Annotated in this window: 77 protein-coding genes, 2 tRNA genes and 1 pseudogene; 36 read left to right on the top strand and 44 right to left on the bottom strand. The window is 41.5% G+C overall.

Annotation, left to right across the window (positions count from 1 at the left end; all coding sequences use genetic code 11):
* The coding region (locus B9T29_RS16190; protein ID WP_143223891.1) for a transposase at window positions 1–106 on the bottom strand (106 nt) is incomplete at its 3' end.
* A gap of 195 nt (window positions 107–301) precedes the next feature.
* Between B9T29_RS16190 and B9T29_RS12430 the strand changes: the two genes are divergently transcribed.
* Entirely contained in the window at window positions 302–673 is a 372-nt protein-coding gene (locus B9T29_RS12430) for a hypothetical protein (protein WP_228146605.1), read from the top strand.
* Between the two features lie 165 nt (window positions 674–838).
* Here the strand turns inward: B9T29_RS12430 and metH are convergent, their stop codons facing one another.
* Window positions 839–4,528 (bottom strand): methionine synthase, encoded by a 3,690-nt coding sequence (gene metH, locus B9T29_RS12425; RefSeq protein WP_086176227.1) that lies wholly within the window; start codon window positions 4,526–4,528, stop codon window positions 839–841.
* Between the two features lie 469 nt (window positions 4,529–4,997).
* Here metH and B9T29_RS12420 point away from each other — a divergent pair, with 469 nt between their 5' ends.
* On the top strand, window positions 4,998–6,617 hold the full coding sequence (locus tag B9T29_RS12420; RefSeq protein ID WP_086176226.1) for an inorganic phosphate transporter: 1,620 nt from the start codon (window positions 4,998–5,000) through the stop codon (window positions 6,615–6,617).
* Window positions 6,618–6,835: 218 nt separating this feature from the next.
* Here B9T29_RS12420 and B9T29_RS12415 read toward each other — a convergent pair whose 3' ends face one another.
* Together B9T29_RS12415 and B9T29_RS12410 are read right to left on the bottom strand one after the other, a co-directional pair.
* Window positions 6,836–8,386, bottom strand: a complete 1,551-nt coding sequence (locus tag B9T29_RS12415) for a hypothetical protein (protein ID WP_086176225.1) — start codon at window positions 8,384–8,386, stop codon at window positions 6,836–6,838.
* Window positions 8,387–8,623: 237 nt separating this feature from the next.
* Window positions 8,624–9,241: a rhomboid family intramembrane serine protease gene (locus B9T29_RS12410; protein WP_086176224.1), complete on the bottom strand. Its 618-nt coding sequence runs from the start codon at window positions 9,239–9,241 to the stop codon at window positions 8,624–8,626.
* A gap of 158 nt (window positions 9,242–9,399) precedes the next feature.
* Here B9T29_RS12410 and nfuA point away from each other — a divergent pair, with 158 nt between their 5' ends.
* Window positions 9,400–10,038, top strand: coding sequence for a Fe-S biogenesis protein NfuA (nfuA, locus tag B9T29_RS12405; protein WP_086176223.1), 639 nt, complete (start codon window positions 9,400–9,402; stop codon window positions 10,036–10,038).
* Window positions 10,039–10,090: 52 nt separating this feature from the next.
* Here nfuA and B9T29_RS12400 read toward each other — a convergent pair whose 3' ends face one another.
* Window positions 10,091–11,098 (bottom strand): hypothetical protein, encoded by a 1,008-nt coding sequence (locus B9T29_RS12400; RefSeq protein WP_086176222.1) that lies wholly within the window; start codon window positions 11,096–11,098, stop codon window positions 10,091–10,093.
* 16 nt (window positions 11,099–11,114) lie between these two features.
* Window positions 11,115–12,143, bottom strand: a complete 1,029-nt coding sequence (locus B9T29_RS12395; RefSeq protein WP_086176221.1) for an alpha/beta fold hydrolase — start codon at window positions 12,141–12,143, stop codon at window positions 11,115–11,117.
* 302 nt (window positions 12,144–12,445) lie between these two features.
* Here B9T29_RS12395 and B9T29_RS12390 point away from each other — a divergent pair, with 302 nt between their 5' ends.
* Entirely contained in the window at window positions 12,446–13,060 is a 615-nt protein-coding gene (locus tag B9T29_RS12390) for a carbonic anhydrase (RefSeq protein WP_086176220.1), read from the top strand.
* A gap of 34 nt (window positions 13,061–13,094) precedes the next feature.
* Here the strand turns inward: B9T29_RS12390 and B9T29_RS12385 are convergent, their stop codons facing one another.
* Complete coding sequence (locus B9T29_RS12385; RefSeq protein WP_416202493.1) at window positions 13,095–13,679, bottom strand: arylesterase; 585 nt, start codon at window positions 13,677–13,679, stop codon at window positions 13,095–13,097.
* A 56-nt stretch (window positions 13,680–13,735) separates the two neighbouring features.
* Here B9T29_RS12385 and B9T29_RS12380 point away from each other — a divergent pair, with 56 nt between their 5' ends.
* Together B9T29_RS12380 and B9T29_RS12375 are read left to right on the top strand one after the other, a co-directional pair.
* Window positions 13,736–14,464, top strand: a complete 729-nt coding sequence (locus B9T29_RS12380; RefSeq protein WP_086176218.1) for an ABC transporter ATP-binding protein — start codon at window positions 13,736–13,738, stop codon at window positions 14,462–14,464.
* A gap of 1 nt (window position 14,465) precedes the next feature.
* Window positions 14,466–16,946, top strand: coding sequence for an ABC transporter permease (locus B9T29_RS12375; protein WP_086176217.1), 2,481 nt, complete (start codon window positions 14,466–14,468; stop codon window positions 16,944–16,946).
* Between the two features lie 402 nt (window positions 16,947–17,348).
* On the opposite strand, the gene B9T29_RS12370 is transcribed toward B9T29_RS12375, so the two are convergent.
* Window positions 17,349–18,161 carry a rhomboid family intramembrane serine protease gene (locus tag B9T29_RS12370; RefSeq protein WP_086176216.1) on the bottom strand — a complete coding sequence of 271 codons (813 nt, stop codon included), beginning with the start codon at window positions 18,159–18,161 and terminating at the stop codon, window positions 17,349–17,351.
* A gap of 79 nt (window positions 18,162–18,240) precedes the next feature.
* Between B9T29_RS12370 and mtgA the strand changes: the two genes are divergently transcribed.
* Together mtgA and ppk1 are read left to right on the top strand one after the other, a co-directional pair.
* Window positions 18,241–18,915 carry a monofunctional biosynthetic peptidoglycan transglycosylase gene (gene mtgA, locus B9T29_RS12365; protein ID WP_086176215.1) on the top strand — a complete coding sequence of 225 codons (675 nt, stop codon included), beginning with the start codon at window positions 18,241–18,243 and terminating at the stop codon, window positions 18,913–18,915.
* Window positions 18,916–19,030: 115 nt separating this feature from the next.
* Window positions 19,031–21,112, top strand: coding sequence for a polyphosphate kinase 1 (ppk1, locus tag B9T29_RS12360; RefSeq protein ID WP_086176214.1), 2,082 nt, complete (start codon window positions 19,031–19,033; stop codon window positions 21,110–21,112).
* Window positions 21,113–21,168: 56 nt separating this feature from the next.
* Here ppk1 and B9T29_RS12355 read toward each other — a convergent pair whose 3' ends face one another.
* From B9T29_RS12355 to rubA, 5 genes are all read right to left on the bottom strand, one after another.
* On the bottom strand, window positions 21,169–21,651 hold the full coding sequence (locus tag B9T29_RS12355) for a response regulator (protein WP_143223890.1): 483 nt from the start codon (window positions 21,649–21,651) through the stop codon (window positions 21,169–21,171).
* 670 nt (window positions 21,652–22,321) lie between these two features.
* Entirely contained in the window at window positions 22,322–23,227 is a 906-nt protein-coding gene (gene oxyR / locus B9T29_RS12350) for a LysR family transcriptional regulator OxyR (protein WP_086176212.1), read from the bottom strand.
* 6 nt (window positions 23,228–23,233) lie between these two features.
* The gene (gene estB, locus B9T29_RS12345) at window positions 23,234–24,178 is read right to left on the bottom strand and encodes an esterase EstB (RefSeq protein ID WP_086176211.1); all 945 of its coding nucleotides are present in this window, start codon (window positions 24,176–24,178) and stop codon (window positions 23,234–23,236) included.
* A gap of 55 nt (window positions 24,179–24,233) precedes the next feature.
* Window positions 24,234–25,412 carry an NAD(P)/FAD-dependent oxidoreductase gene (locus tag B9T29_RS12340; RefSeq protein WP_086176210.1) on the bottom strand — a complete coding sequence of 393 codons (1,179 nt, stop codon included), beginning with the start codon at window positions 25,410–25,412 and terminating at the stop codon, window positions 24,234–24,236.
* A gap of 73 nt (window positions 25,413–25,485) precedes the next feature.
* Entirely contained in the window at window positions 25,486–25,650 is a 165-nt protein-coding gene (gene rubA, locus B9T29_RS12335; RefSeq protein ID WP_005179369.1) for a rubredoxin RubA, read from the bottom strand.
* A 524-nt stretch (window positions 25,651–26,174) separates the two neighbouring features.
* Here rubA and B9T29_RS12330 point away from each other — a divergent pair.
* The gene (locus B9T29_RS12330; RefSeq protein WP_086176209.1) at window positions 26,175–26,717 is read left to right on the top strand and encodes an adenine phosphoribosyltransferase; all 543 of its coding nucleotides are present in this window, start codon (window positions 26,175–26,177) and stop codon (window positions 26,715–26,717) included.
* A 43-nt stretch (window positions 26,718–26,760) separates the two neighbouring features.
* Here the strand turns inward: B9T29_RS12330 and B9T29_RS12325 are convergent, their stop codons facing one another.
* Entirely contained in the window at window positions 26,761–27,267 is a 507-nt protein-coding gene (locus tag B9T29_RS12325; protein WP_086176208.1) for a YqiA/YcfP family alpha/beta fold hydrolase, read from the bottom strand.
* Window positions 27,268–27,744: 477 nt separating this feature from the next.
* Here B9T29_RS12325 and B9T29_RS16875 point away from each other — a divergent pair, with 477 nt between their 5' ends.
* Window positions 27,745–27,906 (top strand): hypothetical protein, encoded by a 162-nt coding sequence (locus B9T29_RS16875; protein WP_416202492.1) that lies wholly within the window; start codon window positions 27,745–27,747, stop codon window positions 27,904–27,906.
* 232 nt (window positions 27,907–28,138) lie between these two features.
* Window positions 28,139–29,668, top strand: a complete 1,530-nt coding sequence (gene lysS, locus B9T29_RS12315; RefSeq protein WP_086176207.1) for a lysine--tRNA ligase — start codon at window positions 28,139–28,141, stop codon at window positions 29,666–29,668.
* A 436-nt stretch (window positions 29,669–30,104) separates the two neighbouring features.
* On the opposite strand, the gene trpS is transcribed toward lysS, so the two are convergent.
* Window positions 30,105–31,118: a tryptophan--tRNA ligase gene (trpS, locus tag B9T29_RS12310; protein ID WP_086176206.1), complete on the bottom strand. Its 1,014-nt coding sequence runs from the start codon at window positions 31,116–31,118 to the stop codon at window positions 30,105–30,107.
* 199 nt (window positions 31,119–31,317) lie between these two features.
* Between trpS and B9T29_RS12305 the strand changes: the two genes are divergently transcribed.
* Both B9T29_RS12305 and B9T29_RS12300 read left to right on the top strand, forming a co-directional pair.
* Window positions 31,318–32,244, top strand: a complete 927-nt coding sequence (locus B9T29_RS12305; protein WP_086176205.1) for a DUF808 domain-containing protein — start codon at window positions 31,318–31,320, stop codon at window positions 32,242–32,244.
* Window positions 32,245–32,293: 49 nt separating this feature from the next.
* A complete protein-coding gene (locus B9T29_RS12300; RefSeq protein WP_086176204.1) occupies window positions 32,294–33,199 on the top strand; it encodes a neutral zinc metallopeptidase in 906 nt (301 codons plus the stop codon).
* Window positions 33,200–33,255: 56 nt separating this feature from the next.
* Here B9T29_RS12300 and B9T29_RS12295 read toward each other — a convergent pair whose 3' ends face one another.
* A complete protein-coding gene (locus B9T29_RS12295; protein WP_086176203.1) occupies window positions 33,256–33,813 on the bottom strand; it encodes a hypothetical protein in 558 nt (185 codons plus the stop codon).
* A gap of 235 nt (window positions 33,814–34,048) precedes the next feature.
* Here B9T29_RS12295 and B9T29_RS12290 point away from each other — a divergent pair, with 235 nt between their 5' ends.
* From B9T29_RS12290 to B9T29_RS12280, 3 genes are all read left to right on the top strand, one after another.
* Window positions 34,049–35,548 (top strand): cation:proton antiporter, encoded by a 1,500-nt coding sequence (locus B9T29_RS12290; protein ID WP_086176202.1) that lies wholly within the window; start codon window positions 34,049–34,051, stop codon window positions 35,546–35,548.
* A 102-nt stretch (window positions 35,549–35,650) separates the two neighbouring features.
* Window positions 35,651–36,529, top strand: coding sequence for an IS982 family transposase (locus tag B9T29_RS12285; protein WP_086176201.1), 879 nt, complete (start codon window positions 35,651–35,653; stop codon window positions 36,527–36,529).
* A gap of 195 nt (window positions 36,530–36,724) precedes the next feature.
* Window positions 36,725–37,066 carry an MGMT family protein gene (locus B9T29_RS12280; RefSeq protein WP_086176200.1) on the top strand — a complete coding sequence of 114 codons (342 nt, stop codon included), beginning with the start codon at window positions 36,725–36,727 and terminating at the stop codon, window positions 37,064–37,066.
* A gap of 48 nt (window positions 37,067–37,114) precedes the next feature.
* Here the strand turns inward: B9T29_RS12280 and B9T29_RS12275 are convergent, their stop codons facing one another.
* From B9T29_RS12275 to B9T29_RS12260, 4 genes are all read right to left on the bottom strand, one after another.
* A complete protein-coding gene (locus B9T29_RS12275; protein ID WP_086176199.1) occupies window positions 37,115–37,555 on the bottom strand; it encodes a universal stress protein in 441 nt (146 codons plus the stop codon).
* Window positions 37,556–38,322: 767 nt separating this feature from the next.
* On the bottom strand, window positions 38,323–38,862 hold the full coding sequence (locus B9T29_RS12270) for a mobilome CxxCx(11)CxxC protein (protein WP_086176198.1): 540 nt from the start codon (window positions 38,860–38,862) through the stop codon (window positions 38,323–38,325).
* A 34-nt stretch (window positions 38,863–38,896) separates the two neighbouring features.
* Window positions 38,897–39,523: a CatB-related O-acetyltransferase gene (locus B9T29_RS12265; protein ID WP_086176197.1), complete on the bottom strand. Its 627-nt coding sequence runs from the start codon at window positions 39,521–39,523 to the stop codon at window positions 38,897–38,899.
* A 116-nt stretch (window positions 39,524–39,639) separates the two neighbouring features.
* On the bottom strand, window positions 39,640–40,029 hold the full coding sequence (locus B9T29_RS12260; protein ID WP_086176196.1) for a RidA family protein: 390 nt from the start codon (window positions 40,027–40,029) through the stop codon (window positions 39,640–39,642).
* Window positions 40,030–40,164: 135 nt separating this feature from the next.
* Here B9T29_RS12260 and B9T29_RS12255 point away from each other — a divergent pair, with 135 nt between their 5' ends.
* Window positions 40,165–40,752 carry a TetR/AcrR family transcriptional regulator gene (locus B9T29_RS12255; RefSeq protein WP_086176195.1) on the top strand — a complete coding sequence of 196 codons (588 nt, stop codon included), beginning with the start codon at window positions 40,165–40,167 and terminating at the stop codon, window positions 40,750–40,752.
* 79 nt (window positions 40,753–40,831) lie between these two features.
* Here B9T29_RS12255 and greA read toward each other — a convergent pair whose 3' ends face one another.
* From greA to carA, 3 genes are all read right to left on the bottom strand, one after another.
* A complete protein-coding gene (greA, locus tag B9T29_RS12250; protein WP_086176194.1) occupies window positions 40,832–41,308 on the bottom strand; it encodes a transcription elongation factor GreA in 477 nt (158 codons plus the stop codon).
* 103 nt (window positions 41,309–41,411) lie between these two features.
* Complete coding sequence (carB, locus tag B9T29_RS12245) at window positions 41,412–44,642, bottom strand: carbamoyl-phosphate synthase large subunit (RefSeq protein WP_086176193.1); 3,231 nt, start codon at window positions 44,640–44,642, stop codon at window positions 41,412–41,414.
* Between the two features lie 13 nt (window positions 44,643–44,655).
* Window positions 44,656–45,795, bottom strand: coding sequence for a glutamine-hydrolyzing carbamoyl-phosphate synthase small subunit (gene carA / locus B9T29_RS12240; protein ID WP_086176192.1), 1,140 nt, complete (start codon window positions 45,793–45,795; stop codon window positions 44,656–44,658).
* A 311-nt stretch (window positions 45,796–46,106) separates the two neighbouring features.
* Between carA and B9T29_RS12235 the strand changes: the two genes are divergently transcribed.
* Window positions 46,107–46,580 carry a hypothetical protein gene (locus tag B9T29_RS12235; protein WP_086176191.1) on the top strand — a complete coding sequence of 158 codons (474 nt, stop codon included), beginning with the start codon at window positions 46,107–46,109 and terminating at the stop codon, window positions 46,578–46,580.
* A gap of 151 nt (window positions 46,581–46,731) precedes the next feature.
* On the opposite strand, the gene B9T29_RS12230 is transcribed toward B9T29_RS12235, so the two are convergent.
* Both B9T29_RS12230 and yhbY read right to left on the bottom strand, forming a co-directional pair.
* The gene (locus B9T29_RS12230; protein WP_086176190.1) at window positions 46,732–47,271 is read right to left on the bottom strand and encodes a DOMON-like domain-containing protein; all 540 of its coding nucleotides are present in this window, start codon (window positions 47,269–47,271) and stop codon (window positions 46,732–46,734) included.
* 9 nt (window positions 47,272–47,280) lie between these two features.
* Complete coding sequence (yhbY, locus tag B9T29_RS12225; protein ID WP_086176189.1) at window positions 47,281–47,604, bottom strand: ribosome assembly RNA-binding protein YhbY; 324 nt, start codon at window positions 47,602–47,604, stop codon at window positions 47,281–47,283.
* Window positions 47,605–47,800: 196 nt separating this feature from the next.
* Between yhbY and rlmE the strand changes: the two genes are divergently transcribed.
* From rlmE to folP, 3 genes are all read left to right on the top strand, one after another.
* Window positions 47,801–48,451 (top strand): 23S rRNA (uridine(2552)-2'-O)-methyltransferase RlmE, encoded by a 651-nt coding sequence (rlmE, locus tag B9T29_RS12220; RefSeq protein ID WP_086176188.1) that lies wholly within the window; start codon window positions 47,801–47,803, stop codon window positions 48,449–48,451.
* A gap of 132 nt (window positions 48,452–48,583) precedes the next feature.
* Complete coding sequence (gene ftsH, locus B9T29_RS12215; protein WP_086176187.1) at window positions 48,584–50,473, top strand: ATP-dependent zinc metalloprotease FtsH; 1,890 nt, start codon at window positions 48,584–48,586, stop codon at window positions 50,471–50,473.
* Window positions 50,474–50,602: 129 nt separating this feature from the next.
* Window positions 50,603–51,460 carry a dihydropteroate synthase gene (gene folP, locus B9T29_RS12210; RefSeq protein ID WP_086176186.1) on the top strand — a complete coding sequence of 286 codons (858 nt, stop codon included), beginning with the start codon at window positions 50,603–50,605 and terminating at the stop codon, window positions 51,458–51,460.
* Between the two features lie 49 nt (window positions 51,461–51,509).
* Here the strand turns inward: folP and B9T29_RS12205 are convergent, their stop codons facing one another.
* A complete protein-coding gene (locus B9T29_RS12205) occupies window positions 51,510–52,064 on the bottom strand; it encodes a hypothetical protein (protein ID WP_086176185.1) in 555 nt (184 codons plus the stop codon).
* A 444-nt stretch (window positions 52,065–52,508) separates the two neighbouring features.
* On the opposite strand from B9T29_RS12205, the gene B9T29_RS12200 reads away from it, so the two are divergent.
* Window positions 52,509–52,823 carry a DUF5713 family protein gene (locus B9T29_RS12200; RefSeq protein WP_086176184.1) on the top strand — a complete coding sequence of 105 codons (315 nt, stop codon included), beginning with the start codon at window positions 52,509–52,511 and terminating at the stop codon, window positions 52,821–52,823.
* Between the two features lie 28 nt (window positions 52,824–52,851).
* Here B9T29_RS12200 and B9T29_RS12195 read toward each other — a convergent pair whose 3' ends face one another.
* The 3 genes from B9T29_RS12195 to B9T29_RS12185 form a co-directional block, all read right to left on the bottom strand.
* Window positions 52,852–53,181 (bottom strand): hypothetical protein, encoded by a 330-nt coding sequence (locus tag B9T29_RS12195; protein ID WP_171264048.1) that lies wholly within the window; start codon window positions 53,179–53,181, stop codon window positions 52,852–52,854.
* A 193-nt stretch (window positions 53,182–53,374) separates the two neighbouring features.
* Window positions 53,375–53,460 (bottom strand) — tRNA-Leu (locus tag B9T29_RS12190).
* A gap of 163 nt (window positions 53,461–53,623) precedes the next feature.
* The gene (locus B9T29_RS12185; RefSeq protein WP_086176182.1) at window positions 53,624–54,355 is read right to left on the bottom strand and encodes a hypothetical protein; all 732 of its coding nucleotides are present in this window, start codon (window positions 54,353–54,355) and stop codon (window positions 53,624–53,626) included.
* Window positions 54,356–54,715: 360 nt separating this feature from the next.
* On the opposite strand from B9T29_RS12185, the gene B9T29_RS12180 reads away from it, so the two are divergent.
* Window positions 54,716–55,216, top strand: a complete 501-nt coding sequence (locus tag B9T29_RS12180; protein WP_086176181.1) for a hypothetical protein — start codon at window positions 54,716–54,718, stop codon at window positions 55,214–55,216.
* A gap of 60 nt (window positions 55,217–55,276) precedes the next feature.
* On the opposite strand, the gene B9T29_RS12175 is transcribed toward B9T29_RS12180, so the two are convergent.
* From B9T29_RS12175 to B9T29_RS12165, 3 genes are all read right to left on the bottom strand, one after another.
* Complete coding sequence (locus B9T29_RS12175; RefSeq protein ID WP_228146604.1) at window positions 55,277–55,501, bottom strand: hypothetical protein; 225 nt, start codon at window positions 55,499–55,501, stop codon at window positions 55,277–55,279.
* Between the two features lie 107 nt (window positions 55,502–55,608).
* A complete protein-coding gene (locus B9T29_RS12170; protein ID WP_086176179.1) occupies window positions 55,609–56,937 on the bottom strand; it encodes a hemolysin family protein in 1,329 nt (442 codons plus the stop codon).
* Window positions 56,938–57,064: 127 nt separating this feature from the next.
* On the bottom strand, window positions 57,065–58,054 hold the full coding sequence (locus B9T29_RS12165; RefSeq protein ID WP_086176178.1) for a LysR family transcriptional regulator: 990 nt from the start codon (window positions 58,052–58,054) through the stop codon (window positions 57,065–57,067).
* Window positions 58,055–58,701: 647 nt separating this feature from the next.
* Here B9T29_RS12165 and B9T29_RS12160 point away from each other — a divergent pair.
* The gene (locus B9T29_RS12160) at window positions 58,702–60,303 is read left to right on the top strand and encodes an isocitrate lyase (RefSeq protein ID WP_086176177.1); all 1,602 of its coding nucleotides are present in this window, start codon (window positions 58,702–58,704) and stop codon (window positions 60,301–60,303) included.
* Between the two features lie 130 nt (window positions 60,304–60,433).
* Here B9T29_RS12160 and B9T29_RS12155 read toward each other — a convergent pair whose 3' ends face one another.
* A complete protein-coding gene (locus tag B9T29_RS12155) occupies window positions 60,434–60,808 on the bottom strand; it encodes a diacylglycerol kinase (protein WP_086176176.1) in 375 nt (124 codons plus the stop codon).
* 304 nt (window positions 60,809–61,112) lie between these two features.
* Here B9T29_RS12155 and B9T29_RS12150 point away from each other — a divergent pair, with 304 nt between their 5' ends.
* Together B9T29_RS12150 and B9T29_RS12145 are read left to right on the top strand one after the other, a co-directional pair.
* Window positions 61,113–64,208 (top strand): multidrug efflux RND transporter permease subunit, encoded by a 3,096-nt coding sequence (locus B9T29_RS12150; RefSeq protein WP_086176175.1) that lies wholly within the window; start codon window positions 61,113–61,115, stop codon window positions 64,206–64,208.
* Window positions 64,209–64,384: 176 nt separating this feature from the next.
* Window positions 64,385–64,969 (top strand): DUF4112 domain-containing protein, encoded by a 585-nt coding sequence (locus B9T29_RS12145; RefSeq protein WP_086176228.1) that lies wholly within the window; start codon window positions 64,385–64,387, stop codon window positions 64,967–64,969.
* A 172-nt stretch (window positions 64,970–65,141) separates the two neighbouring features.
* On the opposite strand, the gene htpX is transcribed toward B9T29_RS12145, so the two are convergent.
* Both htpX and B9T29_RS12135 read right to left on the bottom strand, forming a co-directional pair.
* A complete protein-coding gene (htpX, locus tag B9T29_RS12140; RefSeq protein ID WP_086176174.1) occupies window positions 65,142–66,047 on the bottom strand; it encodes a protease HtpX in 906 nt (301 codons plus the stop codon).
* A 135-nt stretch (window positions 66,048–66,182) separates the two neighbouring features.
* On the bottom strand, window positions 66,183–67,049 hold the full coding sequence (locus B9T29_RS12135; RefSeq protein ID WP_086176173.1) for a lytic transglycosylase domain-containing protein: 867 nt from the start codon (window positions 67,047–67,049) through the stop codon (window positions 66,183–66,185).
* A gap of 498 nt (window positions 67,050–67,547) precedes the next feature.
* Between B9T29_RS12135 and ttcA the strand changes: the two genes are divergently transcribed.
* Both ttcA and B9T29_RS12125 read left to right on the top strand, forming a co-directional pair.
* Complete coding sequence (gene ttcA / locus B9T29_RS12130) at window positions 67,548–68,471, top strand: tRNA 2-thiocytidine(32) synthetase TtcA (RefSeq protein WP_086176172.1); 924 nt, start codon at window positions 67,548–67,550, stop codon at window positions 68,469–68,471.
* 225 nt (window positions 68,472–68,696) lie between these two features.
* The gene (locus B9T29_RS12125) at window positions 68,697–69,080 is read left to right on the top strand and encodes an SCP2 sterol-binding domain-containing protein (protein ID WP_086176171.1); all 384 of its coding nucleotides are present in this window, start codon (window positions 68,697–68,699) and stop codon (window positions 69,078–69,080) included.
* A gap of 72 nt (window positions 69,081–69,152) precedes the next feature.
* Here the strand turns inward: B9T29_RS12125 and B9T29_RS12120 are convergent, their stop codons facing one another.
* Window positions 69,153–70,262, bottom strand: coding sequence for a transglycosylase SLT domain-containing protein (locus tag B9T29_RS12120; protein ID WP_086176170.1), 1,110 nt, complete (start codon window positions 70,260–70,262; stop codon window positions 69,153–69,155).
* Between the two features lie 364 nt (window positions 70,263–70,626).
* Between B9T29_RS12120 and greB the strand changes: the two genes are divergently transcribed.
* Together greB and B9T29_RS12110 are read left to right on the top strand one after the other, a co-directional pair.
* The gene (greB, locus tag B9T29_RS12115) at window positions 70,627–71,121 is read left to right on the top strand and encodes a transcription elongation factor GreB (protein WP_086176169.1); all 495 of its coding nucleotides are present in this window, start codon (window positions 70,627–70,629) and stop codon (window positions 71,119–71,121) included.
* Between the two features lie 90 nt (window positions 71,122–71,211).
* Window positions 71,212–71,301, top strand: a tRNA-Ser gene (locus B9T29_RS12110).
* Between the two features lie 107 nt (window positions 71,302–71,408).
* Here B9T29_RS12110 and B9T29_RS12105 read toward each other — a convergent pair.
* Complete coding sequence (locus tag B9T29_RS12105) at window positions 71,409–72,371, bottom strand: LysR substrate-binding domain-containing protein (protein WP_086176168.1); 963 nt, start codon at window positions 72,369–72,371, stop codon at window positions 71,409–71,411.
* A gap of 260 nt (window positions 72,372–72,631) precedes the next feature.
* Here B9T29_RS12105 and B9T29_RS12100 point away from each other — a divergent pair, with 260 nt between their 5' ends.
* From B9T29_RS12100 to epmA, 5 genes are all read left to right on the top strand, one after another.
* Window positions 72,632–73,855: an acyl-CoA dehydrogenase gene (locus B9T29_RS12100; RefSeq protein ID WP_086176167.1), complete on the top strand. Its 1,224-nt coding sequence runs from the start codon at window positions 72,632–72,634 to the stop codon at window positions 73,853–73,855.
* A gap of 228 nt (window positions 73,856–74,083) precedes the next feature.
* Window positions 74,084–75,406, top strand: a complete 1,323-nt coding sequence (locus B9T29_RS12095) for an MFS transporter (RefSeq protein ID WP_086176166.1) — start codon at window positions 74,084–74,086, stop codon at window positions 75,404–75,406.
* Window positions 75,407–75,457: 51 nt separating this feature from the next.
* Complete coding sequence (locus tag B9T29_RS12090) at window positions 75,458–76,687, top strand: CaiB/BaiF CoA transferase family protein (RefSeq protein ID WP_086176165.1); 1,230 nt, start codon at window positions 75,458–75,460, stop codon at window positions 76,685–76,687.
* Window positions 76,688–76,900: 213 nt separating this feature from the next.
* On the top strand, window positions 76,901–77,968 hold the full coding sequence (locus B9T29_RS12080) for a 4-phosphoerythronate dehydrogenase (RefSeq protein ID WP_086176163.1): 1,068 nt from the start codon (window positions 76,901–76,903) through the stop codon (window positions 77,966–77,968).
* Window positions 77,965–78,945: an EF-P lysine aminoacylase EpmA gene (epmA, locus tag B9T29_RS12075; protein WP_086176162.1), complete on the top strand. Its 981-nt coding sequence runs from the start codon at window positions 77,965–77,967 to the stop codon at window positions 78,943–78,945. Before B9T29_RS12080 ends, epmA begins: the two co-directional genes overlap by 4 nt.
* Window positions 78,946–79,073: 128 nt before the next feature.
* On the opposite strand, the gene B9T29_RS12070 is transcribed toward epmA, so the two are convergent.
* From B9T29_RS12070 to ahcY, 6 genes are all read right to left on the bottom strand, one after another.
* The gene (locus B9T29_RS12070) at window positions 79,074–80,309 is read right to left on the bottom strand and encodes a multifunctional CCA addition/repair protein (RefSeq protein ID WP_086176161.1); all 1,236 of its coding nucleotides are present in this window, start codon (window positions 80,307–80,309) and stop codon (window positions 79,074–79,076) included.
* A gap of 81 nt (window positions 80,310–80,390) precedes the next feature.
* Complete coding sequence (locus tag B9T29_RS12065; RefSeq protein WP_086176160.1) at window positions 80,391–82,670, bottom strand: NADP-dependent malic enzyme; 2,280 nt, start codon at window positions 82,668–82,670, stop codon at window positions 80,391–80,393.
* A gap of 145 nt (window positions 82,671–82,815) precedes the next feature.
* Window positions 82,816–85,677, bottom strand: a complete 2,862-nt coding sequence (locus tag B9T29_RS12060; RefSeq protein ID WP_086176159.1) for an EAL domain-containing protein — start codon at window positions 85,675–85,677, stop codon at window positions 82,816–82,818.
* Between the two features lie 169 nt (window positions 85,678–85,846).
* Window positions 85,847–86,563 carry a 16S rRNA (uracil(1498)-N(3))-methyltransferase gene (locus tag B9T29_RS12055; protein ID WP_086176158.1) on the bottom strand — a complete coding sequence of 239 codons (717 nt, stop codon included), beginning with the start codon at window positions 86,561–86,563 and terminating at the stop codon, window positions 85,847–85,849.
* Window positions 86,564–86,593: 30 nt separating this feature from the next.
* The gene (gene metF, locus B9T29_RS12050; protein WP_086176157.1) at window positions 86,594–87,430 is read right to left on the bottom strand and encodes a methylenetetrahydrofolate reductase [NAD(P)H]; all 837 of its coding nucleotides are present in this window, start codon (window positions 87,428–87,430) and stop codon (window positions 86,594–86,596) included.
* 153 nt (window positions 87,431–87,583) lie between these two features.
* Entirely contained in the window at window positions 87,584–88,966 is a 1,383-nt protein-coding gene (ahcY, locus tag B9T29_RS12045) for an adenosylhomocysteinase (protein WP_086176156.1), read from the bottom strand.
* Window positions 88,967–89,218: 252 nt separating this feature from the next.
* Here ahcY and B9T29_RS12040 point away from each other — a divergent pair, with 252 nt between their 5' ends.
* Entirely contained in the window at window positions 89,219–90,076 is an 858-nt protein-coding gene (locus tag B9T29_RS12040) for a DUF4917 family protein (RefSeq protein ID WP_086176155.1), read from the top strand.
* On the opposite strand, the pseudogene B9T29_RS12035 reads toward B9T29_RS12040, so the two are convergent.
* Window positions 90,054–90,359 (bottom strand): annotated as a pseudogene (locus B9T29_RS12035) (transposase); the annotation flags it as partial. The gene B9T29_RS12040 and the pseudogene B9T29_RS12035 overlap by 23 nt on opposite strands.
* Window positions 90,360–90,440 lie beyond the last annotated feature (81 nt).

Below are 90,440 nucleotides of genomic sequence, written 5' to 3'. Positions count from 1 at the left end.
CCACATCTAAGGCACGGCAAGCATGTAAGATTGAATACCCTTGATCCAATACAAGACTAGCAGCTTCGAGTTTAAACTCTGGAGTAAATGTACGTCTTGGTTTCATAAGCACCTCATTGGTGAATCTATTATCACCTAATTTGGTGTCCAGCTTTATTAAACCACTACACTGAGTACTATTTCTAGAAAGGTTAAATGTTATGAAGTTGAAACTATTCTAAAAGATACAAACCCATTGGATATAAATAGTAAAAAAGTCTGTAATAGTAAACTTATTATTCGTCAAAATTTTGACTCATATGTGCTGCATTCTTACTACCAAGAGTATTATAAACTTTGGGAATTTGTACAATTAGGTAGAGAAGAACAAAAAACAGAGATAGCTAGATCTTTGCGCCCAATTTTGGAAGCTTATTTAAGATTTATTTTTCCTAAAACTTTTACAGAGGATTTGTGGTTGGGAAATATGATTCCAAAAATTAGAGAAGAACAAGATATAAATAGTCCTTTATATGATAAATATGACAAATTGAAATCAATCGAGTCTATTAATGAGTTTTCTAAGGCATACCATCATGCAGATGGTTTTGATACAGGAATACAAGATATTGAATTTTTAACGTTAAAAAATTATGCCAAAGAGACTCTAATATTTATTACAGGACTAAATTAATAAAAATCCCTCCCAACCTCCCTTTTTAAAGGGCGGAGCTGTCACATAATTCAATTGATATGTGAAAGTCCCCCTTTGAAAAAGGGGGACTTAGGGGGATTCGAAGAGTTAAAATAAAAAATCCCCTCACTTGAGGGGATTTTTTTACTCTAAATTAGAGAGTTCTTAAACCACAGAATCATCCAAATTTGGCGCTAACCAGCGCTTCGCCTCATCCAGTGTCCAACCCTTACGTTTCGCATAATCCTCAAGCTGATCGCCTGCGATTTTACCCACATTAAAGTATTGGCTCTCAGGGTTTGCATAGTAGAAACCGCTGACAGATGAAGGCGGCCACATTGCAAAGCTAGAGGTCAATTGCGTACCAATCTTGTCGGTAGAACCTAACCAGTCGAACAACGGCGCTTTTTCAGAATGCTCAGGACAAGCAGGATAGCCCGGTGCAGGACGAATACCCACATACTTCTCTTTAATCAAATCTTCATTGCTTAAGGCTTCAGCTGCCTGGTTGCCCCAGAACTCTTTACGGATGCGCTCATGCAAATGCTCTGCAAAGGCTTCAGCAAAACGGTCACCCAAAGATTGCGCAAGAATGGCAGAGTAGTCATCACCTTTGGCTTTATACTCATTTGCCATTTCTTCCGCACCGAAGATCGATACAGTGAAACCGCCCAAGTAATCTTCAGCCACACCTTTAGGCGCAACAAAGTCAGCCAATGACAAGTTCGGCTTGCCAGTCACTTTGTCAGTCTGCTGACGAATATGATGGAAAGTATGCGTTACCGATTGACCATCTTCGCTGTAGACCTCAACCGAGTCAGCCGCTGAACGGTTGGCAGGGTAAATACCAAATACCGCACGCGCATCAAAACGCTTATTGTTAATAATATCTTTCAGCATTTTCTGCGCTTGTTCATACAAGTCAGTTGCTGCTTCGCCCACCACTTCATCTTTCAGGATTGCAGGGAATTTACCCGCCAAGCTCCAAGAAATGAAGAACGGTGTCCAGTCAAAATATTCAACCAAAGTTTCCAGAGGATAATTGGTGAATGTTTGCGTACCAATGAAGTTTGGTTTCACAGGTGCATTGGCTGCAAAGTCAATTTTCAAGCCATTTTCAACCGATTCTGCATAAGACAGTTTAGCTGCTTTCGGCTGTTTGTTGGCAATACGTTCACGCACTTTTTCATATTCAGCACGGGTTTCTTCAACAAACTTCCGCTTCATTTCTTTAGACAATAACGTCGTTGCAACACCCACCGCACGTGATGCATCGGCAACATAAATCACTGCATCATTTGAATATTGCGGGTCAATTTTCACGGCTGTATGTGCTTTAGAAGTGGTTGCACCACCAATCATCAACGGTACATTAAAGCCTTTACGCTGCATTTCTTTGGCAACGAAGACCATTTCATCCAAAGATGGGGTAATCAAGCCGGAAAGACCGATGATATCAACCTTCTCGTCAATTGCTGTTTGCAGAATCTTCTCGCACGGTACCATCACACCCAGGTCGATAATGTCATAACCGTTACAGCCCAGTACCACGCCAACAATGTTCTTGCCGATATCATGTACGTCGCCTTTTACGGTCGCCATCAACACTTTACCTTTAGACTGCGCGCCTGTTTTTTCCGCTTCGATGTACGGGTTTAACCAGGCCACAGCCTGTTTCATTACACGTGCAGATTTCACTACTTGCGGCAGGAACATTTTGCCCGAACCGAACAAGTCGCCAACCACGTTCATGCCGTCCATGAGCGGGCCTTCAATTACGTCCAAAGGACGTTTGGCTTTTAAGCGAGCTTCTTCGGTATCTTCGTCAATAAAGGCAGTGATACCTTTGACCAACGCATGTTCTAGACGTTTTTCTACCGGTTGATTACGCCATTCAAGATCTGCAACCTGTTTTTGTGCAGCACCTTGACCACGGTATTGTTCTGCAACTTCTAGCAGTTTTTCAGTGGCTTCCTGACCGCTTTCACCCTGGTTTTGGTTCAGGATCACGTCTTCAACCGCAGCTTTTAGCTCTGCATCGATATCATCGTAAATCGCCATTTGACCAGCATTCACGATACCCATGGTCATGCCTTGCTTGATGGCATGGTACAAGAACACCGAGTGAATTGCTTCACGCACAGGCTCATTCCCACGGAAAGAGAAGGATACGTTGGATACACCGCCAGAAATCATGGCATGTGGCAAGTTCTGCTTGATCCAGCCTGTTGCTTCAATGAAGTCCACCGCATAGTTGTTGTGTTCTTCAATCCCGGTTGCTACCGCAAATACGTTCGGGTCAAAGATGATGTCTTCAGCAGGGAAGCCAACTTCATTCACCAATACATCGTATGAACGCTTACAGATTTCACGCTTACGTGCTGCTGTGTCTGCCTGACCATCTTCATCGAAGGCCATCACAATCACGGCTGCACCGTACTGACGGCATAGGCGTGCTTTATGGACAAACTCGTCATAACCCTCTTTGAGGGAAATTGAGTTTACAACCGGTTTACCTTGTACGCATTTCAAACCTGCTTCAATGATTTCCCATTTAGAGGAGTCAATCATGATTGGCACGCGTGAAATTTCAGGTTCAGAAGCCACAAGATTCAGGAAATGCACCATCGCAGCTTGCGAATCGAGCATGCCTTCATCCATGTTGATGTCAATCACCTGTGCGCCTGCAACCACTTGTTGTAGCGCGACATCTAAAGCTTCGGCAAAGTTTTCTTCACGGATTAAACGCAGGAATTTTTTCGAACCGGTGACGTTGGTACGTTCACCAACGTTTACAAATAGGGATTCAGCAGTAATGTTAAATGGCTCTAGACCACTTAAACGGCAAGCAGGTTTGGTTTCAGGAACCTGACGCGGCTTGATGTCTTTAACTGCATTGTAAATGGCACGGATATGATCAGGCGTTGTACCACAGCAGCCGCCAGTAATGTTGATTAAGCCGCTTTCAGCGAATTCTTTAATGAAGGCCGCAGTTTCTTCCGGAGTTTCATCATAACCACCGAAGGCATTTGGCAAGCCCGCGTTTGGATGGGCAGATACAAAAGTATCGGCTACATCGGAAATGGTTTTTACGTGCGGACGCATGGCATCTGCACCCAAGGCACAGTTAAAGCCGATCGACAGTAAATCGCCATGACGGACAGAGTTCCAGAAGGCTTCTGCGGTTTGACCAGTCAAGGTACGGCCAGATGCATCGGTAATGGTGCCTGAAATCATCAATGGCAATTCATAACCAATTTGATTGAACACTTCTTTCACTGCAAAGATTGCAGCTTTACAGTTTAAGGTATCGAATACAGTTTCGATTAATAGAATGTCTGCACCACCTTCAATCAGGGCATGCGCAGCTTCAATATAGTTTTCTTTTAAAGCATCAAAAGTGATGTTACGGAAAGCAGGGTCATTAACGTTTGGCGAGATTGAACAGGTACGTGATGTTGGCCCAAGCACACCGGCAACAAAACGTGGTTTTTCTGGGGTTGAATATTTTGCACAAGCTTCTTTGGCAATACGTGCCGCTTCACGGTTAATCTCGGGAACCAGATCTTCCATGTGGTAGTCAGACATTGAAACACGTGTGCCGTTAAAGCTGTTGGTTTCAATAATGTCGGCACCAGCCTCAAGATAGGCTTCATGAATACCCTGGATGATTTGCGGTTGCGTCAACACTAAAAGGTCGTTATTGCCTTTGAGGTCAGATGCCCAGTCAGCAAAACGCTCACCACGGTAGTCAGCTTCTTCGAGTTTGTGACGCTGAATCATGGTGCCCATAGCACCGTCGATAATCAGAATCCGTTGAGCGAGCAGCTCTTTTAGGGTGGCAAGCGTGGACATAAATAACCCCAATCCGATGGAATATAAAATCGGCATATATGTTAGCAGAAATCAGTTCATTTTTACTGATATTCAGTTTATTTACTGAGCGCAATGATTGGCTTGCTGAATAAATAGTCGGCTTGAATTCAAGGCAGCCCGTTGAAAGTTTTGTAATAAATCCTTCATCAAGCTGTAATGAATATGCATCATGCTGTGTTATATGTCCGTATGACAGCGTCTGGCTGTCTGATATTTTATGCCTTGTAACATTATTGGAAATGGCTGAAGTATAAGGGGAAATTGATGAGATTTGATTATAAGTATATGATTTTTATTGTGTAAGTTGACTGTTTATCTCGGGATTCTATCGAGAAATGTGGCAAATAAAGTATGAAATATTGCTTTATATGACAGCTCTTTGTCATATAATTGTCACAATTAAATTGAACAATATGGGGGATTTAATTATCCCCTTTGAACCGTCTGCATGAATTCTAATATTCCTCCCGTCCAAGATCAGGTGCAGTCAGCACCAACGAAATCGACGAATGTGCATGTTGCTACGCCGAAATTTTTTATGCCGGTGTTTTTCACGGTTATTATTTCTACTTTAGCGTATATCGGTTTTCAGCTTTCGACCGATTTGGCGCATGTGCCAGCATTAAGTTTATATTCCGTTATTCTTTTAGCGACTGCGTTGTTAATTGCTTTAGGCTTTGAATTTGTTAATGGTTTTCATGACACGGCCAACGCAGTCGCAACTGTTATTTATACCAATGCCTTATCTGCACCTGTTGCCGTAATGTGGGCAGGCTTCTGTAATTTCCTTGGGGTGATGGTGGCAAGTGGGGCAGTAGCCTACGGCATCATTGCTTTATTACCTGTTGAACTGATTATGAATGTCGGTTCAGGCGCAGGCTTTGCCATGGTTTTTGCCATGCTGATTGCTGCGATTCTCTGGAATCTGGGTACCTGGTTTTTGGGTATTCCGGCATCGAGCTCTCATACCCTAATCGGTTCGATTTTAGGTGTGGGTATTATGAACTACCTGCTTCATTCAGGCGCTGGCGCAAGCGGCGTAGATATGGAACAGGTGATGAAAGTGGGTAAAGCACTGCTGTTTTCTCCATTGATCGGTTTTGCTTTTGCTGCTGTCCTGTTTTTACTGGTGAAAAAAATCTTCCGTAAACAGTTGGAGCTCTTTCATCCGCCTGAAGGTAACAAGCCGCCGCCACCTTTAATTCGTGCGATTTTGATTTTCACTTGTACTGGTGTGAGTTTCGCGCATGGTTCAAATGACGGTCAAAAGGGCATGGGCTTGATTATGCTGATTTTGATTGGTTGTGTACCATTGGCTTATTCTTTAAATAAGAATTTAGACAGTGCACATATTCAGTCTTTTGAGCAATTGTCTCAGCAAACGGCTACTGCTATTTATCCACAGCATGAAAATATTACGGATGCTCAGGCACGTGCTATTATTACCAAATATATTCAAACCAAAGAAGTGAACCCTGAAGTGGTCCCTGCTTTAGCGGGCTTGACAGATCATTTGGGTCAACGTGTTGCCAAATATGGTGATATTCACAATATTCCAGAGGCTGAAGTTTCTGCGATCCGTAATGATATGTATCTCAGCACGACTGCATTTAAGCGTTTAGATAAAGCTGAGCAGCTTCCTGCAATGTCAAAAGATCAAAGCAAGTTAGTTAAAGAATATCGTAAAAACCTGGATTCATTCCTGCAATACATTCCAACCTGGGTGAAAGTGGCTGTTGCCTTGGCATTAGGTCTGGGTACCATGGTGGGCTGGAAACGTATTGTGGTCACTGTAGGTGAGCGTATTGGTAAAAACCATATGACTTATGGTCAAGGCATGTCAGCCGAACTTGTGGCTATGACCACTATTGCTGCAGCAGATGGTTTGGGTATGCCTGTATCGACAACCCACGTTTTGAACAGTGCAGTCGCAGGTACCATGGTAGCCAATAAATCAGGTTTGAATTTACAAATGGTGCGTACGATTTTATCGGCATGGATCTTCACTTTACCAGCGACCATTTGTTTATCTGGTGGTTTGTACTGGTTATTCTTACAGTTCGTTTAAGACTTCTGTTTGAAACAAAAAACGCTGCAATTGCAGCGTTTTTTATGCTCATTCCTAAAGTCCTCGCCCTGACCAAGCTTAAAGTTGTGCTTTTAGTGAAAATACCAGAGAGGATGTGCGAGAGGGGGTAATTAATAAAATATTGACCTCTCCCTTGCGTACTCAGCATATATTCTGAGGATCCTCATCTCCTAGAAGAAGCGGGAAAAGTAGCGTGATTATTTCTTAAATTTACCTAACACTCGCTTAATCGGCAATTTTTCATTGGCAAAACCATAGAGTGCGGCAAAAGGCAAAGCAGTGCGGGCCAAATAAGGCACACGCCACAATCCGCCATGGTTGGCGCCTTTCATCATTAGTTCTAATGGATGACTCAACGGTGTTTCAGGGTTGGCTACCGATTCCGGATGACGCAGGTCATAAATCCATAAGGCAGCCATTAAGGCATTGGTGGTTTCAGGGCTAAACGATTCCACATCGAACAGGCTGGCACCATTGAAGGCCGCTTTCAATAACGGATTTTTGGTCACTGAATGGGTTGTAGTGGATGGGGCAATGTTAATACTGACGCGTTGTCCATAATGACGCGCCAGTGTTGCACGCCACTGCTGGATACGCTTGGCCAAGGCATAGTTTGGACCTTGCTCGACCACCAGACAGTCCGCAATGCCATATTCCTGACCGTTGTCGGAAGGAATGAGCATATGTAGGTTCTGCTGGAAAAAGCGCTTGGCGGTAACGGTTGAAATGCCTTTACTCATAAGCCGCCGGACTTTGGAACGGCATTGGAACTTGTCATAAGACGCTTCGACTACTTCCTTCGGAATGGCATAGACATCGGTTGGCGTGCACATAAACATTAAACTGGTATCGGATTTTTGCTCACTGACATATTCCATGATGCTGTCCATGGCCATGGCCACACGGACATGCTTTTCACCATCAAGATAGGCAATGGCAGCCAGGTCTAGCTGACGTTCACTCTGGCTTAACCAATGTGCAATTTCAGGGGTTTGGGTGAGTAAATCTGCGCCTAATTTTTCTTTCAGCACTGTACTTGAGGTATCTTCTGCCAATTTTTCCGTGCACGGCGCATAGAGAATGGCGTTGCCTTGCTGAATAGTGTTGAGAATTCTGTCCCACACCCGGGTATTGGGTAAATCTACGGCAATAATATTGGCTTTCCATCGTGCCAGCCAGGTCAGCGGGCCAGCTTCAGAGCCTGCACCAAATAACACCATGGTGCGGTCTGAAAGGTCAAACCATTCCGGATGCGCCTGTGCGGTACGCAAGGCATCTGCATGACTGCATTCGATAATGCCTGCATCTTGCCAGGTCTGGATTTGATCCAGTAAAGCCTGGCCTTGTAACTTTTGCCCTTTATAAGGGACATACCATTCTGGTGCAGCATCACTTTCACCTTTGAGCTGAATGGTATATAGCACTGAGGTATCGACATCTTTCATGATGTCTTTGAGTAAATAGCGTTGACCATCACGATAAAAGTCAAAGCTATGATGCGCTTTATGCAAGCCTTGTTTGGCAATGGTAATAGAGTTGTTGATGGTGCGAATACCTTGTTCTACCAAGGCTTTGAAGTAGATTGGGTAGTGCTTGCGCCAATTTTTTTCGGCAAGTGCATCCATGGATGCCTTGTTGTCCACAATAGACAGAGCTTCAGCAATAATTTCTTTGCCTGTTTGGGAGGTACTGGCTTTTTTGCTGTTGGGATTGATCGGGAATTGAAGACCATTTAATGAAGTAGACATGCAAAAGATCTCTTTTTCTTGCGCATTTATATACAGATGTCTACATTATCTATGCCAAAATGAATTGCGGGTTGGCATTTAATGACAAAATTATGTAAATATTCATTTAGAGATAGAGAATGAAAAAGGAGCATGCTGCTCCTTAACATTTGAAACATCAACAGTGCGCTGTATTGGGCAAAGGCTGCAAATTTTTTTAAGCATAAATGCAGGGTTATGCCATCATCCACAATATTCTTAGAAAGGCAATTGCATCAACTTATTCAAAAAGTGCGGAATAACACGAGGTTCAATAATAATCGTCATGATTACCCCATAAGCCGCGCCCCATAAATGTGCACTATGGTTGATGTTGGAGTTGCCGCGTTTGCCTGACCAGATGCTATAAGCCACATAAAGCACAGCAAAAATAATGGCTGGTACAGGAATAAAAAACACAAAGATCAATTTCCACGGTTCAAACAAAATATAAGCAAACAGTACTGCAGATACTGCACCAGAAGCCCCCAAACTTGCCCAGCGATGATCATTTTTATGTTTTAAGTAACTTGGAATAATCGCTGCAATCAACCCGCCCAAATAAAACAGCACAAAGCCTAAATCGTACATATATTGCCGATAAAAACTTTCAATCACGCTGCCAAAAAAGAACAGGGTAATCATGTTGAATAACAGGTGAGCCCCGTCTGCATGCACAAAACCATGGGTAATAAAACGATCATATTGTCCACGCTGCATGGCAGGAGGCCAGAAAATTAACCGGTTCATAACATTCTGGTTTGAAAAGGCAATCAGCGAGATAATAACGGTAATAAGAATCAGGGTAACGGTGTGGTTAAAAGGTAAATCCAACATAAAAGCAAGTTCTACATTTCAAAATTTATCACTCATAATGCCATTAAATGGCAGCTTAAGTGGAACTTTCACAATAAATCCGACAATTTTAGTTGAATTTCTGAAATTACCCCACATCTTCAGTTAAAATGGCAACTTCAGCTTGAGGAAATATTGTGATGTCGACTGAGAACACCAGCACTGCAGTTGCAGAAGAGATTCCAAACTTATTGATTACTCCAACTGCTCAAGAGTATTTAAAGGATTTGTTAGAAAAGCAAAACACGCCAGGCATTGGGGTGCGTGTGTTTGTGGAAAATCCTGGTACGCCACGTGCTGAATGTTGTATGGCATATAGTGCACCTGAAGAGGTTGTCCCAACTGACTATAAACAGGACTACCCGGATTTTCCTGCATTTATTGATACACCGTCTATTCCATATTTATTAGATGCGGTGATTGACTACAATAAAGACCGTTTTGGCGGTCAATTAACTTTCCGTGCACCAAATTCTAAAGTGCCACGCGTGGGGCCAGATGCATCAGTCGAAGAGCGTATTACCTATGTGCTTCAGTCTGAAATTAACCCGGGACTTGCAGGCCATGGTGGTAACTGTGCGCTGGTCGAAGTAGTAGAAGATGAAGAACACGGTTTAACTGCGGTGCTTAAGTTTGGTGGCGGCTGCCAAGGCTGTTCATCGATTGATCTGACTTTAAAACAAGGTGTGGAAACCACCTTAAAACAGCATGTTCCTGAATTGGCACGTGTGGTTGACCAAACTGACCACAGCAACACTGAAGGCGCTTATTTTAAATAAGACCCGTTCAGGTAAAAAAAGCCGCTGAATGCGGCTTTTTTATTGCAGGGATTTAAGGCTCAATCTTTAAAATATTCTGTGCTGTTTCAGCATAATAAAATTTCTCTAGATATGCTCTGGCACGGCTGCGTAAATATTCAGAGGAAATTAATTTTTGTACAATTGGCGCTAACAATTGCTGCAATTGATGTTGAATCAAGGCTTCATCAATATTCAGGTCACGTAATAACAAATCAAACGGACGTTCCTGATTACGGATGTACCAGGCATAGACACCATCATGAACTTGCTGTTTTAAATAGTCAGTCTGACGGATATGATCCCAAATTTCATGGCCCAGACTTACCGTATTGGACAGGTCCTGAACTTCAATATAATTCTTTAAAACATTTAAAGGCATATCTTTAATTTTATGCCAAAGATTGGCCTGAAAATGATAGAGCTTTTCATCATCAAAATGCTGATTTAAAACATGCTCACTCATTTGGCTCAGTTTTAAAATGTTCTTCTGCAGATAATGGGCAACCGTTTCATCCAGATTTGAATCGGTAACGGTTTCTAAAACAGATTTGCCCATTTTCATAAAACGGGATACACCAGGCACCCGTTTTGCCATGACTGAATTATCTACATAGTCTTGAATGGAATGCTGGATCAGCTGGGTAATCATGGCAGAAAAGGCAGGATTATTCACCACGGTTTTAATTAAACGCTGACGGTGAGCACTTTTGCTTGCCACATATTGAGCAATCTTGTCGATGGTTAAAACAGGAATAACATCCGCTATTTTAGTGCTGTCATTGAGCGGATGAACCAGGGCAAAGCGCACATGTTCAGTGATCTGTTCAATCAGAAAATGGCTGGCAGGCGTATCCAGAATCTGTTTTTGTAACAGCGCATTAATCTGCTCAAATGACCAGAGCTGTTGCAGCGTCTGTTTCCTAAACCATTGATAGAAATTTAGAAATTCAGTTTCAATAGTCGCAGTATGTGAAAACTCTTGTTCTAAAAATTCAAGATGAGCTTCAATTAACTGCTCAATCATTGGATGTTTCTGCATACTGTCTCGAAAAAAATTAATTGAGTGGAATAAGTTTATCCGCAAGCGGATTTTTCATTTTTTGGGTTTTGGCAAGAAAGGGTAAATAATATGCTGCTACTTCCTGCTCTGCTTCCAAAATGGGCATGTGTCCTACATTGTTGAGAATGACAGGAGCCTCAGCATGTTTCAATAACGATTTTAATTCATTTGCCACTTCAACATTAATGATTTTATCCTGCTTTCCCCAAAGAATCAGTGTCGGTGCTTCAATTGTTCGTGTCAGTCGGGCAAAGGATTCTGGCGTATAAATACGGTTCAGGGTCACCAGTTGATCAATCAGTTTGCAGTTATTTGCTGCCTGAGTAATCAGATATTTTTCTTGTGCTGACCTTAAGGCCTTGGGCAGGGTGGGCGGATTTTGCATGACCCGATGCATTACCTGTTCCAAGTCACCCGGTTTAGACACAATCAGCTGTTTAAGGTTGACAGGGTCTTTGGAATAACGGGTATTGGCCTTGGTATAAATACCTGCACTATTCAGCAAAAATAAACTTTGCGTATCAAACGGATATTGTGATGCATAGACGGTAGCAATCGATCCTCCCACAGAATGTCCTGCAACATTCAGTTTATCTTCTACATCGATGGCTTCGACAAAACGGCGCAAGCTCTCTGTCACATTGGGTACAGAATCATCAAAATCTTGCGGAGTTTTGGTTTCACCATTGTTGGGTAAGTCGGGAATCACTACATGATAGTAGGGTGTTAAAAAATGGGCCACACGATTCCAGTTATCGCGATTTCCGGCTAAGCCATGAATGAGCAGAATAGTGGGTTTCTGCTTTGAGCCGCCCTCATTATATGCCCAGCTAATCTCGCCCACTTGAATGGTTTTAGCCTTTAAACCTGCTGCATTGCGTTGCTGAAGCAGATAGTTTTGCAAATTTATTTGTTCAGTATTGGGTTTATTGCTTTGCGCCAGAGTAATACTGCTAAAACAACAGGCTGTAATAAAACAGAGCTTGCGTACAAATTGAGCAAAATTTGAACCAGACTGTGTCATTGACGATCATCCTTGAAGACTCATGACGATGATATTTTTAGGAAAAAAATATCTAATTTTAGACAGCATTTAATTTTTTTAAAATGTCTGTTGTTTATTGTAAATATTATTGAATAAATGTCACTGAATTGTTTCTTGAAGTAAGTAGCTGTGAGCTGAAAAACTGTGAGCTAAGTATTATTTTTAGGGCAAATAAAATATTTTGTAACCTTAGATATAAATTAAACAGCTATTCTTTTTGCAAGTGACTTTCAGTTTTTATGGCATTAAAATGTTGCAACTTAAAACATTGGAAGACCAGCATGCTAACAGCAGAAGAAGCTTTAGATCGTTTAAAAAAAGGGAACCAGCGTTTTGTAAATGGTGAAACGACGCACTCTACACTTATGACTCACCAGCAACGTGCTGAAATGGCAGATAACCAAGAGCCGTTTGCAATTGTTTTAGGCTGTTCAGACTCGCGTGTACCTGCCGAAATGGTGTTTGATCAAGGCTTGGGTGATCTGTTTGTCATTCGTGTTGCAGGTAATATTGTTGCGCCATCACAAGTGGGTAGCGTGGAATTTGCAGCAGAAAGCTTTAGCTGTCCAGTGGTGATTGTATTGGGGCATACACACTGTGGCGCGATCCATTCCACCATTGAAGCATTAACTAATCCAACGGCTCCACCATCTGCAAACTTGATGTCAATTGTGAACCGTGTCCGTCCTTCAGTGGAAATTTTAATGCAAACCGAACTGAAAGATGATTTGGATAAACTGTCTAAACATGCGGTACGTTCTAACGTTTTTGCATCTGTAAATCAGCTGCGTCATGGTTCTGCCGTACTGGAAAACCTGATTGCCAAAGGCAAGTTAAAAGTAGTTGGGGCAGAATACTCGCTTGAAACCGGTGAAGTGACTTTCTTCGATTTTTAAAAGAGCAGATATTTTCAAGTTCAAAAAAGGCGCTTTATAAAGCGCCTTTTATATAGGGATATACATTGTTCAATAAGATGCTTTGCGCTTGAGCAGTAGGATGCACCAGATCTGCTTGCATCAGGCTTTTCTTGCCGGCAACGCCTTCCAAAAAGAACGGCAGCAATGGTACATGATGCTGCTGACTGACAATTTTATAATTTTTTTCAAAAGCCTTGCTATAGGCTGTACCGTAATTGGGCGGAATTTTCATACCTAAAACAATCACCTTGGCATTTGCTTTGAGACTGTGCTGCACTAAAGTGGCCAGATTTTTTTGAATCAATAGCGGTGGCTGACCGCGCAAACCATCATTACCACCGACTTCAATCACCACAATATGCGGTTTATAGGTTTGCAGTAATTTGGGTAAGCGTGCCACAGCACCACTGGTGGTTTCCCCGCTGACACTGGCATTGACCACTTTATGCTGTTTCGGATACTGTTGGTCTAGACGTTTCTGTAATAATGATACCCAGCCTTGCTGTGCCTTTATGCCATAACCCGCACTAATACTGTCGCCTACAATCATAATGGTTTTAGCAGACGCTATGATTGGAGTAACACCCAGACCGAGCATGGCCAAGCAAGCAAATACAAAAGTTTTAAGATTGCGATTTTGCATATAGGGATTTTATGACCCAAGTTAATAGCGACTATTCCATCATGCCACAAGTGATTATCTCTGCACAGCAGCTTAGCCAAAAGATAAAATTTGCACAAAAAGAGCTGAGCATTTTTGAAAATCTGACTTTTGATATTCATAGCGGCGAACAGGTAGCGATTACCGGGCGTTCGGGTTCCGGCAAATCGACTTTGCTGGGTATTCTGGCGACCTTGGATCAGGCCAGCTCAGGAAAATTGAAGGTTTGCGGGCAATCAATTAGCGAATTGAATGAAGAACAGCGTGCACTGGTACGCTTAAAACATATCGGTTTTGTGTTTCAATCCTTTCAGCTGTTAGCGCATTTAACAGCGCTTGAAAATGTGATGTTACCGCTACGTTTACAGCAGAGTTTTAACTTTGCTGCTGCTGAAAAAAAGGCCTTGGCCTTGCTGAAGAAAGTGGGTTTAGAACGTCAGGCCATGCAAACCCCTAAAGTGCTTTCTGGCGGTGAACAACAACGGGTGGCTATTGCACGTGCCTTAATTAGTGATCCACAAATTATTTTTGCCGATGAGCCTACCGGTAATCTGGATACACAAACTGCCAAGGAAATTGAACAACTGCTGTTTCAGCTGAATCGTGAGTTTGGCACCACCCTGGTACTCGTGACCCATGATTCAACTTTGGCCCAGCAATGCCAACGGCATTTTGAATTGCGTGATGGTCATTTGATTGAACATGCTTCGGGAGCGGGCTGAAATGAATCCACTGTTTCGGCCCTTGCTGAGCCAAAGCTTTAAAAGCACCGGTATTTATCTGTTGATCATTGCTTTGACACTGGCGATTAGTGCAACCACGGCGCTGAAATTTAGCAATGAGCAAATTCAAAATGCCGTGGCCTTACAGGCCGCAGAAATGCTGGCAGCGGATCTGGTGCTTACAGACAATCAGCCGCTGGAAAAAAAGTGGCATGATCAGGCCGAACAATTAAAACTACGACAATCCCAAGTCACTGCATTCAGTTCAATGGCACATACCCGTGACCAGTTTGTGATGGTTAATGTCAAAGCCATCGACCAGGCATTTCCCTTGCGCGGGGAACTTCGGGTGTTGCCAATGGCCAAAACCATCCAGTCTGGTGAGGTCTGGATGAGTCCACGTGCCATGGATTTATTGCATGTAAAAGTGGGGGATAGGGTCAATATCGCGGATGGTCAGTTTAAGATCACCGCAAAAATTGAACATGATTCCAATCAGGAGCTGGGCTTTTCCGGGTTTTCACCGACGGTAATGATTTCTCAGGTTGATGTGGCGAAAACCAATGCCATTCAGGTCGGCAGTCGTGCCGAATATCGTTTATTAATGGCGGGAGAGGCACAGCAAACTAAGCAGTTTGAACAGAATTTTAAGCAACAGCAGCACGTCACATTGCCGAAAACAGCGCAAGATGCGCAAATGCTGGATGAGCAAAATAGCCTAAGATTACGCAATGCCAGCGAAAGCAATACCCGATTAATGAAGCCGATTGCCAATCTGGATACTTTCCTGCAACTGAGCAACATTCTGACCATTTTACTGTGCGGGATTGCCATTGCCTTAACCAGCCAGCGCTATGTGCAACAAAATCAGGACAATATTGCATTGATGCGCTGTATCGGTGCGACACGAGGGCAGATTCTCAATGCCTATCTGGCCTTACTGGCTGTGGTGCTGTTGGTCGCGATGCTGATTGGCAGTCTGGCTGGGGTGGCGCTAGGCTATGGTTTGTTGCAACTGATGCTGCAACTGATTCCCAATTTGCAAATGCAATTTTCTGTATGGGCGATGCTGCTGGGGCCATTACCAGTGGCCATGCTGACCAGTGCCGTGGTGTTACTGGGATTTATTGTGCCCAGTTTATGGCAATTACTCAATACCCCACCAATTCGTGTGATACGCCAGCAGGAAAAATCCGTGCAGTCGATGCTCTGGATGTTATTGATGGGCACAGCCAGCCTGGCGCTATTCAGTATCGTGCTGACAGAAAATATCGTGCTGACCGCCTGGGTGATGGGGGCGATTGTACTGCTGTGTACGCTGCTCTATTTATTGATCTGGGGTTGTTTAAAATTCATCAAAGGCCTGAAAGGAGCAATTTCGGCCTATGTGCGGGTGCCGTATCAAACGGCTTTTCAAATTACTGCCTTGGCACTCGGCCTGAGTCTGATGACGGTGTTGACCGTGTTAAGAACAGACTTGCTGGAGCGCTGGCAGCAACAATTGCCTGAAGGCACTCCCAACCAGTTTGTTTATGGCCTGCCACCCTTTGATATGCCTGCCTTTAAGGTACAGATCAAGCAGCACGGCTGGCCAAGTACGCCTTTATATCCCAATATTCGCGGTCGCCTGGTGGCCAAAAATGATCAGCCCTTTGCAGCAGAACTGGTTAAAAGTAATAACTCATTACGCCGTGAACTGAATTTAACCCAGACCACAGAATATCCAGAAGACAATAAAATTGTGCAAGGTACAGCAGTACTCAAGCATGCCGGCGAGGTATCGGTTGAAGCTAAAACCGCAGCAGAGCTGGGCATCAAAATCGGAGACCGGCTCACTTTTAGTCTGCCTGAAGGCCAGATTCAAGCCAAAGTGGTGAACCTGCGCAGTGTGGAATGGGAAAGTTTTAGTCCGAATTTTTTCTTTATTTTTGCCCCTAAAACCATGGATGAAAATGCCGGCAGCTATTTAGGCAGTTTTTACGTGCCAGAACGGGATAAAAGCCAGATGGTGTGGCTGATTCAGCAATTTTCCAACACCGTTTTTATTGATGTCAGCCTGATTCTGGATGAGGTCAAACGTTTGGTGAATGTGCTGGTACAAATTGTCAGCATTCTGGCACTGTTGGTCAGTGTTTCCGGGATCCTGGTTTTAATTGCCTGCTTAAACCTGTTGATGGATGAACGTAAACGTGAAGTGGCTTTGCTGCGATCATTTGGCAGTTCCAAACAAAAGCTCAAGCAGATGATGACCTTGGAAATTGGCTTTATGGGATTGATGGCAGGAATTGTATCCTGCCTGTTTGCAGAAGTGATCAGTGCCATTGCCAGTTATAAAATGAATCTGATCATTCAGGCCCATTGGCAAATCTGGATTATTTTACCGATACTCATGACGCTACTGTGTGCCCTGATTGGACGCTATCGTTTGAGTTATCTGTGTGATATTCCGCCACTACAAAGCTTACGCGAGATGAATCAATAGCAGATTCATCTTTTACAGTAATAGGTAAGGAGATAAAAAAGGAGCTTAGATATTTTTCATGAATTATTTTTTAAGATTCTAAGCTGTTTGTACTGCCAAAATAATCATAAATTTTGCCAGGTATTTGATTCATGAGTGTGGCATGGATGCCACACGTTTCCCATCCCTTGCGCTGTATTTTAAAGCAGTGCTTAAAACTGGCTCAGGATGTTGTGTATGGGAAACAAAAGGTTTTTCTTGCGGACTCAAAATATATTTTGAGATCCTCATTTTGACCTTTCAAAAGTAGAAAGCTTACCTACACGAAAACATAAAAATTTAAACAATCAAATGAGGTAGTGCTGAGTTAGAAAAACTAATATTGAATGTTGTGATTTATAAAAGAAGTCTATTAAAGAAAATCTAAAAATGCAGTTGTGCCCGCATGGCAGTCAATATTTGCCGCCAAACCGGTTCCAGAATCTGCACTTGTTGCATGCAGTAGGCATACAGCAGATAGCAGCTGATGATGCCCACCGCCATGCCTACTACAAAGGCCAAATTCGGTTTATGTATTCGTTGTCCCACATACCAAATTGCTGTGAGCACGGCACCCATCAGCATGCCGCCAATATGTGCAGCATTGTTAATTCCGGTCATTGTAAAGCCAATCAGCAGGTTAATACCCATAATCATCAGCAAGGTTTTCTTATCTAAAATAAAGCGCTGCTTAGGTAATAGAGGGAGTAGGGATAAAACCGTCAATGCACTGCCTATGCCCATAACTGCGCCCGATGCACCGGCACTCACGGTGGGAAGCAGGCTGGCATCATTACTTTGCAGCAGTTCAAAGGTATTATGAATATCGATCAGGCCACTGAGTAAACTGCCCATCAGGCCGGCAAGAATATAAAGACCCAGATAATAAAAGCGGCCTAAAAGCTGTTCTGCCACGCTGCCAAAAACATACAGCGCCCACATATTCAACATTAAATGAATCAGGCCAAAATGAAAAAACATGCTGCTAAACAGGCGGGTGGGTTCCTCTAAAAAGGTTAAAGGTGCATAATCAGCTCCCCAATGAATAGCATCCACCAGGCTTGGAGCAGTAATATTGACTCCGCTCAGGACTTGCCAGAGAAACAAACCGACATTGATGGCAATAAAAACTGCTGTCAGCCACCAAAGCTGGATATCGAGTTTGCTTTGAATGGGAGGGGGAGAAAGTTTGGCCATGCTATTCTTTTATAATCTTTGCTATATTCAGCCTCAAGCTTAGCACGAAAAAAACAGATTTTTGGAGTAACTCACTGACATGAAAGCTTTTATTGTTCGTAGTTTGTTAATACTTGTCAGTTTGGTGCTTTTGGTTCAACTTTGGATTTTTGCAAGTTTAATGTGGTGGCGAACCCATCCGGTCGATACCACCATGATGATGCGTCTTGATTACTGGTCCGACTCTTCGAAACCGATTCAACACCAATGGCGTGATTATGATCAAATCAGTGATTATATGAAACATGCCGTGGTTGCTGCGGAAGACGGGAAATTTTTGCAGCATAAAGGTTTTGACTGGGAAGGCATGCAATTCGCCTTGGAACGCAATAAAGATAAGGGCAAAGTGGTTGCGGGTGGTTCAACCATTTCTCAGCAATTGGCCAAAAACCTGTTTTTATACAATAAGCGTTCATTCTTGCGTAAGGGACAGGAAGCAGTTGCAACCTGGATGATGGAACGGATGTGGTCAAAACAGCGCATTCTGGAAGTGTATCTGAACTCGGTCGAGTTCGGTGACAATATTTATGGGATAGAAGCGGCAACCCGACATTATTTTGGCAAGAGCTCTAAAAATTTATCGCGTGAACAGGCGGCATTTATCGCTGCCATTTTACCCAACCCTAAATATTATCAAGATCATCGTGATGATAGAAAACTGCAATATCGTAAACGTATGATTCAAAAATATATGCGCTACAGCCATATTCCCTAATTTAGGATTTATTTTAAAAAAGCCCAGTGATTTGGGTTTTTTTTATGAAATTGTCATAAATTTGAAGCATACTTATGAAGATACGGACTACTTTCGAATAATCACAGGTTAGGGTATGAATACGGCTGCTAATACGACTCCGGCGCAAATAGAATATGCATATAATGATCGCTACATTAATCGTGAGCTTTCTATTCTCGACTTCCATTTGCGGGTATTGGAACAAGCGGTCGATCCTTTACATCCTTTGCTTGACCGGATGAATTTCCTGCTTATTTTTTCCCGTAATCTGGATGAATTTTTTGAAATTCGTGTTGCCGGGATGATGGAGCAACTGGATTTAGGTAATGAGAGCCATACCCCGGACGGTCTAACGCCTAAGCAGGTGCTGGACAGTATTTCCAAAACTGCCCATGATGCGATTGAGCGCCAATACCGTATTTTAAATGAAGAAATTCTACCGAAACTGCGTGAAGAAGACATCTGTTTCTTGCGCCGTGGAGAACTCACACCTGCTCAATCTGCCTGGATTAAAAAGTATTTTCAAGAGCAAGTCGCTCCTGTACTGACCCCAATCAGCCTTGATCCGGCCCATCCTTTCCCGCGTTTGGTGAACAAAAGCCTAAACTTTATTGTCACGCTGGAAGGTAAGGATGCCTTTGGTCGTCAGATTGATTTGGCTGTAGTTCCTGCACCGCGTTCATTGCCGCGTGTAGTACGCTTACCGGATGAACTCACTGATGGCAAAGAGCATCATGTGATGTTATCCGCCATTATTCATGAGCATGTTTCAGATTTATTCCCCGGTATGACGGCGACAGGTTGCTATCAATTCCGTGTTACGCGTAATGCAGATTTAGCTTTAAATGAAGATGTCGAAGATTTAGCCAAAGCTTTAAAAGGTGAGTTGAACTCGCGCCGTTTTGGCCGTGCAGTACGCTTGGAAGTGACTCAGAATTGTCCCGAACATATCTACGAATATTTGCTGGATGAATTCGATCTCGACAAAGAACAGCTTTACAAGGTAGCAGGTCCGGTAAACCTTGCCCGTTTATTGTCGAATTTTAAACGTCCACATTTACGTTATGATTCACATACACCGATTATTCCTAAAGTCCTGAAAAAATCTGAAAATATTTTTTCTGCCATGCAGAAGCAGGATATTTTACTCCATCATCCCTTTGAATCCTTTGCCCCAGTGATTAATTTGCTGCGTGAAGCAGCACGTGATCCGCAAGTGCTCGCGATCAAGCAAACTTTGTACCGTAGTGGAGCAGATTCTGAAATTGTACAGGTCTTGGCAGAAGCAGCACGTAATGGCAAGGAAGTGACGGCCGTGATTGAACTCCGTGCCCGTTTTGATGAAGAATCCAATATTGAAGTGGCCAATGTACTGCAAGAAGCCGGGGCGGTGGTGGTATATGGAATTGTCGGTTATAAAACCCATGCCAAAATGATTCTGGTGGTACGCCGTGAAAACAATAAGCTGGTGCGCTATGTGCATTTGGGTACCGGTAACTATCATGCCGGTAATGCCCGTATCTATACTGATTATGGCTTATTAACCACAGATAAAGAATTGTGTGAAGATGTGCACCGCATTTTTCAGGAACTGACCGGTATGGGGAAAATGGCAAAACTGAAGAAGTTATTGCATGCTCCTTTTACCCTGCACGCACAGCTGGTTAATTTTATTGATGATGAAATTGCCAATGCCAAAGCCGGTAAACCTGCGCAAATTATTGTCAAGGTCAATGCCTTAACGGAAATGCAGCTGATTAATAAATTATACGAAGCCTCTCAAGCCGGGGTGAAAATTGATTTAATTATTCGTTCTATCTGCTGCCTACGTCCTGGTTTGGCAGGTTTGTCGGAAAATATTCGGGTACGTTCCATTGTCGGACGTTTCCTTGAACATACTCGTGTCTATTACTTCTTAAATGGTGGTGACAGTCGGATTTACTGTTCAAGTGCGGACTGGATGGACCGTAACCTGTTCAACCGAGTGGAAGCATGTTTCCCGGTTGAAGACTCAGCATTGAAAAAACGCATTTACCAACAAGGTTTACTGAATTATTTAAAAGATAACCAGCAAGCATGGTTGCTGCAAAGTGATGGCACCTGGTTACGTGCGCAAGTCGCTGAAGGGGAAGCAGCACATAATGCACAGCGGATATTATTAGAGATGATCAAATAATTTAGACCAGCCTTGGTAACATCAAATCAAGGAGTCTTTGGACTCCTTGATTGTTTTTAATCTACGGACAAATCCTCCAGCTCGGATTTGTTTTCACTATATTGAGTCTGACGAGACAAAATATATTGGGCCAAATTGTGATGAAGAGGAGCACCTCCACGTAGAATACTTTTAATGTTATTGATCATTTCTGCTTCAGTATGATGATGAAAAACATAGCCTTGTGTACCCGACTGAATGGCATCGAAGAGTAATGTGGTGTGCTGTTCAGTTAATATTGCAATTACATAGCTATCTGCATGGATTTGTTTCAGCTGTTTTATAAAGCGTAGCTTTGCTGGGGAGTTCAGTTCCAGATCAATAAAAATCATGTTGGGCAAATGCTGTTGCAACCATGCTTCAGCTTCGGCAAGATTTTGGGTGCTGATCATTAATTCTGTCGGATAGCCCAATCCCATTAGAATCATGTCTAATCTATGCTTAAAAGCAGGTTGATCCTCGATCATCATGATGGGAACGGGTAATGTTAGTTCACCCACAAGATTGTACTCACACTGGATTTGTATTTTATCTGGTCACTTTGCTATAAAATCAATGAAACGACTATCCCCAAACTAGTGAATTTATACAATTAAAGTAAATTTAAGTATCTGTACAATAAATATATTTAAATAAAAATTACTTTTATTATGATCTGGTTGTTATCGAGTTGTTTTTTGTTCAAAATAAATTCGTTTTATATAAAAATTAAAAAAATCCCTAATTACAGTGATACTAAAAGTAATTTTAACCGTTTAGTCTAAAGGCACTTTTTATGAGTTTTATTAAAAAATGCTATTCCAACGCTAAGGAATATAATATTTTACCTTTCATGGTTTATTCATCTAGATCAGCCATTTTTTGAATTTTTTATTCTATTTTTAGGCTAAAAATACCTATTATCAGGGATATAAAGCACATAAACAGTGACCTAAAATAAGTTCACTTCTTGCAAGCTCCTTAGTAAAGAAGTATGCAAGTTGTCGAAGAAAGAAAGATTTCTCATTTCATCCATGTATGAGAGGTTGTGCATTTGCTTCAAATCAGGTTTATTCGAGTGGTAAACCTTTTTTATGAAAAAAATAGGGCATGACATTGGAAAATGAGCCTGGATACTTTTATTCGAGCATAAAAAAAGGAGCGGTTGCTCCTTTTCATCGACTGAATCTTTTAATGAGGATTTTGCGTGATTTTTTGCAAAATCTGCAGCAGTACATCGAACTCGCTTTGTAGTGGCGTACTCTTACGTGTCAGCAAGGCGAGGGTGCGACTTGGCGCTGCTTCTATCGGTTTCACCACTAGATCTGGATTGGCTTTAATCATATTGGTATGAAGTGCAATTTCAGGAAGCAGGGTAAAGCCCAAGTCTGAAGAAACCATTTCTACCAATGTAGGTAATGAACTTGCTTTTAAGCGATGATCATTTTTACGCTCACCTATTGGGCAGGCACTTAATACATGATTGCGTAAGCAATGGCCTTCTTCAAGTAATACTAAGCGGGATAAATCCAGATCATCTAAACTGCGGGCATTCTGGGCATTCTGGTCAGCTTTATGGTAAACCAAATACAAGCTTTCTTTTGAAATCTCGGTAACTTTTAAACCACGCGTGTCAAAAGGCAATGCCAACACGATCATGTCTAAATTGCCGTGTTCTAGTTTTTCGACAATTTTTTCACTTTGTGCTTCGTGCAAGTGCAGCTGAATTTTAGGAAGCTGCTTATGCACTTCATCTAGAAGTTGCGACAAAATAAAAGGTGCAATCGTAGGGATAATCCCTAAATGCAAATCACCCGTTAACGGTTCGCTCATTTCACGACTTAAACGCATCAGGTCTTGTGCATCTGCCAATAGAACACGGGCTCGGGCAACAACCTGTTCGCCAAGCGGAGTTAAACGTACATTTTGGCGGTCGCGTTCAACGAGGACTCCACCTAGCAAACGCTCTAATTCCATGATCCCGCCTGATAAAGTCGACTGGGTCACAAATGAACGGCGCGCAGCTTCAGTAAAATGCAGCGTTTCAGACAGTGTAACGAGGTATGACAGCTGTCTTAAAGATGGTAATGCAGCCATAGTGTCCTAATGTTTTGATTTAAAGTGATCAGCAAATAATCCGCTAAGATAGGGAATAAAATGTGGTGGGATATCATGCCCCATTCCATCAATTAATTCAAATTTCGCATCAGTAATTGCCTTTGCAACTGCTTTGCCATGACTCGGTGGCAGTAAACGATCACGAGAGCCATGTACCACCAGGGTAGGTTGCTGAATTTGCTTACTCAATTGTAGCAAAGAACCTGTACATAATATTGCTAAAAACTGTTGAAGTACACCCGCTGGATAATAACTTCGTCGATATAATTTGCGCGCAGTCTGAATAATTTCCAGTTGGTTGATGTATCCAGGGGAACCAATAATGTTAAATACTTTTACGCTATGATTCACAATGCCTTCTTCGTCAGTCGATTCAGGTCTGCCAATCAGGCTAAACAGCTGCTTAGGAAAAGGCGGCGGTAACAATGGTTGGTTGTTGCTGGTAAACATTAAGCCTAAGTTGCTGACTTTCTGCGGATGTTTGGCTGCCAGAATCTGTGCAATCATGCCGCCCATGGAAGCGCCAATCACAGAGACTTGTTCCAGTCCCAAATGATCAATCAGTAGCGCGGCATCTTCTGCCATATCATATAAGTTATAAGGTGCACCCTGATTTTCCAGACCTAAGACAAAACGACCCATTAATTTCAAGGTGTTGAGTCGTGGGCCTGAATGACGGATTTTAGAGGATAAACCAATATCGCGGTTGTCATAACGAATTACCCGATAACCCTGATCAATCAGTGATTTGCAAAAAAAATCAGGCCAAAACAACATTTGCGCACCTAAACCCATAATCAGCATGATGGCAGGATGTTCAGGATTTCCACCCATTTCAACATGCAGTTCAACACCATTACCTAAGTTGACTTTAGTTTCATGCATAAATGAAGTATAGGGAGAGCCGGTAAAATTGAGTGCGCTATTCATTGTTGTTTTCCTAAAAAAGGACATTTTGTTGAAAAAATGTCCTTGTATTAAAACCTTAAACTGCAGCAGGAATCAAGTCAGGAACTTGCTTGGTCAAAGCTAAACGCTGCTTTGCTGCAGTAGCGCCCAATAAGACAAAACCACGCAAGGTGTTTTGATTGTCCAAGGCTTTGGCAATCATGCCATCTTCAAGTTCTTCAGTTTCCCAAGTGACTTCAACGTCTACAGGTGCAGGAAGTACCGTCAGAGGAGCCGCAGGCGTTTTTACCGCAACTGGCATCGCTGGATAGTGAACATGGGTTTTTTCACCGTTCAAGGTTTTAGCTAAAGCGCGGGCTTGTTGCATGATGGGCATCACATAAGGCAACAACAAACCATTCACTTCAGCACAGTCGCCAATCGCATAGATATCAGGCTGACTGGTTTCCAGATGACTATTGGTCAAAATGCCGCGACTGCAATGAATATCCGCAGTTTTCGCTAATTCCAGACTTGGGTGTAAACCAATCGCAGAAAGCACAATGTCGGCAACCACCGAATGACCATTGGCTAATGTAATTTGATAATCGCCATTTTCAACTTTCAGTACTTTTTCAACGGTAGTACCCAGTTCAAAGTGAATACCAATATCTTCAAGTTTTTCCTGGAAGGATGTTGCAACATGGCCTGGCAATAAGCGACCCAAAGGTTGAGGTGCCAAATCAATCACGATCACTTTGTGGTCGGTATTTTGCAGGTCATTGGCAAATTCGCAGCCAATCAGACCGGCACCCAGAATCACCACACGTTTGTCGTGATGTTGATCCAGATTCTTACGGAATGCCTTGTAGTCCTCTAAATTGTTGACCACATGAATGTCATCACTGCCATCACCTGCAATGGCTACGCGAACCGGATGAGCACCCACCGCAAGAACCAGCTTGGCATAAGGCTGAATACTTTGTTGGCCATCTTTTTCTAAAATAAGCTGATGTTGGGCTGCTTGAATTTCTTTTACCCAGGTATTGGTTTCAATACGCATATTCAGTTGCGTTGCCATTTTAGCTGCATCGCCCAAGGCAATTTGCTCAGGTGCCTTGTTGCCGACTAAGGCATTTGAAAGCGTCGGTTTGGCATAGTTTACCGCATCATCTGCACAGATCATGACCAGCTCATGCTCGGGATTAAGCTTGCGAAATTCACGTGCTGCGGTATAGCCGGCCATACCAGAACCAATGATGACGATAGGATGCATATTATTCTCCAGACTGTTTTTCTTTAATAAGACGTAAAAAAAGACCATTCACTATGGTCTTTAGTATCAATAATTAGATTTCTACCATTTCAAAATCAACTTTTGATACACCACAGTCTGGGCAAGTCCAGTCATCCGGAATATCTTCCCATTTTGTACCCGCGACAATGCCATCTTGTGGCCAACCTTCAGCTTCGTCATAAATCCATCCACAAACGATGCATTGATATTTCTTCATTTGACTCTCCAAAACACTGACTTTTCAAAAATATGCGGTCAGTAAAATTTTATATACAGCATGAACCGATTGATATGACTTTCGATGTACATATTCAAGCAAATTTTTACGCAGTTCTATTGCTAATGTAAAGCGAATATCGGAGTTTAAGGGCAGAATTTGAAAGCAGAATTGCTGAGGAGGACAAAACTTGTCTTTAAAATAAGGAAATAAGCGTGAGTTTAGCAATATAAGTCATTCATCCAGATCAATATATGGCTAAATGAGGGCTGTGCAGCAGAGTTTGTGCAAAGTGAAAGGATTAGTCTTTTTAGACTAAGGTCGTGCAGAAAAAAAATACTGTATTTGTTATTCTATGATTAGATAAATCTATACCTATTATTTATTTAAAAAATTAACTAAATAAATCAGTAATTTATAATTTTGTGATTATTTTTATTATGGTTTAAAAGTAAGCACTGACTGGTCATAGGCCTAATAAAGCGTTAAAATTCATATATTCTCTTTTAAAATACTTTTCTCCCATGAGCAATCTGTCTACAACTTTGTGGTCTAACATTCGTACTGTTCAGGATTTCCCTAAACCAGGTATTTGTTTTTATGACTTGACTCCATTATTTATGGGAAACATTGAGTTATTAACTGATGCTTTAGTTGCCAGTATTCCTGCTGAAAAATTGGCAGAAGTCGACAGTTTTGTCGCGGTTGAAGCACGCGGTTTTGTACTTGCAAGTTTATTGGCGCAACGTTTGGGTAAAGGTTTATTGCTGGTTCGTAAAGCAGGAAAATTACCTCCACCAGTGGTTGGTGTCGGTTATAGCCTGGAATATGGCATGGATCGTCTGGAAATGTCGGCTGATGTCCAAGCGCAAAAAATCATTATTGTGGATGATGTGTTAGCCACTGGCGGTACGCTAAAAGCAGTCAAACAGTTAGTGAATAAATGTAAACATGAAGTTTTAGGGGCAAGTGTTTTTCTGGATTTACCAGATTTACATAATGACCTGGGCTTAGATATTTGGTCGGTATTAGATGAAAAATCGCAGCCCGAACAAGCTGTTGCTTAATTAAGCGGATGTAAGAAAAGCCTTGGGAATAACCAGGGCTTTTTTATTTTTTTAGAAAATGTGTCTGCATATGCTGAAGCAGGTCGTTGATATTTTCTGGACTGGCTAAACGGTGGTGTCCACCTTCGACCGCCTGAACCTGCATATACGGTTCGAGTTGCTGTTGTACAGCATACATATCCAGTTCTTCATCACCTAATTCCAGATAGGCAATTTGCGCAATATCGTGTTCCAGATCATCTTCATTAATAGGAGGATAATCGGCACGAAAATCTGGGCTTAAGTTGGGATTGGCGATAATTGCTGGAATTTTATATAGAGCTGACATTTTAAGCGCCCAGTAAGCGCCCAAGCTATGGCCAACCAGGATTTCAGGTTTGATTTTGGCAATAATGTCACGATAAAAATTAGCGACGGTTTGAAAATTCAGGTTACGATAATCTACGTCGATACAATATTTATGATCGGCGTTAATAGCATGGAATCTGGCTGATTCACGCGAAGAATCAAGTCCATGCAAAAATAGGATTTTTAAAGGGCATGTCTTCATTTTTTTAGTTCATACTTTCTTTATTCACAAAGATAGACACAGTTGAATAGATTACTTTTCAACTATTTTTCTTGAATCTATTGTAAGTGACTTGGCTGAACAAAGAAGTTAGCTTTTGGTCTAAGGTGTATTTCAGATCAATCTAATAAATTCAATTACAAAATAAATTTTTTATTAAAAATAAATACTTAGTGTTATTGATTGTTCAATTCAGTATTCAATAACAAAATGTAGCTATGATGTAAAAAATGGTTTCTCTACTTTCATGGACAGCATGTTTTAGAGAGTTGGCCACTCTATGGAAACATTAAATTATGCAATGTTAATTGAAGCCACACCACAACAAGTATGGCAGGTGCTATGGAACCCAGATAACTATAGTCAATGGACCTATTATTTTTTGCTCACTTCCAGTATTCATTCGGATTGGAAGGTGAATGGTAAAACGCTATTTCTGGATGCTGACAGGATGGCACGGTGTCTACCATTGAGCAGATAGATGAATTTAAGACATTGATCTTTAAAAATTTAGGTATGCTTCGAGAGGGTATTGAAGATTTAAACAGTGCAGAAGTTAAAAAATGGAAGGGTGCTTTAGAGAATATTTTCTGGAAGATTTACACGGAAAAACCAGATTGAGGGTGGAACTGGAAAGTCCTAGAGAATATAGGGAAATGATGGGTAACGGATTTAAGAAGGGCTTTGAGATTGTGAAACAATTAGCAGAAGCTTAAAAATGTGCCTCAAAATATAAGTGAAAGGAAGTGTTTTTAGTAAATCAATGCTTTTGAGTAGCAATAAGTCATTCGAAATTTATACTAAATCTGCTATGCTATGCAACTTCCGTTTTTTACACATATTCGAGGCAGAGATGACGCAACATAACGCTCAATCGACTTCTGAACAACACATTTCCGAAAACGATTTAATTGCACAGCGTCATGCCAAGTTAAAGCATATTGAAGAACATGCTCAGGAAAAGGGAACTAGCCCTTGGCCAAACACCTTTAAACGCGAAGATTATGCTCAAGATTTACAAGTACAATTTGCTGATAAGTCTAAAGAAGAAATTGAAGCTGGCGAGCAGGTTCGTGTCAAAGTAGCGGGTCGCGTGATGTTGAACCGTGGTTCATTCATCGTGATCCAGGACATGACTGGCCGTATTCAGCTTTATGTTGCACGTAAAGAACTTGCACCTGAAGTACTGGAAACCATCAAGAGCCTGGACTTGGGCGATATTATTGCCGTTGAAGGTTATATCGGTCGTTCAGGTAAGGGTGATCTGTATGTTCATATTGAACATTTTGAACTTTTAACTAAATCTTTACGTCCACTTCCAGACAAATTCCACGGTTTAAACGATACCGAAGTTAAATATCGTAAACGTTATTTAGACTTAATCGTAAACGAAGAAACACGTAAAACTTTTGAAATTCGTGCCAAAGTAGTTGCTGGTATCCGTAACTATTTAATCAATGAGCGCTTCATGGAAGTGGAAACACCGATGATGCATGTGATTCCAGGTGGTGCATCTGCGCGTCCATTTGAAACTCATCACAATGCTCTGGATATGCCATTGTTCTTGCGTATTGCGCCTGAGCTTTACTTGAAACGCCTGGTGGTGGGTGGTTTTGAACGTGTATTCGAAATTAACCGTAACTTCCGTAATGAAGGTGTTTCAACACGTCATAACCCGGAATTCACCATGATTGAATTCTATCAAGCTTATGCAGACTATAAAGACTTGATGGAACTCACTGAAAAAATGCTTGAGAAATTGGCCATCGACATCTTGGGTTCTACCGATGTTCCTTATGGCGAAGAAGTGTATAGCTTCAAAGGTCCATTCAAGAAAATTTCAATGTTTGATGCCATTCTTGAACATAACCCGCAATTCACTCCAGAAAATGTATCTGACCGTGAATTCCTGGCGAAATTCATTCAGGAAGAACTGAAAGAACAAGTGAAACCTGGTTTTGGCTTGGGTAAACTTCAAACCATCGTATTTGAAGAAACTGTTGAAACGAAGCTTCGTCAACCAACCTTCATTACCGAATACCCAGCGGAAACTTCTCCATTGGCTCGTCGTAATGATACCAATCCACACATTACTGACCGTTTTGAATTCTTCATCGGTGGTCGTGAATTGGCGAATGGTTTCTCGGAATTGAATGACCCGATTGACCAGGCTGAACGTTTCCAGGCACAGGTTGCTGAAAAAGACGCGGGTGATGATGAGGCGATGCATTTTGATGCTGACTTCATTGAAGCACTTGAATATGGTCTTCCTCCAACAGCCGGTCAAGGTATTGGTATCGACCGTCTGGTGATGTTATTTGCCAATGCTCCAAGTATCCGTGACGTGATTTTATTCCCGCATATGCGTCACAAACATGCATAAGTTGTGAGTATTAAAAAACCCGCCTTGTGCGGGTTTTTTATTGCCTGAAACTCATAGAAACTCATAGAAACTCATAGAAACTCATAGAAACTCATAGAAACTCATAGAAACTCATAGAAACTCATAGAAACTCATAGAAACTCATAGAAACTCATAGAAACTCATAGAAACTCAGGCAAAAAAATACGCAATGATTGGGGTGATCATCGCGTAGAACAACGAATCTGTTTGCACAGTTCGGTTAAGGAGAATGTTAGAACTAGGGGTAGCTCTAAGCATTTAAGACATCATAAAATGAATGCTGAGTCATTTCATGAGGCTTTCAGTTAAGTTGTGTTAATTCAGGTTAATAACCATAGGTTAGCGTGATTAATTGCTCATTTTTTGACTATAAAAAAGCCCTCGATGAAACAAGGGCTTTTTTATTTATAAGGGTTTAGAAATGGAACACACCCAAACCTGATTTGATTTCATCCAGGGTTTGCTGAGTAATGTCACGGCATTTTTCAGTACCCGTTTTTAAAATATCCATGATGTAGTCTGGATCTTTCTGTAATTCCATACGACGTTCACGAATAGGGCCGATCAGTTCTTTTAAAATGCCTTCAAGACGTTTCTTCACCGTACCATCACCCAAACCGCCACGACGATAATGTGCTTTTAATTCTTCAAGCTCTGCTTTATTGGTATCGAACGCATCTAAGTAAGTAAACACTACGTTACCTTCAACCTGACCTGGATCTTCGATACGAAGATGGTTCGGGTCGGTATACATGGCATTGACTGCTTTTTTGATGTCCTTGTCAGATGCATCCAGCACAATGGTATTGCCTAGCGATTTAGACATTTTCGCCTTGCCATCAAAGCCAGGTAAACGACCGACATTGGAAAGTAGCGCTTTACATTCAGGCAAGATCTCATGACCAATCTGACGGTTCAAACGACGCACGATTTCGTTGGTCTGTTCGATCATTGGAATCTGGTCTTCACCTACCGGCACTACGGTTGCTTTAAACGCAGTAATATCGGCTGCTTGTGCCACAGGGTAGCAAAGGAAACCTGCCGGAATATCACGCTCAAAACCACGCATCTGAATTTCAGATTTAATGGTCGGGTTGCGCTCTAAGCGTGACACAGTCACAAAGTTTAAATACAACATTGTTAGTTCATTCAATGCAGGCAAGCATGATTGAACACAGATGGTTGTTTTAGTTGGGTCAATACCCACGGCTAAATAATCAGTTGCCACTTCAATAATATTGCGACGTACTTTCTCGAAGTTATCTGCGTTATCTGTTAAAGCTTGAGCATCAGCAAGAAGAAGATGTTGATGATGAGAATCCTGTAATCCTACACGTGAACGTAAAGAACCTACAAAATGACCTAAGTGAAGTTGTCCGGTTGGGCGGTCGCCAGTCAAAATAACAGGACGATTGTCTTGATTACTCATTATCTCTCTATTCCAAAGTAGTTATTAGCACTACACGTATATGCTGATGAATGGCCTTATTGTACGGCATAATGTTTTTGAATGGCAGGCACTATAAAAACAGATCATTGAAAAAATAAGAACAATTTAATGATGTTGATACAGTTTTTTTAAATATTTATCTTTAAAATACAGAATAGAAATTTTAGGGATAACAAGAATGGCGAGTAGCTTATTAATATTATTAGATGATATTGCGACTGTTTTAGACGACGTTGCTGTCATGAGCAAAATGGCTGCAAAAAAAACTGCAGGCGTATTGGGCGATGATCTGGCACTCAATGCCCAACAAGTCAGTGGCGTGCGTGCTGAGCGTGAGCTTCCTGTAGTTTGGGGCGTTGCCAAAGGCTCTTTTGTTAATAAGCTTATTCTTGTGCCTTTGGCCTTGTTGATTAGTGTGGTTGCACCTTGGTTAATCAATCCCTTATTGATGATTGGCGGTTTGTTTCTATGTTATGAAGGTGTGGAAAAGGTTCTGCATAGTCTGAAGCATAAAAAAGCCACGACTGAAGAAGCGGCTGAAGCCGAGTTAACAGCAATCGAAACTGATTTAGCCACATTTGAAAAAGAAAAAATTAAAGGTGCAATTCGTACCGACTTTATTTTATCTGCTGAAATTGTGGTGATTTCATTGGGTACAGTAGCAACTGCTGCTTTTGCTACTAAAGTCATGGTGCTTTCAGCCATTGCCGTTGTCATGACGGTGGGTGTTTATGGCTTTGTCGCCATGATTGTCAAAATAGATGATCTGGGATTGTACTTAACCGAGCAGGCATCGAGTTTCAAACAAATTGTGGGACGTGGTTTACTGGCTTTTGCACCTAAACTGATGAAGACTTTGACCATTGTTGGGACTATTGCCATGTTCCTGGTTGGTGGCGGGATTATTACTCATACCATTCCATGGTTTCATCATTTCACTGAAGATTCAGTAGATTATGTGCAGCACATGCCCACAGTAGGCAATATTATTGGTGCTGTAACGCCGACTTTAATTAATCTGGCGATTGGTTTTGTTGCAGGGTTGCTGGTTTTAATCGTGATTGCAATGATTCAGAAGATGAAGCCGAAATCAAAGCAGGCATAATCCAAAGGCTGGCTAAATAAGCTGAAAGCAAACTAGAAGGAATATCACTATGCGCTGGAAAGGACGTCGTATCAGTACCAATGTGGAAGACCGTCGTGATGGAGCCGGAGCTAAAGCAGGTGGTATTAGTATTTTAGGGCTTATAGTTGCATTTGTGGCCTGGAAGTTTTTTGGAGTTGATCCGCAGCAAGCTTATCAGGCCACCAAACAGGTAACCTCACAATCGCAACCGGCTGAAACCAAGGGGCTGGATAATCCAACCCCTGAGCAGCAAGAGGCGATGGATTTTGTCGGCACAGTATTGGCGGATACTGAAGATACTTGGACTCAAGTGTTCCAGCAGCAATTGAATGCCCAGTATGTTCCTCCTAAACTGGTGATGTTTAGCGGTGTGGTTAATTCCGGCTGCGGTACGGCGCAATCTGCAATGGGGCCTTTTTATTGCCCATCCGATCAGAAAGTGTATATCGATACCACTTTCTTTAAAGATATGCGTCAGCAAATGGATATTTCCGGTGAGCAAAACAGCACCGAACTTTCACGCCAGGACCAGGCTGGAGATTTTGCCCAGGCCTATGTGGTGGCACATGAAGTCGGACATCATCTTCAAACCTTGTTAGGCATTTCGGCACAAGTACAAAAAGCCCGTGCCCAGTCAAGCCAAGTACAAGGCAATCAACTTTCCGTACGTCAGGAATTGCAAGCAGACTGCTTTGCCGGTATTTGGGCTAACCACAATCAGCAACGTACCCAGTTCCTGGAGCAGGGGGATATTGAAGAAGCCATGGATGCCGCGCATAAAATTGGTGACGACTATTTGCAGAAACGTGCGACTGGACAGGTGGTTCCTGACAGTTTTACCCATGGCAGCAGTCAGCAGCGGATGAAATGGTTTCAAACCGGTTTGAAGTCAGGAAATATCAACGATTGCGATACTTTTAATCAAGCCATTTGAACAGCTGAAAATGCTAGTCTAAGATTGAAAAAGAGGATTTTAAATCCTCTTTTATATTAACCATGGATAAATTTTTTAAAGTTTCGAATAATTCGAATCGACACATAAAGTGCGGCGCATGCAAACAACGCAATGCTTAACAGGCTGTATTTTAAACTTGAAATATCAGCCTGATAGAATTGCTGTATTTGTGGTTTGGAATAAGACCATTGTTGCTGCTTTTGAGTGCGACTATCTTGATAACTGACCTGCTGAATATAATGCTGCTGACCAATTTTTAATAACTCTAATTGTTTGATTTGCCGGGTATGCTGCTGGTTATAGGCATCGGTACAAATATCTTGCAGATAATGCTCACAGCTGAGTTTGGCAATATAACCATTATTCGCGATGACAATATAAATTGCTTGATCTGGTCGTTTATTGTTGGAAACCAAAACTAATTGTTCTTGCGGTGTCGATTTGAGTGAAATCTGCTTGGCTTGCTGGAACTGTTGATCTGCATTTAAAATTTCTTGGCTTTTTGAAAAAATACTCAAAAATAAAGCCACTGTAATCAGAAAAATTACTCCTGCAAAAAAAAGCCGAAATAGGGTTTTAACTGTTTGATGCATGAATAAATTCAACTTAAGGTAGAAATTAAGGAAAGGCTGGCTACACGAAATGTGCAGATATCAGGCTATGTTAAATGATTGCCAAAAATATGTAAAAAAACTTAACTATTTCGTATGACATAGCAAAAAATGGTTAAACTGATTCGGTTAATAAATGTTATTTAATTAAATATTTACATGGAAATGTTGGGATGCGTTCGCTTTATTCCAATGAATCGCTCGAATTGGAACTTTAATGGGAAATTTCTTTTTTCTTCAAGTCTTTACAGTTATTTTTGCGCTTTCAATTGCAACGACTATTTTTAATAAGCGTATTTTAGGTTTCCCTCAGGCGATTGGTGTACCCATTGTTTCGGCAATTTTTGTCTTTATTTTACAGTGGGGCGCCAGTCTGCTTAGTGGCAACCAGTTTATAACCATTAATATTCATAATATTGAAGAAGCGGTTCGTCATATTGATTTTTATGACTTTTTAATTAATGGGGTGATTTGTTTTATCCTGACATCTTCCGCTTTGAAATTTAAAGTTTCAGATTTAAAAAGTCACTGGAAGCCGATCAGCATCTTGGCCAGTATTGCACTGGTGCTGTGTGCGGTGTTTTTTGGTGTCACTTTGTATGGCTATCAATTCCTGATTGGCAAGCATGTCGATTTACTGGTGCTATTACTGTTAGGTGCCGCATTAGGTGCAACTGACCCGATTGGGGTAAAAGGGGTGTTGAGTTCGGTACGTGCACCGCATCACCTGATCGTAAAGCTGGAAGGTGAATCACTATTTAATGATGCTATGTGTATTGCCGTATTCATGACCTTGTTGAATGTATTACAGGGTGAACACTTTACCATCATTGGCACTTTAGAAACCTTGCTCTATGAGATTGTGGTGGCCATTATCATTGGTTGGGGCTTTGGTCTGGGGATTTTAAGATTACTGCGTGGCAAGCACGAAATGGAATCTTTAATTCTCACAACAGCGCTGTTGGCTTGCGGTTCCTATCTAGTGGCCTTATTTGCTCATGCATCTGCACCTATTGCCTGTGTTATTGGGGGCTTGGTAGTAGGGAATAAATGGAAAGAGATTTTACAGGAGCGTGAAATTCGCGAGGTCAATCATTTCTGGCATACCGTTGAAGGCATTATCAATTCATTCTTATTTACCCTGATTGGTCTTGAACTCTTTATTCTGGATTTAAGTATTAGCCTGATTCTGGGCGGTATCGTCGCATTCTTTATTCTGCATGCTTCACGCTTTGCCGCAAACTATTTGTCATTCGCATTTTTCCCGAACTTTAGAAATAAAAGCTATAACGGAAGTCTGGCAATTCTGTCATGGGGTGGGGTACGTGGCGGCATCTCATTAGCATTGATACTTGCCGTGGCGAATGTTCCACGACTAACTGAATACAGCAGTATTTTAATTGGCTATACCTTTATTTCGGTACTGCTTTCAGGCTTGGTCTGCGGACTCGGTTTGCCTGCGGTCATGAATGCCTTTTATTACAATCCGAATGAAGAAACTACGGGTTTTAAAGGCTGGTATCAACGCATGTGCCATAAAATGAATAAGAAAGGCTTCCAGTACATTGTCGGTGAAGATGCCAATGGCAATGAAACCATTACCGTTTACAACCCGGATGCGTTAATTGATGAGAAAGCCGAAGATGGTGTGGCAGTGATGCATAACCCAGAGAAGGTGCAGGTGGTGAAACGTCTGGAAAGCCCGGATAATTTCTAATCATCCTAAGTAACCCGAATTACGGATAAGAAAACTGCTTGAAAAAAAAGATGGTTAGAGCCATTTAGAAAGTTACTACACAAACCAAAGACTCTAACCACCATGTTTGATTTTACAGAAATTTTCTGTACCGTTGATGATTTTTTTAAGAAATTTGAACCCATCTATTGGCAATTTCTCAAGCAGGAAAAAAAGCGTAAACGAATTCGATTTGCAACCTTATCCCTCTCTGAAATTGTGACGATTGCAATTTGTTATAAAATATCGCAAGTACATAACTTTAAAATATTTTTTCAATTACTTTGCCAATTTGAGAGTAAATTGTTTAAGTCTTTGCCTTGCTATAAAAATATGCTCAGCCTGATTAACCAACATCAGCTTGCGATCCATGCGCTACATCGTGCTTTAAGCAAAGGACAAGCATGTCAATATCTATGGATTGATTCAACACCTTTGCCTGTCTGTAAAAACAAAAGAATTCCTAAAGGTCACCATGCTTTAGATGATATTGCTTCTCGTGGTAAAAGTTCCATAGACTGGTTTTATGGCTGCAAATTACACCTGCTCATGAACAGTGAAGGAAAAATTGTGAATACAGTTTTATCCACTGGACACCTTGCAGACATTAGAAAAATCGAAGAGTTAGTTGATGGTTTATTGGCAACTATTTATGGAGATAGAGGTTATATAGGAAAATCGATAAAAGCCAAATTATTAGAGCAAGGTATTGATTTAATTACTTATCCAAGAAAAAATATGCAAGTAAGTCGATTGCCTTTTTCTGATGAGTACCACTTGAGACAGCGGAAAAGAATTGAAACTTTAATTGGTTTGTTGAAAGAAAAATATCATTTAGTGAGCAGTAAGCATCGAACTATTTCTGGTTTTCTGGCAGGCATATTTTCATCTTTATGTGCTTATCAACTCTGTCAGAAGAATAAGCCGAAAATTCATGTCGTTAGAAATTTGGCTTATCCGTAACTGAGGTTAAGTAACAAAGGCCCCTTAGCGGGCTTTTTTATATTTTGTTTCTTGTGGATGCTAGAGTAGAGAGATATCAATGATCTATGGGATATTCTTAGAGATGAGCCATCTTGATGATGAGTTGGAAGTCTTTTAAAGCTACCAGCTTGAATGCAAAAATCACGAAATCTCAAGGTTTAATAAGGACAATATATGCTTCAACATTCCAATACGTCCAGTGATGAATTAGCGCGGCAAATCCTGCAAGTGGTGGCTTTAATTCCCTACGGCAAAGTCGCTTGCTATGGACAGATTGCCAAGATGGCGGGCTTACCCAAACATGCACGTTTAGTGGGGTATATTTTAAAGCATCTGGATTCAGAAGCGGAAATTCCCTGGCATAGGGTCATCAATGCTCAAGGAAAAATTAGCCTAAGCAAATTGAATGATCAGGGAGAAAATATCCAGCGATTAGAGTTATTGGCAGAAGGGGTAATGGTGATTGGAGATAAAACAATATCAGTGGATGAATGCTTTATAAAAAAATGTATGTGAATCAAGCTTTTCCCACCTTTAGCAAAAGATGGGAAAGCCCATGGCTTATTATTGACGAACAATCAGTACCGGAACATGCGATTCGCTTAGCAGACTTTGTGCAACACTGCCCAAGAACAATTTTTTCAGACCTGTACGGCCATGTGATCCAATAACAATCAGATCGGCATGGGTTTCGTTAGCTGCATTGACAATTTCACGATGAATTACTTGTCCTTCAATAAGTTTAGTTTCAACTTCAAGACCTTGTTCATGGAATTTTGCTTTTGCTGCCTCAAGAGATTCTACAATTGCCGTACGAGCACGTTCAATCAAGTCATTGGTTTGATTGGCAGAAATATATTCTGCTGCAATATAGGGATCCAGCGCTAACACTTGAACTACAGTGACTTTACTGCCGAATGCTTTAGCAAATTCAATTGCTTTTGTTACAGCTGCATAAGCTGTTTCTGAACCGTCAACAGGTACTAAAATATTTTGATAAGCCATGTGTATTTCTCCTTATAATCCTTACTAGAAACAGATGCTTTAACCCTATGAATTTCTGTACATGGAACTATTTGAAATTTGATACTAGGCGTTTTAAAATAAAACAAAACCTAGTAATTTCATAGGGATAATTAAATCCGCTAAATTTTTTTGTAATTTAATCTAACATGGATTGGATGGAAAATTAGTGGGTTTAAAACTAAAGTATGATGAAATTGTAAGCAGATTTTTTATTTGTAACTATGTGTAAAAATACCTGTGAACTGCTGCTTAGAATTGTCTTATTATACATCTGTTAACCTATTGATAATGAAATATAAATTTCTAAAACAAATCAATTGAATTAGTAAGGTGACAGTTTTAAAAAAGCATAGCAGTAAGAATCGCGGAATCGAAAATGTCTGAGTACTCAACTTAGTAATTATGTTAATTACTACAAAGTGTAGCTCTGTAGATTAGAGCGTAGCATTCATAATGCTGGGGTCACAGATTCAAGTTTCATCGTAGTCACCATATTCTGAAAAAGACCACTCCGATTGAGTGGGTTTTTTTATGTCTTATGCTTTGTATTGAAAATAAATAGATTATTTTCCACAATGAGGACATCGTCCTCTTTTGAAGGGCCCAAGATCTAGAGCTTGTGGTCTTGATCTTGTATTTAGTTGTGTGGGTGTTGCATTTAACATTATTGAAATTCGTACTCTATCTTGTGGTGATAGTTGTTGGATGGCCCTTAAAATTGTTTCTACATTATTCATGATATATCCTTAAAAGTTGGCACAGTTGTCACACTTTTTACCTTTAGCTGGTTTTTCAGTTTGAGGGATCTCATTACACATTGGGCACGTGACTTGGAATCTATAGAGTGATTTTCTTGTACCATAGCGTATTTCTTTATTAGATATAGATTTTGAAATATCATCTTGCTTATATCGTTTTTCTTTTTCCAACAATCTATCAAATACAGTTTGGAAGTTTCTATCTTGCTGATCAAGATCAGAAAGCTCAGTAAATAACTCATCTTGACGTTGAAGCGCTACAATCGAATATTGGTGTTTATCATCCCATTTATCAATGATTGACCAAAGAAATGCTAATATTTGGACAGCTCCTAAAAATATTGCCCACCACTTTACAACATCATCTACGGACCCAATAGCCAAATAAATTAAGCCAATTATGATTGGTATGGCTAAACCTAAAAAATTTAGCAATTTAATTAACAGAGCGTACTTTCTGACTCGTTTTTCGAAGATACGAGCTGTTCCAAACGTATTAAATAGCTTTTTTTCTAATAGAGAAGACATGGTTGCTTAAGGTTGATTTTTTATAATTATATTATTATATGTATGTTTTTATATGAATTTCTATTTTTTCAAGATCATCCGTCTGTAACTTTTCACGCATTTTTAAAAACTGCTTTTCATCTAAGTTATAAAGCTTAAGGGAAAGCAGTTTTTCGATATCTTCATGTGGAAAACGGTATTTAATAATTTTCGCAGGTACGCCACCGACCACGGCATAAGGCGGCACGTCTTTTGTGACCACTGCACCTGTCGCCACAACTGCACCTTCACCCAGCTTCACGCCTTGCATAATCATGGCACGAGATCCAATCCAGCAGCCATCACCAATGATTGTATCGCCAGCAGGCATAAAACTACGGGTATCAAACGGAAATGCTGAAATCCAGTCGGTACGGTGCAACTGGTTGCCACCCATCATAATCACGCATTCTGCGCCAAAACAGACGAAATTGCCGATATAGAGCTGATCAATCGGCTTCTCAGGTGTGGAAGGCTTGTCATGTAGATAACGCACCACACAACGCTCAAAACCCTGATCCCAATAGGCTGAATAGTAAGAATAATTCCCTTTAATATGAATATTCGGATTCTTCACTGTTTTAGAGATGAATTCGAACTCGCACCAATGCTTTACAGGGGAGTTAATCAGCTTTTCAGACATAAGAGGGCTATAACAATAAGGAATGCGCCATTATACCGAATTGATCTTTAAGCTGGCGAACAATCCAATTCAACAAATGAACTGATTTTGAAAGTAAGTTTTTACATTGCCTGAGATCATTGAGGTATACGTGCAACTACTTTGATTTCAAAGTCAAAGCCAGCCAGCCAAGTCACGCCAACAGCCGTCCAATTTGGATAAGGTTTTTGCGTAAACACCTGATTTTTAACTTTCATAATAGTTTCAAATTGCTGTTCATGATCGGTATGAAAAGTGGTGACATCGACAATATCATCGAAAGTACAACCTGCCGCTGCTAATGTAGCAGCCAAGTTTTTAAAAGCCTGTTCTACCTGTTTCTCGAAGTCCGGTTCAGGGCTACCATCTTCACGGCTACCGACCTGACCTGATACAAAGAGTAAATCTTCCGATTTGATTGCAGCCGAGTAACCATGTTGTTCATACAAGGCATGGCGATCTTGGGGAAATATTGCAGTTCTAGTCATGACTATTCTCACTGAATGTCTAATTTAAAAAGATTCAAAAAACTTAATTTTTCACATACGCCTCGTATGTAAACATAATTGACATACGAGGCGTATGTCAATTAAAATTTTTACATTGATGAGGTAGTTAAATTGATGTCTGTTCGTGAACTAAAAATGGCGGAGACCCGCAAAAAACTCATAGAAGTTGCACGTCGTGCATTTGCTGAATATGGTTATGCAGACACTTCAATGGATAAACTCACTGCAGAAGTAAGGCTGACCCGTGGCGCGCTATACCATCATTTTGGAGACAAACGGGGTTTATTTGCTGCTGTGGTCGATCAAATTGATTCAGAAATGGCGGAATATTCCCGGAAGTATCTGGATCAGCCTGATGATCTTTGGGAAGGTCTAATGCTGGAAGGGCGCACCTATATTGAGAATGCCTTGAATCCTGAATTTCAGCGTATTGTGCTACGCGATGGACCTGCGGTACTGGGTGATCCTGCACATTGGCCAAGTCAAAATAAATGCTTGCAGTCTACCCGTGAGTGCGTTGAACAATTATTGGCGTTAGAGCGGATTAAAACTGTAGATCCTGAAGCGGCTGCCGTATTTTTAAATGGTGCTGCCATGAATGCTGCATTATGGGTGGCTTCCAGCGAACATCCTGAGCAGGTATTACCAGAAGCATTACATGCTTTTCAGCTCTTTGCGTCAGGATTCTTAAAGGAAGGATAGAGTAGAGTATTTATAATCAATTGTCTGAATATAAAAACCCCTCATTAGGAGGGGTTTTTAAGCCTAAAATATCTAAGACTTAGAGATATTCAACTTTCACAATTTCGTATTCAACTTCGCCTTGCGGAGTAACGATTTTCACTTCGTCGCCTTCGTTTTTACCCAACAGGCCACGTGCGATCGGAGAGTTCACAGAGATCTTGTTGATCTTAAAGTCTGCTTCGTCATCGCCAACAATTTTATAGGTCTTTTGTTCTTCAGTGTCGATATTTTCAATCGTTACCGTTACACCAAAAACCACACGGCCATTTTGCTCAAGTGTTTTTACATCAATTTCTTGAGCTGCGCCCAATTTGCCTTCGATGTCTTGAATACGCCCTTCACAGAAACCTTGCTGCTCACGCGCAGCATGATATTCAGCGTTTTCTTTCAAATCCCCATGTTCACGTGCTTCAGCAATTGCTGCAATGATACGTGGACGGTCAACACTTTTAAGTTGCTGTAATTCTTTCTCTAGGGCAATTTTGCCTTCGGGAGTCATAGGATAACGTTGCATTGTTGTCCCTCATATTTGTAAAAAGTAAAAATCAGTAAAAGTACTGATTTATAAATAAAAAAAGCCCGCCACCGAGAGGTGACGGGACTTCTCGGTAACTTAATTAACCTTTAGTAAGGTCTTGCAAGCGGTATACGTCCATTGGCAATTTAATTGCTAAGGCTTGGCATACAGCATCGGCACCGTTTAAGGTAGTTGTGTAATACACTTTACCTTGAAGTGCAGAGCGACGGATCGAGAATGAATCTTCTTGAGCCTGTTTGCCTTCAGTCGTATTGATAATGAGCTGAACTTCGCCATTTTTCAAGCGGTCCACGATATTAGGACGGCCTTCTGTGACTTTGTTCACACGTTCACATGCAATACCAGCTTCTTTAATGACATCATAAGTACCGCCTGTGGCGATCACTTTGAAGCCAAGATCAGTTAACTGTTTAGCAATACCCACTGCACGAGGCTTATCTGAGTGACGTACAGACAAGAATGCGTGTTTTACTTCACCTTCAGTCGGTAGACCTGGTAAACGATCGTTAGAGCCTAACACAGCTTTATAGAACGCTTCACCAAAAGTTTTGCCAACGCCCATCACTTCGCCTGTAGATTTCATTTCAGGGCCAAGAATTGGGTCAACGCCAGGGAACTTGTTGAATGGGAACACTGCTTCTTTTACAGAGAAATGTTCAGGAATAATCTCTGTAGTGAAGCCTTGCGACACAAGAGATTGACCAGCCATACAACGTGCAGCAACTTTCGCTAAAGATTCGCCGATACATTTAGAAACGAACGGAACCGTACGTGATGCACGTGGGTTCACTTCCAGAATGTATACGTCAGTACCTTTAACAGCAAACTGTACGTTCATCAAACCAATTACGCCTAGCTCTTTCGCCATAGCAACTGTTTGACGACGCATTTCGTCCTGAACTTCTTTAGATAAAGAGTAAGGAGGAATAGAACATGCAGAGTCACCTGAGTGAATGCCCGCTTGTTCGATGTGCTGCATGATACCGCCAATCACAACGTCTTTACCGTCAGATACGCAGTCCACGTCAACTTCGATCGCATCATCTAGGAAGCGGTCAAGCAGAACTGGCGCTTCATTTGATGCTTGAACCGCATCACGTAAGTAGCGTTTCAATTCGTCATCGTTGTAAACGATTTCCATTGCACGACCACCCAATACATAAGAAGGACGTACTACAAGTGGATAGCCAACTTTCGCCGCTTCAGCCATACCTTCTTCAGCAGATTTTACAATGCTGTTGTTAGGTTGACGAAGTTGCAGACGTTGAATCATTTGTTGGAAACGTTCACGGTCTTCTGCACGGTCAATTGCGTCAGGTGATGTACCGATAATTGGTGCACCCGCTTCTTCTAAAGCACGAGCCAATTTAAGCGGAGTTTGACCACCGTACTGAACGATAATGCCTTTAGGCTTCTCGATACGTACGATTTCAAGTACATCTTCCAAAGTAATTGGTTCGAAGTACAAACGATCTGAAGTGTCATAGTCGGTTGAAACAGTTTCAGGGTTACAGTTCACCATGATGGTTTCATAACCGTCATCACGCATTGCAAGGGCAGCGTGTACACAGCAGTAATCGAATTCGATACCTTGACCAATACGGTTAGGACCGCCACCGATGACCATAATCTTGTCTTTAGAAGATGGGTTTGCTTCACATTCATCATCGTAAGTTGAGTACATGTACGCTGTGTCAGATTCGAACTCTGCAGCACATGTATCCACACGTTTATAAACTGGGGTTACGCCCAAGTTCCAACGGTGTTTACGGAATTGTTTTTGTGAAATACCCATCAAACCAGCGATACGAAGATCTGATAAACCTTTACGTTTAAATGCACGGATATTGTCAGCATTTAAATCGCCAAAACCTAAAGTTTTGATTTGGTTTTCAGTTTTGATGATGTCTTCGATCTGGATCAAGAACCAACGGTCGATGTTTGTTGCAGCGAACACTTCGTCTAGTGTGAAACCGTGACGGAATGCATCGCCCACGTACCAAATACGCTCTGGACCTGGAACTTTAAGTTCTTGCAGGATTTTTTCTTTCGCGCCGGCAGTACCCACTTCGATTTTTTCATCAAAGCCACATGCGCCAACTTCTAAGCCGCGAAGAGCTTTAGATACAGACTCTTGGAAGTTACGGCCAATCGCCATCACTTCACCGACAGATTTCATCTGTGTTGTAAGCGTTGCGTCAGCTTGCGGGAATTTCTCGAAGTTAAAGCGAGGAATTTTAGTAACAACGTAGTCAATTGCAGGTTCGAATGATGCAGGAGTCGTACCGCCAGTGATGTCATTTTTCAATTCATCAAGAGTATAACCAACCGCCAATTTTGCTGCGATTTTTGCAATTGGGAAACCAGTTGCTTTAGACGCAAGAGCTGATGAACGAGAAACACGCGGGTTCATCTCGATCACAACCATACGGCCGTCTTTCGGGTTAATACCGAACTGAACGTTTGAACCGCCAGTTTCCACACCAATTTCACGAAGTACAGCTAAAGATGCATTACGTAACAGTTGGAATTCTTTGTCTGTCAATGTTTGTGCAGGCGCAACGGTGATTGAGTCACCAGTGTGCACGCCCATTGGGTCAAAGTTTTCAATGGTACATACAATGATACAGTTGTCGTTTTTGTCACGAACAACTTCCATCTCGTACTCTTTCCAACCAATTAAAGATTCATCGATCAATAATTGTTTAGTCGGAGAAAGATCGAAACCACGTTCACAGATTTCGATGAATTCTTCACGATTGTATGCGATACCGCCGCCTGAACCGCCCATCGTGAATGATGGACGAATGATCACAGGGAAACCGAAACGCGCTTGAATTTCAAGTGCATGTTCCATGCTTTCTGCAACGTCAGCACGTGGACATTCCAAACCGATTTTGCGCATTGCGATATCGAAAAGTTTACGGTCTTCCGCTTTTTCGATCGCTTCTTTGGTCGCGCCAATCAATTCAACATTGTATTTCTTTAAAATGCCGTGCTCGTCTAGGGCAAGGGCACAGTTCAATGCTGTTTGACCACCCATTGTAGGAAGAACAGCATCTGGGCGTTCTTTCTCAATGATTGCTGCAACAGTTTGCCAGGTAATCGGTTCGATATACGTCGCATCTGCCATAGCAGGGTCAGTCATAATGGTCGCTGGGTTAGAGTTCACCAAAATAACGCGGTAACCTTCTTCACGAAGTGCTTTACACGCTTGCGCGCCAGAATAGTCAAACTCACAAGCCTGACCAATCACAATTGGACCAGCACCGATAATTAAGATGCTTTTAATGTCTGTACGTTTAGCCATGATGCTTCCTTAATTACTTCTTAGATGCTTCGATAAGTTCGATGAAATGATCGAACAGTGGTGCGCAGTCATGTGGACCAGGGCTTGCTTCAGGGTGACCCTGGAAGCTGAACGCAGGTTTATCAGTGCGATGCATACCTTGTAAGGTTTGGTCGAACAATGATTTGTGCGTAGCTTTCAAGTTAGCCGGTAGCGTGTCTGTATCTACTGCGAAGCCATGGTTTTGAGAAGTAATCATCACTGTACCATCTTCAAGATTTTGTACAGGATGGTTGGCACCGTGGTGACCGTGAGGCATTTTCACAGTTTTTGCACCTGATGCAAGTGCAAGAATTTGGTGACCTAAACAAATACCAAATACCGGAATTTCTGTGGTTTCTACAATTGTTTTTACAGCTTCAATTGCGTAGTCACATGCAGCTGGATCGCCGGGGCCGTTCGACAAGAACACGCCATCTGGATTCAATGCAAGTACGTCAGCAGCAGGAGTTTGCGCAGGCACTACAGTCAATTTACAACCGCGGTCTGCGAGCATACGTAAGATGTTGGTTTTGACACCGTAATCGTATGCAACAACATGGAATTTAAGTTCTGGTTGAGAGAAACCTTTACCCAGTGTCCAAGAACCTTCAGTCCATTCAAAGCCTTCAGGGTCGCAACATTCTTTTGCAAGATCTAAACCGTTTAAACCGCCAAATGCACGAGCTTTTTCTAAAGCTTCTTCTGCCGTGATATTTTCGCCAGCAAGGATGCAACCATTCTGCGCGCCTTTATCACGTAAAATACGTGTCAGTTTACGGGTGTCGATATCTGCAATAGCAACAACGTTGTGTTGCTCTAGGTATTCACCTAATGATTGCGTTGAACGGAAATTGCTATGCAATAAAGGCAGGTCACGGATAATTAAACCGTTTGCCCATACTTTATGAATTCGACCTGACTCAGCGTCTTCATCGTTGCAGCCTGTATTACCGATATGCGGGTAAGTCAGCGTTACAAGTTGCTGTGCATAACTAGGGTCAGTCAAAATTTCTTGATAGCCAGTCATGGCAGTGTTGAAAACGACTTCACCAGTCGTACTACCCGATGCGCCAATTGAAGTACCTTTAAAAATAGTACCATCGGCAAGGGCTAAAATTGCTGGGGTGCTCAAACCAAAGCTCCTGAAATTTAGGCTGTAAAAAAGCGAGAAGACGAAAAAAAAGGAAGGCTGCTTAAAAACCTACCCTCCCTATGTCTGCTCGCTTGAACTTAACACGGCATTATACGCAGAAAGCCCATTGAAGTCCATTTTATTTACCAGGAATATGTAAGATAAATGCCTTGTGTTTTATTGAAAAGTCTGTTTGTGCTGCTGTGTATATAAAATGTAAGCAAATTAGAATTGTCTAACAAATCAAAACTTAAATTTTATCAAAATCGACTACGCTAGGGCTCTCATGCAATAACTATAGGAACAAGATCATGACAGTAGAACAAAAGACAGTGAAAGCAAAAACCACTTTAAAAGAAGTGGTTGCAGAAGGTGCTGATAAATTGGAACAAGCATCTAAAGACGCTCAGCAAAAAGTTACTGAAGCGGTGACTGAATCCACTGAAAATGTAAAAGTGGAAGCCAAGGAACTGCAAGCTAATGTGCAGGACCAAATTCAAACCCTGAAACAAGATTTGCTTCAGCGTATTGAGTCAATTAAAAAACAGTTGAGTTTTTCTCCTAAAGACTTAACTGAATTAAAGGAGTTTGTGAAAACTGAATTTAATGCAGTGCTTGAAGATTTATCGAAACTTGGCAAAGAGTTAAAAGAGGATGTCAGCCAAATTTCCGTCAAACATAAAGATCATCTGGCTGAAACTTTAAAACGTTCTAAGGAGCATACTTTAGATGCGTGGAAAAAGGTATCGGTGAAATCGGATGATGAACCTACTTTAAAAAGCTGATAGATAGGTAGAGAAATCTACTTATATACTGGCGAGGAAGGTCGCTATGCTGGTTTTCCTTCGGTCAACATTGCAGATCTACGCAATGCAGACATAAAAAAGTGAGGTACTTTGCCTCACTTTTTTATTGTTTGAATATTGCTGCGATGCCTTAAAACTGATGTAGCCAATCACGTTTGTTATGAAAGTCTGCATTTGGACTGCTGTGTTGCATCGCAAAGTATTGCTCGCCTTGCGAAGTTTTGAGTACAGCCGTTAAGCCCAAGAATAGATCCGACCACTGTAATTTGTGCTTTAACATAAACTCGGTTAAGTCCAGGCTCACATTTAAACCGTAATGGGTTCGTTTGAGCTGGTTGAGCTCAATATCATGGGCAGCTTGCGGCGGCATATCTTCTGGATAGCGATATTCTTCAAACTGATACGCTTGCCATGCCTGGGAAGGGGAGAGATTGATTTCTCGATAGAAATCTTCACCCTGTACCCCAATAAAAATTTCAAAACAGGTGTGTTCCCACAAGAAATCCTGACGAGGATGGTCTTGAACCATTTCAGGCCATTGCATGAGCTGATTGGGATCACGTAACCAGTAGCCCACATTTAAGCTATATGGGCTTTGTTGTTCAATCGCAGCAACCAGGGAGATCGATTGAAAGCGACGATCAAAGGCGCTAAGTTCGTAACTGGCCATGAAATCTGCTTAGTTCGATAAATGTGCGTGACGAACTAAGTTAGATAATTTGGTATTTTGTTTTGCTGCTTTTTTATAAATCAACGCAATTTTACCAATTTTTTGAACAACTTCAGCGCCAGTTTGAGCTGAAAGGTCTTCAATTAAAGATGCGCGTTCTTCACGATCTTCAGCCACAATTTTCACTTTAATCAATTCGTGATCGTTTAAAGCACGGTTGAGTTCTTCAACTACAGCTTCAGTCAAACCTTTATCGCCCAGCATAACCACCGGGTTTAATGCATGTCCGATTTGACGTAAACGTTTACGTTCCTGAATAGATAAAGCCGCCATAAAGATAACCTAATTTTAAAAACGGCCTAGTATAACAAATGCCAAGTTTAAACGCTTTATATTCTGTTGAAATAATCGATTTCAATTATTGAAAAAAACATCACCAAAGATCAGATTTAGATACAGATGTATACTGCAACAGTGGTGTTTTTCACGTACAATCATATATTAGAAGTTTTTTATTATTTAGAGAGTTATGGCGACACGCATTACCAACCAGAAGTTGTCAAAAAGTAGTCGAGAGTGGATGCGCGAGCATTTGGATGATCCTTTTGTAAAGAAAGCGCAAAAGGAAGGTTATCGTGCGCGTGCTGCTTATAAGCTTCTTGAAATTCAAGAAAAATACAAAATTATTAAACCGGGCATGACTGTCGTTGACCTGGGTGCTGCACCAGGAAGCTGGTCGCAAATTGCCGGTAAGTTAGTCGGTGATAAAGGGTTATTGATTGCGTCCGATATTTTGCCTATGGATGCATTGCCAGATGTAACCTTCCTGCAAGGCGACTTCCGTGAGGAAGAAGTTTTTGAAAAATTGTTAAATATTTTAAACGGACGGACTGTAGACGTTGTAATTTCGGATATGGCCCCCAATACATCAGGTAATAAGGCTGTAGATCAACCGCGTCAAATTTACCTGTGTGAACTGGCTTTGGATTTTGCCAACAAGGTTTTAGGACCTAAAGGCCAATTTGTAGTCAAGGTTTTCCAAGGCACCGGATTTGACGAATTCCGTAAACAAGTTGTAGATAGCTTTGATGTATTGAAGACGGCAAAACCTGCTGCTTCACGTGCCCGTTCTAAAGAAGTATTTTTAATCGGGCAAGGTCGTAAGAAGGCTTCTAAATAAAGTTTACTTGCCAAGACGTTAAAAATTGTGCATTTTGTACATTTTTAAAATATTGCAAAGCTGATCTTCAGCTTAAATTAAGGTCATCCATTTCTGGGCGTGATCAAATTAGATTGATATGGGAATAAAGCTTTGAGCGATCTCTTCAAGAATGCCGTATTGTGGCTGGTGATACTGGGTGTACTGATTCTGATTTTCAGTAACATCAGTGACCGCAATCAACCGACTGCAATGAATTATTCAGAGTTTGTTTCAGCGGTGAATGCTGGTCAAATTAAGCAAGTCACCATTGATGGCGAAAGAATTCGTGGTGAAAAAACAAACGGTTCAGAGTTTGAAAGTATTCGTCCTGCGGTTCAAGACCCGGAACTAATGCCAAGCCTCATTAAACATAATGTTGTCGTAGAGGGCACTGCTCCTGCACGTCAAGGTTTGTTGATGCAACTTCTTATCGCTAGTTTCCCTGTACTTTTGATCATTTTGTTATTCATGTTCTTTATGCGCAACATGGGTGGTGGTGCAGGCGGTAAAAGCGGTCCAATGAGTTTTGGTAAATCAAAAGCAAAAATGCTTTCTGAAGACCAAATTAAAGTTACTTTTACCGATGTTGCCGGCTGTGATGAAGCAAAACAAGAAGTTGTTGAAATCGTTGACTTCTTAAAAGATCCTTCAAAATTCAAACGTCTGGGTGCAAGTATTCCTAAAGGCGTGTTGATGGTTGGTCCTCCGGGTACCGGTAAGACATTGCTGGCTAAAGCGATTGCCGGTGAAGCCAAAGTTCCGTTCTTCAGTATCTCTGGTTCTGACTTCGTAGAAATGTTTGTCGGTGTGGGTGCGTCCCGTGTCCGTGACATGTTCGAACAGGCAAAACGTCATGCGCCTTGTATCATCTTCATTGATGAGATTGATGCAGTCGGTCGTCACCGTGGTTCAGGTACAGGTGGTGGTCACGATGAGCGTGAACAGACCTTAAACCAGATGCTGGTAGAAATGGATGGTTTTGAAGGAAATGAAGGGATTATCGTTATCGCTGCAACTAACCGTGCAGATGTACTTGATAAAGCCTTGCTTCGTCCAGGCCGTTTTGACCGTCAAGTGATGGTTGGTTTACCAGACATTAAAGGTCGTGAACAGATTCTTAATGTGCATTTGAAAAAATTGCCTTCACACACAGGTGTGGATCTGAAAATTCTTGCTCGTGGTACACCTGGTTTCTCTGGTGCACAATTGGCTAACCTTGTAAACGAAGCAGCATTATTCGCTGCACGTCGTAACAAGAATACTGTCGATATGCATGACTTTGAAGATGCAAAAGACAAGATCTACATGGGGCCTGAGCGTAAATCGATGGTGATTCGTGAAGAAGAACGTCGTGCTACCGCTTACCATGAAGCAGGTCATGCCATTGTTGCTGAAATTTTACCGGGCACAGATCCTGTACATAAAGTGACTATTATGCCGCGTGGTTGGGCATTGGGTGTGACCTGGCAGTTGCCAGAACACGACCAGACCAGTCATTACAAAGACAAAATGCTGAATGAAATTTCAATTTTATTTGGTGGCCGTATTGCTGAAGAAGTGTTTATTAACCAGATGTCGACTGGTGCTTCCAACGACTTTGAACGTGCAACCAAAATGGCGCGTGCAATGGTGACCAAATACGGTATGTCAGACAAAATGGGCGTGATGGTCTACGAAGATGAAAACCAGAATGGTTTCTTTGGAAACGTAGGTAGCCGTACTATTTCTGAAGCGACCCAACAACAAGTGGATGCTGAAGTTCGCCGTATTTTGGATGAACAATATAAGGTTGCTCGTCATATCTTGGAAAATAACAAAGATATAGCGCATGCAATGGTGAAAGCGTTGATGGAATGGGAAACTATTGATCGTGACCAAATCCGTGACATCATGGAAGGTCGTGAACCACAACCACCTAAAGTTTATGTTGCTGAAAATCCTGTGATTGATGTAACTCCGACAGATGGTCCTGCAACACCGCCACCATTACCGGCCAGCTAAGCTGAATGTTTAAAAAGAGTCTCAACTGAGGCTCTTTTTTTATGGGGGATGATGATCGGGATGAAAAGATTTCAGTCTGTATAAATTCAGACTTGCTAGAATAGCCCAACTGTTTGAAGGAGAAACATGATGCGACTAATACCATTACCCAATCGAGTGCTGAAATGTGGGGAAATACAGCTGGATTTGTCTACGCCGCATGTGATGGGAATTCTAAATGTGACTCCAGACTCTTTTAGTGATGGTGGTAAGCATAATGCTAAAGATACTGCTGTGGCTCATGCCTTGCAGATGATTGCAGATGGTGCAACGGTGATTGATGTGGGCGGTGAATCCACACGGCCAGGGGCTTCAGCTGTGACGGTTGAGGAGGAAATTCGTCGGGTTGTGCCAGTGGTGCAGGAATTGGCGAAACATGAGGTGATCATTTCAATTGATACTTCGGAACCTGAAGTCATTAAAGCTGCTGTGCAAGCAGGTGCCCATATCTGGAATGATGTACGTGCATTGACACGTCCGCATGCCTTGGCAACAGCGGCTCAGCTGAATATTCCTGTGATTATTATGCATATGCGTGGTGAGCCAACGACCATGAATAATTTGGATCAATATGAGGATATTACGCTGGATGTCATCCGTGAACTGTCGAAACGGGTTCAGGATGCTTTGGAGATAGGAGTCAAGCCTGAAAATATCATGATTGATCCGGGTTTTGGTTTTGCCAAAAATGCACAGCAAAACTTAAAACTATTAAATGAATTTTATAAATTAAATGACTTGGGTTATCCGATTCTTTCAGCCCTCTCACGAAAACGTTTTATCGGTGAAGCATTGGGTGGGGCAGATGCACAGCATCGTGCGGTTGGTTCGGTAGCGGCGCATTTGCTTAGTATTCAACAAGGTGCTTGTATGGTGCGTGCGCATGATGTTAAAGAAATGAGTGATGCAATTAAAGTCTGGAATGCAATGAATAATCTAGCGGTATAAACAAGAAAAAGCTCGATAAGGTGTCGAGCTTTTTTGCTTTAAGAGGTAATTATTTGCCTTTGTACTCAAGCGAAGAATGGTGAGTAACTATTCGTAATTTTCCTGCGTTATCTTTCACAAATTGCCAGGTTTTATCTACAGTTGTTACTTCACCCTTTTTATTGGTGAAGTGGACTTTGCCTAAAGTGGTTGCACTGTTATCCCATATTTTTATAGCTGCATTATCAACTTCGCATTTTTGCCATCCAGCAAGGGCAAAGCCTTTATCATTAGGATAATTTGAATCTCCTCCTACAAAATAAGACAAAGCACCTTCTTTTGTGGTTCTGAATGTTTGCGGATTTGTGGTTAATGTTGGTTTAAACAAAACAGGGCCATCTTGATAAAAATATGCGCTATCAATGACCTTGCTTGCGAGATCACTTGCTGCCTGTTTTCCGCTTTTATCATAGGTTGAGCTGATATCAAGTAATGCTTTACACCAGGCTTGCTGTGCCGCTATTACTTCGGGTTCAGAAATAATATTTTTTTGAGTATCTTTCGTGGGTGTGGTAGAGCATGCTGCTAAGGTTATTCCAAGAAATGTAACTAAAATGGCTTTCATAACATTTCCCTATAAAAATTATGTTTTTATTTTATAAGGTAGATTTTATTTAAATCCTAGCCATTCTATCCTATGTATCGAAAACTCAACCAAATCCCTACATGAAATAAATTTTAAAATAAATTAGTAACTTAGATTGTAATGTGAGAAGGGTTATAGCTTTAATTGTTCTAATGATCGTGTAGTGAGCCATAAATACAGAAAGTAAAAGCTGGTATGGAAATAATCCATTTAGGATTTAGGTGGTGCTTGAATTGTGCAGGCACATGATGTTGACAAGATCAGTAATCCCATTACTTTGCAGGGCTAGGAATTATGCTGAATATCAAAGTTCACATGCATTAAATGAAGGAGGGTATCCCCCGTATTGATGGTTGGGTTTGGTAATTTTGTTGCTTTGTGTTATATAGGCTCGCTTGAATGCGTGTCTTTTTTGAGTGTTGTATGTTTGAAGATTTACTTCTCCCTATGTTTGATGATGGATATTATCCCGATATTCTGGTGGCTGAAGTTAAGCAGCTTATTCAACAGTTTGCGAAAAAATTAGCCAAAACTGATTTATCTGAAACTGAGATTTATCAATTTGCTGCTGAAACTGTGGTTTTAATTAATAAAATGAAGCCACAGTTTGAAGATCTTGAGTCGTCTTTAGATGATACTGCCGCAGATTATATTGCTGAAGCCATGATGATGGTGGTGCAAGATCAGGGCTATATGGATATTGAAATGGAAGAATTGGTGTCTAATAGAGAGTGGTAAGTCGCTCTCTATTGGTTAGCATATATGTTTAAAGCTTATCCAGATTAGACAATAGATCGGTGAGATGGCAACTTGCCTGAGGATAAATTTCTGCTATCCCATCTACGATTAAGTGATATTCCTTATTTTCAGAATAAGCACTTGCTCTTAGATTAAGCCAAAAGTTCGGGTCTTGTTGCAGCAAATTTCTGATTCGCTTTTCATCTTCAGGATGATTAAAATGCAGCGGATAAGGGTATTTCGCTAAAGTGCAGTGCTTTAAAATGAGTTGCCCTTGTTTTTCGCTTATGGTGCCAGAAAACAAATCATAAACCTTTTTGGTTTGTGGTTTTTCAATAGCCTCTAGCGCATGAGTCAAGTTTGCACTGATCAATATAAACAGGCAGCCACAGAGCAGGATAAACAGGAGCAGGGTATATAGTTTAATTCGTTTCATTTTTATTCTTTTTTTATTTTTTGAATATTTTTAATTTCTTATCTTAATCATTCAGGCATAAAAAAACCAGCTTATCGCTGGGTCTTTTATTGCACCATTTTAATTAGTATTAAAATGGTGCCCGAGGCCAGACTCGAACTGGCACGCTTTGTGGGCGGGGGATTTTAAATCCCCTGTGTCTACCGATTTCACCACTCGGGCATGTGCGCAATAATAGTGGACGAAATAAAACTTGGCAAGTGTCTTTCCGTGCATTTGCTTTCTTTTCAATCAATTCATGTGCTTATCGCAGTAAAATAGGGCTTTGACCGAATTTTTGTGGTTAAGATCTTATTTGAAAGATGAGCAAAGCTATTTTTAAAATCTACATCAAACTATCCAGATAGGTTTCGACATCGACATGCTTATGTGTTTTACACAGTTCATTTTCATAACGAATCAGCTGTATATGCAGATCGATAAACTTTTTTTCTTGTTGTCGCAGAGTATGGCGTGCAGCTGAGTTCTTGCTGGTAAATAAGCTTTTAAACTGAATTTTTAAAACTTGCTTATAGGCCCAAAAGCAGATGCGGCGGATTTCTTGCAGATAAAAATATTGCTCGTTTTGAGTCCCTTCACGAAACATATTTTCTTTGTAAAATCGCACAAAGCCAAAACTTAAGGCAAAGAAAAATAGAATGATTTGTAAAACTGTACTTTCAATATAGGCGATATTGACTGTTTGTAGCACAATTACAACTGCCAGTTTAACTGGAGTATGGCGAAGTTGCTGATATAAAGAAGTCGAGCTATGTTTAATTTGTTTAATAACCACTGGAGTGTAGAGCATAAACAGCAACATAATGGCTAGAACGGCAATTCCTTGTGCGCGAAAAGCATTAAATTGAGGAAATTGGCTAGCAATATAAGGGCTTAAGCTCATTGAAAGAGAGATAAAAATCATGGCGGCTAGAACCCAGGGAATCAGCTCTTTCAGTTCGTCTAAGATGCCTTTGGTTTTGATCATGCTATAAAACAAATAATTTCTTTTAAAGGCTGTCGGGTATTGTTCCCGCAGTTGTTTTAAAAAAAGTGCAGTTTGTTTATTGCTGGTCATAAGAATTAAGGAAACATAAAAAGTAAGGCTAATATAAAGGATTTGACAGTATTTAACAGAGAAATATCTGCAACTTACTGTTTCCTGCATCTCAAAATAAATCTTTAGTTGGTTGTTTGAATTGAACTAAATTTTCAGTTCGCTACATAGACTTAAATTTTATTTTTACTTATTTTACATGAAGAGATGGGTATTTGGTGTGTTTGTAATGAGTGGGAGATATTGCACTCAATAATCAGGCTTGCAGCAATATTTTAAATCATCAAGCCAGTAACAACATCGGGAGCTTAATTTTATTCCTGTATTCAGTCTGGAATTATGCGAAAATAGTCCTTTCTTATTTTTGTCCAAGGACAGTTCATGACTGATCAATCTCCTGAATCTTTAAGCGATATCGAAATTTTAGACATTTTACAGTCCATGAAAGACGATGAGCTGGATACTGAAGCGAAAGAGATTATCCGTAATGGCGGTAAGGCTGGTCGTCAAGAGGCACATAAACAGGCATTGGTGGCTTTAAATAACAGCTTTGAAGACAAGTTTGTTGAAGCTGTGACTTTGGCACTGAATTTAAACGAAGCGCAAAGCAAAAAAATTCGTTATAAAAAAGACCGTATCCGTATTTTAAAAGCACGTGGCATTGATTATTTAGCTATAGATGGTGCCGAAACGGCACAGGTTTTATCGCAAGTTGCACAAGCCATTGTACGTGAAGATGCTGTAGTCACCCATGACCTGCATAATATTTTTCCTTTCTGGAAAGAAGGCTGGCCTATGGTGCAGTTTGATAATGCTTATAAAATTCTGGAAGAAGACATTACCATTCACTATCAAGCTGTCTTAGATGCTTTAATCGCTTAGTCTTAAAAAGACAATTAAAAAGCACCTTTGGGTGCTTTTTTTGGCGCTTAATTCGATTTTTTATGGATACAGCCATGCCAATAATACAGAGATAGGCCAAATAAAAAGTCGCCACCAGCTGATCAATGGATACCAGAATAACTCACCGATTCGCATGGTTGAGTCATAATTCTTTCTTTTTCGTTCATAACTATAAGGTGTAATCCAGCACGCCAAAATGAGCAATACGATTGCAAGAATCAAAATTAAAGGCTGGGTTTGCCGGGCGAAAAAATAATAAATCATGTAAAGGCCTGAATAAAAACTCAGGCAGGCAAATAGGGCAGTCACTGAAAAGTTCATGGTTTTATCTATTTTAATTTTTATTTTAAGTTAAGGTGAAAAGAATCAGATTACTCTGATCCTTTAAGGTCGTCATGAGATTCAGTTTCTTTTAAAAGACGCGTAACCAGAAGTTGGTCAATTTTAAAATGATCGACATCAACCACTTCAAATTTATAGTTGCCATAAATGACGGTGTCGGCAGGACGTGGAATCTTGCGTAGACGGTACATCATAAAACCTGCCAGTGTTTCATAATTTTCTTCATCCGGCATTTCATCGATTTCAAGGGCGTGTTTCAGATCCTCAATCGGGGTACTGCCATCAATCAGCCAAGAGTTGTTATCACGTTTAATAATTTGCTGATCAGCTTCAATCGGAGTGACCCAGTCGCCCATCACGGTAATCATAATATCTGACAGGGTGATGACACCAACCACCAACGCATATTCATTAATAACCACTGCGAACTTTTCTTTGGTAGAACGGAAGCGATCCAGTAATTCTGATAAAGTTAAAGTATCGGGGATAGTGAGTACATTACGAATGGTGTTTTCATTGAGTTGCAGTAAAGACTGGTTATTCAGAATACGCACCAGAATATCTTTGGCATCTACATAGCCAATCACATCATCAATATTTTCACTGCAAACCAGAAACTTGGAGTAAGGATATTCCGCCAGTTTCTGGCGAATACTCGATTCAGATTCTTTTAAAGTAAAGAACACCACATTTTCACGTGTGGTCATACTTGAAGGCACATTACGTTCTTCAAGCTCAAACACGTTTTCAATGAAGTGATGTTCCTGTTTTTGTAATACGCCTGCTTGAGCGCCAGCATCCATCACGGCAGAGATATCAGCAAAGGTGATATTGTCTTCACGTGTGGTATTGACCTTGAATAAGCGGAATAACAGGTTGGCAATCGTATTGATAAACCAGGCTAAAGGCTTGCAGACGGTAATAAAGATCTGGATCGGGTTAATCACCGACACTGCAATTTTTTCAGGTGCAATCATGGCCAAACGTTTTGGCATTAAATCGGCAAATAAAATAAACAGTGAAGTGACTAAGGTGAATGAGAGGGTAAAGCTAATTGTTTCAGTCCAAGGACCTTGGTAGAAGCCGGATACAAGTTCAAGGAAATAAGGACGGAAGGCACCTTCACCTAAAATACCGCCCAGAATGGCAACGGCATTTAAGCCGATTTGCGATGCTGCGAAAAAGTCTGCTGAATTTTCCTGTAAATCTAATACTTTCTGAGCGCGTTCTTCGCCCGATTCAGCAAGTATTTTTAGTTTAACTTTACGTGCACCTGCGAGGGCAATTTCAGTTAAAGATAAAAAACCTGCCCCGACAATAAGGATGACGATGATGACGATATTTTGAAAGAGGCTCACAAATCCACCTGTGGATCATCATTATTATGAATATTTTTAACACAAAAAAACTGTGGGTAGTAATGGAATTACTACCCAGATAAGTACAGTATAAGCTTAAAAAAGAAGAATTTAAGAAAAAACGTTGTTAATAGTGTGAAAATTGAGAATTATTCATTAAAAACTCACGATTTTCTTCTTCAATCATCTGACGCGCCACATACAGAATCAGCTGACGTAACCAGCGATGTGCGGGATGGTGATGTAATAAAGGACACCACGCCATTTTCAATTCAAACTCGGGAATATAGAACGGTGGGTCTTTAATCAACAAGTTTTGGTTTTTAGCCTGCAAACGTGCAATACGTGTGGGCAAAGTTGCCACCAGATCAACATTGGCAGCTAAAAGCCCTGGCATTTGATAATGACGGGTAAAGACCGAAATCTTGCGTTTTTGCCCGATACGTTCCAAAGCCTGATCAATCCAGCCCAGCCCGGCTTGTTTTTCAGGATTGACCCCAAAACCGACACCCATACCGGTTTTAGAAACCCAAATATGCTGTGCATCGAGGTAACTTTTCAGGTTGAGATTGGCGCTGGCAGGGTGCTTATTGTTGAGTAAGCAAGAAAAGCTGTCACGCCATACTAAAACCTGGTGGAAACTTTGCGGAATTTCATTGAAGCGGTTAATGGCCAGATCAACTTTACCCTGTTCCATGTCGCGGTAGGACACATCACTTGGTGTTAAAAAGTCGAGGACCACATTCGGTGCTTCTGAGCGTAACGCCTTGACCAAACGCGGTACTAAGGTCGCTTCTGCATAGTCCGAAGTCATAATTCGGAATACGCGATTCGAGGTATAAGGACGGAATTCGGTACGCGGTTCCAGAATCATCGACAAATCAGAAAGTGCATCACGAATACGCGGTTGTAATTCCAAAGCACGTTCTGTGGGTGTCATCCCTTCAGAAGAACGGATTAATAGCGGATCATTAAATAAGTTACGTAAACGACGCAGAATGTTACTCATGGCAGGTTGGGTGACACCCAATTGTTCTGCCGCACGCGTTACATTTTTTTCACGAAGGAGTACATCAAGATATATTAATAGATTGAGATCGACTCGCTCCAGATTCATAAAAGAAATACCGAAAATAAACTCATGAAATTATTTCGATTATGCCATAAGCGACAAGGCTTGTGTAGGAATATTGATGAAAAAAGAAACGGGATAATACCCAGATTATTATAGAAAAATCACTCAATGAACGGCTTTGGGCAGGAATGATTACAGTAAAGTCTACTAAATCCAAAAAATTGGTCAGGTTTTTCAATATGCTGCAAAAATAAAGCTGTAATGATCTGAAAAAAGCAAAAATAGCTGTAATAAAATACAAATGTATTTTGAAGATAGGGAATAAAAATGTACAAAAATAAGCTTAAAAATAATGGGTCAAGCTTTTTTTTTGCGAGGCAAGACTTAAGTCTAATGAAGAAAATAACAGCAAAAGGAATATTTTTTAAGCGAAATGTTATTTTGTTATTTTTAAATAAATTAAATTAAAACAATTATTTAAAATTTTGAAACATAAATATAATACGACTTTGATCTACATATTTTTTAAATAAATACTGAGAATTACTAGAGGATATTGGATTAATTTTTTCAGTCAATCTAAGCTGTGTCCATAGCAACGAAGCGCTCTAAATCTGAACAAATCAATATCTTGCAGATTTAGTCCTTTGATTGATGAAATCCTAAAATTATATACAGGGTAGAATATCATGACTACATACCAAACAGCGATTGATGCAATCCGCGAATTAAAAGCGAAATTCGGCAACACTTGGGCAGACATCAGTCCTGAAGATGCTGCGCGTATGCAAATCCAAAACCGTTTCAAAACTGGTTTAGACATTGCGAAATACACAGCTGCGATTATGCGTCGTGATATGGCTGCTTATGATGCTGACTCTAGCAAATACACTCAATCATTAGGTTGCTGGCACGGTTTCATCGCGCAACAAAAAATGATTGCGAATAAAAAATACTTCGGTACTACTGAACGTCGCTACATCTACCTTTCTGGTTGGATGGTTGCTGCTCTTCGTTCAGAATTCGGTCCTCTTCCTGACCAATCTATGCACGAAAAAACTTCTGTTCCTGCATTGATCGAAGAAATCTACACTTTCTTACGTCAAGCTGATGCGAAAGAATTAAACGACTTGTTCCGTGCGCTTAAAAAAGCAAACGAAGCTGGTGATACTGCTAAAGCTGCTGAAATCACTGCTCAAATCGACGGTTTCCAAACTCACGTTGTGCCAATTATTGCAGACATCGACGCTGGTTTCGGTAACGAAGAAGCGACTTACTTACTTGCTAAGAAAATGATCGAAGCTGGTGCTTGTGCGCTACAAATCGAAAACCAAGTATCTGACGCGAAACAATGTGGTCACCAAGCTGGTAAAGTAACAGTTCCACACGAAGACTTCATCGCGAAAATCCACGCTCTTCGCTATGCATTCTTGGAAATGGGTCTTGACGACGGTATCATCGTTGCACGTACTGACTCTGAAGGCGCTGACTTGACTCAAAAAATCCCAGTGGTTAAAGAGCCAGGCGATATCGCTTCTCAATACATCAGCTACTTAGACACAACTGAAATCGATATTTCAGAAGCTCAAGAAGACGAAATCCTGATCAAACGTGATGGTAAACTTCACCGTCCTAAACGTTTAGCGTCTGGTTTGTACCAGTTCCGTGAAGGCACTCAAATCGACCGCGTTGTACTTGACTGTGTAACTAGCCTTCAAAACGGTGCTGATCTTCTTTGGATCGAAACTGCGACTCCAAACGTTGACGAAATCGCTCACATGGTTAACCGTGTTAAAGAAACGATTCCAAATGCGAAACTTGTTTATAACAACTCGCCATCATTCAACTGGACTTTAAACTTCCGTCAACAAGCTTACGATCGTTGGGTTGCTGAAGGTAAAGATGTTTCTGCTTATGACCGCGCTAAATTAATGAGCGCTGAGTATGATGCTACTGAATTAGCTGCTGATGCTGATGAAAAAGTACGTACATTCCAAGCAGATGCTTCTCGTGAAGCGGGCGTGTTCCATCACTTGATCACACTTCCGACTTACCATACAGCTGCGCTTTCTACTCACGAACTTGCTCAAGGTTACTTCGGTTCTGAAGGTATGTTGGCTTATGTTGCTGGCGTTCAACGTAAAGAAATCCGCGGTACAATCGCTTGTGTTAAACACCAAGCAATGGCTGGTTCTGACATCGGTGATGATCACAAAGAAATCTTCTCTGGTGACAACGCTCTTAAAGCGCATGACGATGCTAAAAACACTATGAACCAATTCGGTGGCTAATCCTCCTGATTGATTCAAAAAAAACCCTGCGCATGCAGGGTTTTTTTATGCTTTAAAATTCTGGGTAATAGATGAAAAAAAGCACCGGTTAAGGTGCTTTTAAATCGCCTAGATTAAAGACATAAAATAACTAGTGAATCAAAATAATCAGCCAAACAAAAAAGATTATGCTGAGGGAAACAAACTGCGCTGCACTGCCCATGTCCTTGGCATTCTTTGAAAGCGGATGTTTTTCTAATGAAATACGGTCGACCACGGCTTCAATGGCTGAATTGAATAATTCCACAATGAGTGCCAGCAAACAGACAGCCACCATGAGGGCTTGTTCAACGGCACTGACATCCAGAAAAAAGCTGACTGGAATTAAAATGGTATTAATGAATACGATCTGACGAAAAGCAGCTTCATGCATAAATGCTGCCTTAAAACCAGCCAGTGAATACTGGGTGGCATTGAATACACGCTTAACACCTGTTTTGCCTTTAAAAGGAGAATAAGAGTTCATTGCACTCAAACATTGACTAATTTGAGTCATTATATTCGATTTTACTTAATCTAAAATTAAATTAAAATATTGAAATAAAAACGTTAAAAATATGCACCATGAGCCAAGCTTCACAAGAGATAACGATTTAATATAAAAATTCCCTTCATATTTTCTCCTTATTTAAGGCAAAGTCTCATTTTTCTGTTAAATATGTTTGGCTTTTATACTTCTGTCATTGATGATCAATATCAAATAAATCATTTTAAGTATTCAATGATTGAGTTGAATTTTTTATACCTCACCCTTTAAGTGACCAGGACATATGCTGTCTAGATTTTTTATTCATCGACCGATTTTTGCAGGTGTTTTAGCCATTATCTTGATGGCTTTTGGTATTTTTGCGACGCTGAATTTACCCGTAGAGCGCTTTCCGGATATTGCTCCGCCACGTATTAGTGTAAGTGCCAGCTATAACGGCGCTTCGGCGGAAACGGTGGAAGAAAGTGTTACCCAGGTGCTGGAACAGCAAATTAAAGGCATTGATCATCTGCTTTATTTTAGTTCCAGCAGTGATTCCTCCGGGCGCAGCCGCATTAACATCAGTTTTGAAAATGGCACCGATCCGGATACGGCACAAGTTCAGGTGCAAAATGCGATTAATGGGGTGCTGAACCGTTTACCGGATGAAGTACAGCGTCAGGGAGTGAATGTATTCAAGTCACTGGGTGATACGCACATGGTCATTGGCCTGTACGATGCCACGGGTAAAAGTGATAGCATTGCCTTGTCCGATTATATGCAGACCCATCTGGAAGAAGATCTGGCACGCATAGACGGTATTGGTGAAGTCGATGTTTTTGGTTCGCAATATGCCATGCGTATCTGGCTGAATCCGTTAAAATTAAAACAATACAGTTTAATGCCGAGTGATATCCGCGCTGCGGTTGAAGCCCAAAATACCCAAGTCGCAGCTGGGGCGGTAGGGGATCTGCCGACAGTAGCAGACCAGTATTTAAATGCTAAAGTCACTTCTGGTTCACGTTTAAAAACCGTGCCAGAATTTGAAAATATCATTGTCAAATCTGCACGTGATGGCAGTTTTATCTATTTAAAAGATGTCGCTCGGGTTGAACTGGGGGCAGAAAATTATCAATCCTTTAATACCATCAACGGTTTTCCTTCTGCCGGGATGGGCATTTCGCTGGCTTCCGGTGCCAATGCCCTAGCGACTTCAGCACTGATTCAGGCTGAAGTGGATCAGATTTCGAAGCAGCTTCCTGAAGGCTATAAGCTGGTTTATCCGCGTGATAATACGCCCTTTGTCAAAGAATCGATTAAGGAAGTGGTGAAAACCCTGTTTGAAGCGGTATTGCTGGTGATTGCAGTGATGTTCCTGTTTCTGCAAAACTGGCGTGCAACGCTTATTCCCGCAATTACCGTACCTGTGGTACTGCTAGGAACAATGGCGATATTGTATGTGCTCGGCTTGAGTATCAATACATTAACCCTGTTTGCCCTGGTTCTGGCGATTGGGCTGCTGGTGGATGATGCCATTGTGGTGGTGGAGAATATTGAACGGCTGATGCATGAGAAAAATTTAACGGCTCAGCAGGCATCGATTGAATCCATGCAGGAAATTAGTGGGGCATTGGTCGGGATTACGCTGGTACTGACGGCCGTGTTTATTCCCATGGCATTTTTTGGCGGTTCAACCGGGGTGATTTACCGTCAGTTTTCCATTACCTTGGTCGCTGCCATGGCTTTATCTCTGGCTGTGGCGCTGGTATTAACGCCTGCTTTATGTGCCTTGATTTTAAAGCCTAATCCACAGCCTGCCCGATGGGCGGTCTGGTTTAACCAGAACCTGGATGGCTTAAAGCAGCGCTATCTTCAATTATCCACTTTAACCCTGCAGCATAAAGCCATTTGTCTGATGGTATTTGCTGCGTTGATCAGTGTGTTTGCCTTGTTTTATCGGGCTTTACCGACTAGCTTTATTCCCAGTGAAGATCAGGGCATTTTAAATGTGCAGTTTAAACTGGTGGATGGTGCACCAATGTCGAAAAGTTCTGAAATTGGTGAGCAGATTAGACAGTATTTTCTGGAAAATGAAAAAGATAATGTAAATCTGGTCATGGTTCGTTATGGCCGTAATGCTGCGGGAACCGGACAAAATTTAGGTCAGGGTTTTATTGCCTTAAAGCCCTGGGATGAGCGTTCCGGTAAAGAAAATTCAGCCCAAGCCATTCGGGAACGCGCCTTAAAGCATTTTAAGAAGAATCCGAATGCACAAATTAATGTGACCATGCCCGCTTCGGTCAGTGGTTTAGGTCAAACTGACGGGCTGGATTTCTGGATTCGTGACATCAATGGCCAAGGTCGTGCCTATCTGGATAGCCAGTTTAAGCAATTGCAGCAGCAGGCAAAACAATACCGCACTTTTGAAAATCTGGACAAACGTTCGAACCCTGATAAAGCAGGTCTAAAGGTGAACATTGACCAGAAACTGGCGATGGCAAATGGCCTGTCACAAACTGCCATAAACAGTACCTTGGCGAGCGCATGGGGCGGCAGCTATATCAATGATTTTATCGACCGCGGCCGGATTAAACGGGTGATGATGCAGGGCGATGCCGAATTTCGTTCTAAACCTGAAGACTTACAATACTGGTATGTGCGTAATGATTTAAATCAAATGGTGTCATTTAGAAATTTTGCCAATGTCAGCTGGAGTGGTGGGCCAGATGTGGTGAACCGTTATATGGGTTATACCGCATTGCAAATGGAAGCGGATACCGCCAAAGATATCAGTTCGGGCGTAGCAATGGGTGATGTAGAGCAGCTGGTTGCACAGCATCCGGGTATAGACGTGGCATGGAGCGGTTTATCCTATGAAGAAAAACGCTCGAGTAATCAGGCTTTATTGCTGTATGTGCTTTCCATTGGATTTATTTTTCTATGCCTAGCAGCACTGTATGAAAGCTGGTCTATTCCTACGGCGGTATTAAGTGCCATTCCTTTGGGCATTGGCGGTAACATCCTGTTCAGCTATTTTGTCGGTTTTCCAAATGACATTTATTTCCAGATTGCCTTGCTCACCACGATAGGCTTGTCCTGTAAAAATGCCATTTTAATTGCCGAGTTTGCTGCACTTGCGGAGCAGCAAGGTCGCAGTGTGATTGAGGCTGCGCTGGAAGGGGCAAGTCTGCGTTTACGCCCGATTCTGATGACTTCATTGGCTTTTGGTGCAGGGGTGATTCCCTTAGTATTTGCCTTTGGTGCAGGTGCAGCCAGCCGTCAGGAAATCGGGGTGAGTGTTTTAGGCGGTGTGATTTTTGCAACTTGCCTGGTGCTGATTTTTATTCCCTTTATGTATGTGCTGATTCGCACGCTATTTAAAGCCAAACCACAGGCATAATTTGATGTAATTCAATCCCTCTATATTCCTTTAGTAAAAAGGGGGATATAGAGTGGTTTTGTGTAGTACATAGTTCGTAGTTCACTCTCACTTGTTCATTACATCAATACACATCAATGCACAAAGATATGATGTAATCTCAATTATTTAGATGAATTATGTCTTGGGAACAGGCGATGTCTGAACAACCAAAAAAACTCAGCCAGCAAGAAGTCATACGTTTGGAACGGGATTTGGCCAAGTTTGCCAATATGATGGATTCGGTGGTTCGAATTCCATTTACCAAGCAGGGTGTCGGGGCGGATGCTGCCTTAAGTACCATTCCAGTGGCTGGAGATGTTGCCGGATTTGTACTGACTTGCTATGCCATTTATAAGGCCAAGAAAATTGGCGTGCCACAAAGCAAGCTGGCTCCAGTGCTGAGATTGGCCATGATGGATGCGGTGGTCGGTTTTATTCCAGTGCTGGGGACCATATTTGATGTGTTTATTCGCCCTAGCCGTAAAGCTCTGGCAATCGTACATGAGCATATACGTGAGGAATATCAGATTCGCAGTGAGTCGCATGTCACGCATCCCTTTTTACATGAACGTCTGGAGCACAAGCAGCAATATTCTGCTTTTTGGCGGAATCCTGTCGTGGCCTGGATCTGGCTGCATCTTCCTGATCTGTTGGGTGTTGTTTTTATCATTTTATTAATCATTGCCATGTGGTTGGGGTTCAGTTGGTTATGGCAATGGTGGCAAACATTGAATATTTAACGCCTTGCAAGATCAAGTAATCGATGATTTTTCTGTCTATATTGTGCATATGAGTAGCGTGCGTAATTGATTTCAATGACATTCTGTTGTATTGAATTTAGTCATAAAAAAAAGCCTCCATGACGGAGGCTTTTTATATTCCATTTATCTCAATAGATTAAGTTTAAACAGATTATGGACAATTTAACTGGTGTAATGCAGCCACACGTTGTTCAATGGTAGGGTGGGTTTGGAACAAAGCAGCCAGGCTAAAACCTTGTTCTTTACCTTCTGCAATTGCAAAGGCTTTCATTTCTTTCGGCATTTGATCAGGTAATTCTGATTCTGCCTGTAAACGCAATAATGCAGAAATCATCGCTTGTTTACCCGCTAAACGTGCTCCGGCTTCATCGGCACGATATTCGCGCTGACGTGAGAACCACATGACGATAGAAGATGCCAAAATACCAAATACAATATCCAGTACCATGGTAATACCAAAGTAAGCCAAGCCCGGTGCTTCGCCGTCTTCACGACCAAACACGTTACGGTCAATAAAGTCACCAACGACACGTGCAAAGAACATGACGAAGGCATTGACGACGCCTTGAATCAAGGCAAGAGTCACCATGTCGCCATTGGCAACGTGACCAATTTCATGCGCAAGTACCGCACGAAGTTCGTCTTTGTTCATTCGTTCGAGTAAACCCGTTGAAACGGCGACTAAAGCGTCGTTTTTGTTCCAGCCTGTAGCAAAAGCATTGGACTGATAAGAAGGGAAAATACCCACTTCTGGCATGTTAATACCAGCGCGTTGCGACAATTGTGCAACTTCTTGTAATAACCATGCTTCTGCTTGGTTACGAGGCGCATTCGGGTCAATTAATTCTGTGCCAGTGGTTTTTTTCGCCATCCATTTTGACATGAACAGGGAAATGAGAGAGCCAACCATACCAAAGACAAAACAGATGACCATTAGGTTGCCTAGATTTAAGCCACCCGCGCCATGGTAACTACCGACACCGAAGAGTGACAAAATAATGCCAGCTACAACCAGTACCGCGAGGTTGGTAAGCAAGAACAAACCAATCCGCATCATTGAGAAAATCCTCTTATAATAAAAAAATAATCTGATTTATGAATCAAAAATCGTCTTAGTAAATATGAGGTGTAAGTCTTAAAAATTCAAGGAAAAATTAAGGAAACTCTAAAATGATGCAGTTTCTAAAACAATTTAATTATCAACAATTGAAATTCTTGCAGAAGCTGTCGCATGTGCCGTGGCATACGAGCCGGGGGCATCGGTGAAACTGCCATCGGATGCCATGATAATTTGACGCTGGGAACTATAACGAGGGGCTGCATGTGATGAAGCGGATTTATCATTGTCGGATTGGGCAACAATTTTTCCGGCATCGGAACCAGATTTTGTTGAATTTGAGCTATGACCCAAGCCATTGGCATATAAGTTGCTGAAACGGCTGCTCACGCGTCTGACATAATCTTGTGTTTCTTTGAACGGAGGAACACCGCCATATTTGGTGACATTGCCTTCACCGGCATTATAACTGGCTAATACCAGCGAGGTATTACCGTTAAAGCGTTTCATCAGCCAAGCCAGGTATTTTGCTCCACCCATAATGTTTTGTTGCGGGTCAAAAGCATTTGAAACATTAAAGCGTCGTGCAGTCGCCGGCATGAGCTGCATCAGTCCCTGGGCACCCACAGGCGAGCGTGCATTGACATTAAAACCAGATTCGGTATGCATCACGGCTTTAATCAGACCTTCAGATATTCCATGCTGAGTAGCAGCCTGTTTAATCAGGGGATCAAAGACATTTTTATTGCGACTATAACTTGGAAGTACCGAAGCTTCAGATGAACCCCAGTTACTATAGCTATGGATATTGCTGTCTGGGTAATACGTCTTTTTTTCGACTTTAAGATGGTTATAACGATTTTTTTTATTGGTGAGCAAGGTCGTACCATTCGAATCTTTTAACTGATAAATGGTTTCACCGGCATAACAGCTCGTTGCAACAGAATGAACTGCCACAAACCCCAAAAAATAAAGTCCAGTTTTTACAAAGTTATTTTTCATTTTTATAGATAGAAAACATCTGTTCCAAACAGTACAAGTGGAGTTTAACAAAAAAAAACAAGTTAGAAAGCATTACTCCATTAATTTCACCACTAATTTGTAAAAATCAAGTACTGTTTGTAGAGATAGTAATCAAAAAAAATTTAATTTTTTTTTAATCAGGATAACTTGACACATATAAGCTGTTGATTTTAAATAAAAACAAAATTGATCAAAAGATGATCAATTTAAATAGAAGCCTTAACTTGCAGGTCAGACACCTTGTCAAGTGTTTTAAAATCCACAAAGTTATCCACAGGTTTTGTGGACAACTGTGGAAAAGTACAAATGGCAAGCATCGTGGCTATTTTTTGAACTGCTAAGGTCAAAATAAATATCAGGGTTTTAGATGAAAAGGATAGTAATAAGCAATTTGCAGAAATTACATTCTTTTGGTGCGATGTGGGGCTGAATCGGATAAAATTGCGCGGTATTTTTATTTATGGGTAAATCTCGTCTATGTACTCGCCAGTTGAGTCCGAACAAGGATTTAATTTCAAACCAGAACTGCCAACTAGCTCGGCATATTACCGTTTGTTGAAAAAGCTTCGCCGTCAAGTCGGTCATGCCATTCGTGATTTTAAAATGATCGAAGATGGCGACAAGGTAATGGTCTGTATTTCTGGTGGTAAAGACAGTTATACCTTGCTGGATATTTTGTTGCAGTTCAAACGCATTGCACCGATCAATTTTGATGTGGTTGCAGTCAACCTTGACCAAAAGCAGCCAGGTTTCCCTGAAGATGTCTTGCCACGTTATTTAGAAGAAAATAACATTCCTTATTATATTCTGGAAAAAGACACTTACAGCATTACCAAAAAACTGACCCCTGAAGGTAAAACCTACTGTGCAGTGTGTTCACGTTTACGTCGTGGTTCATTGTATGGATTTGCGCAGGAAATTGGCGCAACCAAAGTGGCTTTAGGTCATCATCGTGATGACATTATGGCCACTTTCTTCCTGAACCTGTTCCATGGCGGCAGCTTGAAGGCGATGCCACCAAAACTGTTGTCTTCTGACAAAAAGAATATCCTGATTCGTCCACTGGCTTATGTGGAAGAAAAAGACATTATTAAATATGCAGAAATGCGTCAGTTCCCGATTATTCCGTGTAACTTGTGTGGTTCACAGGAAAACTTGCAGCGTGCCATGATCAACAATATGTTGCGTGAATGGGATGCACAATATCCGAAACGTTTACACAGTATTTTTGGTGCCATGCAGAATGTATCGCCTTCACAATTGGCCGACCGTGAATTGTTTGACTTTGAAGCTTTAGATGCGCAACGTGAAATTGATTTCACTGGCAGTTGTTCAACTGAAGAAGAAGAAGGGCAAAGCAAACGTATCAATATGGTCAATTTAGGTTTTGCTGCCGACTAAGATGGTTTTTAGACACCAATTTCAGGATTGGTGTCTATTTTATATAACTTTATATATCTGATTTACTTAAGAAATGTATCAAAAATATAAAAATTGAACGCATCGTACAAAAAACGTTAAGCAGAAAACAATTTTACATGCTATAACAAGCTTCAAGCAAAATAGCTTCACAAAGATGTTGTCTGGATAGGCGACACCAATGGACAAATAAATTGAGGAAAGATCATGCCTGCCTTTTTAACTGATGATTGGTTTTCAACTGTAGAAACATTAACTGCGCAAGCCGGTGATTTAAACTTGCCACCTGCACTTGCAAATTTAGCCATCAACTTGGTGGTATCTGATGCCCAAGGCAATACAGAATTGTCTCTTGATGGTGGTGCAATCAAAAAAGGTCTATCTTCAAATGCGAAAACCACGTTGAACATGGATGGGGAAACTTTGCGTAAAGTCTTCCTGGAATTTGATATGGCTGCTGCAATGCAGGCATTCATGACCGGTAAAATTAAAGTTCAGGGTGATATGTCACAATTGATGGCTTTACAAACAGCCAAGCCAAGCCAAGAACAAAAAGATTTATTCAAGAAAGTGCTTGAACAAACCGCTTAAGTCTTTATAACTAATATCTAGTGCAATAAAAAAGCTTACCCAAGGGTAAGCTTTTTTTGTATTTAGAAGAGATTAAATATTCACTAACTCTGAAGTCTTAATATGTTCTAAATAGGCACGAATGCGTGTTACATATTGCACTGCTTGACGGTAACGGCCATTGCTGGCTTTATTACGTTCTAAATAACCATACAGGTTGACCCAGTTATTCGGGTCTTGACCTTGTGCATGGATTTTATCTTGAATCTGATCCACTGCACCTGGCCCCATATTATAAGCAACCAGGGCATACCAGTTACGGTCAGGCAAAGGTACGTCTGAATAACGGCTCAGCATCTGGTCGTAATATTTCGCACCCCCTTCAATACTTTGTGCCGGATCGGTTCGGTTACTGACACCCATGGCCTTTGCTGTACCATTGGTTAGCATCATCAAACCGCGCACGCCTGTTGGTGAAACAGAATTAGGTTTCAGGTAGGACTCCTGATAACCAATTGCTGCCAATAAGTGCCAGTCCAGATCATATTTTGCAGCGGTATTTTTAAAGCTGGCCTTATAAATCGGCATGCGCTGATTCAGATCACGCTGAATGTTATCCCATGATTGTTCTTCTACTACATTCCGATTATAGAATGAAGCCAATCGGCGAATTGAACCAGACTGTTTACCTTGACAGACAAAACCACTTGCAGTTTGAGTCAATGGATCATTGGCATGCTTAAATACCCAGTTCAGATTGGTGTTTAGGCCATTTTGCTGCAAGCTGCTGATATCACCGCAGGTTGCAGAAAAAGAAGTTAAATGCTTTTGCTCGATAGTACGCACATCTGCAGTTGTCATGGCAAAATTGGCTTTACCTTGTGCAACCCATTTCAATGCGGTGGCATTATCCGGCACAGTTTTAAACACCAGCTTAACATTCAAGCTGTTGGCATAGTTGCGCGCCAGGTCATAACCAAAACCATGTTGGTGTGAACCATCTTGAAATATTGTGGTTGGATTTTCAACTGAAACCACAGTCAGCTGTTTACCATCGACCACAGAATCATATTGGTAAGATTTACTTGCATTGATACTGTGGAACGGAATTAATGCAGTCGTAAATGCAAGAATTTTTAATGAGAGAGAAGAAGTTAATGAGTTAAGGCAAAGCCTCACTCCAGAAGTTGAACTACTGTGCATGGTGTCTCCGCTACAAGTAATTTATGCCCTAAAAAGCAAAGGCAAACAGGCCTCAGACTTTTGCAAGTTTGATAAATTCAATAAGGGTTGGGCACATGACGTCATTCAAAAAATGACATTGGATTAAAAGGAGAATAATGTAGAATTTCTACATAGATTAAAAATTAAGCGATCTAAAAACATGCGCGCATAATACGGCTGAAAAATAAGCTTGTCAAATTTTGTACGAAAAATTTTAGAGAAATATAACATAACAAATTAATTTTATTGAAGAATTAATTTTATAAACTTTAGTTGTGTGTAAATACGGGATAGAATAGCCCATTCTTGTAAGCAAAATGTAAGCAGAACTTCAAAAAACATCATGAAATCTAACTTAATTACACGTACTGGTCATGACAAACTGGTCGCAGAATTACAACATTTATGGCATGAAGAACGGCCTGAAATTACCAAAAAAGTGAACTGGGCGGCGAGTCTCGGGGATCGATCGGAAAATGCTGACTACCAGTACAATAAGCAAATTTTACGTAAGATCGACCGTCGTGTTCGTTACTTGGGTAAACGTTTAGAAGAGCTCAAAATTATTGATTTTTCCCCTGAGCAAGAGGGCAAAGTGTATTTCGGTGCCTGGGTGGAAATCGAGAACGAAGACGGTGAGAAAAAAAACCTGCGTATTGTGGGTGTGGATGAAATTTATGATCATCACCCACAGAATATTTCTATTGATTCACCCATGGCACGGGCTTTATTGGGCAAGCAGGTAGATGATGAAGTACAGGTACTGACACCCTTAGGTAAAAAGCTGTGGTATGTGAATGAAATTCGTTATGAAAAGCCTGAAAATTCAGCAAATTAATGCGTTTTGTTTTTATTTTAAGCGGTTGATAAGAAAAATATAGAAAAGTATTTGCCAAGATGGGATTTTATTTATATTATAGCCGCCATTGGAAGCGTGGCAGAGCGGTTTAATGCACCGGTCTTGAAAACCGACGAGGGTGCGAGTCCTCCGTGAGTTCGAATCTCACCGCTTCCGCCAAATTCAAAAGCCCCTGTGAAAACAGGGGCTTTTTTAATGCCTGTTCAAAATAAACCATCCTATAAAAATACATTTAGATATGTCTCTATATCGACTTTTTCTCATGCTCATGGATGGGTTTTATCTTGGTTTTTATACGATGAAATCAGTAATTCCTGTTGCATCCAGTCGACAAATTTTTGGATTAAAGGCGAGCTTTCCTGGCTGGAATGCACCAGATAATAGGCACGGCGACCTTCCAGTTTTTTAGTGGAGGCTATTACCAATTTTTTTTCCTTTAATTCCTGTTCAATCAGCATTTGAGGAATTAAAGCCATGCCCATGCCATGATTGGCCGCTACAGCCAGCATGGAAAACAATTCATGCCGCTGTCCTTCAAAGGGATTGGTGTGCTTGATTTGATGATGTGCAAACCATTCTTCCCAAATGCTGGGGCGGGTGGTTTGTTGCAGCAAAGGAAGTTGAACCAGTTGCTCGGCAGTTAAATCAAAACTCATCTCATTCAGCATTACAGCATCAGGATAATATTTTCGAATCAGCGCAGGTGAACATACCGGAACCACATCTTCATGCATTAAATAATGGGTTTGCGTGCCGGGCCAGTGTTCAACCTGCTGCAATGTACCGGCATAAATGGCAGCATCGAAGATATTTTCATTAAATAAAAATGGCTTGGTACTGGTTTCCAGATGTACGGTAATTTCAGGATGAATGGCATTAAAACGATGTAATTTCGGCAATAACCAGCGCGTGGCAAAGGTCGGAACCACGCCCAGCTTGAGCGTTCCGCCTAGACCCTTATGTGACATGATATCCAGCGTACTTTGTTCCAAACCCCTTAAATAAGGAGTGATGGTTTTATAATATTGCTGTCCGGCATGGGTCAGTTCTACGCCGTGACGGGTACGGGTAAACAAACTCACGCCTAAAAAGTCTTCCAGTTGCTGGATTTGCCGGGAAACCGCACTTTGGGTAATAAACAGTTCCTGAGATGCGTGGGTATAACTGGCATGCTTCGCGGCAGATTCAAAGCATAACAAGCCCTGTAATGAAGGAATACTTCGACGCATGGATCAGTCCTTTAATCGTGCAGATATTTCAAAATGACATAATTTAAACCAGCGCCCATTCTACTTTAGTCTTGAAAATCATTTAATCATGTAGTTGATTCAGTGCTCTAAGCTGTGAAAATTAATCATGAAGCATTCAGGTATGCAAAAACAGAATATCTACATGCAAATTTATCGTTTGAAAGGATGATCATTCACACATAGCATCGAACTCAAAGTAGAACACTTACAACGAAAACTGATCTCAAGCAGAGGAAGCGATGAATCAAATGGTCAATACTAAAAAACCGGTTAAAGCGCAATTCAATTGGCAAGATCCATTTTTACTGGAACAGCAATTGACTGCAGAAGAGCGCATGATTCGTGATAGCGCTCATGCCTACTGCCAGGAACGTTTACAACCTCGGGTACTTGAACAGTTCCGCCATGAAAAAACCGATCCAGCAATTTTCCGTGAGATGGGGGAGCTTGGCCTATTGGGTCCAACCATTCCTGAACAATACGGCGGTGCAGGGCTGAATTATGTCAGTTATGGTTTAGTGGCACGTGAAATTGAATATGTCGATTCAGGCTACCGTTCTATGGCCAGCGTACAAAGCTCGCTGGTCATGGTGCCAATTAATGAATTTGGTTCTGAAGAACAAAAGCAAAAGTACCTACCTAAACTTGCTACAGGTGAATACATCGGCTGTTTTGGTTTGACTGAACCGGATCATGGTTCTGACCCGGGCAGCATGATTAGCCGTGCCAAAAAAGTCGACGGTGGTTACCGTTTAACCGGCGCGAAAATGTGGATTACCAATAGTCCAATTGCAGATGTATTTGTGGTTTGGGCCAAAGAAGTATCACCTGAAGGCAATGTCGGTGATATCCGCGGTTTTATTTTGGAAAAAGGCTGGGAAGGGCTGTCTGCACCTGCGATTCACGGTAAGGTGGGTTTACGTGCTTCGATTACCGGGGAAATCGTGATGGATAATGTTTTTGTTCCGGAAGAAAATGCCTTTCCTGAAGTGCGTGGCTTAAAAGGTCCGTTTACCTGTCTGAACAGTGCGCGTTATGGAATTGCTTGGGGTGCCATGGGCGCAGCGGAATTCTGCTGGCACACTGCGCATCAGTACACCATGGACCGTAAACAGTTTGGTCGTCCTTTGGCTGCCAATCAGCTGGTTCAGAAGAAACTGGCCGATATGCAAACAGAAATTGCCTTAGGTTTACAAGCTGCACTTCGTTTTGGCCGCATGAAAGATGAAGGCATTGCAGCGGTTGAAGGTACATCACTCATCAAGCGTAATAACTGCGGTAAAGCCTTGGATATTGCGCGTGTAGCACGTGACATGATGGGCGGCAACGGTATCAGTGATGAATTCGGCGTGGCGCGTCATCTGGTGAATCTGGAAGTGGTGAATACCTATGAAGGTACACATGATGTACATGCGCTGATTCTAGGCCGAGCACAAACCGGCATTGCCGCATTTTGTAACTAATTCATTTTATAAAATTTAGGATGTTCATTCGTGAACATCCCAGAGCCTTTTGTTTCAAAAAATCAATAAACATAGATAAAGGATTCATCGTGAAACATTCTTGTAAAGCTGTGCATTTGCAAGCCTGAGTTCAAAAGATGTCACAAGAAAAACAATAAAGAACAGCTAAGGCAAATGTAGAGACATGGGACTGCCGATGACTCATTTGGGAAAATGAGGTAATAAATCATGAACAATGACGTTCAAACAATTGCAGGAACTCCAGCGAGTTCTTTGCCACGCAATATTGGAACCTATGAAAAAATCGGACCCAACACCTGGAAGTGGGCCTTGCTATTCGCCTATTTTGCCATGGTGGTAGATGGTGTCGATATCATGTTGCTGTCTTATAGTTTAACCAGTTTAAAGACCGAATTTGGATTGTCGACCTTTCAGGCCGGTGCTCTAGGCAGCGCATCGCTCGCCGGGATGGGGATTGGCGGGATCTTGGGCGGCTGGGCATGTGATAAATTTGGCCGAGTTCGTACCATTGCCAACTCAGTGACTTTCTTCTCGATAGCCACCTGTTTGTTAGGTTTTACCCATAGCTTTGAGCATTTTATGGCACTGCGTTTTATTGGTGCTTTAGGTATTGGCGCACTATATATGGCCTGTAATACTTTAATGGCCGAATATGTGCCAACCACTTACCGTACAACAGTGTTGGGTACGCTACAAACCGGTCAAACGGTCGGTTATATTGTTGCAACACTGCTAGCAGGTTCGATTATTCCAGATCATGGCTGGCGTATTCTGTTCTTTATTACTGTGATTCCTGCATTTATCAATATTTTCCTGCAACGCTTTGTGCCAGAACCAAAATCATGGCAGCTGACCAAATTGAATGCCCTACAAGGCAAAACTCAGCCTAAAGCGGTGGTTGCTCAGGAAAAACCGAAAAGTGGCAGTATCTACAAGCAGATTTTCAATAACTTTAAGCATCGCAAAATGTTTTTGCTCTGGATGAGCACAGCTTTCTTCCTGCAATTCGGTTATTACGGCATTAACAACTGGATGCCAAGTTATCTGGAAACCGAAGTTCACATGAACTTTAAGAGCTTGACCAGCTATATGGTGGGTTCATATACCGCCATGATTCTGGGCAAGATTTTAGCAGGCTATCTGGCAGATAAATTTAACCGTCGTGCGGTGTTTGTATTCGGTACTCTTGCCAGCGCCGTGTTCTTGCCAGTGATTATCTTCTGCAATACGCCAGACAACATTCTGTACTTGTTGGTGACTTTTGGCTTCTTGTACGGCATTCCATATGGTGTAAATGCGACCTATATGGCAGAAAGTTTCTCTACAGATGTACGCGGTACAGCGATTGGCGGTGCCTATAACATCGGCCGCGTCGGTGCGGCAATCGCTCCAGCGACGATTGGTTTCCTGGCATCGGGTGGTACATTCACCATGGCCTTTATTGTGATGGGTGCGGCGTACTTTGTCGCAGGTGTATTACCAGGTCTATTTATTAAAGATCGCCAGTACGATCCACAACAACAATCATAATCAATCACAGGAAGATGTCGGTGCGGCATCTTCCTCTATTAAGGAATGACAATGGGTGCATTACAGGGAATTCGGGTGCTGGATTTGAGTCGGGTATTGGCAGGCCCATGGTGTGGACAGATTCTGGCGGATCTGGGTGCTGAAGTGATTAAAATTGAACGTCCAAAAGTGGGGGATGATACCCGTATGTGGGGGCCACCATGGATGCCAGACCAGCAGGGCAATGCCACACGTGAATCTGGCTATTTTCAGTGTGCCAATCGCAATAAATATTCAGTTGCGGTCGATATTGCCTCGGCTCAAGGGCAGGAAATTATACGGGAAATTGCCAAAACTGCCGATGTGGTGATTGAAAATTATAAAGCCGGATCACTGGCAAAATATGGACTGGATTATGCAAGTCTAAGTGCACTGAACCCCAATGTAGTCTATTGCTCGATTACCGGCTTTGGTCAGGATGGACCACGTGCCGAAGAACCGGGTTATGACTTTATCATTCAGGGCATGTCTGGGCTGATGAGTATTACCGGTGAAAAAGACGGTGAACCGGGTGCAGGTGCACAGAAGGTTGGGGTGGCAGTTGTGGACATTCAAACCGGTTTATATTCTACCATCGCCATTCAGGCAGCATTATTGGCCAGACAGCATACTGGACGTGGCCAATATATCGATATGTCCTTACTGGATGTACAGGTTGCGACATTGGCCAATCAGGGTATGAACTATCTCAGTACCGGTATATCTCCGAAACGGATGGGAAATAATCATCCCAATATTGTGCCCTATCAGACTTTTAAGGCCAAGGACAAGGAATTTATTATTGCCTGTGGCAATGACAAGCAGTTTAAAGATTTGTGTATTGCTATTGGCTTGCCTGAACTGCTGGAAGATGCAAAATTCCAGCGCAATCAGGACCGGGTCAAGCATCGTGATGAGTTGATTCCGTTATTGTCAGAATATTTTCTTGGCAAAAATGCCAAAGATTGGGTGGATGCCATTCACGCCATGAAAGTGCCGGTGGGGGTGATCAATTCAGTGGAAGATGCCTTGGCTGAACCGCAAATTCAGCATCGTGAAATGGTGGTAAATATTCCACATGCCTTGAATGAAAATTTTAAAGTGATTGCATCTCCGATCAAGCTTTCAGATACACCGATAGAATATCGTAATGCACCGCCACAATTGGGTGAACATACCCAACAGATTCTGTCACGTTTTAAAACGGCGGATGAGCTGCGTGCCTTAAAACTACAAGGCATTATTGATGGAGATGTGGCTTAAGCAACCTTCTTTTGATCCATATTTATTTTGCCCCTGTTGGATCGGATGGCTAAAGCATACGGTCCTTTTTTTGTGCAAGGAAAGATGACATCCATTTTATGCCTCATAGTGTCTGTGAAATCGCCCAATGCGACAAGGTGATACCTATAAGGTGCATGGTCAGATGCAGTGCTAAGCGTTATCATAATCGGCATAAGATCATTGGATTGCATTATGAAAATCGTTGCAGATGAAAATCTGGCATTTACCGACTATTTCTTTTCCGAATTTGGTGAAATAGAACAAAAAGCAGGGCGTACCCTAAGCCATGCCGATGTTAAAGATGCAGCAGCACTTTTGGTTCGTTCAGTCACCAAAGTCAATCAAGCTTTAATTGCAGATAGTACGATCAAGTTCGTGGGCAGTGCAACCATTGGTACCGATCACCTTGATATTGTAGCATTGGAAAACAACAAGATTGCTTGGTCAAATGCTGCAGGCTGTAATGCGCAAGCAGTCGCTGAATATGTGATTACCGCTTTATTAAAATTAAAACCTGAGCTGATTGATGCCAATGCTACTTTTACATTGGGGATTATCGGGCTGGGCAATGTCGGTTCACGTCTGGCTGTTATGGCCAAACTTCTGGGCTGGAAGGTGATTGGCTTTGACCCATTTGTACAGCGTGAACAGATTGAGCAAGTCGATTTAGATACCCTGCTAAAAACAGCCGATGCCATTTCCATCCATGTGCCTTTAACCAAGACGGGTGAGCATCCTACCTATCATTTGATCAATGCTGCAGCTTTGACAAGCATGAAAGCTGAAGCCATTTTAATTAATTCGGCACGCGGGCCTGTGGTGTCCGAAGCTGCTTTAATAGCCGATATTGAAAAGACCGGCCGTCAGGTGGTGCTGGATGTCTTTGAGCATGAGCCGGAAATTTCAGCTGAATTGCTGGATTTAATCACTTTGGTTACACCACATATTGCAGGCTATAGTCTGGAAGGCAAGGCGCGTGGCACCCAGATGATCTATAACGCTTTTTGCAAAACCTTTGATTATCCAGCCGACAAAAAATTTGAAACCCAGTTGCCGGTTTGTGAACAGTATTTCAAAGACCGCGACCTAAAAGCTGTACTGAAACAATATCTTTCCCAGATTTATGATATTGCCCGGGATGATGCCAACTTACGCGCCTGCCTAAAAGATGGCAAGGTCGATCAAAAAGCCTTTGATTATTTACGTAAAACCTATCCCTTACGCCGTGAGTGGGCTGCACATGGAGGGCCAAAAGCGTGAATCAAACAGTTTCTTATCAGCCAACTTGTGACTTAAAGGCTATGCAGGCGCGTGCCAAAATGTATGCACAAATCCGTCAGTTTTTTGCCGAACGTGATGTACTTGAGGTGGAAACGCCGATCTTGTCGCAAGCCGGGGTGACTGATGTGCATCTGGCATCCATACAGGCGCAGCGACATGTACGAGGCAAACAGCAGACCCACTACCTGCAAACTTCACCTGAATTTGCCATGAAACGGCTGTTGGCCAGTGGCAGTGGGCCTATTTATCAAATTTGCAAAGTCTTCCGTGATGACGAGCATGGCCGTAAACATAATAGCGAATTCACCATGCTGGAATGGTATCGTCCCGGATTAAGTCTGAAAGAGCTGATGTTTGAAGTGACCGATTTGCTCAATGTGACTTTAAAACAGCGTTTTGGTTCGGTACGTCCGACCATCCTCAGCTATAAACATGCTTTTATGGATCGTCTGGATTTAAATCCATTGCAAGCGAGCCTAAAAGAATTAAAAGATTGCTGTAACCGGGTGGGGGTAAATCTGGATCTGGGTGATGATCGTTTGGGTTACATCGACCTGCTGTTCTCGCATTTTGTTGAACCGAGTCTGGGTTTTGATACTCCGGTATTTTTAACTGATTTTCCACCTGAACTGGCATCGCTCGCTAAAACGAAAAGCGATGAAGATGGTGAGCTGGTTGCCGCCCGTTTTGAGCTTTATATTGAAGGTTTAGAGCTTGCTAATGCCTATGATGAACTGATTGATGCAGATATACTGCGTTCCCGTTTCGCCGCAGATAACGCAGAGCGAGAAGCTTTGGGACTGTATGTGATGCCAATCGATGAATATTTGTTGGCAGCTTTACCTCAGATGCCAGAATGTTCAGGTATTGCTTTGGGGATTGACCGTTTATTGATGGTTGCGACTGAACAAATGAAGCTGGAAAAAGTCATTACTTTCCCGGCAGATGTTTCTTGATTTAAATGATTACTAGTAATCCCCTAACCCCCCTTTCATAAAGGGGGAGAAGTCCCTCTTTGGAAAAGAGGGATTTAGGGAGATTGATAGAGATCAAAAAAAGCACCTTCAGGTGCTTTTTTTATGGGCTATACAGCAGCCACCATCTGTTGTGCTTTGAGCTGTTCAATCGCTTTAATGCGGCGCTGAATCAGCATTTCACCAATATCGGGTCCCTGAATATCAGGCGGTAAATCTTGTGCCTTGATATTACGCACCACTTGCATGGCTTCAAGCACATAAGCAGCCTGAGGATATTCACGGTCTTCCAAACCTAAACGACCACGGGAGTCACATTCGCAGGCTTGTACATAAGCTTCCACCCGTTCAGGACGACGCAGTACATCGAGTCGTTGCAATAAACGCCATAAGGTACCCGGTTTCAAGCTTAAAGCCTGATGGCATTTTAAATGTTCTTTACATACCGCAATCGCCAGTTGTTTGGTATTGGTCGGCACTTTAAGGCGATCACAGATTTCAGTGACCGGTTTTACTCCACGTTCTTCATGCATGATATGACGCGGTAATTCGTCTGCAGGAGTCAATGCTTTACCTAAGTCATGAACCAGAACGGCAAATCGTACATCTAAAGAATAGTTGGCTTTACAGGCTTGTTGTAATGACATCATGGTATGAATACCACTATCAATTTCCGGATGATATTCAGGACGCTGTGGAATACCGTATAAGGCATCCAGTTCCGGGAACAAGACTTTTAAGGCACCACAGGCACGCAAGACTGCAAAGTATTCATCGGCATGAACTTCCATCAGTGCACGGGAAGTTTCTTTCCAGACACGTTCCGAGATCAGTGCATTGAGCTCGCCTGATTCCACCAATTGTTTCATTAAAGCGAGGGTTTCTTCCGCCACACTAAAGCCTAAACTTTTATAACGTGCAGCAAAGCGGGCAATGCGCAGAACACGTAGCGGATCTTCGACAAAGGCATCGGAGACATGACGTAAAATTCGCTGTTCTAAATCTTGCTGACCATGATAGGGGTCATAGATATTGCCTTCACTGTCCATCGCCATGGCATTGATGGTTAGGTCGCGACGGATTAAGTCTTCTTCAAGAGTAACACTAGGATCGGTATGAAATTCAAAACCATGATAGCCACGACCTGACTTACGTTCAGTACGTGCCAGTGCATATTCTTCTTTTGTTTCGGGATGCAAAAAAACAGGAAAATCCTTACCCACCGGCTGATAGCCTTGAGCAAGAAGCTGGTCGGGCATTGCGCCAACCACAACATAATCTTTTTCGTGATAGGGGTGTCCGAGCAAGTGATCTCGAACCGCACCGCCTACTAAATAAACTTGCATGAAAAAACCTCTATTCTTCAAGCAATCATGCTACAGAATAGAGGTTTTCTCAAGTCACAAAATGTGATCTAGCTGACTAAATCAAAGTGCTAATTTTTCGTTTTCCTGAATTTCAGCAACAGTTAATGCAGTCATGTTCACCAAACGACGTGTAGTCGTAGTTGGTGTCAGGATATGGACAGGTTTAGATGCACCTAACAGGATAGGACCAATGGTGACGTTATTCCCTGAAGTCGATTTCAACAGGTTAAACGAAATGTTGGCTGCATCTAGATTTGGCATAATCAGCAAGTTTGCAGAACCTTTGAAGCGCGAATTCGGGAAAGCAAAGTGACGGATGTTTTCGTCAAGTGCCGCATCACCGTGCATTTCACCTTCAACTTCCAGTTCAGGCGCAGTTTCAGACAAGATGTCATACACTTTACGCATTTTTTGCGCGCTTAAGTCATCTTGGTCGCTACCGAAACTTGAGTGAGAAAGAAGTGCGATGCGTGGTGTTACACCAAAACGACGTACTTCTTCAGCAGCCAAAATGGTCATTTCAGCAAGCTGTTCAGCTGTCGGGTTACGGTTGATGTATGTATCCGCAATGAACAGGTTACGGTCTTCAAGCATTAATGCATTTAGCGTAAAGAATGTGTTATGACCTTCTTTCTTACCAATGATGTTGCTTACGAAGTCCAAGTGGATGTCGTAACTTGAGTAGGTACCACACAGCATACCGTCTGCAAGACCGTGTTTTACCAGCATAGATGCAATTAAGGTAGAGCGGCGACGTGCTTCACGTTGAGCATACTCAGGTGTTACACCTTTACGTTGCATGATGCTGTAGTAGTCATCAGCAAACATTTCGTAATGTGGGTTCTTTTCTTGATCGATGATGGTGATGTTCACACCATCTTCAAGACGTAGACCTAATTTCTTGATATTTGCTTCAATCACTGCAGGGCGACCGACAAGGATTGGTTTAGCCAGACCTTCATCGACTGCAATTTGTACTGCACGAAGTACACGCAGGTCTTCACCTTCAGCATAGGCAATACGCTTAGGATCAGTTTTAGCTTGGGCAAAAATCGGTTTCATCATGAATGCCGAGTTATAAACAAACTCAGACAAACGTTGACGATATGCAGAGAAATCTTTGATTGGACGAGTCGCTACACCTGAATCCATAGCTGCTTGTGCAATTGCAGGAGCAATTTCAAGAATCAAGCGTTGATCAAGCGGACGCGGAATTAAATATTCACGGCCAAATGATGCCGATTTTTCGCCATAAGATGCCGCATCTGCTTCAACATGTGCCATGCGAGCAATTGCGTGTACACAAGCGATCTTCATTTCTTCGTTGATGGTGGTTGCGCCAACGTCTAATGCACCACGGAAAATATACGGGAAGCAAAGTGCGTTGTTCACCTGGTTTGGATAGTCTGAACGACCGGTCGCCATGATGACATCATCACGAACTTCGTGCGCGTGTTCAGGCAGAATTTCTGGATCTGGGTTAGCCAATGCAAAGATGATTGGATCTTTGGCCATCAGTTTCACCATCTCTTTGGTGAGAATACCGGCTGCAGAAAGACCAAGGAACATGTCAGCACCGCCGATGACATCAGCAAGTTGAGAGCCTTCTATGTCTTGTACGTATGCTTTTTTAGATTCATCCAGACCTTCACGCTGAGTGGTTAATAGGCCACGTGAATCGGCAACGATGATATTCTCTTTTTTAGCACCCAAGGCACAAAGAAGATTTAAACAAGACAGAGCTGCAGCACCGGCACCAGAAGCGACAATTTTAATCTCTTCAATTTTTTTGCCGTTGAATTGCAATGCATTAAGAAGAGCTGCACCCACGATAATAGAGGTACCGTGTTGATCGTCATGGAACACAGGAATGTTCATGCGTTCACGAAGTTTTTGCTCGATGTAAAAACACTCTGGAGCCTTAATATCTTCGAGGTTAATACCACCAAAGGTTGGCTCTAAGGCTGCAACGATGTCGACAATTTTGTCAGGATCGTTTTCTGCAATTTCGATATCGAAAACATCCACACCTGCAAATTTTTTGAACAGTACGCCTTTACCTTCCATAACCGGTTTAGAAGCCAAAGGACCGATATTCCCTAAGCCCAGTACTGCAGTACCATTAGTCACGACCGCTACAAGGTTACCGCGTGCAGTATAAAGGGCAGCAGTTGAAGGATCGCGTTCAATCTCAAGACATGGTGCAGCAACACCAGGTGAATAGGCAAGCGCTAAGTCACGTTGATTGACCAGTTGCTTGCTAGGCGTGACGCTAATTTTTCCTGGTGTTGGGAATTCGTGATAATACAATGCCTGTTGTTTTAAAGATTGATCGTCCATCTGTATCTCGTTTGTTACTGGGGGGATTCAGCAAAGCTGCTGGTTTTTTGCTTGGTTGAATCGAATATAACATTTGTTGCGACCTTAGCACAGTCGCGTATGTGTCTTTTTCAAGCAAACTTGAGATTAGAAAGATTGACTTATATCAAGAAGGTATAAGTCGATGTTGTTCTAGGTATGTAGTTGCTTCTTTTTCAGGTAGCGGTCTGGAAAATAAGTAGCCCTGTGCGATATCGCATTCAAGATCTTGCAGGTACTGCAGTTGCTCTTCGGTTTCAATCCCCTCTGCAACCACCATCATGCCCATGGCCTTGCCCATGGCAATCATGGCACTCACAATGGCTTCCTGCTTGTCTTGTCCAATCTTGGATACAAAACTGCGGTCAATTTTTAAAATATCAATTGGAAAATCAGCAAGATAAGATAGAGAAGAATAACCCGTTCCAAAGTCATCCAAGGAAATATGAATGTTACGGTCTTTAATTTCATTCAACAGGTTTTTCACCTTGACTGAATTTTCCAGTAATGATGATTCGGTAATTTCAAGTTCCAGACTAGAACCGGAAATTTTGTAGGTTTGAATGGCGTGATCAAGGTCTTGCAGTAAGTGACCACGTTGCAATTGCTGGGCAACCACATTGACCGATACACATATATTATTAAAGCCTAAGTCATTCCATCGGCGGATTTGTTTGGCAGTTTGTTGAATTACAATTCTGCCTATATCCGAGATCAGGCTGGTTTGTTCAGCTAAAGGAATGAACATGTTGGGTGGAATAATCCCTTTGCTTGGATGATTCCAACGCACCAGCGCTTCAAAACCATAAATATTTTGATCACTGAAATTTATTTTTGGCTGATAGTAAACGATCAGCTCATTATTATTGATGGCATGGCGCAAATCACGTTCCAGATAAATGCCTTGCTCAAGTAAAGCGGTATTTTTATTTGAATAGAAACTACAGGTATTGCCGCCCAGGTTTTTGGCTTCGATTAAAGCCTGTTCGGCACAATTGTTCAGATAGTCTAGCTGGCGTCCATTTTCCGGATAGAACGAAATCCCCATAGACAGGGTGATAATATGGTCCTGACCGAAAATGTTAAAAGGTAAGGAAAAAGCTTTGGTAATGCGTTCACAGTGTTGCTGAATTGATGGACGAATATGTGAAAGTTCATACACAATTGCAAAATCATCACCATTCAGATGCGCTACAAATAAAGCTTCGGCATTGGTCAGGCGCAGTCGTTGTGCAACTTGGCGTAACAGCTCGTCACCACCGCTATTGGTTAAAAACTCATTTAATGGTCTGAAACGGTCGATATTCAAACGAATCACGGCCAGTTGTTTAATTGAATCTTTTTGGCTGACTAAGTATTGGTGTAATTGATAGTTGTAATAAAAACGGTTAGGCAAGTCTGTTAGAGGATCATAATTTTCTAAATAAGACAAACGTTGTTCTTGCAGTTTGCGCTCAGTTAGATCGGAAACAATACCAATATAGTGGGTGACATGATTCTGCTCATCGGTAATGGCATTAATGTGCATCCAGAGGGTGAGTTCTTTACCGGAAAGGAATTTTTCGTGCAGTTCACCATCAAACTCGCCAATTTTTTCCAGCTGCTGAATAATCGAGTTGTGGCTGCTTCTTTGTTGCGACTTATAGTTTGCCGTAATATCAAATAAATTTTTGCCAATAATATGCTGGTGTGTAAAGCCGGTGAGCTGTTCATAAAATGGATTGACATCGATATAACAAAGTTGCTCATCAAGAATGAAAATACCTTCGGCAGCTTGCTGAAGTACGCTCGCTGCGAGTTTTAAGCGTTCCTGATCGCTACGTTCCTGATGAATATCACGGCGGATACCCACCATACGTAGGGGCTTTTTATTGTTAGGATCACGAACAATGACTCGACCAATATCATGCACCCATTTCCACTTGCCGCTGCTATTTTGAATTCGATAGCTTGCTTCATAAAGTGGTGACTGACCACGTAAATGCTTTTTCATTGCTCGCTTGAACTGGTCAAGATCAGACGAATGAATAATATTTTCTAGCTGATGATGATGCAATTTGGATGGTTTAAGGGTCTTTTGCTGTTTTGAGTCCGTCACCAGAATTTCACGATCTTTAATATTCCAGTCCCATGGACGCAGTCCGGCAATTTCATGTGCCAAGACCAGATTTTGCTGCTGATTTTCTAGATCAGCATTCATTTTGGCAATATCAAAAGTCCGTTCTTTAACTTTCTGTTCAAGCAGCTGATTATTTAATTGTAATTGCAGTTCAATATCTTTCGATTTATTAATTTCAGTTTGTAATTGCTTGCATAATTGATCCGTCCATAAAACCTGTTGTTTGGCATTTTCAACCAAACGATTGTTTTTTGAATAAAGAGCAGAAATGCGCTGATGAATACGCGATGTGGTATTGGCACATAACAACATGACAATCAGGGCAAAATTTATGGTCAGATGGAATAAGTGATTTGTTGTTTCTGTGCTGATAAATTGTGAGGCCAGATAAGGAAAAATAGCCGGTATAAACGTCAGGCAGAAATAGGTTAAGCGCTGGGTTAAAAAGGTCAGTGCAAATGCCTGACTGACGATGAGCAATAACGCTGACAAAATTAATGCATTTACATAATTAAATGCAGGATTGTATTGCGGCAGATAGTAGTAAATCAGACTAATGCCGATGCCAATAGCACTTCCAGTCAATAAACTCTGAAATTGCAGCCAACGGTGTGCATGGTTCAAACAGAACTGATCGGGCTTAAAATAGATGCTGGTCAGCAGGATATTTAGGCCACAGAACAGTTCAATGCCAATAAACCAGAGATTGAAATAAAAAGATGGCTTGCTGTAATAAAATTGATAAATGCCATATACATATAATGAAACGAGAACAATACTTATGAGAAAGAAGCGACTGAGCCGAATTGTATTGATAATTTGAGCAGCACTCACATGCTGCTTAATGTACTCGTCTTGAATATCTGACATATAAGCAAAAACCTTATTTTTGTTTTGCAATAAATTACTTATTAAATTTTAACGCTATTCAAAAACTAAACTATATTCTAAATATATATTTGTCTCTTTAAGTCAAGAGTAATAACGTTATTTGAAAAAATCAATCTAATCATACCCCATTTATCTAAATTCTGATGAACTATACAGTTAAGTTATAATTCAAAATGGATAAGGCTACAATAGGGGCAGTTTCTGTACGTAACACACGATTGCCGATACACCAATTTATAAATCCTGCATTGTTAGATAATTGTATCTCTGCTTCGCTTAAGCCGCCTTCAGGACCAATCAATAATGCAATATCTGGGGTAGCATTGGTCAATACATTGACCTGGTCTTTATTGGGTGCGAGTACCAGTTTTGTTGCCGGTAATTCACTGGCCAGCCAATCCTGTAACGATACAGGTGCTAACACTTCAGGAACCTTGTTCATCCCGCATTGTTCGCAAGCCGCAATGGCAATTCCTTGCCAATGGTCGATTTTCTTTTGGTCACGATCATACTTAAGCCGCATTTCACAACGTTCGGAAGTCAGCAGCTGAATTTGTGATACACCCAGTTCGGTTGCTTTTTGAATGGCATAGTCCATCCGGTCACCTTTGCTCATCACTTGTCCAAGCAAGGTGCTAAACGCAGGGGTGCGATCATCAGGATTAAATGAGTCGACAGAAACGGTCGCTGACTTTTTTGTTACTTCAATAAGCGTAACTTCATATTCACCACCTTGTCCATTGAACAAGGTGGCTTTTTCACCTGTTTGTGCACGTAATACTTTGACCCAGTGATGAAAAACCGTTTCGGTTAATTCAACATTCATATCAACAGCTAAATCAGCTTCAATATAAAAACGCGGCATTTAAGTATTACTCACAAATAAGATAAAAAATTAGGCTAGGCCAAGATCGAGCACAAGCTGACGGGTTGGATCAGTGGTGTTCATGGTATAGAAGTGCAAACTTGGTGCACCGCCTGCAAGCAGACGTTCACACAAGTTCACTACAACTTCATGACCAAAGGCTTTGATACTTGCTGTGTCATCGCCATAGGTGGCCAATTGCTTACGAATCCAGCGTGGAATTTCGGCACCGGTACCATCAGCGAAGCGAATCAGGTTGCTTGCATTGGTAATGGGCATAATGCCTGGAGCAACCGGAATATTCACACCTTCTTTTTGAATGCGGTCTACAAAATAGAAATACGCATCTGGATTAAAGAAGAACTGGGTTAATGCTGCATTGGCACCGGCATTGGCTTTTTCTACAAAGTGTTGAATGTCTTTATCAAAACTCTCTGCTTGTGGGTGCATTTCAGGATAAGCAGCCACTTCAATTTGGAAGTGCTCACCTGAATGTTCACGGATGAAACGAACCAGATCTTGTGCATAAGGCAATTCGCCTAAACCTACCTGACCTGAAGGCAAGTCACCACGCAGTGCCACAATACGATTGATGCCTTGTGATTTGTACAAATCAAGCAACTCGGCAATACGGGCTTTGTCATCGCCAATACAAGAAAGGTGCGGGGCAACAGGGGTGCCTTTACCATTAAAGTCGTTGATTGCAGCAAGTGTACGTTCGCGAGTAGAACCGCCAGCACCATAAGTCACTGAAAAGAATTCAGGATTTAACAGTTGTAATTCTTTATGAACAACACGAAGTTTTTCCGCACCGACATCAGTTTTGGTTGGAAAAAATTCAAACGAAATAGGAACACGTTTAGACATTTTCAAATCCTTTTTATAAATACTGTTTTAATTTATTTAGACCTCTCCCTAGCCCTCCTAAAAGGAGAGGGAACTTCTCACTTTACTGTTAAAGTTAATGGTCAGTTCCTTCTCCCTCTGGGAGAAGGCTAGGATGAGGGTAAAACTAAAAACTTAGTATTTATAAGACTCAGATTTGAATGGACCTTCAACTTGTACGCCAAGGTAATCCGCTTGTTCTTGAGTCAATGTAGTCAATACACCACCGAAACCGGCAACCATTGCGGCAGCAACTTCTTCGTCCAGTTTCTTAGGAAGTAGTTCTACGCGAATTGCAGCTTGTTTTTGGTCTTCAGGAAGATCAGCAAATTTTTCAGCGAACAAGTGCATTTGAGCCAATACCTGGTTAGCAAATGAACCGTCCATCACGCGTGAAGGGTGACCCGTTGCATTACCTAGGTTCACCAAACGACCTTCAGAAAGAAGGATCAGGTAATCGTTTTCATTTTCTGTACGATACACTTGGTGTACTTGAGGTTTAACTTCAACCCATTTGTAACCACGTAGGTAGTTAGTATCGATTTCAGTATCAAAGTGACCGATGTTACAAACTACTGCACCAGCTTTTAATGTATCAAGCATTGCAGAGTCACATACGTGGTAGTTACCCGTCGTAGTTACGATCAAGTCAGTGTTTTGAAGAAGATCAACATTTACATCTTCTTTTTTACCTGTTTGTACGCCATTTTTGTATGGAGATACAACTTCGTAACCATCCATGCAGGCTTGCATTGCACAGATTGGGTCGATTTCAGATACACGTACAATCATGCCTTCTTGACGAAGTGATTGTGCAGAACCTTTACCTACGTCACCGTAACCAATCACCAGTGCGCGACGGCCAGATAAAAGCATATCTGTACCACGTTTGATGGCATCGTTGAGTGAGTGACGGCAACCGTATTTGTTGTCGTTTTTAGATTTAGTAACTGAATCGTTTACGTTGATTGCAGGCACTTTAAGTGAACCGTCTTTCCACATTTCTAGAAGACGAGCTACACCTGTAGTCGTTTCTTCAGTAATACCGTGAATTTTAGCAATCAGTTCTGGATATTTTTCGTGAACAACAGCAGTCAAGTCGCCGCCATCATCCAGAATCATGTTGGCATCCCAAGGTTTGCCGTTTACATTGATTTGCTGTTCAAGACACCACATGTATTCTTCTTCAGTTTCGCCTTTCCAAGCAAATACTGGAACACCAGATGCAGCAATTGCAGCAGCAGCGTGGTCTTGAGTAGAGAAGATGTTGCATGAAGTCCAACGCACTTCCGCGCCTAATTCAACCAGAGTTTCAATAAGAACCGCAGTTTGAATGGTCATGTGGATACAGCCGAGAATTTTCGCGCCTGCAAGTGGTTTTGCTGCCGAGTAGCGTTTACGCAGACCCATAAGGGCTGGCATTTCAGCTTCAGCGAGTTTGATTTCTTTACGGCCGTAATCAGCAAGTGAAATATCGGCAACTTTATAATCTGTAAATGAAGCAGTAACCGCGTTCATCAGGATCTCCTAGAGAAAAAATAGATTGGATCGTTATGTTCGCGGATGCCGTTTTTGATCAAAACCAGTTTTTACCGATGTTTTGACCGAATCGTCGAGCCTAGCGATTTCACATTACTATTTTTAAAATAAGCCTGTGAAAAAGTCGCAGCATCCCTCGACTAGCCGGCTATTGTACTTGGAAATTGATTTTGTTCCAATCTGAAATTGATTAATATCTGGCTAATAAGAATATTTTAGGCATAGCTAAGAATGAGTCACGATTTTTATTATGAAATCAAACAATGGAATGACATTAAGGAGGAGTACAAGGATGGGAGTTTATTGATAGGTAATGGGGCGAGTATCGCACTACATTCTAAGTTTCATTTTAGCTCATTAAAAGATGAGGCCGAGAAGCAGAATCTTTTTAGTGAAGATGTAATTAATTTATTTGAAGAGTTCAAAACTACAGATTTTGAGTTGGTTCTTCGATTGGTTTGGTATGCAAAGTTAGTAAATAGCCATTTAGTAGTAACAGATACTAAAACTGATGAAGCTTATGAAAATTTAAAAGATGCTTTAATTAAAATTGTGAATGAAGTTCATTGTTCTTATGCTGATATAGAAACTCACTTGCCTTACCTTTATAAATTTACTAAATCATTTCGGACCATTGTTTCATTAAATTATGACTTAATTATGTATTGGGTGCGGATGTATGGAAATGCACAGCATGCTGATGATGGGCATACTAATAAGGACTGTTTTAAAGGTGGAGAATTTTGTGAAGATTGGACGGATTGGAGGAATGCCAATCCTAAGCGAAAGATTTATGAAAAAGAAATTACATTAACATTTTATCAGCATGGAAATTTATCAATTTTCCGTTATCCAACAAATGTAGTAAGAAAAATAAAGAGAGGAGATGACGCGAATCTCTTAGATAATATTAATTATTATTGGAATGATCAGAATATTCCTTTATTTATTGCTGAAGGTACAGGTAAAAAGAAAGAAGAATCAATAAGAAGTAATGAATATTTAAGTACTATTTATTATGAGGTTTTACCTAAACTAATAACTGAAGACTCTAATTTAACCCCAGTTACGGATAAGCCAAATTTCTAACGACATGAATTTTCGGCTTATTCTTCTGACAGAGTTGATAAGCACATAAAGATGAGAATATGCCTGCCAGAAAACCAGAAATAGTTCGATGCTTACTGCTCACTAAATGGTATTTTTCTTTCAACAAACCAATTAAAGTTTCAATTCTTTTCCGCTGTCTCAAGTGGTACTCATCAGAAAAAGGCAATCGACTTACTTGCATATTCTTTCTTGGATAAGTAATTAAATCAATACCTTGTTCTAATAATTTGGCTTTTATCGATTTCCCTATATAACCTCTATCTCATGTTTGCTAAAGGTTTGAGTTGCATGCAGATCCATCCTTAATTTTTTATCATGAGGTTTTAAAATAGCTCATAAGGCT

The organism is Acinetobacter sp. ANC 3903 (assembly GCF_002135315.1).
In the GTDB taxonomy this organism is placed as follows: domain Bacteria; phylum Pseudomonadota; class Gammaproteobacteria; order Pseudomonadales; family Moraxellaceae; genus Acinetobacter.
The sequence above is the reverse complement of the archived record's forward strand: the minus strand, read 5'-3'. Positions and strand labels throughout refer to the sequence as shown.

What these genes read in the sequence shown, in the direction of transcription:
- B9T29_RS12390 (WP_086176220.1), top strand. Translation starts at nt 12,446, where the DNA reads ATGCTAACAGCAGAAGAAGCTTTAGATCGTTTAAAAAAAGGGAACCAG.
- B9T29_RS12185 (WP_086176182.1), bottom strand. Translation starts at nt 54,355, where the DNA reads ATGACCAGCAATAAACAAACTGCACTTTTTTTAAAACAACTGCGGGAA.
- B9T29_RS12230 (WP_086176190.1), bottom strand. Translation starts at nt 47,271, where the DNA reads ATGGCCAGTTACGAACTTAGCGCCTTTGATCGTCGCTTTCAATCGATC.
- B9T29_RS12200 (WP_086176184.1), top strand. Translation starts at nt 52,509, where the DNA reads ATGTTTGAAGATTTACTTCTCCCTATGTTTGATGATGGATATTATCCC.
- B9T29_RS12105 (WP_086176168.1), bottom strand. Translation starts at nt 72,371, where the DNA reads ATGCGTCGAAGTATTCCTTCATTACAGGGCTTGTTATGCTTTGAATCT.
- B9T29_RS12400 (WP_086176222.1), bottom strand. Translation starts at nt 11,098, where the DNA reads ATGCAGAAACATCCAATGATTGAGCAGTTAATTGAAGCTCATCTTGAA.
- B9T29_RS12305 (WP_086176205.1), top strand. Translation starts at nt 31,318, where the DNA reads ATGGCGAGTAGCTTATTAATATTATTAGATGATATTGCGACTGTTTTA.
- B9T29_RS12420 (WP_086176226.1), top strand. Translation starts at nt 4,998, where the DNA reads ATGAATTCTAATATTCCTCCCGTCCAAGATCAGGTGCAGTCAGCACCA.
- metH (WP_086176227.1), bottom strand. Translation starts at nt 4,528, where the DNA reads ATGTCCACGCTTGCCACCCTAAAAGAGCTGCTCGCTCAACGGATTCTG.
- B9T29_RS12255 (WP_086176195.1), top strand. Translation starts at nt 40,165, where the DNA reads ATGTCTGTTCGTGAACTAAAAATGGCGGAGACCCGCAAAAAACTCATA.
- B9T29_RS12120 (WP_086176170.1), bottom strand. Translation starts at nt 70,262, where the DNA reads ATGCACAGTAGTTCAACTTCTGGAGTGAGGCTTTGCCTTAACTCATTA.
- nfuA (WP_086176223.1), top strand. Translation starts at nt 9,400, where the DNA reads ATGTCGACTGAGAACACCAGCACTGCAGTTGCAGAAGAGATTCCAAAC.
- B9T29_RS12380 (WP_086176218.1), top strand. Translation starts at nt 13,736, where the DNA reads ATGACCCAAGTTAATAGCGACTATTCCATCATGCCACAAGTGATTATC.
- carB (WP_086176193.1), bottom strand. Translation starts at nt 44,642, where the DNA reads ATGGCTAAACGTACAGACATTAAAAGCATCTTAATTATCGGTGCTGGT.
- B9T29_RS12090 (WP_086176165.1), top strand. Translation starts at nt 75,458, where the DNA reads ATGGGTGCATTACAGGGAATTCGGGTGCTGGATTTGAGTCGGGTATTG.
- oxyR (WP_086176212.1), bottom strand. Translation starts at nt 23,227, where the DNA reads ATGGCTGCATTACCATCTTTAAGACAGCTGTCATACCTCGTTACACTG.
- trpS (WP_086176206.1), bottom strand. Translation starts at nt 31,118, where the DNA reads ATGAGTAATCAAGACAATCGTCCTGTTATTTTGACTGGCGACCGCCCA.
- greB (WP_086176169.1), top strand. Translation starts at nt 70,627, where the DNA reads ATGAAATCTAACTTAATTACACGTACTGGTCATGACAAACTGGTCGCA.
- folP (WP_086176186.1), top strand. Translation starts at nt 50,603, where the DNA reads ATGCGACTAATACCATTACCCAATCGAGTGCTGAAATGTGGGGAAATA.
- B9T29_RS12165 (WP_086176178.1), bottom strand. Translation starts at nt 58,054, where the DNA reads ATGAATCTGGAGCGAGTCGATCTCAATCTATTAATATATCTTGATGTA.
- B9T29_RS12135 (WP_086176173.1), bottom strand. Translation starts at nt 67,049, where the DNA reads ATGAAAAATAACTTTGTAAAAACTGGACTTTATTTTTTGGGGTTTGTG.
- ppk1 (WP_086176214.1), top strand. Translation starts at nt 19,031, where the DNA reads ATGAATACGGCTGCTAATACGACTCCGGCGCAAATAGAATATGCATAT.
- lysS (WP_086176207.1), top strand. Translation starts at nt 28,139, where the DNA reads ATGACGCAACATAACGCTCAATCGACTTCTGAACAACACATTTCCGAA.
- B9T29_RS12260 (WP_086176196.1), bottom strand. Translation starts at nt 40,029, where the DNA reads ATGACTAGAACTGCAATATTTCCCCAAGATCGCCATGCCTTGTATGAA.
- ahcY (WP_086176156.1), bottom strand. Translation starts at nt 88,966, where the DNA reads ATGAACGCGGTTACTGCTTCATTTACAGATTATAAAGTTGCCGATATT.
- B9T29_RS12100 (WP_086176167.1), top strand. Translation starts at nt 72,632, where the DNA reads ATGAATCAAATGGTCAATACTAAAAAACCGGTTAAAGCGCAATTCAAT.
- B9T29_RS12370 (WP_086176216.1), bottom strand. Translation starts at nt 18,161, where the DNA reads ATGGCCAAACTTTCTCCCCCTCCCATTCAAAGCAAACTCGATATCCAG.
- B9T29_RS12410 (WP_086176224.1), bottom strand. Translation starts at nt 9,241, where the DNA reads ATGTTGGATTTACCTTTTAACCACACCGTTACCCTGATTCTTATTACC.
- B9T29_RS12375 (WP_086176217.1), top strand. Translation starts at nt 14,466, where the DNA reads ATGAATCCACTGTTTCGGCCCTTGCTGAGCCAAAGCTTTAAAAGCACC.
- B9T29_RS12330 (WP_086176209.1), top strand. Translation starts at nt 26,175, where the DNA reads ATGAGCAATCTGTCTACAACTTTGTGGTCTAACATTCGTACTGTTCAG.
- ttcA (WP_086176172.1), top strand. Translation starts at nt 67,548, where the DNA reads ATGTACTCGCCAGTTGAGTCCGAACAAGGATTTAATTTCAAACCAGAA.
- htpX (WP_086176174.1), bottom strand. Translation starts at nt 66,047, where the DNA reads ATGATGCGGATTGGTTTGTTCTTGCTTACCAACCTCGCGGTACTGGTT.
- B9T29_RS12150 (WP_086176175.1), top strand. Translation starts at nt 61,113, where the DNA reads ATGCTGTCTAGATTTTTTATTCATCGACCGATTTTTGCAGGTGTTTTA.
- rubA (WP_005179369.1), bottom strand. Translation starts at nt 25,650, where the DNA reads ATGAAGAAATATCAATGCATCGTTTGTGGATGGATTTATGACGAAGCT.
- B9T29_RS12040 (WP_086176155.1), top strand. Translation starts at nt 89,219, where the DNA reads ATGAGTCACGATTTTTATTATGAAATCAAACAATGGAATGACATTAAG.
- yhbY (WP_086176189.1), bottom strand. Translation starts at nt 47,604, where the DNA reads ATGGCGGCTTTATCTATTCAGGAACGTAAACGTTTACGTCAAATCGGA.
- B9T29_RS12415 (WP_086176225.1), bottom strand. Translation starts at nt 8,386, where the DNA reads ATGTCTACTTCATTAAATGGTCTTCAATTCCCGATCAATCCCAACAGC.
- B9T29_RS12065 (WP_086176160.1), bottom strand. Translation starts at nt 82,670, where the DNA reads ATGGACGATCAATCTTTAAAACAACAGGCATTGTATTATCACGAATTC.
- B9T29_RS12285 (WP_086176201.1), top strand. Translation starts at nt 35,651, where the DNA reads ATGTTTGATTTTACAGAAATTTTCTGTACCGTTGATGATTTTTTTAAG.
- B9T29_RS12180 (WP_086176181.1), top strand. Translation starts at nt 54,716, where the DNA reads ATGACTGATCAATCTCCTGAATCTTTAAGCGATATCGAAATTTTAGAC.
- B9T29_RS12275 (WP_086176199.1), bottom strand. Translation starts at nt 37,555, where the DNA reads ATGGCTTATCAAAATATTTTAGTACCTGTTGACGGTTCAGAAACAGCT.
- B9T29_RS12160 (WP_086176177.1), top strand. Translation starts at nt 58,702, where the DNA reads ATGACTACATACCAAACAGCGATTGATGCAATCCGCGAATTAAAAGCG.
- B9T29_RS12325 (WP_086176208.1), bottom strand. Translation starts at nt 27,267, where the DNA reads ATGAAGACATGCCCTTTAAAAATCCTATTTTTGCATGGACTTGATTCT.
- B9T29_RS12340 (WP_086176210.1), bottom strand. Translation starts at nt 25,412, where the DNA reads ATGCATCCTATCGTCATCATTGGTTCTGGTATGGCCGGCTATACCGCA.
- mtgA (WP_086176215.1), top strand. Translation starts at nt 18,241, where the DNA reads ATGAAAGCTTTTATTGTTCGTAGTTTGTTAATACTTGTCAGTTTGGTG.
- B9T29_RS12055 (WP_086176158.1), bottom strand. Translation starts at nt 86,563, where the DNA reads ATGCCGCGTTTTTATATTGAAGCTGATTTAGCTGTTGATATGAATGTT.
- B9T29_RS12385 (WP_416202493.1), bottom strand. Translation starts at nt 13,679, where the DNA reads ATGCTCGGTCTGGGTGTTACTCCAATCATAGCGTCTGCTAAAACCATT.
- B9T29_RS12290 (WP_086176202.1), top strand. Translation starts at nt 34,049, where the DNA reads ATGGGAAATTTCTTTTTTCTTCAAGTCTTTACAGTTATTTTTGCGCTT.
- B9T29_RS12235 (WP_086176191.1), top strand. Translation starts at nt 46,107, where the DNA reads ATGACAGTAGAACAAAAGACAGTGAAAGCAAAAACCACTTTAAAAGAA.
- B9T29_RS12145 (WP_086176228.1), top strand. Translation starts at nt 64,385, where the DNA reads ATGTCTGAACAACCAAAAAAACTCAGCCAGCAAGAAGTCATACGTTTG.
- B9T29_RS12095 (WP_086176166.1), top strand. Translation starts at nt 74,084, where the DNA reads ATGAACAATGACGTTCAAACAATTGCAGGAACTCCAGCGAGTTCTTTG.
- B9T29_RS12270 (WP_086176198.1), bottom strand. Translation starts at nt 38,862, where the DNA reads ATGTCTTCTCTATTAGAAAAAAAGCTATTTAATACGTTTGGAACAGCT.
- B9T29_RS12080 (WP_086176163.1), top strand. Translation starts at nt 76,901, where the DNA reads ATGAAAATCGTTGCAGATGAAAATCTGGCATTTACCGACTATTTCTTT.
- B9T29_RS12175 (WP_228146604.1), bottom strand. Translation starts at nt 55,501, where the DNA reads ATGATTTATTATTTTTTCGCCCGGCAAACCCAGCCTTTAATTTTGATT.
- B9T29_RS12125 (WP_086176171.1), top strand. Translation starts at nt 68,697, where the DNA reads ATGCCTGCCTTTTTAACTGATGATTGGTTTTCAACTGTAGAAACATTA.
- B9T29_RS12300 (WP_086176204.1), top strand. Translation starts at nt 32,294, where the DNA reads ATGCGCTGGAAAGGACGTCGTATCAGTACCAATGTGGAAGACCGTCGT.
- B9T29_RS12295 (WP_086176203.1), bottom strand. Translation starts at nt 33,813, where the DNA reads ATGCATCAAACAGTTAAAACCCTATTTCGGCTTTTTTTTGCAGGAGTA.
- B9T29_RS12060 (WP_086176159.1), bottom strand. Translation starts at nt 85,677, where the DNA reads ATGTCAGATATTCAAGACGAGTACATTAAGCAGCATGTGAGTGCTGCT.
- B9T29_RS12155 (WP_086176176.1), bottom strand. Translation starts at nt 60,808, where the DNA reads ATGAACTCTTATTCTCCTTTTAAAGGCAAAACAGGTGTTAAGCGTGTA.
- B9T29_RS12280 (WP_086176200.1), top strand. Translation starts at nt 36,725, where the DNA reads ATGCTTCAACATTCCAATACGTCCAGTGATGAATTAGCGCGGCAAATC.
- B9T29_RS12395 (WP_086176221.1), bottom strand. Translation starts at nt 12,143, where the DNA reads ATGACACAGTCTGGTTCAAATTTTGCTCAATTTGTACGCAAGCTCTGT.
- B9T29_RS12070 (WP_086176161.1), bottom strand. Translation starts at nt 80,309, where the DNA reads ATGCAAGTTTATTTAGTAGGCGGTGCGGTTCGAGATCACTTGCTCGGA.
- greA (WP_086176194.1), bottom strand. Translation starts at nt 41,308, where the DNA reads ATGCAACGTTATCCTATGACTCCCGAAGGCAAAATTGCCCTAGAGAAA.
- metF (WP_086176157.1), bottom strand. Translation starts at nt 87,430, where the DNA reads ATGTCTAAACGTGTTCCTATTTCGTTTGAATTTTTTCCAACCAAAACT.
- B9T29_RS12265 (WP_086176197.1), bottom strand. Translation starts at nt 39,523, where the DNA reads ATGTCTGAAAAGCTGATTAACTCCCCTGTAAAGCATTGGTGCGAGTTC.
- rlmE (WP_086176188.1), top strand. Translation starts at nt 47,801, where the DNA reads ATGGCGACACGCATTACCAACCAGAAGTTGTCAAAAAGTAGTCGAGAG.
- B9T29_RS12205 (WP_086176185.1), bottom strand. Translation starts at nt 52,064, where the DNA reads ATGAAAGCCATTTTAGTTACATTTCTTGGAATAACCTTAGCAGCATGC.
- estB (WP_086176211.1), bottom strand. Translation starts at nt 24,178, where the DNA reads ATGAATAGCGCACTCAATTTTACCGGCTCTCCCTATACTTCATTTATG.